The organism is Aneurinibacillus terranovensis DSM 18919 (assembly GCF_000430625.1).
In the GTDB taxonomy this organism is placed as follows: Bacteria; Bacillota; Bacilli; order Aneurinibacillales; family Aneurinibacillaceae; genus Aneurinibacillus_B; species Aneurinibacillus_B terranovensis.
In genome coordinates, this window is record NZ_AUMJ01000004.1 from 57,672 (window position 1) to 173,014 (window position 115,343).

At 48.8% G+C, this 115,343-nt stretch carries 118 protein-coding genes (1 of these 118 only partly in view); 106 read left to right on the top strand and 12 right to left on the bottom strand.

From position 1 onward, the window contains the following. From ileS to H525_RS0100320, 5 genes are all read left to right on the top strand, one after another. Window positions 1-43: the 3' end of an isoleucine--tRNA ligase gene (ileS, locus tag H525_RS0100300; protein ID WP_027414516.1), read on the top strand. The gene continues 2,726 nt to the left of window position 1, outside the view; only the last 43 of its 2,769 coding nucleotides appear in the window; its start codon lies beyond the left edge, outside the window; the stop codon is at window positions 41-43. A 17-nt stretch (window positions 44-60) separates the two neighbouring features. Further along, entirely contained in the window at window positions 61-531 is a 471-nt protein-coding gene (lspA, locus tag H525_RS0100305; RefSeq protein WP_027414517.1) for a signal peptidase II, read from the top strand. Continuing rightward, window positions 521-1,456: an RluA family pseudouridine synthase gene (locus H525_RS0100310; RefSeq protein ID WP_027414518.1), complete on the top strand. Its 936-nt coding sequence runs from the start codon at window positions 521-523 to the stop codon at window positions 1,454-1,456. Before lspA ends, H525_RS0100310 begins: the two co-directional genes overlap by 11 nt. Window positions 1,457-1,685: 229 nt before the next feature. Continuing rightward, window positions 1,686-2,252, top strand: coding sequence for a bifunctional pyr operon transcriptional regulator/uracil phosphoribosyltransferase PyrR (gene pyrR, locus H525_RS0100315; protein ID WP_281172556.1), 567 nt, complete (start codon window positions 1,686-1,688; stop codon window positions 2,250-2,252). 53 nt (window positions 2,253-2,305) lie between these two features. Beyond that, a complete protein-coding gene (locus tag H525_RS0100320) occupies window positions 2,306-3,676 on the top strand; it encodes a uracil-xanthine permease family protein (RefSeq protein ID WP_027414520.1) in 1,371 nt (456 codons plus the stop codon). A 209-nt stretch (window positions 3,677-3,885) separates the two neighbouring features. Here the strand turns inward: H525_RS0100320 and H525_RS26850 are convergent, their stop codons facing one another. Then, the gene (locus H525_RS26850) at window positions 3,886-4,200 is read right to left on the bottom strand and encodes a hypothetical protein (RefSeq protein WP_155837024.1); all 315 of its coding nucleotides are present in this window, start codon (window positions 4,198-4,200) and stop codon (window positions 3,886-3,888) included. Window positions 4,201-4,256: 56 nt separating this feature from the next. Between H525_RS26850 and H525_RS0100325 the strand changes: the two genes are divergently transcribed. Genes H525_RS0100325 through pyrE form a run of 7 tightly spaced genes read left to right on the top strand, consistent with a single transcriptional unit; the run spans window position 4,257 to window position 12,975 of the window. Then, window positions 4,257-5,552, top strand: coding sequence for a dihydroorotase (locus H525_RS0100325; protein ID WP_027414521.1), 1,296 nt, complete (start codon window positions 4,257-4,259; stop codon window positions 5,550-5,552). Then, window positions 5,552-6,652, top strand: a complete 1,101-nt coding sequence (locus H525_RS0100330) for a carbamoyl phosphate synthase small subunit (protein WP_035099470.1) — start codon at window positions 5,552-5,554, stop codon at window positions 6,650-6,652. Before H525_RS0100325 ends, H525_RS0100330 begins: the two co-directional genes overlap by 1 nt. Continuing rightward, complete coding sequence (carB, locus tag H525_RS0100335) at window positions 6,636-9,869, top strand: carbamoyl-phosphate synthase large subunit (RefSeq protein WP_027414523.1); 3,234 nt, start codon at window positions 6,636-6,638, stop codon at window positions 9,867-9,869. The genes H525_RS0100330 and carB overlap by 17 nt, the downstream gene beginning before the upstream one ends. 4 nt (window positions 9,870-9,873) lie before the next feature. Then, window positions 9,874-10,674 carry a dihydroorotate dehydrogenase electron transfer subunit gene (locus tag H525_RS0100340; RefSeq protein ID WP_035099520.1) on the top strand — a complete coding sequence of 267 codons (801 nt, stop codon included), beginning with the start codon at window positions 9,874-9,876 and terminating at the stop codon, window positions 10,672-10,674. Then, window positions 10,671-11,603, top strand: coding sequence for a dihydroorotate dehydrogenase (locus H525_RS0100345; RefSeq protein ID WP_027414525.1), 933 nt, complete (start codon window positions 10,671-10,673; stop codon window positions 11,601-11,603). Before H525_RS0100340 ends, H525_RS0100345 begins: the two co-directional genes overlap by 4 nt. Next, window positions 11,600-12,343: an orotidine-5'-phosphate decarboxylase gene (gene pyrF, locus H525_RS0100350; protein WP_027414526.1), complete on the top strand. Its 744-nt coding sequence runs from the start codon at window positions 11,600-11,602 to the stop codon at window positions 12,341-12,343. Before H525_RS0100345 ends, pyrF begins: the two co-directional genes overlap by 4 nt. 2 nt (window positions 12,344-12,345) lie before the next feature. After that, complete coding sequence (pyrE, locus tag H525_RS0100355; RefSeq protein WP_027414527.1) at window positions 12,346-12,975, top strand: orotate phosphoribosyltransferase; 630 nt, start codon at window positions 12,346-12,348, stop codon at window positions 12,973-12,975. Between the two features lie 57 nt (window positions 12,976-13,032). Here the strand turns inward: pyrE and H525_RS25275 are convergent, their stop codons facing one another. Both H525_RS25275 and H525_RS0100365 read right to left on the bottom strand, forming a co-directional pair. Further along, on the bottom strand, window positions 13,033-15,000 hold the full coding sequence (locus H525_RS25275; protein ID WP_051330699.1) for an oligosaccharide flippase family protein: 1,968 nt from the start codon (window positions 14,998-15,000) through the stop codon (window positions 13,033-13,035). A gap of 12 nt (window positions 15,001-15,012) precedes the next feature. Further along, window positions 15,013-16,731 (bottom strand): Rqc2 family fibronectin-binding protein, encoded by a 1,719-nt coding sequence (locus H525_RS0100365; protein ID WP_027414528.1) that lies wholly within the window; start codon window positions 16,729-16,731, stop codon window positions 15,013-15,015. Window positions 16,732-16,812: 81 nt separating this feature from the next. Here H525_RS0100365 and H525_RS29225 point away from each other — a divergent pair, with 81 nt between their 5' ends. The 12 genes from H525_RS29225 to rsmB all read left to right on the top strand — a co-directional run bounded on the left by H525_RS29225 (window position 16,813) and on the right by rsmB (window position 29,194). Further along, window positions 16,813-16,938 carry a hypothetical protein gene (locus H525_RS29225; RefSeq protein ID WP_425387624.1) on the top strand — a complete coding sequence of 42 codons (126 nt, stop codon included), beginning with the start codon at window positions 16,813-16,815 and terminating at the stop codon, window positions 16,936-16,938. A gap of 15 nt (window positions 16,939-16,953) precedes the next feature. Further along, window positions 16,954-19,701: a calcium-translocating P-type ATPase, SERCA-type gene (locus H525_RS0100370; RefSeq protein WP_027414529.1), complete on the top strand. Its 2,748-nt coding sequence runs from the start codon at window positions 16,954-16,956 to the stop codon at window positions 19,699-19,701. Next, complete coding sequence (dapF, locus tag H525_RS0100375) at window positions 19,701-20,534, top strand: diaminopimelate epimerase (protein WP_027414530.1); 834 nt, start codon at window positions 19,701-19,703, stop codon at window positions 20,532-20,534. The genes H525_RS0100370 and dapF overlap by 1 nt, the downstream gene beginning before the upstream one ends. A 16-nt stretch (window positions 20,535-20,550) precedes the next feature. Then, complete coding sequence (locus tag H525_RS0100380) at window positions 20,551-21,447, top strand: YicC/YloC family endoribonuclease (protein ID WP_081413159.1); 897 nt, start codon at window positions 20,551-20,553, stop codon at window positions 21,445-21,447. A gap of 47 nt (window positions 21,448-21,494) precedes the next feature. Beyond that, a complete protein-coding gene (gene remA, locus H525_RS0100385) occupies window positions 21,495-21,755 on the top strand; it encodes an extracellular matrix/biofilm regulator RemA (RefSeq protein WP_021624639.1) in 261 nt (86 codons plus the stop codon). 17 nt (window positions 21,756-21,772) lie between these two features. Next, complete coding sequence (gene gmk / locus H525_RS0100390) at window positions 21,773-22,393, top strand: guanylate kinase (protein WP_027414532.1); 621 nt, start codon at window positions 21,773-21,775, stop codon at window positions 22,391-22,393. Next, window positions 22,390-22,587, top strand: a complete 198-nt coding sequence (gene rpoZ / locus H525_RS0100395; RefSeq protein WP_027414533.1) for a DNA-directed RNA polymerase subunit omega — start codon at window positions 22,390-22,392, stop codon at window positions 22,585-22,587. Before gmk ends, rpoZ begins: the two co-directional genes overlap by 4 nt. A gap of 85 nt (window positions 22,588-22,672) precedes the next feature. Further along, window positions 22,673-23,887, top strand: coding sequence for a bifunctional phosphopantothenoylcysteine decarboxylase/phosphopantothenate--cysteine ligase CoaBC (coaBC, locus tag H525_RS0100400; protein ID WP_027414534.1), 1,215 nt, complete (start codon window positions 22,673-22,675; stop codon window positions 23,885-23,887). Window position 23,888: 1 nt separating this feature from the next. Continuing rightward, window positions 23,889-26,315 (top strand): primosomal protein N', encoded by a 2,427-nt coding sequence (gene priA / locus H525_RS0100405; protein WP_027414535.1) that lies wholly within the window; start codon window positions 23,889-23,891, stop codon window positions 26,313-26,315. Between the two features lie 48 nt (window positions 26,316-26,363). Beyond that, a complete protein-coding gene (gene def / locus H525_RS0100410; RefSeq protein ID WP_027414536.1) occupies window positions 26,364-26,825 on the top strand; it encodes a peptide deformylase in 462 nt (153 codons plus the stop codon). Window positions 26,826-26,865: 40 nt separating this feature from the next. Continuing rightward, window positions 26,866-27,810 (top strand): methionyl-tRNA formyltransferase, encoded by a 945-nt coding sequence (gene fmt, locus H525_RS0100415; protein WP_035099527.1) that lies wholly within the window; start codon window positions 26,866-26,868, stop codon window positions 27,808-27,810. After that, window positions 27,803-29,194, top strand: coding sequence for a 16S rRNA (cytosine(967)-C(5))-methyltransferase RsmB (gene rsmB, locus H525_RS0100420; RefSeq protein ID WP_027414538.1), 1,392 nt, complete (start codon window positions 27,803-27,805; stop codon window positions 29,192-29,194). Before fmt ends, rsmB begins: the two co-directional genes overlap by 8 nt. On the opposite strand, the gene H525_RS29230 is transcribed toward rsmB, so the two are convergent. Next, window positions 29,143-29,361, bottom strand: coding sequence for a competence protein CoiA family protein (locus H525_RS29230; protein WP_162142458.1), 219 nt, complete (start codon window positions 29,359-29,361; stop codon window positions 29,143-29,145). The genes rsmB and H525_RS29230 overlap by 52 nt on opposite strands. Window positions 29,362-29,615: 254 nt before the next feature. Here H525_RS29230 and rlmN point away from each other — a divergent pair, with 254 nt between their 5' ends. The 7 genes from rlmN to spoVM all read left to right on the top strand — a co-directional run bounded on the left by rlmN (window position 29,616) and on the right by spoVM (window position 36,228). Next, entirely contained in the window at window positions 29,616-30,662 is a 1,047-nt protein-coding gene (gene rlmN / locus H525_RS0100425; RefSeq protein WP_027414539.1) for a dual-specificity RNA methyltransferase RlmN, read from the top strand. 7 nt (window positions 30,663-30,669) lie between these two features. Next, window positions 30,670-31,410: a Stp1/IreP family PP2C-type Ser/Thr phosphatase gene (locus H525_RS0100430; RefSeq protein ID WP_027414540.1), complete on the top strand. Its 741-nt coding sequence runs from the start codon at window positions 30,670-30,672 to the stop codon at window positions 31,408-31,410. 15 nt (window positions 31,411-31,425) lie between these two features. Further along, entirely contained in the window at window positions 31,426-33,390 is a 1,965-nt protein-coding gene (pknB, locus tag H525_RS22335; protein ID WP_035099476.1) for a Stk1 family PASTA domain-containing Ser/Thr kinase, read from the top strand. Between the two features lie 14 nt (window positions 33,391-33,404). Continuing rightward, window positions 33,405-34,277 (top strand): ribosome small subunit-dependent GTPase A, encoded by an 873-nt coding sequence (gene rsgA / locus H525_RS0100440; protein WP_035099478.1) that lies wholly within the window; start codon window positions 33,405-33,407, stop codon window positions 34,275-34,277. A 1-nt stretch (window position 34,278) separates the two neighbouring features. Then, the gene (rpe, locus tag H525_RS0100445; RefSeq protein WP_027414542.1) at window positions 34,279-34,938 is read left to right on the top strand and encodes a ribulose-phosphate 3-epimerase; all 660 of its coding nucleotides are present in this window, start codon (window positions 34,279-34,281) and stop codon (window positions 34,936-34,938) included. Then, on the top strand, window positions 34,935-35,849 hold the full coding sequence (locus H525_RS22340) for a DMT family transporter (RefSeq protein ID WP_155837029.1): 915 nt from the start codon (window positions 34,935-34,937) through the stop codon (window positions 35,847-35,849). The genes rpe and H525_RS22340 overlap by 4 nt, the downstream gene beginning before the upstream one ends. Window positions 35,850-36,150: 301 nt before the next feature. After that, window positions 36,151-36,228: a stage V sporulation protein SpoVM gene (gene spoVM, locus H525_RS25920; protein ID WP_081413169.1), complete on the top strand. Its 78-nt coding sequence runs from the start codon at window positions 36,151-36,153 to the stop codon at window positions 36,226-36,228. A gap of 63 nt (window positions 36,229-36,291) precedes the next feature. On the opposite strand, the gene rpmB is transcribed toward spoVM, so the two are convergent. Continuing rightward, window positions 36,292-36,480, bottom strand: coding sequence for a 50S ribosomal protein L28 (gene rpmB / locus H525_RS0100455; protein ID WP_027414543.1), 189 nt, complete (start codon window positions 36,478-36,480; stop codon window positions 36,292-36,294). Window positions 36,481-36,738: 258 nt separating this feature from the next. Here rpmB and H525_RS0100460 point away from each other — a divergent pair, with 258 nt between their 5' ends. The 6 genes from H525_RS0100460 to recG all read left to right on the top strand — a co-directional run bounded on the left by H525_RS0100460 (window position 36,739) and on the right by recG (window position 43,475). Beyond that, a complete protein-coding gene (locus tag H525_RS0100460; RefSeq protein ID WP_027414544.1) occupies window positions 36,739-37,101 on the top strand; it encodes an Asp23/Gls24 family envelope stress response protein in 363 nt (120 codons plus the stop codon). Next, a complete protein-coding gene (locus H525_RS0100465) occupies window positions 37,070-38,866 on the top strand; it encodes a DAK2 domain-containing protein (RefSeq protein WP_081413160.1) in 1,797 nt (598 codons plus the stop codon). The genes H525_RS0100460 and H525_RS0100465 overlap by 32 nt, the downstream gene beginning before the upstream one ends. Window positions 38,867-38,893: 27 nt before the next feature. Continuing rightward, a complete protein-coding gene (locus tag H525_RS0100470; RefSeq protein ID WP_027414546.1) occupies window positions 38,894-39,742 on the top strand; it encodes a DegV family protein in 849 nt (282 codons plus the stop codon). A gap of 72 nt (window positions 39,743-39,814) precedes the next feature. Next, window positions 39,815-40,480, top strand: coding sequence for an L-serine ammonia-lyase, iron-sulfur-dependent subunit beta (sdaAB, locus tag H525_RS0100475; protein WP_027414547.1), 666 nt, complete (start codon window positions 39,815-39,817; stop codon window positions 40,478-40,480). Between the two features lie 47 nt (window positions 40,481-40,527). Further along, window positions 40,528-41,418: an L-serine ammonia-lyase, iron-sulfur-dependent, subunit alpha gene (gene sdaAA, locus H525_RS0100480; protein ID WP_027414548.1), complete on the top strand. Its 891-nt coding sequence runs from the start codon at window positions 40,528-40,530 to the stop codon at window positions 41,416-41,418. Beyond that, the gene (gene recG / locus H525_RS0100485; RefSeq protein ID WP_027414549.1) at window positions 41,418-43,475 is read left to right on the top strand and encodes an ATP-dependent DNA helicase RecG; all 2,058 of its coding nucleotides are present in this window, start codon (window positions 41,418-41,420) and stop codon (window positions 43,473-43,475) included. The genes sdaAA and recG overlap by 1 nt, the downstream gene beginning before the upstream one ends. Before the next feature lie 22 nt (window positions 43,476-43,497). On the opposite strand, the gene H525_RS0100490 is transcribed toward recG, so the two are convergent. Further along, entirely contained in the window at window positions 43,498-44,052 is a 555-nt protein-coding gene (locus H525_RS0100490; RefSeq protein WP_342664260.1) for an MgtC/SapB family protein, read from the bottom strand. Between the two features lie 85 nt (window positions 44,053-44,137). Next, the gene (locus H525_RS22345; protein ID WP_051330701.1) at window positions 44,138-45,856 is read right to left on the bottom strand and encodes a putative bifunctional diguanylate cyclase/phosphodiesterase; all 1,719 of its coding nucleotides are present in this window, start codon (window positions 45,854-45,856) and stop codon (window positions 44,138-44,140) included. A gap of 352 nt (window positions 45,857-46,208) precedes the next feature. On the opposite strand from H525_RS22345, the gene rsmD reads away from it, so the two are divergent. Continuing rightward, a complete protein-coding gene (gene rsmD / locus H525_RS0100500) occupies window positions 46,209-46,766 on the top strand; it encodes a 16S rRNA (guanine(966)-N(2))-methyltransferase RsmD (RefSeq protein ID WP_027414551.1) in 558 nt (185 codons plus the stop codon). A 36-nt stretch (window positions 46,767-46,802) separates the two neighbouring features. Then, window positions 46,803-47,303 carry a pantetheine-phosphate adenylyltransferase gene (gene coaD, locus H525_RS0100505; protein WP_425387625.1) on the top strand — a complete coding sequence of 167 codons (501 nt, stop codon included), beginning with the start codon at window positions 46,803-46,805 and terminating at the stop codon, window positions 47,301-47,303. Window positions 47,304-47,641: 338 nt separating this feature from the next. Here the strand turns inward: coaD and ylbJ are convergent, their stop codons facing one another. After that, window positions 47,642-48,871, bottom strand: a complete 1,230-nt coding sequence (gene ylbJ, locus H525_RS0100510) for a sporulation integral membrane protein YlbJ (RefSeq protein WP_027414553.1) — start codon at window positions 48,869-48,871, stop codon at window positions 47,642-47,644. A 100-nt stretch (window positions 48,872-48,971) separates the two neighbouring features. Here ylbJ and H525_RS0100515 point away from each other — a divergent pair, with 100 nt between their 5' ends. Together H525_RS0100515 and H525_RS0100520 are read left to right on the top strand one after the other, a co-directional pair. Beyond that, the gene (locus H525_RS0100515) at window positions 48,972-49,763 is read left to right on the top strand and encodes a patatin-like phospholipase family protein (protein WP_027414554.1); all 792 of its coding nucleotides are present in this window, start codon (window positions 48,972-48,974) and stop codon (window positions 49,761-49,763) included. After that, a complete protein-coding gene (locus H525_RS0100520; protein ID WP_027414555.1) occupies window positions 49,747-50,832 on the top strand; it encodes a SepM family pheromone-processing serine protease in 1,086 nt (361 codons plus the stop codon). The genes H525_RS0100515 and H525_RS0100520 overlap by 17 nt, the downstream gene beginning before the upstream one ends. On the opposite strand, the gene H525_RS0100525 is transcribed toward H525_RS0100520, so the two are convergent. Then, window positions 50,829-52,052, bottom strand: a complete 1,224-nt coding sequence (locus H525_RS0100525) for a nucleotidyltransferase (RefSeq protein ID WP_027414556.1) — start codon at window positions 52,050-52,052, stop codon at window positions 50,829-50,831. The two genes, H525_RS0100520 and H525_RS0100525, sit on opposite strands and share 4 nt — an antisense overlap. A 192-nt stretch (window positions 52,053-52,244) precedes the next feature. Here H525_RS0100525 and H525_RS0100530 point away from each other — a divergent pair, with 192 nt between their 5' ends. Together H525_RS0100530 and rpmF are read left to right on the top strand one after the other, a co-directional pair. Beyond that, window positions 52,245-52,763, top strand: a complete 519-nt coding sequence (locus H525_RS0100530; protein ID WP_027414557.1) for a YceD family protein — start codon at window positions 52,245-52,247, stop codon at window positions 52,761-52,763. A gap of 113 nt (window positions 52,764-52,876) precedes the next feature. Continuing rightward, window positions 52,877-53,050: a 50S ribosomal protein L32 gene (gene rpmF, locus H525_RS25930; RefSeq protein WP_081413162.1), complete on the top strand. Its 174-nt coding sequence runs from the start codon at window positions 52,877-52,879 to the stop codon at window positions 53,048-53,050. 68 nt (window positions 53,051-53,118) lie between these two features. Here the strand turns inward: rpmF and H525_RS26860 are convergent, their stop codons facing one another. Beyond that, window positions 53,119-53,358 carry a hypothetical protein gene (locus H525_RS26860; protein WP_155837031.1) on the bottom strand — a complete coding sequence of 80 codons (240 nt, stop codon included), beginning with the start codon at window positions 53,356-53,358 and terminating at the stop codon, window positions 53,119-53,121. A 234-nt stretch (window positions 53,359-53,592) separates the two neighbouring features. On the opposite strand from H525_RS26860, the gene fapR reads away from it, so the two are divergent. The 25 genes from fapR (at window position 53,593) to H525_RS0100655 (ending at window position 75,920) form a co-directional block, all read left to right on the top strand. Continuing rightward, window positions 53,593-54,171 carry a transcription factor FapR gene (gene fapR / locus H525_RS0100535; RefSeq protein WP_027414558.1) on the top strand — a complete coding sequence of 193 codons (579 nt, stop codon included), beginning with the start codon at window positions 53,593-53,595 and terminating at the stop codon, window positions 54,169-54,171. A 15-nt stretch (window positions 54,172-54,186) separates the two neighbouring features. After that, the gene (gene plsX / locus H525_RS0100540; RefSeq protein ID WP_027414559.1) at window positions 54,187-55,191 is read left to right on the top strand and encodes a phosphate acyltransferase PlsX; all 1,005 of its coding nucleotides are present in this window, start codon (window positions 54,187-54,189) and stop codon (window positions 55,189-55,191) included. Next, entirely contained in the window at window positions 55,184-56,197 is a 1,014-nt protein-coding gene (locus H525_RS0100545) for a beta-ketoacyl-ACP synthase III (protein WP_027414560.1), read from the top strand. The genes plsX and H525_RS0100545 overlap by 8 nt, the downstream gene beginning before the upstream one ends. A 4-nt stretch (window positions 56,198-56,201) precedes the next feature. Beyond that, on the top strand, window positions 56,202-57,149 hold the full coding sequence (gene fabD / locus H525_RS0100550) for an ACP S-malonyltransferase (protein WP_027414561.1): 948 nt from the start codon (window positions 56,202-56,204) through the stop codon (window positions 57,147-57,149). Between the two features lie 24 nt (window positions 57,150-57,173). Then, complete coding sequence (fabG, locus tag H525_RS0100555) at window positions 57,174-57,914, top strand: 3-oxoacyl-[acyl-carrier-protein] reductase (RefSeq protein ID WP_027414562.1); 741 nt, start codon at window positions 57,174-57,176, stop codon at window positions 57,912-57,914. A 35-nt stretch (window positions 57,915-57,949) separates the two neighbouring features. After that, the gene (acpP, locus tag H525_RS0100560; protein ID WP_027414563.1) at window positions 57,950-58,183 is read left to right on the top strand and encodes an acyl carrier protein; all 234 of its coding nucleotides are present in this window, start codon (window positions 57,950-57,952) and stop codon (window positions 58,181-58,183) included. A gap of 108 nt (window positions 58,184-58,291) precedes the next feature. Beyond that, window positions 58,292-59,533, top strand: coding sequence for a beta-ketoacyl-ACP synthase II (fabF, locus tag H525_RS0100565; protein ID WP_027414564.1), 1,242 nt, complete (start codon window positions 58,292-58,294; stop codon window positions 59,531-59,533). A 21-nt stretch (window positions 59,534-59,554) separates the two neighbouring features. Further along, entirely contained in the window at window positions 59,555-60,244 is a 690-nt protein-coding gene (rnc, locus tag H525_RS0100570) for a ribonuclease III (RefSeq protein WP_027414565.1), read from the top strand. Between the two features lie 14 nt (window positions 60,245-60,258). Then, entirely contained in the window at window positions 60,259-61,323 is a 1,065-nt protein-coding gene (locus H525_RS22350) for an elongator complex protein 3 (protein WP_051330702.1), read from the top strand. Between the two features lie 411 nt (window positions 61,324-61,734). After that, the gene (smc, locus tag H525_RS0100580) at window positions 61,735-65,295 is read left to right on the top strand and encodes a chromosome segregation protein SMC (protein WP_027414566.1); all 3,561 of its coding nucleotides are present in this window, start codon (window positions 61,735-61,737) and stop codon (window positions 65,293-65,295) included. Window positions 65,296-65,312: 17 nt separating this feature from the next. Beyond that, window positions 65,313-66,299 (top strand): signal recognition particle-docking protein FtsY, encoded by a 987-nt coding sequence (gene ftsY, locus H525_RS0100585; protein ID WP_027414567.1) that lies wholly within the window; start codon window positions 65,313-65,315, stop codon window positions 66,297-66,299. A gap of 100 nt (window positions 66,300-66,399) precedes the next feature. After that, complete coding sequence (ylxM, locus tag H525_RS0100590; protein ID WP_027414568.1) at window positions 66,400-66,741, top strand: YlxM family DNA-binding protein; 342 nt, start codon at window positions 66,400-66,402, stop codon at window positions 66,739-66,741. Between the two features lie 10 nt (window positions 66,742-66,751). Next, window positions 66,752-68,104 carry a signal recognition particle protein gene (gene ffh / locus H525_RS0100595; RefSeq protein ID WP_027414569.1) on the top strand — a complete coding sequence of 451 codons (1,353 nt, stop codon included), beginning with the start codon at window positions 66,752-66,754 and terminating at the stop codon, window positions 68,102-68,104. A gap of 95 nt (window positions 68,105-68,199) precedes the next feature. Then, a complete protein-coding gene (gene rpsP, locus H525_RS0100600) occupies window positions 68,200-68,472 on the top strand; it encodes a 30S ribosomal protein S16 (RefSeq protein ID WP_027414570.1) in 273 nt (90 codons plus the stop codon). A 24-nt stretch (window positions 68,473-68,496) separates the two neighbouring features. Beyond that, a complete protein-coding gene (locus tag H525_RS0100605) occupies window positions 68,497-68,724 on the top strand; it encodes a KH domain-containing protein (RefSeq protein WP_027414571.1) in 228 nt (75 codons plus the stop codon). A gap of 100 nt (window positions 68,725-68,824) precedes the next feature. Continuing rightward, the gene (locus tag H525_RS0100610; RefSeq protein WP_027414572.1) at window positions 68,825-69,247 is read left to right on the top strand and encodes a YlqD family protein; all 423 of its coding nucleotides are present in this window, start codon (window positions 68,825-68,827) and stop codon (window positions 69,245-69,247) included. Further along, window positions 69,240-69,755, top strand: a complete 516-nt coding sequence (gene rimM / locus H525_RS0100615; RefSeq protein ID WP_027414573.1) for a ribosome maturation factor RimM — start codon at window positions 69,240-69,242, stop codon at window positions 69,753-69,755. The genes H525_RS0100610 and rimM overlap by 8 nt, the downstream gene beginning before the upstream one ends. Window positions 69,756-69,770: 15 nt before the next feature. Then, a complete protein-coding gene (gene trmD / locus H525_RS0100620; protein WP_027414574.1) occupies window positions 69,771-70,601 on the top strand; it encodes a tRNA (guanosine(37)-N1)-methyltransferase TrmD in 831 nt (276 codons plus the stop codon). A 128-nt stretch (window positions 70,602-70,729) separates the two neighbouring features. Then, on the top strand, window positions 70,730-71,077 hold the full coding sequence (gene rplS, locus H525_RS0100625) for a 50S ribosomal protein L19 (protein ID WP_027414575.1): 348 nt from the start codon (window positions 70,730-70,732) through the stop codon (window positions 71,075-71,077). Window positions 71,078-71,219: 142 nt separating this feature from the next. Next, window positions 71,220-71,792 carry a signal peptidase I gene (lepB, locus tag H525_RS0100630; protein WP_027414576.1) on the top strand — a complete coding sequence of 191 codons (573 nt, stop codon included), beginning with the start codon at window positions 71,220-71,222 and terminating at the stop codon, window positions 71,790-71,792. A 14-nt stretch (window positions 71,793-71,806) separates the two neighbouring features. Further along, on the top strand, window positions 71,807-72,706 hold the full coding sequence (gene ylqF / locus H525_RS22355; protein ID WP_051330703.1) for a ribosome biogenesis GTPase YlqF: 900 nt from the start codon (window positions 71,807-71,809) through the stop codon (window positions 72,704-72,706). A 108-nt stretch (window positions 72,707-72,814) separates the two neighbouring features. Beyond that, entirely contained in the window at window positions 72,815-73,600 is a 786-nt protein-coding gene (locus H525_RS0100640) for a ribonuclease HII (protein WP_035099481.1), read from the top strand. 61 nt (window positions 73,601-73,661) lie between these two features. Next, complete coding sequence (locus H525_RS0100645; protein ID WP_027414578.1) at window positions 73,662-75,260, top strand: flagellar hook-length control protein FliK; 1,599 nt, start codon at window positions 73,662-73,664, stop codon at window positions 75,258-75,260. Further along, a complete protein-coding gene (locus H525_RS0100650; RefSeq protein WP_027414579.1) occupies window positions 75,257-75,556 on the top strand; it encodes an EscU/YscU/HrcU family type III secretion system export apparatus switch protein in 300 nt (99 codons plus the stop codon). Before H525_RS0100645 ends, H525_RS0100650 begins: the two co-directional genes overlap by 4 nt. Further along, window positions 75,540-75,920, top strand: coding sequence for a YraN family protein (locus H525_RS0100655; protein ID WP_051330704.1), 381 nt, complete (start codon window positions 75,540-75,542; stop codon window positions 75,918-75,920). Before H525_RS0100650 ends, H525_RS0100655 begins: the two co-directional genes overlap by 17 nt. Before the next feature lie 375 nt (window positions 75,921-76,295). Here H525_RS0100655 and H525_RS25935 read toward each other — a convergent pair whose 3' ends face one another. Continuing rightward, window positions 76,296-76,436 carry a sporulation histidine kinase inhibitor Sda gene (locus H525_RS25935; protein WP_155837033.1) on the bottom strand — a complete coding sequence of 47 codons (141 nt, stop codon included), beginning with the start codon at window positions 76,434-76,436 and terminating at the stop codon, window positions 76,296-76,298. A gap of 187 nt (window positions 76,437-76,623) precedes the next feature. Further along, a complete protein-coding gene (locus H525_RS0100665) occupies window positions 76,624-78,159 on the bottom strand; it encodes a YifB family Mg chelatase-like AAA ATPase (protein WP_027414581.1) in 1,536 nt (511 codons plus the stop codon). Window positions 78,160-78,436: 277 nt separating this feature from the next. Here H525_RS0100665 and sucC point away from each other — a divergent pair, with 277 nt between their 5' ends. The 38 genes from sucC to H525_RS0100860 all read left to right on the top strand — a co-directional run bounded on the left by sucC (window position 78,437) and on the right by H525_RS0100860 (window position 115,342). Continuing rightward, window positions 78,437-79,597: an ADP-forming succinate--CoA ligase subunit beta gene (sucC, locus tag H525_RS0100670; RefSeq protein ID WP_027414582.1), complete on the top strand. Its 1,161-nt coding sequence runs from the start codon at window positions 78,437-78,439 to the stop codon at window positions 79,595-79,597. A 20-nt stretch (window positions 79,598-79,617) separates the two neighbouring features. Then, a complete protein-coding gene (gene sucD, locus H525_RS0100675) occupies window positions 79,618-80,523 on the top strand; it encodes a succinate--CoA ligase subunit alpha (RefSeq protein ID WP_027414583.1) in 906 nt (301 codons plus the stop codon). A gap of 432 nt (window positions 80,524-80,955) precedes the next feature. Continuing rightward, a complete protein-coding gene (gene dprA / locus H525_RS0100685; protein ID WP_027414584.1) occupies window positions 80,956-82,050 on the top strand; it encodes a DNA-processing protein DprA in 1,095 nt (364 codons plus the stop codon). A gap of 74 nt (window positions 82,051-82,124) precedes the next feature. Continuing rightward, on the top strand, window positions 82,125-84,203 hold the full coding sequence (topA, locus tag H525_RS0100690; protein ID WP_027414585.1) for a type I DNA topoisomerase: 2,079 nt from the start codon (window positions 82,125-82,127) through the stop codon (window positions 84,201-84,203). A gap of 53 nt (window positions 84,204-84,256) precedes the next feature. Further along, window positions 84,257-85,576: an FADH(2)-oxidizing methylenetetrahydrofolate--tRNA-(uracil(54)-C(5))-methyltransferase TrmFO gene (gene trmFO, locus H525_RS0100695; RefSeq protein WP_027414586.1), complete on the top strand. Its 1,320-nt coding sequence runs from the start codon at window positions 84,257-84,259 to the stop codon at window positions 85,574-85,576. A 47-nt stretch (window positions 85,577-85,623) separates the two neighbouring features. Then, window positions 85,624-86,526: a tyrosine recombinase XerC gene (gene xerC, locus H525_RS0100700; RefSeq protein WP_027414587.1), complete on the top strand. Its 903-nt coding sequence runs from the start codon at window positions 85,624-85,626 to the stop codon at window positions 86,524-86,526. Window positions 86,527-86,549: 23 nt separating this feature from the next. Beyond that, window positions 86,550-87,095, top strand: coding sequence for an ATP-dependent protease subunit HslV (gene hslV / locus H525_RS0100705; RefSeq protein WP_027414588.1), 546 nt, complete (start codon window positions 86,550-86,552; stop codon window positions 87,093-87,095). Window positions 87,096-87,126: 31 nt separating this feature from the next. Then, on the top strand, window positions 87,127-88,521 hold the full coding sequence (gene hslU / locus H525_RS0100710) for an ATP-dependent protease ATPase subunit HslU (protein ID WP_027414589.1): 1,395 nt from the start codon (window positions 87,127-87,129) through the stop codon (window positions 88,519-88,521). 22 nt (window positions 88,522-88,543) lie between these two features. Beyond that, a complete protein-coding gene (codY, locus tag H525_RS0100715; RefSeq protein ID WP_027414590.1) occupies window positions 88,544-89,323 on the top strand; it encodes a GTP-sensing pleiotropic transcriptional regulator CodY in 780 nt (259 codons plus the stop codon). Window positions 89,324-89,511: 188 nt separating this feature from the next. Further along, entirely contained in the window at window positions 89,512-89,919 is a 408-nt protein-coding gene (gene flgB / locus H525_RS0100720; RefSeq protein ID WP_027414591.1) for a flagellar basal body rod protein FlgB, read from the top strand. Window positions 89,920-89,924: 5 nt separating this feature from the next. Continuing rightward, window positions 89,925-90,383 (top strand): flagellar basal body rod protein FlgC, encoded by a 459-nt coding sequence (gene flgC / locus H525_RS0100725; RefSeq protein ID WP_027414592.1) that lies wholly within the window; start codon window positions 89,925-89,927, stop codon window positions 90,381-90,383. A gap of 11 nt (window positions 90,384-90,394) precedes the next feature. Next, on the top strand, window positions 90,395-90,715 hold the full coding sequence (gene fliE, locus H525_RS0100730) for a flagellar hook-basal body complex protein FliE (RefSeq protein WP_155837035.1): 321 nt from the start codon (window positions 90,395-90,397) through the stop codon (window positions 90,713-90,715). A 35-nt stretch (window positions 90,716-90,750) separates the two neighbouring features. Continuing rightward, the gene (fliF, locus tag H525_RS0100735; protein WP_027414594.1) at window positions 90,751-92,334 is read left to right on the top strand and encodes a flagellar basal-body MS-ring/collar protein FliF; all 1,584 of its coding nucleotides are present in this window, start codon (window positions 90,751-90,753) and stop codon (window positions 92,332-92,334) included. Between the two features lie 15 nt (window positions 92,335-92,349). Beyond that, entirely contained in the window at window positions 92,350-93,363 is a 1,014-nt protein-coding gene (gene fliG, locus H525_RS0100740) for a flagellar motor switch protein FliG (protein WP_027414595.1), read from the top strand. After that, a complete protein-coding gene (gene fliH / locus H525_RS22360; RefSeq protein WP_051330705.1) occupies window positions 93,356-94,213 on the top strand; it encodes a flagellar assembly protein FliH in 858 nt (285 codons plus the stop codon). Before fliG ends, fliH begins: the two co-directional genes overlap by 8 nt. Next, window positions 94,176-95,510 (top strand): flagellar protein export ATPase FliI, encoded by a 1,335-nt coding sequence (gene fliI / locus H525_RS0100750; protein ID WP_051330706.1) that lies wholly within the window; start codon window positions 94,176-94,178, stop codon window positions 95,508-95,510. The genes fliH and fliI overlap by 38 nt, the downstream gene beginning before the upstream one ends. Before the next feature lie 9 nt (window positions 95,511-95,519). Further along, window positions 95,520-95,972 (top strand): flagellar export protein FliJ, encoded by a 453-nt coding sequence (fliJ, locus tag H525_RS0100755; RefSeq protein ID WP_027414597.1) that lies wholly within the window; start codon window positions 95,520-95,522, stop codon window positions 95,970-95,972. Window positions 95,973-95,984: 12 nt separating this feature from the next. Further along, window positions 95,985-96,896 (top strand): magnesium transporter MgtE N-terminal domain-containing protein, encoded by a 912-nt coding sequence (locus H525_RS0100760; RefSeq protein WP_027414598.1) that lies wholly within the window; start codon window positions 95,985-95,987, stop codon window positions 96,894-96,896. Between the two features lie 64 nt (window positions 96,897-96,960). Further along, the gene (locus H525_RS0100765) at window positions 96,961-98,427 is read left to right on the top strand and encodes a flagellar hook-length control protein FliK (protein WP_027414599.1); all 1,467 of its coding nucleotides are present in this window, start codon (window positions 96,961-96,963) and stop codon (window positions 98,425-98,427) included. A gap of 20 nt (window positions 98,428-98,447) precedes the next feature. Then, entirely contained in the window at window positions 98,448-98,930 is a 483-nt protein-coding gene (gene flgD, locus H525_RS25280; RefSeq protein WP_051330707.1) for a flagellar hook assembly protein FlgD, read from the top strand. Between the two features lies 1 nt (window position 98,931). Beyond that, window positions 98,932-99,321, top strand: coding sequence for a TIGR02530 family flagellar biosynthesis protein (locus tag H525_RS0100775; RefSeq protein WP_027414600.1), 390 nt, complete (start codon window positions 98,932-98,934; stop codon window positions 99,319-99,321). 90 nt (window positions 99,322-99,411) lie between these two features. Beyond that, a complete protein-coding gene (gene flgG, locus H525_RS0100780; RefSeq protein WP_027414601.1) occupies window positions 99,412-100,239 on the top strand; it encodes a flagellar basal body rod protein FlgG in 828 nt (275 codons plus the stop codon). A 64-nt stretch (window positions 100,240-100,303) separates the two neighbouring features. Next, window positions 100,304-100,543: a flagellar FlbD family protein gene (locus H525_RS0100785; RefSeq protein WP_027414602.1), complete on the top strand. Its 240-nt coding sequence runs from the start codon at window positions 100,304-100,306 to the stop codon at window positions 100,541-100,543. Further along, window positions 100,536-100,991 (top strand): flagellar basal body-associated FliL family protein, encoded by a 456-nt coding sequence (locus H525_RS0100790; protein ID WP_027414603.1) that lies wholly within the window; start codon window positions 100,536-100,538, stop codon window positions 100,989-100,991. Before H525_RS0100785 ends, H525_RS0100790 begins: the two co-directional genes overlap by 8 nt. A 40-nt stretch (window positions 100,992-101,031) precedes the next feature. Beyond that, window positions 101,032-102,027, top strand: a complete 996-nt coding sequence (gene fliM / locus H525_RS0100795) for a flagellar motor switch protein FliM (protein ID WP_027414604.1) — start codon at window positions 101,032-101,034, stop codon at window positions 102,025-102,027. Next, the gene (gene fliY, locus H525_RS0100800; RefSeq protein WP_027414605.1) at window positions 102,020-103,369 is read left to right on the top strand and encodes a flagellar motor switch phosphatase FliY; all 1,350 of its coding nucleotides are present in this window, start codon (window positions 102,020-102,022) and stop codon (window positions 103,367-103,369) included. Before fliM ends, fliY begins: the two co-directional genes overlap by 8 nt. 23 nt (window positions 103,370-103,392) lie before the next feature. Continuing rightward, on the top strand, window positions 103,393-103,755 hold the full coding sequence (locus H525_RS0100805; protein ID WP_027414606.1) for a response regulator: 363 nt from the start codon (window positions 103,393-103,395) through the stop codon (window positions 103,753-103,755). A gap of 50 nt (window positions 103,756-103,805) precedes the next feature. Continuing rightward, window positions 103,806-104,417: a flagellar biosynthetic protein FliO gene (locus H525_RS25285; protein WP_051330708.1), complete on the top strand. Its 612-nt coding sequence runs from the start codon at window positions 103,806-103,808 to the stop codon at window positions 104,415-104,417. Next, on the top strand, window positions 104,414-105,175 hold the full coding sequence (gene fliP / locus H525_RS0100815) for a flagellar type III secretion system pore protein FliP (protein ID WP_027414607.1): 762 nt from the start codon (window positions 104,414-104,416) through the stop codon (window positions 105,173-105,175). Before H525_RS25285 ends, fliP begins: the two co-directional genes overlap by 4 nt. A 10-nt stretch (window positions 105,176-105,185) precedes the next feature. Beyond that, window positions 105,186-105,455, top strand: a complete 270-nt coding sequence (fliQ, locus tag H525_RS0100820; protein ID WP_027414608.1) for a flagellar biosynthesis protein FliQ — start codon at window positions 105,186-105,188, stop codon at window positions 105,453-105,455. Window positions 105,456-105,492: 37 nt separating this feature from the next. Continuing rightward, window positions 105,493-106,242, top strand: a complete 750-nt coding sequence (fliR, locus tag H525_RS0100825; RefSeq protein ID WP_425387627.1) for a flagellar biosynthetic protein FliR — start codon at window positions 105,493-105,495, stop codon at window positions 106,240-106,242. Beyond that, the gene (gene flhB, locus H525_RS0100830) at window positions 106,239-107,330 is read left to right on the top strand and encodes a flagellar biosynthesis protein FlhB (protein ID WP_035099485.1); all 1,092 of its coding nucleotides are present in this window, start codon (window positions 106,239-106,241) and stop codon (window positions 107,328-107,330) included. Before fliR ends, flhB begins: the two co-directional genes overlap by 4 nt. 28 nt (window positions 107,331-107,358) lie before the next feature. Continuing rightward, entirely contained in the window at window positions 107,359-109,392 is a 2,034-nt protein-coding gene (gene flhA / locus H525_RS0100835) for a flagellar biosynthesis protein FlhA (protein WP_027414611.1), read from the top strand. Next, window positions 109,392-110,666 (top strand): flagellar biosynthesis GTPase FlhF, encoded by a 1,275-nt coding sequence (gene flhF, locus H525_RS0100840; protein ID WP_027414612.1) that lies wholly within the window; start codon window positions 109,392-109,394, stop codon window positions 110,664-110,666. The genes flhA and flhF overlap by 1 nt, the downstream gene beginning before the upstream one ends. Then, window positions 110,659-111,534, top strand: a complete 876-nt coding sequence (locus H525_RS0100845) for a MinD/ParA family protein (protein WP_027414613.1) — start codon at window positions 110,659-110,661, stop codon at window positions 111,532-111,534. Before flhF ends, H525_RS0100845 begins: the two co-directional genes overlap by 8 nt. Before the next feature lie 23 nt (window positions 111,535-111,557). After that, entirely contained in the window at window positions 111,558-112,715 is a 1,158-nt protein-coding gene (locus H525_RS0100850) for a protein-glutamate methylesterase/protein-glutamine glutaminase (RefSeq protein ID WP_027414614.1), read from the top strand. A 15-nt stretch (window positions 112,716-112,730) separates the two neighbouring features. After that, the gene (locus H525_RS0100855) at window positions 112,731-114,824 is read left to right on the top strand and encodes a chemotaxis protein CheA (RefSeq protein WP_027414615.1); all 2,094 of its coding nucleotides are present in this window, start codon (window positions 112,731-112,733) and stop codon (window positions 114,822-114,824) included. 47 nt (window positions 114,825-114,871) lie between these two features. Further along, entirely contained in the window at window positions 114,872-115,342 is a 471-nt protein-coding gene (locus H525_RS0100860; RefSeq protein WP_027414616.1) for a chemotaxis protein CheW, read from the top strand. Window position 115,343 lies beyond the last annotated feature (1 nt).

Below are 115,343 nucleotides of genomic sequence, written 5' to 3' on the forward strand. Positions count from 1 at the left end.
TTCACGCTGTGCAAGTGTCATTAAAGAAGAAGTAAAAGCGTAAACAGGAGAGATAAGCCATTGATCTATTATCTAATTGCTTTCATTGTGTTTATGCTCGACCGGTTCACGAAATGGCTGATCGTCCACGATATGACGTTCGGCCAATCCATTCCGCTGTGGCCCGGCGTGTTTCAGATCACTTCGCATCGTAACAGGGGAGCTGCGTTTGGCATTTTGCAAAACCAGCGGACATTCTTCCTCATAATTACGATTGTAGTTATTGTGGGGATTGCATGGTATTTGCGAAAGGTCAGCCGTACCAGCCCGGTGATAGCCTGGGCGCTAGCTTTCATCCTCGGCGGGGCGGCAGGAAATTTCTATGACCGCCTGATCACCGGGGAAGTGGTAGACTTTTTCGATTTTACATTGATTCATTTTCCAATTTTTAATGTGGCGGACTCCTCGATTGTGGTAGGTGTGTGTTTGTTCATTATTGACGCCCTCCGCGAGATAAGCCGGGACGGACGGATGAAAAAATATGAACAATGAAAATGAACAGTGGGAACGATATGACTGGGTGGTCGAGAGCCAGGATGCCGGGGAACGGGTTGATAAATTCCTTGCTGCGGTTCAGGAAGATTACTCGCGCAGCCAACTGCAGGGCTGGTTAAAGGAAAACCTCGTGTCGGTCAATGGAAAGCCTGCGAAAGGAAATTATCGCCTCCAGGAGGATGATGAAATTGTCCTTACCGTTCCTCCGCCTAAGGATTTGAATATTGCGGCGGAGCCGATGAACCTTGACGTTGTTTACGAGGACAGCGATGTAATTGTCGTCAATAAGCCGAGAGGCCTCGTGGTTCACCCTGCTCCCGGTCACTATTCCGGCACGTTGGTGAATGGACTGCTTTACCATTGTAAAGACTTGTCCGGCATTAATGGCGTGCTGCGCCCCGGGATCGTCCATCGGATTGACAAAGATACGTCCGGCCTGATTATGGCGGCTAAAAACGATAAAGCGCATGAATCGCTGGCTGCCCAGCTTAAAGATCATACGGTGACCCGCCGCTATGTAGCGCTCGTTCATGGGGTTATTGCGCATGAAAAAGGCACGATTGATGCGCCAATTGGGCGGGACCCGAAAAACCGGCAGCAGATGGCGGTTGTGTTCGAGAACAGTAAACCCGCTGTCTCTCATTTTGCCGTGCTTGAACGATTCCGGGATTATACGCTGGTGGAATTGAAGCTGGAGACAGGCCGCACCCACCAAATCCGCGTTCACATGAAGTACATTAACCACCCGCTTGTCGGCGATCCGAAATACGGACCGAAAAGCGATTTTTCGATTGAAGGGCAGGCGCTGCACGCCAGAGACCTGGGATTTATCCACCCGGGGACAGGCGAATATATGGAATTTACCGCACCGCTTCCCAATGATATGACAACTATCATCAAGCATTTGCGATTGCTTGGTTAATATTATAATTGACATTCTTTGTTTTACGTGACATAATTCTTTTGACTACAAAGCAACCTTTAATGCAGTCCAGAGAGGCTGGCAAGGTAACCGGATACCGTTCATACGGCAGGGGAGAGGGCTTGTGCAATGCCTGCATTCTGCTAATTGAACAGGGAAAGCTTCCTGCCTCGGGCAGGAAGCTTTTTTGCGTACACCCATACGGTTCTTTTACAGAAAGGAGAATGAGATGAACCAGACCGACATGTGGAAGGAAAAAAACATTCTACTTGATGAAGCAGCGATGCGAAGGGCCTTAACCCGGATTGCACACGAAATCATCGAGCGGAATAAAGGAATCGAGAATTGTGTGCTGGTCGGCATTCGGACGCGCGGCATTTACATTGCCAAGCGCCTGGCCGAGCGTATTTTGCAAATCGAGGGACAGACGACTCCTGTAGGTGAACTGGACATTACCCTGTACCGTGACGATTTAACCCACAAACAGGCTGAACCTCTCATACAGGGGAGCAGCGTTCCGGATACGATTACCGATAAAAAAGTGATTCTTGTAGATGATGTACTCTATACGGGGCGGACGGTTCGGGCAGCGCTCGACGCCTTAATGGACATCGGGCGGCCGCAAAGTATCCAACTGGCGGTTCTTGTTGACAGAGGACACCGGGAGCTTCCCATTCGCCCGGACTATGTAGGGAAAAACGTCCCGACATCCAGGGATGAAATGATTGTCGTTGAACTGAAAGAAGTCGATGATAAAGAAAGTGTTTCGATTTATGTGCGAACAGATGAACAATAACCTTTAAATCGGTCCGGGAGACTGGAAAGGATGGAGAAGAAATGAAACAAGAATTGATAAAAAAGGATTTTATTGATGTGCATGAAACACCTGCCTTGCAGAGAATATTTCCGCTAAGCCTGCAGCACCTGTTCGCCATGTTTGGCTCTACCGTACTGGTGCCGCTGCTCACCCACCTTGACGTATCGGTGGCACTTCTGACAAGCGGAATTGGTACGCTGCTGTTCGTGCTCATTACGAAAGGAAAGCTGCCAAACTACCTGGGCTCTTCCTTCGCTTTTATCGGTCCGATTCTTACGGTAAGCGCAAGCCAGGGCAAAGGGACGGCAATGGTTGGGTGTTTTCTCGCTGGCCTCATATACTTACTCGTGGCTTTTATCGTAAAGCTTGCCGGTGTTAACTGGCTGAATCGTCTCCTGCCCCCCGTGGTCATTGCCTCGATCATAATGGTTATTGGATTAAGCCTTTCCGGAACCGCCGTAGGCTGGGCCTTAAATGACCCGTTGAGCAATCCCGCTAAACCCGCGTATTCACTTGGGGCCGTTGAGGTAGCGTTCGTGACGCTGGCCATGACCGTTGTGGCGACGATTTTTTTCCGCGGTTTCTTATCCGTCATTCCGATTTTGACAGGGATGGTGGTTGGGTATGCTTATACGGCGCTGCGCTATCCGCAGTGGATTGATTTAGCAAGCGTGGCGAACGCACCGTGGTTTATTACACCACAGGAATGGGCACAAAAACACTTTATTACAGGGGAAGTTTTTACCGCGTTTCACTCACCGGCCGCCTGGGTGGCTGCCCTTATCATCGCGCCGGTTGCCCTCGTCACCCTTGCTGAACACATTGGCCACCTGCTCGTGACAGCGAATGTGATGAACCGCGACTTAATGCGCGACCCGGGTCTGCACCGTTCATTGATGGGTGATGGTGTTGCCGTCATCATCGCGTCTCTGCTCGGCGGACCGCCAAGCACCACCTATGGAGAAAACATCGGGGTTCTTGCGATTACCAGGATCTACAGTCGCGTGATTATCATTGGCGCGGCCTGCCTGGCCATCCTCTTCGCTTTCATTGGAAAAATCGGTGCGTTCTTAATGACGATTCCAAAGCCGGTTTTAGGCGGGGTTACCATTGTCCTTTTCGGTATTATCGCCGCCCAGGGTATGAGAATGTATGTGGAACACAAAATCGACTTTGCCGAGAAGCGGAATATGGTCATTTCGGCTATCGTACTGGTAACCGGAATCGGAGGATTCAAAATGGATTTTTACCAGATTACATTCAGCAGTTTTATACACAATCTAACGATTGACAATATTGCGATGGCTACCTTCCTGGGTGTTATTTTGCATGCGATTCTGCCCGGGAAAGAAGTTGCCTTTGGCCAGACCGCAAATGAGCAGTTAAATAAAAAGATATCGTAATCCTTTAAAAACAGTCCCGTGAGGCTGGTAAGGATGCCATGATTTCAAGTAATACAGGGGGGCGGTTGCACCCGTCGTTTCCGGCGGGGCTGGCGCAAATAACCGGCCTTCCTGTTTACTGAAGAAGAGGCTTCTTACTGCCTGCGGGCGTAAGAAGCCTTTTTATCGCGTATAAGAAAACATAAACTTTCTTATACGCATAAGCGCAACTAAGGCCATTGCCAGCGCCTTCGGCTTGGCGCTAGCCAAGTTTTCTTTACTGTTAAGGAAAGTATATGTTGCTTTACAGTGTTAAAGCAACATATACTTTCCTTCCATTGGTCACCTGAGAAAAACTCGCGGGAGTGTGCCGAACGTTGCTTTTTCAATGTGGAGCGTGTGGCCGGAAGGTCGATCAGACCGACAATTGTCTCCATCATTGAGGTACCCGGATGTTTTGTCGGTCCGACCTTCCGGTCACTAAGCGGCCGTTTCGCTTCCCTGCAGAAAAAGGACGAGCGGCAACGCCCGCGAGTTTTTCTCATATTGACGTAAGCCCGAGTTATTCTAAAAAATTGCAGGAACTGAGGAGGAAAATAGAATGGGAATTCTTTTGCAGAATGGCCTCGTGCTCATAAACGGAGAAAAGGTAAAACGCGACATTCTAATTGAGGGCAAAACGATTGCAAAAATCGCCGAAAAAATAGAAGAAGAAGGCCATCAACCAATCGATGTGACCGATCAATTGGTTGTCCCGGGGTTTATTGATATGCATGTCCATTTACGCGAGCCGGGTTTCGAGGCAAAAGAAACTATTGCAACGGGTACAGCAGCCGCGGCGCGCGGCGGATTTACGACGGTAGCCTGCATGCCAAATACGCGGCCCGTCATTGATACACCTGAAACGGTTTCACGTATTCTCAGCAAAGCACAAGAAGAAGGATGCGTAAGGGTGCTTCCGATGGGGGCCATTACCGTACGGGAACTTGGCGAAGAATTAACCGATATGCAGGCGCTTAAAGAAGCCGGAATCGTTGCCGTATCTGACGATGGTGTGGGCGTCCAGAGCAGCAGGATGATGAAAGAGGCCATGCTACGGGCCGCTTCGCTTGACCTGCCGGTGGTTGCCCACTGTGAGGATGACAGCCTGGCTGAAGGCGGCTGTGTGCATGAAGGAATTTTTAGTGAAAAACATGGATTGAAGGGGATTCCTTCCGAAGCGGAGTCGATCCAGGTGGGTCGTGATATCCTGCTGGCGGAGGCAACAGGGGCCCATTACCACGTATGCCATATCAGTACGGCAGAATCCGTCCGGCTCGTACGGGAGGCGAAACAGCGGGGCGCGCGGGTGAGCGCGGAAGTTTGCCCGCATCATTTGCTGCTGTGCGACGAAGATATCCCGGGAGCTGACCCGAATTATAAAATGAATCCGCCTCTGCGATCCAGACGGGATCGGGAGGCGCTGATTGAAGGGTTGAAAGACGGTTCCATCGATATCATTGTGACAGACCATGCGCCTCACACAGCGGAAGAAAAAGCGCGCGGCATGCAGTTGGCTCCCTTCGGCATAGTCGGGCTGGAAACCGCATTCCCGCTTCTCTATACGAAGCTGGTGGAAACCGGGGCATTCACCTTACAGGAAATTGTGGACCGGATGACCCGCATCCCTGCCGAGCTGTTTCATCTTCCGTGGGGTCGGATAGAAGAAGGAGCAGATGCCGATATTGCCGTACTTGATTTAGCGGGCGAACAGGCCGTAAATCCCGAACAATTCTTGAGTAAGGGGAAGAATACGCCGTTTGCCGGCTGGAAGCTGAAAGGATGGACAACATTGACAATCTGCGATGGCAGCATCATCTGGCAAAGTGAACAACAGGGGAAAGGGGACATCGAATAATGGGAACAAAAGCGCGTCTGATTCTGGAGGACGGAACGGTCTTTGCGGGAAAATCTTTTGGAGCAACCGGAGAATCGCTAGGTGAGGTCGTATTTAATACCGGAATCACCGGCTACCAGGAAGTGCTCTCAGACCCATCCTACTGTGGGCAAATCGTAACGATGACCTACCCGTTAATCGGCAATTACGGCATTAACCGCGACGATTTTGAATCGATTCGCCCGTTTGTTTCGGGATTTGTTGTGCGTGAATACTGCGAATACGCGAGCAACTGGCGCAGCGTGCAATCGATCGATTCTGTTTTAAAAGAGTACGGAATCCCTGGCATATCGGAAGTAGATACACGGAAGTTAACACGAATCATTCGCAAGCACGGAACATTGAAAGGAATTCTTACAACGGCAGACGGTTCCGTTGAGTCGCTGATTAAAAAGGTAAAGGTTCCATTCATGACCGACCAGGTATCCCGGGTATCAACGAAAAGTATGTTCGCCGTACCCGGACACGGCCCGCGCATCGTGCTGGTCGACTTCGGCGCGAAATACGGCATTTTGCGCGAACTGAACAGGCGCAATTGCGATGTGGTAGTCGTCCCCTATAATGTTTCGGCGGACGAAATTCGCCGGATTCGTCCGGACGGGATTGTTCTGTCTAACGGCCCGGGAGACCCGAAAGACGTTCCGGAAGCGATTTGTATGATCAAAGAAATCCTCGGTGAATACCCGCTGTTCGGTATCTGCCTCGGCCACCAGCTGTTTGCGCTCGCGTGCGGCGCGGATACCGCCAAGCTTACATTTGGACATCGTGGCGGCAACCACCCGGTGAAGGAAGTTGAAACCGGACGAACCTACATTACATCGCAAAACCATGGCTACACGGTAACGAACGACTCCATCGCAGGCACAGACCTTGGAATCAGCCATATCGCTCTCAATGACGGAACGATTGAAGGGCTTATCCATAAAAAATATCCGGCGTTTTCGGTTCAATATCACCCGGAGGCCGCACCCGGACCGTTTGATTCCGGCTATTTATTCGACCGATTCTTAGAGCAAATCGCTCGTTCAAAGGAGGACGCAAACCATGCCACGACTCGATAAGTTAAAAAAAATCCTTGTCATCGGCTCCGGACCGATTGTGATTGGCCAGGCCGCTGAATTTGATTACGCAGGAACTCAGGCGTGTGAAGCGCTGAAAGAAGAAGGGTTCGAAGTAATTCTGGTCAACAGCAATCCGGCAACGATCATGACCGACACCAATATGGCCGACCGGGTCTACATTGAGCCGCTGACGCTTGATTTTGTCACCCGTATTATCCGAAAAGAAAAGCCGGATGGGCTGCTGGCAACGCTCGGCGGCCAGACAGGTTTGAATCTGGCGATGGAACTGGACGAAGCGGGGGTGCTTAAAGAAGAGAATGTCATTCTTCTTGGCACAGACCTGGAGGCGATTAAGAAAGCGGAAGACCGTGAATTGTTCCGTACTCTGATGCAGAAAATTAACGAGCCGGTACCGCCGAGCGACATTGTTCATACCGTTGAGCAGGCTCTTGCGTTTGCCGGACGGATCGGGTATCCGATTATCGTTCGCCCCGCCTACACTCTTGGCGGGACAGGCGGCGGGATTGCTGACACGGAAGAGGAGCTGCGCGAAATTGTCTCCAGCGGACTTAAATATAGCCCGATTTCCCAGTGTCTGGTTGAAAAAAGTATCGCCGGTTTTAAGGAGATTGAGTATGAAGTGATGCGGGATGCCAGCGACAATTGTATCGTTGTCTGCAATATGGAAAACATTGACCCGGTCGGCATTCATACCGGCGACAGTATCGTGGTAGCACCAAGCCAGACGCTGTCCGACCGCGAATATCAAATGCTGCGAACCGCCTCCTTAAAAATTATCAGGGAGTTAAATATAAAAGGCGGCTGTAACGTTCAGCTTGCGCTCGACCCGCACAGCTTCCAGTACTACGTCATCGAAGTCAACCCGCGGGTGAGCCGCTCTTCCGCCCTCGCTTCGAAAGCAACCGGCTACCCGATTGCAAAAATGGCGGCGAAAATCGCGGTCGGCTACACGCTTGATGAATTAAAAAATCCGGTTACACGTCAGACATATGCTTGCTTCGAGCCAACGCTCGACTATATCGTGACGAAAATCCCGCGCTGGCCGTTCGATAAGTTCATCTCTGCCAACCGCAAGCTCGGGACTCAGATGAAAGCGACCGGCGAAGTGATGGCAATCGGGAGGACGTTTGAAGAATCGATTCACAAAGCAGTCCGCTCCCTGGAAGTCGGCCTGCACAGCCTGGAGCTGCCCGAAGCGAAAGAACTAAGTGATGAACAGCTTGCACACCGCTTACGTAAAGCGGATGATGAGCGCCTGTTCCTTCTCGCGGAAGCGTTGCGCCGCGGCATCACCATTCAGGAAATTCACGAGATAACGAAAATTGACGTATTCTTTCTTGCCAAATTTGAGAAAATCATCACCTTTGAACGCACACTGCACGAAGCAGCCGGCATGGGCAGGTTCGACGGTGACATACTCAGGCAGGCGAAGCGCATGGGCTTCACGGATGAGCGAATCGCGGATCTGACGGGCATCCCGGTCGATCGCATCCATTCGATGCGACGTGAGGCGAACATTGTGCCTGTGTATAAAATGGTCGATACGTGTGCCGCGGAATTTGAAGCCGCGACCCCATATTATTACTCGACATACGAAGAGGAAGATGAGCGGGCAGAAACGGACAAACCGCGCGTGATTGTCCTCGGCTCCGGCCCGATTCGCATCGGCCAGGGAATCGAGTTTGATTATTCTACGGTTCACGCCGTATGGGCGCTGAAAGAAATGGGATATGAAGCCGTTATTATTAACAATAACCCTGAAACGGTTTCGACCGACTTCAACACGTCTGACCGGCTGTATTTTGAACCGCTCTATCTGGAAGATGTGCTTCACATTATTGAAAAAGAAAAACCGGCCGGCGTGATTGTCCAATTCGGCGGGCAAACAGCGATTAATCTTGCCAGCGGCCTTGAGCAGGCGGGAGTTAACATCCTTGGCACATCTCTTGAAAATATTGACGCTGCAGAGGACAGGGAAAAATTCGAACAGCTGCTGCGTACACTGGGCATCGCGCAGCCGCCGGGAAAAACCGTGACGTCGGTTGAGGAAGCGGTAGACGCGGCAGCAGGTCTTGGCTATCCGGCACTTGTCCGCCCGTCTTATGTGCTTGGCGGCCGGGCAATGGAAATTGTCTATAACGAACAGGAACTCCTTACGTACATGAAGGAAGCGGTAAAAATAAACCCTGCTCACCCGGTGCTTATCGATACGTATTTGATGGGAACCGAGGTCGAGGTCGATGCCATTAGCGACGGCCAAAATGTGTTGATTCCCGGGATTATGGAGCACATTGAACGGGCGGGTGTGCATTCCGGCGATTCGATTGCCGTCTATCCTTCGCAGAATATCCCGCAGGCGCTCAAGGATGAACTCATCGAAATGACAACAAATATTGCCCGGGGGCTCGCTATCAAAGGGCTGTTAAACATCCAGTTCGTGATTCACAAAGGTAAGCCGTACGTGCTTGAGGTCAACCCCCGCTCGTCGCGCACCGTTCCTTTCTTAAGCAAAATCACAAACTTGCCAATGGCCAATATCGCAACGAAAGTAATACTTGGGTCATCTTTACCTGAACTCGGGTATACGCCGGGCTATCATCCGGAATCGGATCATGTATCTGTAAAGGTGCCGGTCTTCTCCTTTGCCAAACTGCGCCGTGTGGACACAACGTTAGGGCCCGAAATGAAGTCAACCGGTGAAGTCATGGGTCGTGATAAAACACTGGCAAAAGCGTTATACAAAGGGCTGTTGGCCTCCGGTATGAACATCCCGACGCACGGGTCGCTGCTTGTGACCATCGCCGATAAGGACAAAGAGGAAGCGCGGGAAATTATCAAAGGGTTTAGCGACCTTGGCTTCAAGTTATTGGCGACGGACGGGACAGGGGCTTATCTGGAAAAAGAGGGGCTGTCCGTCGGCCGTGTCCGCAAAGTACACGAAGCGTCCCCTAATCTGCTGGATGTGATTCGCACAGGTGAAGCAAATATCGTTATCAATACGTTGACGAAAGGGAAAACTCCGGAGCGTGACGGATTCCGGATTCGCCGGGAAGCAGTGGAAAATGGCGTCATCTGCTTCACTTCACTCGATACGGCGCGCGCGCTGCTCAAAGTGCTTGAGGCGATTACCTTTACGGCACAGGCACTGCCGCAGGCGGGGGAGAAGCGGAAAGAGGAGTTGATTGTTCGTGGGTAACCGTTTGTTTCCGGATAACGTGCTGACCGTTGTTTCTAACCAGCCAATTGCTGAGGGGATTTTTCGCATGGAGGTTCAGGGGACACAGGCGGGCCGGATGAACCGGCCCGGGCAGTTTGTCCATGTGAGATGCGGTTCGGGAATTGACCCGCTGCTGCGCCGTCCTATCAGTATTTGTGACGTAAACGAAGAGGAACAAGTGCTTACCATGATCTACCGGGTGGAAGGCCATGGCACGCAGGTACTGAGCCAGTATGTGCCGGGACAACAGGTGGACGTTATCGGCCCGCTCGGCCAGGGATTTCCGGTGGACAGCCGCCGGGCCGGGGAGCATGCTCTGCTCATTGGCGGCGGCGTGGGCGTTCCTCCTCTTTATTATCTGGGAAAACAATTGAGAAAGCGCGGGGTGAACGTCACGTTTGTTATCGGATTTGCCGCGGCAGCACAGGTCTTTTTAAAGGATGAACTTGCGGAAGTTGGCACCGTACACGTAACAACGGTCGACGGAAGCATGGGCGTCAAAGGATTTGTCACTGACGTGCTCCGTGAAGATTATAACCTTGACGACAGAGATTGGGATGTGCTTTACTCATGCGGTCCGCTTCCCATGCTGCGCGCCCTGCAGCAGAAATATGAGCGGTCAGGCAAAGAGGGCTATATTTCGCTGGAGCAGCGGATGGGCTGCGGCATCGGGGCATGCCTTGCCTGCGTATGTCCCGCACAAGAAGCAGGAAAAGGGAAAAAGTACCGTAAAATTTGTTCGGACGGTCCGGTCTTTCCGTTCGGGGAGGTGAAGCTGTCATGACGGTATCGGCGTCAAACCGGCTGGCTGTGTCCATTGCCGGCATTGATATGAAGAATCCGATTATGCCTGCGTCCGGGTGCTTCGGTTTCGGCCGCGAGTACGCAGCGTTTTATGATTTGAATTTGCTTGGCGCGATTGCAGTGAAAGCGACGACGGTTGAAGAGCGGGAGGGAAATCCAACTCCCCGCGTAGCGGAAACTCCAGGCGGCATGCTGAATGCGATTGGCCTGCAGAATCCCGGTCTTGATTACGTAATGGACGAAGAACTCGTCTGGCTCGAACGCTATGACAAGCTGCCGGTCATTGTCAATGTGGCTGGCACAACGGCCGACGATTATATTGCGGTTGCCAGGCGGGTCAGCCAGGCAAAGAACGTTGCCGGGATTGAGCTGAATATCTCCTGCCCTAACGTAAAGTGCGGCGGCATTACGTTTGGGACCGATCCGGTTATCGCAGCAGAGTTGACGGCGGAAGTGAAGAAAGTCAGCCGCGCTCCTGTCTTCGTTAAGCTTTCCCCAAATGTCACCGATGTAGTGGCCATTGCAAGGGCGGTAGAGGAAGCGGGGGCGGACGGGCTCAGCATGATTAATACGCTGCTCGGTATGCGAATTGACCTGAGGACGAGGCGCCCTGTTTTAGCGAACGGGTCAGGCGGGCTGTCCGGCCCGGCGATTAAACCGGTGGCCATCCGTATGATATACGAAGTGAGCCAGCGGGTTGGCATTCCGATTATCGGAATGGGCGGCATTCAATCCGCGAATGATGTGATTGAGTTCTTTATGGCCGGTGCATCGGCTGTAGCCGTCGGCACGGCCAATTTTGTCGACCCGCTCGTCTGCCCGAAAATCGCGGCGGAACTCGAACAAAAACTTGACCAGTACGGGGTAGACTCGATTTCCGAACTGACCGGAGCGGGGTGGAAGCGATGAACCGGTTTACTTTTTCTCCTGACGATATCGCTTCACGCATTATGGTGGCGCTGGATTTTCCTCATGTGAAAGAGGCGGAAACATGCATCGGTTTGCTGGCCGGTACCGGGGTTTATGTGAAGGTGGGCATGCAGCTCTACTATGCGGCAGGGCCGGAATACGTAACCCGGCTGAAGCAGGAAGGCTATGCTGTTTTTCTCGATCTAAAAGTCCATGATATTCCGAACACCGCGCGCGGAGCGATGCAAAGCATGGCTTCCCTTGGCGTGGACATGGTGAACCTTCATGTGGCCGGCGGGCGCAAAATGATGGAAGCCGCCCGTGAAGGTGTGGAGAAGGGAACACCGGCAGGAACCAGACGACCGCTGCTTATAGGCGTTACACAGCTGACGAGTACGGACCGGGCTGCGATGAATAATGAAATTGGCATCGCCGGTTCTATTGAAGATTGTGTGGCCCGTTATGCCCGGCTGGCACAGAAAGCGGGGTTAGACGGGGTTGTTGCATCCCCGAAGGAGGTGCCGCTTATTAAGGATGTTTGCGGGCCGGATTTTCTCACCGTAACGCCTGGCATACGGCCGCGTGGAAGTGACATAGGGGACCAGCACCGGGTGACAACACCGGAGGATGCCTTTAGCCTTGGTTCGGATTACGTTGTGATTGGGCGGGCGATTACGCAGGCACCCGACCCGAGAAAAGCGCTGGATGATATTATACAACGGATAAGGAGTGCAGAGTAAACATGGAAACAGCGAAACAAATTGCCGGGAAGCTTTTAGAGATTGATGCCGTGGCTTTGAGGCCTGATGAACCCTTCACGTGGACATCCGGAATTAAAAGCCCGATTTACTGCGATAACCGGCTTACCATGTCCTATCCCGAGGTGCGCCGCATGATTTGTCAGGCATTCGCCGCGCGAATCCGCGAGACGTTCCCGGATACAGAAGTAATCGCAGGCACTGCCACCGCCGGGATCCCGCATGCCGCATGGCTTGCAGAGGAACTGAACCTGCCAATGATTTATGTGCGCTCTAAGCCAAAAGGCCATGGAAAGGAAAATCAAATCGAAGGCAAGCTCGTTAAGGATGCCAAAACGATCGTAATTGAAGATTTAATCTCGACAGGCGGAAGCTCGATTGAAGCCGCCCAGGCGGTGCAGAAGGCAGGCGGCATCGTGCAAAGCGTGTTAGCAATTTTCTCCTACCAGTTTCCGCAGGCGGCGGAAGCCTTTGCGGCAGCGGGCATTCCGTTTGAGACATTAAGCCATTACACCGCACTTCTACAGGTAGCCGAGGCGAGAGGCACCATCCGCCCCGACCAGCTTGATGCCCTTGCCCGGTGGAAAGAAAACCCCGCAGATTACTGGAAGTAAATTTACTTCTGAAAAAACTTTCGCACAACGACTCCCCGCAATGAAAAAAGTGGACCGCTAGCGCAGTCCGCTTTTTTGTTGTTCAGTATAAGCGGGGACGATTCGGTAGTGGGAAAGGAACCGGTAGGCCCGCTGTGCAGCACGCGGTAAATATTGAATTTCGTTCATATCAATTCCTTTTAACCAGAACAAAGTCAGGGCGTATGCGGACATACTAAAAACAGCAATAAGCCCTGACTCTATTCCGTAGAAAAGAAAATCGGGGACGTGAATGGCGGGCCTGATTTTAAGACCCAGTTTTACTAATAGGCCGCCGATCGCGACAAGCAGGAAGGAGGCGGCGATAAATGCGCGCCATCTTTCCCCGAGTATCGTTAGCGGTGCGTATCGGTGAATCGCACGAATATTAAGCACCATCACAATCACAAAGCAAAGCGTGGTAGACAGGATAATTCCATAGATGCCGAATAAGGGAGCGAAAATATAATTCCCAATCCATTTCACAACCACGCCGATGGCCACATAAAACATCGGCAGGTCACTGCGTCCGAGACCCATCAAAATCCCATTCGATGTCATCATCATATTCTGAAAAATGGTACCGAAGCAAAGAGCCGCAATAATATACGAGCCTTGGACAAAGATATCGCTCGTATTGTGGTATAAAAATCCGTTTATTGGCAGAGCCGCCACCGTTAAATACAGCGCTGCAGGCACACCCGTCAACAGTGCCAATCGCAGAGCCAACGAGCTCATGCGCTGTACTTCCCCTTTGTCTCGTCTTGAGTGGGCAGCGGAAACCACCGGAATAATCGACACGCTTAACGCTGTGGCGAGAATAATAGGCAGGCCGGCAAGAGGCTGAGCACTTCCTGACAGAATCCCGTTGAGGACCATCGCTTTATTATACTCATGAAGCTGGTCGGTGAAGAACCGCTGGGGAACCATTGCAATCCCGTTCTTGTATTTCAAAAATCCAAGATTCTTTTGATTCACCACCACTTTCTGGTTCACTGCCAGCCAGACGTTTGTTTTTCCCCACACGACATGCACGTTTTGTCCCGTTTTATCCCATGTGATCGTCGCCCCCAGCGGTTTTCCTACACTTTCCAAGGGAACCATTGTCACGTTGTGGTCCAGCGACGGAGCGACAGGAAGTTCCACACTTTTTCCGGCTATCATCGCCGTTTTATTGTTTAATGTAAACGAAACGCGCTCATTGACGGGCGTTAAAAGGCGGAGGCCTGTCGATGAATCGATAAAATAGAGGGCGGGAACGGCAAGGGACGTAAGGGTAATCGGAATCGATAGTTTAAGCAGCCTTCCATATATCTCCCGGTAAGTAAGAATCGTGTATTTTTTTTGTAAGGCCAGCTGTTTCTTCTGTTTTGGACGGTGATTTTTATAGAAGTAGATCATCACGGCAAGAGCGGCTACGCTTCCGGTGAACGCGCCAAACGACGCCCCTGCGACTGCGACATCCTTGTTGTAACCTAGGTATAATAAAATCAGTGGAAACAAAACCGCGGTTATTACGCGAAAAACCTGTTCATTGATCTGGGACAGTCCTGTTGGGTGCATCAGCTGCTGACCCTGAAAATAACCGCGCATGATTGCAATTAACGGAAATAACACCAGGGCCGGAGCAATCGCTTTGATAGCCAGTTCGGACTGTGGTGCCAGCGTGTAATCCGCATAATAGGGAGCGATCAAATATAATAACGCCGCCATAAATACGCCGCCCACGAGCGTGAAATTGCGGGCGGCTTTGTATGTTTGATAGGCCTCATGGTATTTTCCGACGGCTGTATAACCGGCTACCTGTTTGCTTAGCGCGCTTGGAATGCCAAGCGTCGCAATCACGAAAAGTATGTTATATACATTATACGAAATGCTGTACAAATTCATCCCGTCATTTCCCATAATATGCTGCAGGGGTACGCGCTGGATGACGCCGAGCAGGCGGGCAACCACAGCCGCCATTGTTAAAATAAGCGTACCTTTCAAAAAAGACTTATTAGACATAACCATTCCTCATTACGCATTTTTTGTTTCGAGTAGTCTTCGAATAATGGAACCATCCGGTGTGATAAACAGCGTTTTTTGCTGCTCATAAACCACAAACCCGGGTTTCGTCCCTTTGGGTTTTTTCACGTGCCGGATTGCGGTATAATCCACAGGAACCTGGCTGGATTCTCGGCCTTTACTGAAGTAAGCAGCCAATTGGGCGGCTTCATACAGCGTAGCTTCACCATACGACCGGCTGCGAATCACAACGTGGGATCCGGGTATGTCCTTCGTGTGAAGCCATGTGTCATCGGCATCCGCCAGCTTATTCGTCAGAAAATCATTTTGCCGGTTGTTTTTCCCGACCAAGATCGTAATTCCTTCACTCGATTGATAGTGTTCGACCGCGGGTGCTTTCGGCTTCACTTTTCGGTTGTTTTTGATATGGCGTGCCCGGATATACCCTTGCTCTACCAATTCCTCGCGGATTTCTTCAATATCCTGTAGGCCCGCGCCTTCAATCTGCTGCAGGATCGTATCCAGATATTGTACTTCCTGATAGGCGTGTTCGATCTGTTCATCGAGTACAGCCAGGCTGTTTTTCGCTTTTGTATACCGCTTGAAAAACGCCTGGGCATTCTCAGACGGTGATAAAGCAGGATCGAGCGGGATCGTAAGCATAGGCGATCCTTCCTCGTAGTAGTTTAACACGTTTGCTTCTGTTTGACCTCTTTTTAATTGATAGAGATTGGCCGTCAGCAGTTCTCCATACTGCTGAAAACGCTTGGCGTCCTCCGCTTCCAGCTTTGTTTGCTGCAGTTTGTCAATTTTTTTTGCGTTTTTATTCCGCTCGTTGCTAACAAGGCGAATTAAGTCATGAAGCCGCTGCTTTACCGTATCACGCTCGGCTTTACCATAATAAAAAGCTTCCAGACATTCGCTGATACTGGTAAAGGTTTCACTGGTCCCTTCCGATAGATGAGTTAGGGGGACCACGGAGAAAACCGCTTTTTCCCCATATTGAATCGTTGGCGTATACTGATGGTTTGCCACGGGCTCGAATACGCTGCGAAATGCGTTCCACAATGCCTCCCGTGTGGCAAGGCGGGCCCTGTATGTGATTTCATTGGCGATCAGGGGGCTTACACCGGCGAACCGGGCGACAATCTGTTTGTTGAGTTTTCCCTGATTGAAATCAAGCGTACGGATAAACGTATCGCCATCTACAGTTAATGGATTCCTTTTCCCCTGGGAAGGGGGGGCGATATACATTCGGCCCGGCAGAACGACACGGTGCTGGCTGATCGCGGGTGTGACATGGTGGAGGCCGTCATGGATAATTCCGGTCTCCGGATCCAGTAGAATGAGATTGCTGTGCCGTCCCATAATCTCCAGTACAAGCCTCTTACGGCGGTCATCGCCTAACTCGTCCCGGCTCTTTATGTTGATATGCACGATTCGCTCCATCTCAACCTGCGTGATCGATTCGATGATAGCACCCTCACAGTATTTGCGCAGAAGCATACAAAACATCGGGGGTTCCATCGGATTCTGGTAGTCTTTACGCGTCATATGAATGCGCGGGAAACTGTGGCTCGCGGAAAGCAACAGGCGGACATTTCCGGTGCGCGTGCGTATTTGCATAATGATATCGGTTGCGGTGGGTTGGTACACTTTATTAATGCGCCCGGTTACGAGCGGGTTAAGTTCATGAACAATAGCTCTTGTTACAATGCCGTCAAAGGCCACAAAAAATCACCTCGTTATTAACATGTAAACAGTATAGCATTTTTTAAAGCTTGTCAGAATAAGTTAGCTTATAAAGAAAACTTGGCTGGCGCCAAGCCGCAGGCGCGGGTGACAGCCTTAGTTGCCCTTATGCAGATAAGAAAACTTGGCTGTACGTATGTAAATAAGAAAGTTCCGCTTTCTTACACGGAGAAAAGAACGGGATAGAGGAGGGACGACAAGTTGAGTCAACAGCATTATTGGTTTAGCTACGGTGCAGATGATCTTGAAAAAATTTTAAAAACGGACGTGAAAAATGGGCTTTCAGAGAAAGAAGCAGAGGAACGCCTGGAAAAAATGGGGGAGAATGTGCTTGCGGAAAAGCAAAAAATTTCTCCGCTGGCCCTGTTTTTAGGTCAGTTTAAAGATTTTATGGTTCTTGTTTTACTCGCGGCTACCCTGATTTCAGGTTTCCTGGGGGAATACATTGACGCCATTGCCATTATCGCCATCGTCGTTGTAAACGGGATTCTCGGTTTTATTCAGGAATTTCGGGCCGAACGTTCCTTATCCGCATTAAAGGAACTAACTGCTCCGCTGGCCTACTGTATCCGTGACGGACAGCCCACCCATATTCCGGCAAAAAATCTGGTGCCGGGAGATATTATTTATCTCGAAGGGGGAGACAGGATTCCGGCTGACGTGCGGTTTATCAAAACCAACGGCCTGCATGTCGAAGAATCGACGTTGACGGGAGAGTCTGTGCCGGTCCTTAAAAACGTACAGACATTAAAACACGAGAAAATCCCGCTTGGCGACCAGCAAAATATGGGATTTATGGGAACAATGGTTACAGGCGGAACCGCTTACGGTCTGGTTGTTACGACCGGAATGATGACGGAGATGGGGAAAATCGCCGACCTGATTCAAACGACGGAGACACAGGAGACCCCTCTGCAGCTCAAACTGGAGGAATTAGGGAAAATATTAATCGTTGTCGCCCTCGCATTAACGGCGCTGGTCGTGGGAGTGGGCATTATGCACGGCCACAATGCCTACAATATGTTCCTGGCCGGTGTCAGCCTGGCGGTAGCGGCCATTCCGGAGGGACTGCCGGCGATCGTTACGGTGGCACTTGCGCTCGGGGTGCAGCGCATGATTAGACGAAGGGCAATTGTGCGCAAATTGCCCTCGGTGGAAACGCTCGGGAGCGCCAGCGTGATTTGTTCGGATAAAACCGGTACGCTTACGCAGAACAAAATGACTGTGACCCACGTATGGGTAGACGATACGCTCCTCGAAGTCAGCGGAACGGGCTATGAACCGACTGGTGAATATTTTCTTAACCGCAAGGCGGTGCGCCCCCGCGCCCAGGCTTCGCTTTATAAAATGCTGCAGCTTGGTATCCTTTGCAACAATGCTTACTTGGAAATGCAAGTGGATACTAAAAAGAAGCTGTTTAAAAAGACGGATGAAAAATGGGTCATTACCGGGGACCCGACGGAGGGGGCACTGCTCGTCGCCGGGGCAAAGGCGGGGATAAATCGGGAGGAGCTGGCGCAGATGTGGCGGCGGGTCGGAGAATTTCCGTTCGATTCTACTCGTAAAATGATGACCGTACAGGTGGAAGACCATTCCGGCACCCGCATGCTGGCAACGAAGGGCGCACCCGATGTACTGCTCAGCCGCTGCTCGCATATTATGCTCGAAGGGCGCGTCGTTCAGCTGACCCCCACCATGCGCCGGCAAATTATTATCGCAAACGAAACGATGGCAAAAAAAGCGCTGCGCGTGCTGGCGGTCGCCTATCGTGAACTGCGCGCGGGAGAAAGCATCCGAAGTGAACATTCCGCGGAGCGCAGCCTTGTGTTTGCCGGATTGTACGGGATGATTGACCCCCCGCGTGAAGAAGTAAAGCTGGCCATTAAGAAATGCCGCCAGGCGGGAATTAAAACGGTAATGATTACGGGCGACCATCAAACGACAGCGGAAGCGATTGCCGTTCAATTGGGAATACTTCCACCGAATGGGTTGACATTAAATGGACAGGATTTATATAATATATCAGATAGTGAGTTCGAGAATATCGTTGACAATGTATACGTATATGCCCGGGTATCGCCCGAACACAAGCTGCGGATTGTAAAGGCCCTGCAGAAGAAAGGCCATGTGGTGGCAATGACAGGGGATGGGGTCAATGATGCGCCGGCGATTAAAGCGGCTGATATCGGCATCGCGATGGGGATTACGGGAACGGATGTTTCGAAAGAAGCCGCGTCGCTCGTGCTTGCGGATGATAATTTTGCTTCGATCGAGGCGGCCATTGAAGAAGGGCGGACCATTTACGATAACATCCGTAAGTTTATCCGCTACCTGCTCGCCTCCAATGTCGGAGAGATCATGGTTATGTTTTTCGCCATGATTGCCGGCCTGCCGCTGCCTCTTGTGCCGATTCAAATTCTCTGGGTGAATCTTGTCACCGACGGATTACCGGCGCTTGCGCTCGGGGTGGACCAGCCGGAAGAGGCGACTATGTTGCGTATGCCGCGCTCGCGAACGGAAGGCGTATTTGCCCGCGGACTTGCCTGGAAAATTGTCTCCCGCGGCCTGCTTATCGGGCTTGTCACGCTTGCTGCGTTCTGGATGACATCGGAAGCCCATCCGGATGAATTGATGCGGGCCCAAACGGTTGCGTTCGCTACGCTTGTGATGGCCCAGTTGATTCATGTATTTGACTGTCGGAGCGAGATTTCCATTTTCAGCCGCAATCCTTTCGAGAATAAATCGCTTGTACTCGCCGTTGTTTCTTCTGTTCTGCTTGTGCTGCCCGTGATTTATTTGCCTGCCCTGCAGCCCGTTTTCAATACGGTTGCTCTGTCTGCCAATGAGTGGGTGTTTGTAATTTTGTGGTCGGCGGTTCCAACATTTGCAACGGGTATTTTATCTGCGGCAGGGAACCGGGTTGGACATTCCAGAAAGGTTGGAGCGTAATGAATTTCACAAAGATGAATGGTCTGGGCAACGATTTTATAATCGTTGCCCATTTTGAAACAATGCCGCACGATGCGGATGTAATGGCAAGAAAGATGTGTGACCGCCATTTCGGCATCGGGGCGGATGGTCTCGTGTTTATCCTGCCTTCTACACGGGCGGATTTTTGCATGCGCATTATAAATGCGGATGGTTCTGAGCCTGAACAATGCGGCAATGCGATACGGTGTGTAGCCAAATACATTTATGATTATCAACTGGCCGTGAAAGATACCCTTTCCATCGAAACACTGGCGGGTGTCCAGCATGTGCGGCTCACGGTGGAAAACGGACGGGCGGTTAAAATACGCGTGGATATGGGGGAACCGATACTGAAAGGGGCGAATATCCCGCTGACTGTGGATGCCGATCAAGTGGTCAACCACCCGATTGCCGTAGAAGACAGCACATTTTCGTTTACCGGGGTGTCGATGGGAAATCCCCATGCCGTTATTTTCGTGGAAAATGCCGTTACCTTTGATGTGGAAAAATGGGGACCTTTGTTTGAAACCCATTCAATGTTTCCCCGGAAAGCCAATATTGAATTCGTATCGGTCCGGTCGCCCGAAGAAATCGATATGCGGGTATGGGAGCGGGGGTGCGGACAGACGCTCGCCTGCGGCACCGGCGCCTGTGCCACGCTGGTTGCCGGCGCGCTGACAGGACGGACAAAGCGGCATGCGGTCGTCCATCTCAAAGGCGGGGATCTCGATATTGAGTGGGCATCCGACGGACATGTCTATATGACCGGTCCCGCTGAAGAAGTGTTTACGGGTATATGGAAAAAGAAATAAACCTATAATTGAGCGAATGAGGCAGGTGGACACCATGGTGCACAGCATGACCGGATACGGGCGTGCAGAAAGAAGGAGTGAACGCATTCACTTAATCGTTGAGATGCGTTCCGTCAATCACCGGTTTAATGAAATATCCCTACGTCTGCCCCGTGAACTCGGGGCGCTGGAAGATGCGGTGCGCCGCACGATTCAGAGCAGGGTCCGGCGCGGCAGAGTGGACGTCTTTATTACAATGAAGTCGGACACTGTACCGGCCGCGCTGCAGGTCAACTGGGAATTGGCCCGACAGTATGCAGAGGCGGCCCGCAGGATGTCCGAGATGCTGGGGCGGCAGGAAGAAGTCAGCGCCTATCAAATCATGGGCATGCCGGATGTTATTCATGTAAATGAAGAGCAGATGGATCCTGAAATGTACCGTATCCCCCTGATGGAAGCGGTGGAAGAAGCGGGGGATATGCTCGTATCAATGCGTAAAATAGAGGGACAGGCTCTTTACGAGGATATTTTTCTGCGGTTGAAGTATATGAGTCAACTGGTTGAGAACATAAAAGAACTTGCTCCGCGCGTTACCGAAAGTTACAGAGAACGAATTAGGGCAAGAATAGTAGAATACATACAGGAACTTGTCCCGCTCGATGAAGCGAGGCTGTTAAATGAAGTTGCTTTATTCGCGGAGCGTGCGGACATTTCGGAAGAAATAACGCGCCTCGCGAGCCACTTTTCTCAGTTTACGCAAATTATGGAAGAGGGAGAACCTGTTGGCCGTAAGCTGGATTTTCTTGTTCAGGAATGCCACCGTGAAATTAATACGATTGGCTCCAAGGCAAACTATCTGGAAATCAGCCAAAAAGTTGTTATTTTAAAGGCAGAGCTAGAAAAAGTGAAAGAACAGGTGCAAAATATAGAGTAAAGAAGTAAAATAGGCATATCTGCTCCGAAAAAAGGGAGGCACGTGAGATGGCCATTAAACTCATTAATATTGGATTTGGGAATATTGTTTCTGCGAACCGTATTATTTCCATCGTTAGCCCTGAATCTGCGCCAATTAAACGGATTATCCAGGAAGCGCGCGACCGGGGGATGTTAATTGATGCAACGTACGGAAGGCGGACGAGAGCGGTTATTGTAACAGATAGTGATCATGTGATACTATCGGCGGTACAGCCTGAAACGGTCGCTCACAGATTGACCAGTAAAGATGATGATTCAGACGAATAAGTAAGCGGGGGTTTATCATGACGCAAGAAAGAGGGTTGTTGCTTGTTCTTTCAGGGCCTTCCGGAGTGGGAAAAGGGACTGTGTGCGCTGCGCTGCGGCCGCGCATGACGGATTTGGTGTATTCGGTATCCGCTACGACAAGAAAACCAAGAACGGGCGAAGTGGAAGGAGTCAATTACTTCTTTAAAGCCCAGCAGGAATTTAAGCGGATGATCGAACGGGACGAGCTGCTGGAATGGGCAGAATATGTGGGGAATTTCTATGGAACTCCACGTGAGTTTGTAGATAAAACGCTCGCGTCAGGCAGGGATGTTTTTCTTGAGATTGAGGTGCAGGGGGCGCTCCAGGTAAAAGAAAAATACCCTGAGGGGATTTTTATTTTCCTCGCGCCGCCGGATTTAAATGAACTCCGCTGCCGCATTACAGGAAGGGGAACCGAGACGGAAGAGAGCATCCGGCATCGCATGCAGGTCGCCAAAGCCGAGATTGATTTAATGGACCACTACAATTATGTGGTCGTCAATGATGAGGTAGAAAAAGCGTGTGAACGCATTCAGGCGATTGTGATGGCGGAACATTTAAAGAAGGAAAGGCAAATCGCCAAATATCGCGAATTGATTAAGGAGGTTAACATATGATTTATCCGTCTGTTGACGAATTATTAAAAAAGGTGGACAGCAAGTACACGCTGGTCAGCATTGCATCCAAGCGTGCCCGCCAGATGCGGGAAAATGACACATTTCTGATTGATAAACCGGTCTCCCACAAGTTTGTCGGCACGGCGCTTGAAGAATTGAATGCCGGAAAAATTCAATTCGAAAGAGTAAAATAAAATGGTAAACGCATATCGACTTCTGTGTTAGGGATACTGACCGGCATGGAAGGATATGCGTTTTCTATTGAGGAGTGAAGAACATATGATCGAAGGGAAAACCATAGTGATTGGTGTAACCGGAGGGATCGCGATATACAAAATCGCGGATGTTTGCAGCAAGCTTACCCAGAAGGGCGCAAATGTTTGGGTGTTAATGACGGAAGCGGCCACCCGGTTCGTTCAGCCGATTACGTTCCAGGCGCTTGTCCGCAATCCGGTGCTTACCCATACATTTCAGGAACCGAATCCTGCCGTTATCTCTCACATTAACGTTGCCGATAAAGCGGATTTAATGCTGATCGCACCGGCCACAGCCAACATGATTGGAAAGCTTGCCAATGGCATTGCCGATGATATGATCAGCACCACGTTCCTTGCAACGAAGGCACCGGTCTGGCTGGCGCCGGCGATGAATGTGAATATGTATGCTCACCCTGCTGTCCGCAAAAACATACAGCAGCTGACGGAGTGGGGCTACCGATTTATCGAGCCGGAGGATGGGTATCTCGCCTGCGGTTGGGTTGGCAAAGGCCGGCTTGCTCCACCTCAGGATATTCTCGCGGAAATTGAAGCTTTCTTCGATGAGCCGTCCACCTGTGATTTCCGGGGAAAAAAGGTGCTGGTCACAGCCGGAGCCACCCGTGAATCGATCGACCCGGTGCGGTTTTTTACCAACCATTCGTCAGGGAAAATGGGATATGCCATTGCGGAAGCTGCCGCCAGACGGGGAGCCGACGTTGTATTGGTGAGTGGAAAGACGAATCTGACGCCCCCGAAGGGTGTAACATACGTGGAAACACTAACAGCGGAGGAGATGTACGGAGAAGTCATCGCCCGCTATGAGAATATGGACCTCGTCATTAAGGCCGCAGCTGTTGCCGATTACCGCCCGAAGGTTGTCCACACACAAAAGATGAAAAAACAGCCGGGAAACCTTGTGATTGAGTTGGAAAGGACACCGGACATTTTAGCCGAGCTCGGGAAGCGGAAAACCCATCAGTTTCTTGTTGGCTTTGCCGCGGAAACGGAAAATGTTCAGGAAAACGCCGCCGCCAAAATGGAACGCAAAAATGCGGATATGATTGTCGCCAACAACATTACCGAACAGGGCGCTGGTTTCGGAGTGGATACGAACATCGTAACCATTTTCCGCAAAGGCCATGAGAATGTTTCACTGCCGCAGATGGATAAGCGGCAAATTGCCGATACGATTCTTGATTGTATCCTGGAAGAGTGGAAGGCACGCGGTGAGCAGTAACATGTATGCCCGGGTCATTGTAGACGTACCCGTTGCGGATACCGACCGCCCATTTGATTACCATATCCCGGCTCCCCTTCACCCCTTTGTCCGGATTGGGAGCAGAGTGTCCGTCCCGTTTGGACCCCGGAAACTTCAGGGGTTTGTAATTGACATTACAGCAGAGTCAGAAGTGGAAAAAACAAAAGATATTCTTGATGTACTCGATGTTGAGCCGCCGCTGACACGCGAGCTCGTCCGGCTTGCGGGATGGATGAGTGAACGGTATGTGTGCGCGTATTACACGGCGTTGCAATCGATGATTCCCGCCGCTCTCAGGTCAAGCTATGAAAAGCTGATCACGATCAAAACAGAACCGGATATTCATTTATTGTTGTCTGACGAACAAAGCTTCTATCAATATATACGGGAGCGGCAGCCTGTCTCATGGGACAAACTGCTTAAACAGTTCCCGGATGCCGCTGTGTGGATAAAAGACGGCTTGGAAAAAGGCTACCTGCACGTTGAACAGGTGGTAGGCGACCGCACAACGAAAAAAATCGTGACGATGCTCACTCCGTCTGTCGCGAAACATGAATTGGATAAAATAAAGGAAAGCTTGCCGACTTCCGCGGCGCGCCAGAAGGAAGTGCTCGACTATTTCACCCGGCATTATGGGCCGATTTCACAGCCGGATTTATTATCCCGCCTGCAGATTTCCCATCAAACCGTGAACAGACTGGTGGAGAAAGGTGTGCTCCTGCGCGAGGAAAGGGAAGACTACCGTGATCCGTATACCGGAAGAACCTTCCTGCCCGTGACCAAACACCCGTTTACCCCGATGCAGCAGGAAGTGATCGAAGGAATTGCGGCAGGAATGGCCGACGACGTCTATTTTCCCTGCCTCATTCATGGGGTAACCGGCAGCGGAAAAACAGAAGTTTATCTTGAAATTATGGAGCGCACGATAGCTAAAGGAAAAGAAGCGATTTTACTCGTACCTGAAATTTCGCTTACGCCGCAAATGGTGGAGCGCTTTAAAGGCCGGTTTGGCGACCAGGTTGCAGTACTCCACAGCAGGCTGTCCCATGGAGAGCGCCATGATGAGTGGCGGAAAATCAGGCGGGGAGAAGTAAAGGTTGCGATCGGCGCCCGCTCTGCAGTGTTCGCGCCGTTCGAAAATCTTGGCCTGATCATCATGGACGAAGAGCATGAGGGTAGCTACAAACAAGAAGAAACGCCACGCTACCATGCGAGAGCCGTTGCACACTACCGGGGAAATTACCATAAAGCCGTCGTTATTCTCGGCAGCGCTACGCCGTCTCTTGAATCGTACAATCAGGCCATCCAGCAGAAAATAAAATTATTTACGATGGCGCAGCGCGTGGGAAACCGCCCGCTGCCCGATGTGTCGATTGTCGATATGCGGTTGGAACTGCAAAAGGGAAACCGGGCGATGTTTAGCGGAGAATTGATGAACGCGATTAACGATCGGTTGGCCAAAAATGAGCAGATGGTGCTTTTTTTAAACCGGCGGGGCTTTTCTACTTTTGTTATGTGCCGATCCTGCGGGTTTGTCACACAGTGTCCGCACTGTGACATCTCGCTAACTTACCACCGGAGCAATCGGACGCTGCGCTGCCATTATTGCGGGTATACGGAACGGGAGCCGGAAACGTGCCCTGAATGCGGAAGTGAACATATTCGCTTTTTTGGCACCGGTACACAAAAAGTAGAGGAAGAACTGGCTAAATACTTTCCTGGAATTCGTGTCATCCGGATGGACGTTGACACGACGACGCAGAAAGGGGCTCATGAACGGCTCCTGCAGAATTTTCGCCAGGGCAAAGGGGATGTTCTTCTCGGTACGCAGATGATTGCCAAAGGGCTCGATTTTCCCAACGTGACGCTTGTTGGTGTGTTGGCGGCTGACAGCATGCTGAATCTGCCCGATTTTAGAGCGAGTGAACGGACGTTCCAGCTCCTTACCCAGGTGGGCGGTCGCGCCGGGCGGCACGAGAAAAAAGGTGAAGTCGTTATTCAGACATACTCGGCAGACCACTTTAGCATTCGGTACGCAAGCAAGCATGATTACCACGGTTTTTTCCACGAAGAAATTAACCAGCGGTATGTAAAAGGATACCCGCCGTTCAGCCGGCTTATCCTGTTTACGTTTGCGCATGAAAATGTGGCGCTCATCATCAAATCAGCCGAAGCGTTTGCTAAAAAACTGCGTGAAATTCTGCCTCCGGGTGCATTCCTGCTTGGTCCTGTCGCCTCACCTATCGCCCGGATCAAAGATAGATATCGATTTCAATGCATGGTAAAATATAATCACGATCCGTCTGTTGTTTCCCGCATCCATTCACTGGTGCGGAAATATGAAGAGGAACGGAAAAAAAGCGGGATGTTGCTCACGGTAGATGTAGACCCGTACATGATGATGTGAACATGCAAAGCGAGTGTTCCATTCGCATAAACAGGAGGATATAACGTTATGGCAATTCGGATGATTGTAAAACACCCCGACCCGGTGCTGCGGGAAAAATGCGCGCCGGTTAAAAAATTTACCCCCAATATTCATAAATTGCTTGATGATATGAAGGAAACGATGTATGATGCGGAAGGCGTGGGCCTTGCGGCACCGCAGGTTGGCATCACTAAACGCGTTGTTGTGATCGACGCCGGTGACGGCCTGGTTGAAATGATTAACCCCGAAATCCTTGAACGGAGAGACGAGCAGTTCGGCCCCGAAGGATGTTTAAGCATTCCGGGTTTAGTGGGGGATGTTCGCAGGGCAAAATGGGTAAAAGCTAAAGCGCTGGACCGGAACGGGAAGGAGTTTGTGATCGAAGGCGAAGATTTGCTCGCCCGCGCCATCCAGCATGAGATTGACCATTTAAATGGTGTTCTGTTCATTGATTTAGCGGAAAGAACGTACAGTGGAAAAGATGAATAATATCGCCAAGAGGAGCTGAATACTTGTGCGAATTGTATTTATGGGCACCCCGGATTTCGCGGTGCCCTCTTTGCAAAAACTCGTGCAAAACAATTTTAATGTGGTGGCGGTTGTTACTCAGCCTGACCGCCCGAAAGGCCGCAAAAAGCAGCTGGCGGCGCCGCCTGTCAAAGAAGCGGCTCTCCAGCTGGGCTTACCGGTGCTGCAGCCGGAAAAATTAAAAGTTTCCGGCGTAGAGGAAATCCTGAATTACAATCCGGATCTTATCGTAACGGCCGCTTTTGGCCAGATACTCCCGAAGGAGCTCATCGAGTATCCGAAATTTGGCTGTATTAATGTGCATGCTTCCCTGCTTCCTGAATACCGCGGTGGCGCCCCGATACATAAAGCAATCATGGATGGAAAAAAAGAAACGGGCGTCACGATCATGTATATGGTTGAAAAACTGGATGCCGGGGATATGTTGAGTCAGGTGCGTGTTCCGATTGAAGAAAACGATAATGTCGGAACGATGTTTGCGAAACTGGGTGAAGCGGGCTCTAATCTGCTGATTGAAACGCTGCCCCGGCTTATTAACGGAGACATACAGCCGAAGCCGCAGGATGAAACGAAAGTTACGTATGCGTGGAACATTAAGCGAGAAGATGAACAGATTTTGTGGAATCGGAGTGCCCGCGAACTTTATAACCAAATTCGCGGCCTGCATCCATGGCCTGTTGCCTATACTTCGCTGAACGACCAGGTGATGAAAATTTGGCAAGCGCAGGTTCTCCGGGAAGAAGGCGAAGGAGAACCCGGCCGCATTATCGGTATTTCACCGCAGGGCATCGACGTTCAGACGGGCCGGGGCGTGCTCCGCCTTTTGGAAGTTCAGCCGGCGGGTAAGAAGGCGATGAGCGTGGCCGATTATGTGCGGGGTGTCGGATCCTCCCTTGCTGCAGGCATGCGTTTTGAAGCGGAAAGAGGTGTGAGCCGGAATGAATAGACGTGCAGAGAAAGCTCCGACGAATGCCCGTGAACTGGCGGTACAGGTGTTAGTGCAGGTGGAAAGTAAGCAAGCATACAGCAACCTGGAATTAAAACAGGCGCTCAACCGGGCCAAGCTGGAGCGCAGAGACGTTAACCTCGCTACCGAGCTTGTGTATGGAACATTAAGCCGGCTAAATACGCTCGATTGGATGTCTCAGCAGTTCCTCTCCCGGCCGTTGCACAAGCTGGAAGACTGGGTGCGCAACCTGCTGCGCATCAGCTTTTATCAGCTTTCTTATCTGGATCGGATTCCGGAGCGGGCTGCTGTTAATGAGGCCGTGAAAATTGCCAAGCTGTGGGGGCATCAGGGAATTGCGGGCATGGTGAACGGTGTGCTACGTTCCCGCCTTCGTCAGCCGGATAAAATCATTATCCCGTCCGATTTGCCGTATGCTAAATACATCGCCTTGCTGCATTCCCACCCTGAATGGATGGTCGAGGAGTGGATCAGGCAGTACGGGACGTCCGAAACGGTACAGATGTGCGAAGAAAATAACCGGGCACCGGGGATAACCCTGCGCACCAACCGACTGCGTACGAATCGGGAAGCGCTTATTGAAACCATCCAGAAGCAGGTGGAAGGGGCCTATCTTCAGCCTTCCTCCCTCACAGCTGAAGGAATAAATGTGAGCGGGATCGGGAACGTTGCCGAGTTGCCCGCATATCGGGAAGGGAACTGTACCGTTCAGGATGAAAGCTCTATGCTGGTAGCGTATGCCGTTTCTCCGGAAAGTGGCATGCTCGTGCTTGATGCGTGTGCCGCTCCTGGCGGCAAGACCACTCATATGGCGGAACGTATGGAAAATAAAGGGAAAATTATCGCGTTGGATGTGCATCCCCACAAGCTTGAACTCATTCGTGAAAACGCGCAGCGCCTTGGCATTTCTATCATTTCAGGCCATCAGGCAGATGCGCGTGAAGCGGACCGAAAGCTAGCCGGACAAACGTTTGACCGCATTCTCGTTGATGCGCCCTGTACAGGACTGGGAGTCATTCGCCGCAAGCCGGACATTAAATGGCATAAATGGCAGGCAGATGCCGGGGCGATCCGGGCCATTCAGTATGAGATTCTATGTTCGGCCGCCCGTTTGCTAAAGCCGGAAGGCAAACTCGTATACAGCACCTGCACGGTTCAGCCGACCGAAAACCAAGAGGTAATCCGGCGATTCCTGGCTGAACATGCGGATTGGGAAGCAGACGGCGACTTAATTCATGACATGCCCGAAGTGATTCGGGACAAGTATCCGACGCTTTCAGAGGGATATATGCAAATTTTACCGCATCATTTTCATACGGACGGGTTTTTCATTTCCCGTTTGAAACGGAAACCATCACGATGAAGGTGAATGGAATGGACCGTTTTATTTTTTGCGCGTTTTCCACCGAGTATCCAAAAATCTACTATGTTTGCTCGCTTGTATAAGTTGTGTCGTTCCAGCCAAACAGTTTCTGAAATACGACTACACTGAAATTCAAAAGCCCATCGTTCACCTGATGGATGTATCACTATTCATGGCAAAGTAAATTACAATTAATATGTGGTCGGTGTGCAAAATGAGCACGCTTTTTTTCCGCTGCCTAGTGTTACGACAAAGGGGGACGTCTTTCTGCCCGACTGCCTCCCTCTTTAAACTACCCGGATGTTTCGGGCAGTTCCCCCTTTCCTTATCTTTAGAAATCAATTGTGGTACAATATAGCAGAGTGTCATCCCTGCACCTTTATTCGCAATGCCAACTTTTAAGAAAAACGGTGATAAATGAATGAAATCGTTTATTTATAATTTAACCCGGCCTGAACTGAAAGAATGGTTGGTTCAGAACGGGGAGAAAGCGTTTCGTACCGAGCAGATTTTTGACTGGTTGTATGTCAAACGCGTATCGTCCTTCAACGACATGAGCAATCTCTCTAAAACGCTGCGCGAGAAGCTCAGTGCTTTTTTTTCAATGGATACCTTAAAAGAAATTACCCGCCAGGAATCCACTGACGGGACGATTAAATTTCTGTTTTCGTTACACGACGGCCATGCCATTGAAACGGTGATTATGCGCCATAACTACGGAAATAGCATCTGTGTGACAACACAGGTTGGATGCCGGATTGGCTGCACGTTCTGTGCTTCGACGCTCGGAGGGCTTAAGCGCAACCTTGAACCGGGCGAAATCGTTATGCAGGTGCTGGCTGCGCAAAAAGCGCTGGACGAAGAGGAACAGCGCGCCAGCCATGTGGTCGTGATGGGAATCGGTGAGCCGTTTGAAAACTACGACGCCCTTCTGAGCTTTTTCCGGATTATTAACGACGAAAAAGGACTTTCCATCGGACAGCGTCATATTACGGTATCGACAAGCGGGATTGTGCCGTCGATTTATCGTTTTGCAGATGAAAAGTTACAAATTAACCTTGCGATTTCACTACATGCGCCGAATACGGAGATCCGTTCGCGCCTTATGCCTGTCAATCGCAGATATCCGATGTCGGAACTGATGGAGGCATGCAGGTACTATATAAAAACAACCGGGCGGCGCCTTACGTTTGAATATGGGTTATTTGGCAAAGTTAACGACCAGCCGGAGCACGCGGAGGAGCTCGCCAACCTGTTAAAAGGCATAATGTGCCATGTCAATTTGATTCCGGTTAATTATGTGCCTGAACGTAACTATGTGCGTACATCCCGAAACGATATTTTTACATTTATGCGTATTCTTGAAAAAAGAGGAATTAATGTAACGATTCGCCGTGAACACGGCAGTGACATTGCCGCGGCATGCGGGCAGCTGCGCGCCCAGCACGCGAAACAGACGACGAGGTGAATGGGAGATGGAGTCAGCCATACAAACACATATTGGTTGTGTGAGACAAACAAATGAGGATTCTGGAGTCATTAACAGGTTTGATAATGGCTGGGTTCTCGCCATTGTGGCGGACGGAATGGGCGGCCACCAGGCGGGAGATGTTGCGAGCCAGATGGCTGTCAAAATCATAACGGACTATATGCAGGGTGTCGAAGAGACGACACCCGATGCGCTGCAGAGCAAGCTGAATGAAGCCATTCAGCTTGCCAATCAGCAGATTTTTTCCTATGCGGCGTCCCACGAAGAGTGCCGTGGCATGGGGACCACCGTAGTTCTCGCGCTTGTCAACGAGCAGGTAGCGATTTTGGCGCATATTGGAGACAGCAGAATATACCGCTACCATGACAGCGATTTAATGCAGATAACGAATGACCATACCCTGGTAAATGAACTCGTACGGAATCATCAGATTACGGCGCAGGAAGCTGCCAATCATCCCCAGCGCAACATTTTGACCCGGGCGCTTGGCACCGATCAGTCAGTCAAAGCTGACTTTACTGTGCTCACATGGGATCCGATGGATATACTGCTGCTGTGTTCAGATGGTTTATCGGGAAAGGTCAGGACGGAAACGATGACCGAAATTTTACACAACGGGTCCCTGGAAAATATGGTTGAAAAATTAATTACCCGGGCGCTGGAGTCTGGTGGAGAAGACAATATAACCGTTATATTGCTGCGAAACCAAACCAGGTACTCGGGATGAAGGGGGGGCCAGTTTATGATTGGAAAGAGACTCGGTGGCCGCTATGATATTGAGAAGCGGATAGGTGAAGGCGGAATGGCCGTTGTGTACCGTGCGCGGGATATTCTGCTCAATCGCACCGTAGCCCTAAAAGTTCTGCGCTCCCAGTTTGGCAACGATGACGATTTTATTGCCCGCTTCCATCGAGAAGCTCAGGCAGCAGCCAGCCTTTCTCATCCGAATGTGGTTAACATTTATGATCTGGGCCAGGAAGATGACGTCTATTATATCGTGATGGAATATGTAGAGGGAAAAACGCTTAAACAATATATTAATGAGCGCGCGCCGCTCGAGGTCCGCGATGCGGTAGATATCGCGATTCAAATTAGCGATGCGCTTGACCATGCGCATCAGAACCATCTAATACACCGGGATATTAAACCGCATAATATCATGATTAATGATAAGGGACGTATTAAAGTAACGGATTTCGGAATCGCTCGTGCGGTTTCCTCTGTCACCATTACACATACCGGCTCTGTTCTCGGTTCCGTCCATTATTTTTCGCCCGAACAGGCCAAGGGAGTTATGACGGATGCCAAGTCTGACCTATATTCGCTTGGTGTCGTATTGTACGAAATGCTGACAGGCCAGCTCCCGTTTTCCGGAGATTCGCCAATTAGTGTCGCACTTAAACATTTGCAGGAGTCATACATACATCCGCGTAAGATTCGGCCGGAAATTCCGCAGAGCGTTGAGAATGTTGTGATTCGGGCGCTGGCAAAAGACCCGATTTACCGCTATGAATCTGCGCATGAAATGTTGAACGACCTCAAAACATGCCTGACACCTGAGCGAAGAAACGAGCCTGAATATGTTTTGCCTGAGAAATATCAGGAGGATGATGCGGAAATCACCCGTGTGATCCCGGCAATCAAACCGGAGATGAGCGGAAAACGCACTGAATTTGCTGCCGCTTCCCAGGCGGTAAACGGTGAGGACGATGAAGAAGAAAACGAAGAACTACCCGAGGACAAACCGAAAACGTCAAAAAAGATTTTAAAGAAAGGAATTCTTTGGCTGTTTGGAATTTTTCTTTTTCTCCTGGTCAGCCTTGTGGGTATTTATTATTCCTACAGCCTTTTTACCGTTCCGGATGTTTCGGTTCCATCCGTTGTGCATATGCCGCTGGATCAAGCCCGTAAACTGCTGGACGATAAGAAGTTACAGGCGGTGATTACGGAACAAAACGACCCGAATGAACCTGCGGGATCGGTCATTAAACAAACGCCAGAGGCAAATATGCAGGTAAAGCAAAATTCAGTTGTGACGCTCATTGTCAGCAAGGGGAAGCAAAAAGTCCTAATGCCAAATTATATTGGTAAAAAGAAAAGTGATATTGATAACGAACTAAACGTTTACAAAAAGGTAACGGTTGATGAAGTTAATGATGACCAGAGTGATCCGGGGACGATTCTCAAACAGGACCCGGCTGCCAACCAGGAAGTTGTCCCTTCCGATACGGAATTACATTTAGTGGTAAGTAAAGGAAAAGAAACGGTAGCCATGCCTAACCTTATCGGTTCCACTCAGGAAGAAATGCAGCGAACGATGGACGACAAAGGACTTGTTGCCGATGTAAAGCAGGTAACGAGCTATCAGAAACAAGGCATCGTGCTTTCCCAATCGTTTAAAGCAGGAGACCAGTTGCTGAAAGGGCAGCATGTAACGGTCGAAGTCAGTTCCGGTCTACCGCAGGAAGCCCGGAAAACACGGGTTCCTGTAGAAGTTTTCCTCAACCCGGGAGAAACGGCCAACATTGAAATTAAGCTTACGGATGCGACGGGAACCAATCAGACGGTAGAGAAATTAACGATTACACAGAGCATGCAATTTCAAGTCACATGTGTTCTGTCACCGACTCAGGATGCAACGATTCAAGTGCTGCGCGACGGGACGCAAATTGAACAAAAAGTGGTGAAATATTCGGATGTGCAATAGCCTGGAGGGACCGTATGCAGGGCCGTATCGTTAAAGCGCTGGCAGGGTATTATTACGTTTCGGACGGCACGACATTATTGCAATGCCGGGCGCGTGGAGTCTTTCGGAAAAAAGGCATCACCCCGCTCGTCGGAGATGAAGTGAAATGCGAGGGCAGCAACGGGGAAGGAGTCATCACGGAAATTCTCCCGCGTTCAAGTGAGTTGATTCGCCCTCCAATCGCAAACATTAATCAGGCAATTCTCGTTTTTTCACTGGAAGAACCCGCGTTTAATCCGCAGTTGCTGGATAAATTTCTTGTTCATACGGAGTCTGCCGGCGTGGAAGCCGTCATCTGTTTAACTAAGGCGGATCTGGTGAGTGACAACCGTAAAATCGAGTCCATCTGCCGGGAGTATGAAGCGATTGGCTATCCGGTCATTGTCACGAGTTCGAAGGGGAGAAACGGGATCCGGGACATTCGAGCCCATCTGGCGGGCCATTTGTCTGTTTTCTCCGGACAGTCAGGCGTTGGAAAATCGTCTCTGCTTAATGAGCTCTTTAGCCACCTTCAGCTGGAAACAGCGCCAATCAGCTATAAGCTTGGGCGTGGCAAACACACGACAAGGCATGTGGAGCTTATTTCCATGCCCGAAGGCGGCTGGGTGGCTGACACTCCCGGGTTTAGCTCGCTTGATTTTGCCACGATTGAGGCCGAGGAATTAGTCCTGTATTTTAAAGAAATGAGACAACGAATAGGCGAGTGTAAGTTTCGCGGATGCCTGCATACGAATGAGCCTGGATGCGTGATCAGGCAGTCTGTTGAAGAGGGAACGGTGCTTGCGTCCCGTTACAAACATTACATCCAGTTTTTACAGGAAATTAAAGAAAGAAAGCCGAGGTATTGACATGGTTAAAATAGCACCTTCTATCTTATCGGCCGATTTTGCCCGACTCGGGGATGAGATTAAAGAAGTGGAGCGGGCGGGTGCGGATTGGATTCACGTCGATGTGATGGATGGCCATTTTGTTCCTAATATTACGATTGGCCCGCTTATTGTTAGTGCGATTCGTCCACACACAACCCTACCGCTCGATGTTCATTTAATGATTGAGAATCCGGATGTATATATACCGGAATTTGCAAAAAGCGGGGCCGATATCATTACGGTACATCAGGAAGTGTGTGTGCATCTTCATCGCACGATTTATCATATTAAAGAGCAGGGAGTGAGAGCGGCCGTTTCTTTGAATCCGTCTACGCCGGTCTCCACCCTGCAGCACGTACTGGGAGACCTTGATATGGTGCTTCTTATGTCGGTAAACCCGGGATTTGGCGGCCAGAAGTTTATTCCTGAAGTGATCAAAAAGTGCGAACAGCTTAAAAATATGCTGCGTGACAAAGGGCTGGACGAGAAAGTTGAAATTGAAATTGACGGTGGAATTAATGCTGAGACGGCCGGACTCATTACGCAGGCAGGAGCGACCTGCCTGGTAGCGGGCAGCGCAGTGTTTGGACAGCCCGACCGGGCGCAGGCTATCATGAACATAAGGCAAGTCTGCAAATGAAAACCTTCCTTGCCGTGGCCGTCACCTTATTGTTCTGGTCGTCCGCCTTTGCCGGGATTAAAGTAGGCCTGGCCGGATACAGGCCGGGACATGTTGTCCTGCTTCGCTTCCTGAGCGCTTCAGCCGTGTTTATTCTTTATGCCTGCGTAAAACCAATCCGCCTTCCGGACAAAAAAGACATTGGGAAAATCTTTGGTTTATCGCTGCTCGGGATTACCATTTACCATGGAGCTCTTACCTTTGGTGAAGTCGTCGTACCGGCGGGAACGGCCAGCTTGCTCATCGCAACTGTCCCCGCATTTACTGCTGTTTTCTCCTATATCTTTTTAAAAGAAAAGCTGACCCGCCTGGGCTGGAGCGGGATTGCGTTCGGGTTTGCCGGTGTCACTATGATTACGTTAGGTTCCGGAAAGGGATTTGCGTTTGCGACTGATGCGCTGTTGATCATCGTTTCCGCCGTTTCAACTTCTCTTTTTTTCATCTTCCAAAAACCTTTATTTTCAAGGTATTCCGCGCTTGAACTCACCGCTTATTTCACGTGGTTTGGAACGATTCCGTTGCTTATCTTTTCACCGGGGCTGATAAAAGCTGTGGCGGACGCTCCGCTGGCATCGACCTGGTCCTGTATTTATATCGGTGTGTTTCCCGCCGCGGTCGCATACGTAACCTGGGCGATTGCTTTATCAACCGCTCCGGCCAGCCTGGTTGCAACCGGACTGTACATCAACCCGCTGCTCGCGATTCTCGTAGCCTGGGTATGGCTGGGAGAACTTCCGCATCCGATCGCTTTTCTAGGCGGCGGCATCGCCCTTGCCGGTGTACTCCTTGTTAATTTTTACGGGAAACAACGAGTTGTCAAACCCGGGGAAACCCAAGCAAATCATACAGTTAGCACGCCCGATTGCACTTGATAGTTGTGCGATCGGGCTTTATTTATATTTCTGTAACGTATGAGCACAGGGTCAAGCGTAAATTCCAGAGGCAGTGGTGCAATCAAATGGACCGTTATTATTTTTTGCTTTTTTTTCTGTTACTCAGTGCTTCTCTGGAGCTTGGAGGTGCTTTTAGGCCCGACGATGCATCTTGCAAACACTCATATTTTCGCTCTGCCCTGCATATTCTGAAAGGAGAAAATAACGGGGAAAAGATACACATTTCTGGTTGATAGGTGAATATACTAAATTAACGGTACATGAATGAGGAGGGGGCATCATGCGATTTTATACGATTAAATTACCGAGGATTCTGGGAGGAATCATCCGTGCCATTCTGGGTGCTGGAAAGAAGTGAAAAAACGAAGAGCATATGCAAGAAATAAAAAAGCACCGCTAAAGGGTGCTTTTTTTGTCGCTATTAAGCGCGGGTTACAAGACCGGAGCGTAAAGCTTTTGTACTTACATAAACGCGCTTTGGCTTACCATCAACAAGAATACGTACTTTTTGTACGTTAACGCCCCATTTGCGTTTATTTGCACGGTTGGAGTGACTTCTTGAGTTACCGGTTTTTGCTCGTTTTCCAGTTACAAAACATACACGTGCCATTCATTCCACCTCCTTATGTGAGATGAAGTCGTTCATCGTGACTCTTATTTACATACTTTAGCATAATATCACACATTCATAGAATAATCAATACACCTGTCAAGAAATTCCCTTTACTCATAAGTGCAACTAAGGCTACCATCTGCGCTTTTGGCTTGATGCTAGCCAAGTTTTCTTTAAAATAAAAGGGGTTTGTAGTAAAATGATGAGGAGTTTTCGTACATACGGCAAAACATTGATTTAAAGGGGGCTTTTCCTATGACCATTCAGTTAAGCACAGAGCTTGGAAAGATTGAAATCGAAAAAGAGGTGATTGCCACCCTTGCCGGCGCTGTGGCGATGGAGTGCTACGGTCTTGTCGGCATGTCGTCGCGTAGAGCGATGAAAGACGGGATTGCCGATATTTTGCGGCGTGAGAACTTGTCTCGCGGTGTAGAGGTGGACAATGAAGGCAAATTGGTGGAGATTAATTTATATATAATCGTGAGATACGGCACGAAGATATCGGAAGTGGCCCATATTGTGCAGGAACGTGTGAAGTATGCGATGAATAAAGATTTAGGCATTGATGTTGACAGGGTTAATATATATGTGCAGGGTGTTCGTGGCGAGAACTCCTAGGGGAGGAAATAGTGTGATCGAAAAGACGTTAAACGGACAGGTGCTGCGCCGGATGTTTGCCGCGGGTGCAAACTGTTTGGAACAGAATGCCGCGAGAGTGAATGCGCTTAATGTTTTCCCGGTTCCGGACGGGGACACCGGAACAAATATGAACTTAACGTTCCGTTCAGGCATAGATGAACTTAATAAAAGCACGGACGAAGCAGTGGAGGCGGTAGCAGCGGTTCTTTCACGGGGACTCTTACTGGGCGCCCGCGGCAACTCCGGCGTGATCCTCTCCCAGCTCTTTCGGGGGTTTGCCAAAGGGATGGCGGAACTACAGGTTGCAGATGCCAAACAGCTGGCCCATGCGTTCGTTCAGGGTGTCGATATGGCGTACAAAGCCGTTCTAAAACCTGTAGAAGGGACGATTCTAACCGTTGCCAGGGAAGCGGCAAACGCCGCCCGGAATGCTGCACGGTATGGCTCGGTGCCTGATGTGTTAGAGGCTCTTTTGGAAGGAGCGAGGAAAGCGCTTGCGAATACACCGAACCAGCTCCCGGTGCTTAAAGAAGTGGGAGTCGTCGATTCCGGCGGACAAGGACTGGTGTATATTTATGAAGGCTTTGTCAGGAGTGTGGACAAGGCAGAACCGCTGCAGGAACCCTTCATTACCGGTGATGCCGTACCGCAGAATAAAACGGCGTTGTCCATAAACAATGATGTAATGGAACACCATCATATAAACCCGGCTGCCATTCAATACGGATACTGTACGGAGTTTATGGTTCACCTGACGAACAGTAAGCGATTTTCGGAAGAGAGCTTTCGGGAACAGTTGAGCGGGTTTGGTGATTCACTACTTGTTGTATCGGATGCTGATCTTGTCAAGGTTCACATTCATGCGGAGGAACCCGGCCGTGTGCTCACCTACGCTCAAAAATACGGCATGCTTGACCGGATGAAAATTGAAAACATGCGGTTGCAGCATGAAGAAGTGTTAAAAAAACAGGAAGCACGCCAGCACTCTGTACAGCAAGCCAGCGTGCAGGACGATAAAATGCCGAACCTGAACCCTGAATTTATCGCTCCATTCCACCTGCCGGCTGAAAGTGATTCCCTCAACCGCAAGCCGTACGAAATCGTAACGGTGGCTGCGGGAAAAGGCATTGAACAAATTTTTAAAAGCCTTGGTGCGGATATCGTCATCGAAGGCGGACAAACAATGAATCCGAGTGCGGAACAATTCGTGAAGGCGATTGATTCCTGCCAGGCCGACAACGTTATCATTTTGCCGAACAATAAAAATATCATCATGGCTGCTGAGCAGGCGGCACAGCTGGTGAGCATACCGTGTGAAGTGATTCCGTCCCTAACCATTCCACAGGGGATGTCTGCGCTGCTCGCGTTTGATCCGTCTATTGAATTAGGAGCAAATAAAGAAAAAATGCGGCAATCCCTGGCCCTCGTTAAGACTGGCCACATAACGTATGCCGTGCGCGATACGACCATCAATGAACAGGAGATTCATTCCGGTGATTTTATGGGTATTGTAGACGGGGCAATCGTAACAGCCGCCAAAGACATTGTTGAAACAGCCCGAAACATGCTGGTTCAAATGGTGTCCGGTGAGGATGAATTGATTACGGTTATTTATGGCGAAGATGTAAACGAACCGGTGCTCGACCGCCTTGTAAAGCAAATTAAGACAGATTATCCGGAAATGGAAGTGGAAATTCACAATGGTAAACAACCGCTCTATTCTTTTATTATCGCTGTGGAGTAGTAATGAAACAGGTAAAGGGGTCAATGTATGCGATTGCGAATTGTAACGGACAGCACGGCTGATATACCAAAGGCATTAGCAGAGGAACTGGACATCTCCATTGTTCCGCTAAAAGTTCATTTTGACGAGCAAAGCTACCTCGACAATGTCGATTTATTGCCAGCGGATTTTTACGAAAAACTTACAAATGCGGAGAAACTGCCCACAACATCCCAGCCGTCTCCGGTCGATTTTACAGACTTGTATGAAAGACTCGCAGAGGAAGGCGAAGTCGAGATTATTTCGATTCACCTTTCCGGTTCTCTGAGTGGAACCTACCAGACGGCCACATTAGCTGCCGGAATGGTGGAAGACAAAGTAAAGGTTCATGTGGTAGACAGCAAAAGCGCGTCTTACGTGCTCGGGGCCATCGTGGTGGCGGTCGCCAGAGCCGCGCGGGACGGAAAAACGGGGGACGAATGCCTTGCTATCGGGCAGAAAATCATGGAGAACCAGCGGGTATTTTTCGTTGTGGATACTCTTACGTATTTGCAAAAAGGCGGTCGAATTGGTAAAGCGTCCGCTATCGTCGGTTCCCTCTTAAATGTGAAGCCTATCCTTACCCTGGACGGGAATGGGGTGGTGGCCCCGGTAGAAAAAGTGCGGGGGAAGAAAAAGGCGGTGGGCCATATTCTCGAACGGTGTAAAGAGCTTGCCGGGGACGAGCAGGTAGCGGCCGCTGTCCTGTATTCTACGGATGAGGAAGAAGCACGCACACTAATGGAGCAAGTAAAACGTGAACTGAACACGACGGAATTGATTCTTACACAGATCGGGCCGGTCATCGGCACTTATGGCGGTCCGGGTCTGTTAGCGATTACGTTTTATAAGGTATAATAAGAGCAGCTTAAGCTATTGCCTGCGCTTTTGGTTTAGGCGAGCCAAGTTTTTTCCTATGGGGAGGAAATTATGAAGTATCGTACTGTATTTGACATCATTGGGCCTGTGATGATCGGCCCTTCCAGTTCCCATACAGCCGGGGCCGCCAGAATCGGGCGTGTGGCCCGTACGCTTTTTGCCAGGCAGCCCGACGTTGTTGACATTACCTTTTACGGTTCCTTTGCGCAAACGCACAAGGGGCATGGAACAGATATCGCCATTGTTGGCGGCATTCTGGATTTTGATACCTTTGATCGTCGAATCGTGGACTCTCTTGCAATTGCAAAAGACCTTGGTGTGGATGTGAACTTTCATGTGAGCCAGGATGAGGCCGACCATCCGAATACAGCAAGAATTAAACTGCGGGATAAAGAGGGCTTCCAACTCGAGGTCGTCGGCATCTCGATTGGCGGCGGTAAAATTGAAATGACGGAAATCAACGGGTTTCCGTTAAAATTATCGGGAAATGCCCCAACCTTACTGGTCCTCCATGAAGATCGCTATGGAATGATTTCCGGTGTATCCAATGCCCTTGCGAAATATAAAATTAATATCGGGGCGATGGAAATGGCCCGCCGTGAAAAGGGAAGCGAGGCATTAATGGTCATTGAAACGGACCAGCCGATCCCTGAGCGGTTAGTAGAGGAAATTACATCCATGCCGTATGTTCTCTCCGTCTCTGTTCTTATGCCATAACCAAGCTTATTATCATCTAAGAAGGTCAGATAGAAGGGAGCATGTAAATGAATTTTAAAACAGTGGCGGAACTGGTTGAATTGTGTCTAAAGGAAAACAAGCCAATTTCAGAAATTATGATTCTGGCTGAAATGGACATATCAGGGCGCGGCCGTGAAGCCATAATGAGCCAAATGTACCGTAACCTGGATATTATGGAGGAAGCGGTGCAGCGGGGAATTACCGAAGACGTCAAGTCGCGCAGCGGCTTGAGCGGAGGAGACGCCAAAAAGCTGCAGGAATATATCCGCAAAGGCAAAACGATCGCCGGCCCGGATATTCTCGACTCGGTAAGTAAAGCGATCGCGACCAATGAAGTCAATGCGGCAATGGGAACGATTGTTGCCACCCCTACGGCCGGTGCATGCGGGATTGTGCCGGGAACTCTGTTTTCAACGGCATCAAAGCTTGGGGCAGGAAGGGAAGCGATGGTTCGTTACTTATTTACCGCCGGCGCGATTGGTTTTGTTATCGCAAACAATGCATGCATTTCCGGCGCGGCCGGGGGCTGCCAGGCTGAAGTGGGATCCGCGACTGCAATGGCAGCTGCTGCTATTGTCGAGCTGGCCGGGGGAACAGCCCAACAATCGGCGCACGCCACCGCCATCGCATTAAAAAACCTGCTTGGCCTCGTGTGTGACCCTGTCGCAGGCCTTGTAGAAGTACCCTGTGTCAAACGAAATGCGATGGGCGCGGCAGTGGCTACGGTAGCGGCTGATATGGCGCTGGCGGGCATTGAAAGCCGGGTTCCGTGTGATGAGGTGATTGACGCAATGTATCGTATCGGAAAAACGATGCCGCACACATTGCGGGAAACGGCGCTGGGAGGATTGGCGGCTACTCCAACGGGACGTGCACTGGAAGGGAAAATTTTCGGTGTGCCGCTGAATCAGAAATAGTGAATGCTTTACTGAGCCCCGTAACAAAGGTGAAGGGGATTGGAGCGGAGAGCAGCGCCGACCTTCAATCCTTACATATTGAAACGGTCCGGGACTTACTGGAGCATTTCCCTTACCGCTACGAAGATTACAGGGTACGCGATTTATCGCAGGCGGAAGAAGGAGAGAAAATTACCGTCATCGGCACGATATACGGTGAGCCGGTTGTTCGTTTTTACGGGAAGAAAAAATCAAGAATTTCAGTAAAAATTGTTGTGGACCGTGTGGTCGTAACAGCGAACTGGTTTAACCGTCCTTTTCTGAAAAACCAGCTGCAAACCGGACGGGAAATTATGGTGAGCGGCAAATTTGAACGGTCACGGCTCCAACTGTCTGTAAGCGAGCATCATTTTATGGATGCGGCAAAAACGAAAGAAAAAGAAGGAACCATTGCGCCGGTCTACTCCACGACGGCGTCTATTTCTGTCAAGCAGATGCGCCGTTGGATTCGCGCCGCGCTCGACCAGTTCGGCCATGACATTCGAGAGATTTTGCCACCGTATTTGCTGGAAAAGTATCGCTTAATGTCACGGGAAGAGGCGATACGCCATATTCATTTTCCGGCCAGCGTGGAGGACGGGAAGCAGGGGCGCAGGCGGCTTGCTTTTGAAGAACTGTTGTTATTCCAGCTAAAAATGCAGGCATATCATGCGGTCAACAGGCGCAGTACCGATGGAACGGCCATGCCGATCCCGATGGATAAGATACGTGAATTTGTTCACAGCCTGCCATTTCCACTTACCCGGGCACAGCGTCGTGTGGCAGGAGACATTCTCAAAGATATGCAGGCGGATTACAGTATGAACCGCCTGCTGCAGGGCGACGTGGGGTCCGGAAAGACCGTTGTCGCTGCGATTGCTTTATATGCAGCGGTGTGTGCCGGATACCAGGGGGCGCTGATGGTGCCGACTGAAATTCTGGCCGAGCAGCATTATGCCACACTAAAAGACCTGCTTACACCGTTTCACGTAGAAATCGCGCTGCTTTCCGGCAGCGCAACGGTGCGACAGCGCAGGGATGTTCTGGCACAGCTCCAGTCCGGCATGTTGAACATCATTGTCGGCACCCATGCGCTTATTCAGGAGGATGTATATTTCGCCAACCTTGGGCTCGTTATCACAGACGAACAGCATCGTTTTGGGGTGGAACAGCGGCGGATATTGAGAGAGAAGGGACTTCACCCGGATGTTTTATTTATGACGGCGACGCCGATTCCGCGGACTCTCGCTATTACCGCGTTTGGCGATATGGATGTTTCAACGATTGATGAGCTTCCCGCGGGACGCAAGCCGGTTGAAACGTATTGGGTGCGGCACGAGATGCTGGAGAGGATTTTCGCATTTATCCGCAAAGAGGTCGACAAAGGGCGTCAGGCGTATGTCATCTGTCCGCTTATCGAAGAATCGGAAAAGCTTGATGTGCAGAATGCCATTGATGTCCACGCCGCGCTTAACCGGTATTTTACCCGTGCCTATCAGATCGGTTTAATGCACGGCAGGCTCCATCCGCGTGAAAAAGAAGAAGTGATGGAGGGATTTAACAGGGGAGAAATACAGGTGCTTGTCTCCACGACGGTCGTTGAGGTCGGGGTAAACGTACCGAATGCGTCTGTCATGGTAATCTATGATGCCGATCGCTTCGGGCTGGCACAGCTCCACCAACTGCGCGGCCGCGTCGGACGGGGGGAGGAGCAATCGTACTGCATCCTTATTGCAGACCCGAAATCGGAAGTGGGCAGGGAGAGAATGCGGATTATGACGGAGACAAACGACGGGTTTGAAGTCGCGCAGCGTGATCTGGAGCTGCGCGGACCCGGTGATTTCTTTGGGACAAAACAGAGCGGCCTGCCCGAATTTAAGCTGGCGGATGTCGTGCAGGATTACCGGATGCTTGAGGTAGCCCGGCAGGAAGCGGCCGAACTGGTGGAAAATGAAGCCTTTTGGGAAGCCGAGGCTTATTCCGGCCTGCGGCATTATTTGAAAGAAGACGAATTTTTCGCCGGAAAAGTACGAGATTAAAAGCAGGGGACACGGCCAGGAACTAATGATCGGTGTCTTCATCCTCCGCACCGGACGTTTTTTGCTTTTTTTCGAATCGCTCGCCAAGCCGCAGAATCGTATACATGACAACCATAGAGAAAGCTGTCATACCGTAGAAGCCAGCTCCTACGGCAATACCGATTCCACCGGCGAAAAAAATCATAGCGGCGGAAGTCAGGCCATGAATCGATTGGCCCTGGTGAATAATCAGACCTGCCCCAAGAAAGCCGAGCCCGCTGACAATCTGTGCGGCGAGGCGCATCGGATCCATCGTCGTATGGCCCGGGATCGAATAGAGTTGAACCGCATAGATCGAGACAAGGGTCAACAGCGTGGAGGCCACACATACAAAGGAATACGTTTTAATTCCGGCAGGCTTTGATTTGCTGCTCCGTTCTAGCCCTATCGCAAACCCGAAGATTGCACTCAGCAAAAGGCGGATGTACATTTCCAGGTGTTCATATTTCGTTAAATACTGAGTTAAGTGATTGAAAATATCCATGGTGATTTCGTTTCCTTTTTTATCATAGTAAAAAGGGTATGCCGCATGAAGCACCGGCTCCCCGTTGATGTACCTTATTCTATTCTATGATAGAGAATAGGGTGATTATTATTTCGAGACAAACAAATTCCCCGGCAGGTTAGCGGGGAATTTGTTTGTCCAAAATTTTCTCCAATTCGCTGACTGGAAGGGGAGGAGTAAATAAATATCCTTGCGCCTCTTTACAATATTGTTGTTTCAAAAATAAAAGCTGTTCCTCTGTTTCGACTCCCTCTGCAATGACATGAAGCTTCAGATTATGGGCCATCGTAATAATCGTTGTCACAATGGCCGAATCTTTTGAGCCGCTGTGAATGTCGCGCACAAAAGATTTGTCAATTTTTAAACGGTTAATGGGAAAGTTTTTTAAATAGTTAAGCGAACTAAATCCCGTACCGAAATCGTCCATGCTGATTTGAACGCCGAGATCCCGGAGTTGATGCAGAGTTTCGATGGCCGGTTCCACCTTCATCATCATGCTTTCGGTAATCTCCAGTTCTAAGTATTTTGGGTCCAGTTCCGTGTCCCTAAGGATTCGGGCAACGGTTTCCACAAGATTATCCTGTTGAAATTGCTGGGACGAAAGATTGACGGCGATCCGCAAAGGCGGGTATCCGGCAAGCTGCCATGTTTTGTTTTGCCGGCAGGCGGTACGCAGCACCCATTCGCCGATCGGTTCAATTAATTTTGTTTCTTCCGCGAGTGGAATGAATTCCATCGGGGGAATAAACCCCTGCTCGGGATGTTGCCATCTGATTAGCGCTTCGGTTCCTACGATATGTCCGGTATGAATGTCAATTTGCGGCTGATAATAGAGGACAAACTCGTCGCGCTCCAGCGCTTTACGAAGATTTGTCTCCAGCATAAGTTTTTCATACGCGGTGTTATTCATATGAGGGGTATAGAACTGATAAGAAACGGCCTTTTGCTTCGCGTGAGAAAGGGCGGTATCGGCTTCCTTCAGAAGCATGTCCGCGTCTTTTCCTTCTGTGGAAAAAGAAATTCCTATGGAAGGGGAAACATAGACATCGTATCCTTCTAAGCAAAAAGGGCGGGTAAACTCGCAGATAATCTTGTCAACGCTGGTCTGGACCTTTTTTTGCTCGGTATCTGGGAGTATAATCGTAAATTTGTCTCCGTCTAAACGGGCGACGGTATCTTCCACGGCAACGCATGTAAGAAGCCTCTCTGCGACATTTCGCAGCAGGTGATCCCCGAATAGATGGCCCAGTGAATCATTGACTACATTGAATTTGTCTAAATCGATATACATTACCGCGAGAGGATTTCCCGTGTCGAGTGCCGTGGTCAGGCGTTCGTGAAACAGCCTGCGGTTAGGAAGCTTTGTAAGCGAGTCGTGGTAGGCCATAAAGTTTATTTTTTCTTCGAATGCTTTTCGCTTTGTGATATCATTTCGAATGGATATGTATTGATAGGGTTTTCCGTTCTGGTCCAAAAAAGGGACAATCGTCGTCTGAACCCAGTACATCTTACCGTCCTTGGTGCGGTTTTTTATCTCCCCGTGCCATATCTCCCCACTCACTATCGTTCTCCACATATCTTCAAAAAAATCCTTTGAGTGAAACCCCGATTTAATGATACGGTGAGTCCGTCCTACTAACTCTTCTTTACTAAACTTGGAAATTTCACAAAATTTTTTATTTACATATTGAATAATGCCTTCTGCATCGGTAATGGCGACAATGGAGGATTCGTCGAGCGCATGTTTAATATCCTCCAACTGTTTAAGCAGGGTTTCCTCTGCGCCGGTTTTGTGGCTAAGTACATAGTCTTCTATTTCTCTATTCTTTGCATTCATGTTGTCCGTCACCTCGTTAGAGGAATGAATCCCCTCTATATGAAAATGTAGCCATTATTAGTATAAGATAAAGAACGGTAAAACTCTACAAAATAAAAAAACCGCCCGATAAATTCATCGGACGGGCAAACCTTCCTAAGAAGGCTCGCATAATGGGAGAGGAGAAACCGGAGGAAGAACTTATGGGGAAACGTAAGTCTTCTCCGCGGTTGTCTACAGCACATCCCGTGCTGATACTCGTATTGTGGTCCAAAAAGGGAAAGAATATACCTAATCAATTCTTATTTACCTTAAATCACCGTTTGTGTTACGATGTGAAGGTGCAAAAGCCCGTGAAAGCGAGGATAATGTTATGCGAGTTGTATCCGGGTCTAAGAAGGGGCATCCATTGCAAGCGGTGCCAGGAAAAGGAACGCGCCCGACCGTGGACAAAGTAAAAGAATCTGTTTTTAACATGATCGGCCCCTATTTCGAAGGGGGAACGGCGCTTGATTTATACGCGGGTACCGGAGGGCTTGGCATCGAAGCATTGAGCCGTGGAATGGAGCGATGCGTCTTTGTGGATGCGAACCGTAAAGCCATCTCGGTTATTTACGACAATCTTACAGCGACCGGCTTTCGGGAGCAGGCAGAAGTCTACCGGAATGATGCCAACCGTGCGCTTCAGGCGCTGATTAAACGGGAACTGGTGTTTCATGTGGTATTTCTCGATCCGCCGTATGCCGAGCAAAAAATCGAAAGTCAGATTGCTATGATGGATAATCACAACCTTCTTGCGGATGGCGCTGTGATTGTGGCTGAACATGCTTCTGATGATGTTTTGGCGGATAAAATTGGTTCCGTACGCAAAATAAAAGAATCAAATTACGGCCTGACCACCATTACGATATATACGAAACACAGTACATAAAGGAACCGTAACACGTATAAAGGAGGCGTATTAATCATGAGCATTGCTGTGTGTCCGGGAAGCTTTGACCCCGTTACGTATGGCCACCTTGATATCATTAATCGAGGAGCTAAAGTTTTCGATAAAGTTATTGTTTCCGTGCTTACCAACCGGACGAAGTCACCGATATTCACCGTTGAAGAACGGCTTGAACTGCTGCGGGAAGTCACGAAGGATATTCCCAACGTGGAAGTAGACAGCTTCCAAGGTTTGCTTATCGACTACATGCATACGAAAGGCGCCAACGCCATTATTAAAGGCTTGCGCGCTGTTTCCGACTTTGAATATGAGATGCAGATGGCCTCGATTAACCGGCTGCTTGACAAAAAAATCGAAACTTTTTTTATGATGACCAACAATCAGTTCTCTTTTTTAAGCTCAAGCATTGTCAAAGAAGTCGCAAAATATGATGCTGACGTCAGCAGCCTCGTGCCGCCTGTAGTAGAACAAGCGCTCAAAGTAAAATTCAAAGGTGCCAGCCCAAAAGCTCAACTTTGAAACGGTAAGTCTGCCTTGCTTTGGCAATCAAAATTCAGCAAAAAAAGTCCGTACCACTTACCTTAGGAGTGATCACGGGCTTTTTTTGCTTAGTATTTACATTCCGTGAAACGTTGAAGATGCATCGAAATCCGTTTATTTTTGCTTTTTTTCCGCTGCTCAGTGCTTCTCTGGAGTTTGGGGACGCTTTTAGGCCCGACTGACTCCATAATTGAGCTACCCAGATGTTTCGGGACGGTTCCCAATCGGAAGAGAAGCACGGACACTAGATACTTCCCCGCAAGGGAAAACTCCGCAAAAATACATGGATTCGATGCATCTTGCACGTAACATTACATTCACCGGCTTTTTCTGGCATACACTTTACATATTCCGAGAAAAAGTGCCATGATAATAATAATCCCGATGCATAGAACGCTGGAAATCCCGGTGTAAGGTACGACGGTTCCTGATGAGAAGCTGGACAGCTCCAGGCTGTCCAGCCAGACCGTCATGGCGTTATCCTGCAAATGCCCGTATAGAGCGGAGCCGATCGGAAAAGTCAGGATAAAGGCGAGAACGGCATGGCAGCAGCGCGCGAATAAAAACGGGAGATAGCGAATATCAGTTTCAGCAAGAATACTCGCAACCTGAGCATGGACAGAAATCCCGCCCCATGCGAGAATAGCGCTTGCAACTGCCATGATAAACAGTGATAGATCCGAACTGAACAGAGTGCTTGCCTGTTTAGCTCCCAGCGTGACTTCGAAAAAACCATAAATGAAAGCCTTTGCGCTATGTAATGGATAGCCGAGCATATGAAGGAGATTTCCCAGTGGGACGGATATCAGGGTGATGAAGTTCAATTTCATAAGAACAGTGAGTACAACGGAAAAAAACAGCATGAATCCGCCGACGAGGAGCTGGGTCTGAATCGCTCCGTTAACAGCGTCCCCCATCAACATTCCAATTGGACGCCCGTCCCGCATACGCGCCCGGTGCATGGACTGCAGCGCCCGGTATAAAATAGGTTTATCGGAAGGGTTTAATGACGGGGTTTTTTCATCCCCTCGCCTGTAAAAACTCATGATAGCACCGATAAGCAGCGCGGAGAGATAGTGGACGACAAGGAGAATAATCCCTGTCTTTACGCTGTGAAAGAAGCCGACCGCAACGGCTCCGGTGATGAACACAGGGTCTGATGTCGTTGTAAACGATACAAGACGCTCCCCTTCAACACGGGAGATGAGCTTTTGTTCACGCAGGCGGGTGGTTAGTTTGGCGCTCACCGGATAGCCGGAAGCAAATCCCATGGTCAGGACAAAGGATCCGGTACCTGGCAGGTTAAAAACAGGACGCATAAGAGGTTCAAGCAGGACGCCCATAAAATGGGCCAGACCAAATCCGAGCAGGATCTCTGATGCGATAAAGAAGGGAAGCAAAGCCGGGAAAACAACATCCCACCATATCGTAAGCCCGCGAAGGGACGCTTTAAATGAGTCCTCAGGAAAAAGCAATAGGCTAAAGGCAAGTATAAACGAGCAGGCTCCTAGGAGCAGCGTTACAAGGTGGGGTCGGGCGATGCGCATGCTTGATTCCTCCAATCGTACAATCCTGTATATATCTGTACGTATTTGGTTTTTGAAATAGACCAACCCCTCAAAAGGTTGGAGATAAAGAGGTGAGAGAATGCTTTCGATCGGATTGGCATTAGGGGCGGGAGGCGCGCGGGGGTTTGCGCATATCGGTGTGCTGGAAGTCCTGGAGGAAAACGGAGTGTATCCGGCGTATCTTGCAGGCAGCAGTATGGGGAGTTTAATCGCCGCTTTGTATGCCTGTGACTATACGCCGCGTATGATGGAGAAGTTGGCGGTTCATTTAAAGCGTAAGCACTGGCTTGACCTTAGCATGCCCGGCACAGGCTTTGTCACAGGCGAAAAGCTGCGGCAGGTCGTTGCGCTTCTGACGAAGAATCAGATGATCGAACAATTGGCGCGTCCGCTTTCCATTGTTGCCACAGACCTGCTGTCGGGAGAACGCGTTATTTTTAAAGACGGACCGATTTATCAGGCTGTCCGTGCCAGCGTGTCCATTCCGGGGATTTTTGTACCCTACAAGCTTGGTGATAAACTGCTTGTGGATGGAGGCGTTGTGGATCGTGTGCCGATTGAAGTGGCGAAAGCCATGGGAGCGAATCTCACCATTGGAGTGGATGTAGCATCGTCAGCTTCTACTGTGCCTATCCGCTCGTTTTTCGATGTGATATCACAGACGGTAGATATTATGGAGCAGGAAATTTTCCGCCACCGGGTCATTCACGCGGATGTTATGATTTCTCCGCAAGTGGGGCAGTTTAGCTCCACATCGTTTACGAACATTGACCGGATTATAGAAGAGGGCAGACTGGCCGCCCGTAAGATGATTCCAGAGATTAAGCAGAAAATAAATGAATGGAGAATGAACAATGAAAGAACAACATAGACGGCCACGTTTTTTAAACAACTGGTCGGCATTTTTACTTGCCGTGATTTTGGCGGTTGCCCTCGCCGCCGTCGCATTTATCCCGACTTCCTACTATGTGATTCGCCCCGGCTCGGCCATCGCGCTGCAGCCTATGGTCACTGTCGAGGGCGGAGAGAAGCGTGAGAAGGGGGTACTGATGCTGACAACGGTCCGTATGGGCCCAACGACTGTACTGACGTATCTTCTCGCCAAAGCCGACCCGTATGCGGATTTAATGAATGTGCGTGACATTCACAGCCCGAACGAAACGGATCAGCAGTATGAGAGACAGCAGCTGGAAGTGATGAAAGATTCTCAGGAAAAAGCGGAAATAGTAGCTTTCAAAAAAGCCGGTGTCCTGTTTAAAGTGAAAAATGAAGGCGCGATGGTCATGGAAACGATCCCCGGAATGCCTGCCGAGAAGATTTTTAAGGTAGCGGATGATATTATTGCCGTCGACGGACAGCCGGTGACAACTGCACAGGAGCTGTTAAAAGCGCTCCAGGGCAGGAAAATCGGAGAAACCGTAAAAATCGAATTTCTCCGGGACAACCAGAGCAGGAGTGTCACCGTGGCGTTGCAAAAGCTTCCGACTGCACCGGGACAGCCGGCACGGGCAGGTCTCGGCATTTATGCGCCTGCCACAAAGCGGACGGTAGAACTGTCCCGCAAAGTCACGATCCATTCCGACCAGATTGGCGGTCCTTCCGCCGGTATGATGTTCACGCTTGAAATTTTAAATCAGCTGCAAAAAACCGATTTAACAAAGGGGTACCGCATCGCCGGAACCGGTGAAATTTTTGAAGATGGGACGGTAGGACGTATCGGGGGCATCCAGCATAAGGTGCAGGCTTCCGATAAGGAAAAAGCGGATATCTTTTTCGCCCCGAACGATATCGTTCCCCCGGGAAGCGGACTGCTGCCCAATTATGTGGAAGCCAAACAGGCGGCGGACAAGTTAAAGACTAAGATGAAGATCGTGCCGGTTCGTACGATTGATGACGCGCTCCGTTATTTACACAGCTTGCCGCCTAAAACGAACGGTTAAACCTGCAGGGGGGATTGCCAGAATTCCCTCTGCTTTTCTTTGTCCCGAACCGCTGCGGGAAGCCCGATCGCATACATTTCACCCGCCCGTATATCGAGCGTAAGCATCGGGTGGCGGTTTTGTCCAATGCGCGTAATAATGGGAAGAGAACACGTTTCCTTCATTTGTTTCAACAGCATCCGCCCCTGTTCGGTAAAGCCGAGAACCCGGATGTAAGCGGGGGCGGTGCCGGCGTGTTTCATTTTATCTTCCGTCAGGTTCAGCAAAATGTAGAGAAGGGTGCGCTGCAGACGATTCCATGTATAACGCTTTGTTTTCAGTGCGTGCAACAACTGTTCAAATGCAGACGTTTGCATGGTTTGTTTATAAACACGATTCTCCAGTCCCTCTCCCATCTCAAAAATGGCGGCGAGTTCATCCGGTCCGCGGGTGATAATCTGGGCCAGCAGGTACGGATAGAACTGATCCCATGTTACCGGAAAGCGGCCGGCCAGCTTCTCCCGCTGCAGAATGCCGTACGTGGTCCCGGGCACGTACGGGCGGATGTCCGATAAATCGCCGCTCTCCCGGATGATGCGGCGGATAGCCGTTGCGCTCGCGATAGCATGGTCGGTAATAACGGGTTGGTGGTATCCCGCTTTGGAGCGCTGAACCGTGACGGGAACGATGGGGCTTTGCAGGCGTGCCAGCGCCATGCAGTAGTTCAATCCAAGAATATTGTTTGGTTCGGACACATTCACCTTGCTGCGTAAGTCCGGCAAACCGGCAAGTAGGACATTTACCGCGTGGGCATAGGCTGCCGGGTAGCTTGTCCCGGACGATAACGCCAACCGGAGCGCCTGCTGAAACAGCGCCGGTTCCTCTGCGAGATGCTTTGCGAGCGGCATCATCCACGAAATATCGCCGCTCTCCGACCCGAAGCACAGGGTATCCACCACACCTGTTGCATGAAGGATGGACACCGCCCCGTATGCAAATTGTTCGGCATTTCGGGCAGCATAAACAAAAGGGAGTTCAAGTACAAGGTCAATCCCCAGGTGCAAGGCCATTTCGGCGCGCGCCCACTTGTTTGTGATGGCCGGTTCACCCCGCTGGAGGAAATGGCCGCTCATAACCGCGATCGCGGCAGCGGCCCCTGTCTGTTCCCTGGCAGCTTGAAAATGGTAAGCATGTCCATTATGTAAAGGGTTGTATTCCACAATAAGACCAACCGTTTTCATGTGGTCCTCCTCAACTGGTCAGAATGAATGCCGTTAACAAAGTTATACTTTTTAATCTATATCCGTGCAACTAAGGATTGTGACATGGGCTCTCCTAAAATACAGCCGTATTTTCTTTGTTTCCTTACGATTGACAAAATAATTGTTGAAAAGATATAATAAAATCTGTTGCTCGAAATGAGGTGAACCTCGATGAAAATCCATAAAAATGAATTGCTGCAGCTCCACGGCAACAAGATGCCGATTGATCGGGAGGTGGCGCTTCACTTGAAAGGTCGCCATCCGCAAATTATCGATGCAGGGCCCGCCCGTTTCGCTGGTGAGGCTTATACGACATCCGGACTCTATATGGTAGAAGGACACGTTGCGGGAGAGCTCACGATGGAGTGTGCCCGCTGTCTGGAACCTTTTACGTACGCGTATCGTGAAACGATAAAGGAAACGTTTGTAGACGAGAAAGCTGCCGAGATTGAGATAGATGAAGAGATGGAAATCCACCCGCTGGAAAATGACCAATTGGATCTTCAGCCTCATCTTGAGGGGGCTGTTCTTCTGTCGGTGCCTTCGGTTCTTATTTGCAAGGACGATTGCAAAGGAATTTGTCCGGAATGCGGAACGAACCGGAATCGGAAATCATGCGGCTGTGTTGTTGAGAGAATTGACCCTCGTTTGGCGGTTCTTGGCGAACTTTTTGGCAAACAGGATAAATAAATGCTTTTCATTTCTAAGAAAATCAGGTAATATGATTGTTGTTTTGATGGATTTTATGTCCTGTCAAATAGATAACATTTGCTTTTTGTGCTCTTGTAAAGGGGGTGGGATTAATGGCAGTACCTCAAAGAAGAACATCCAAAACTCGTAAGAACAAGCGTCGTACTCACTTCAAATTAGAAGTGCCAGGTATGGTAAAATGCCCACAGTGCGGCGAGCTTAAATTAGCGCATCGTGTATGCAAAAGCTGTGGAACATACAAAGGAAACCAAATCGTTAATCAATAATGCGGCAAAAAAGGGCGGGATAACAGTTATCCTGCCTTTTTTTGTCGTTAAGGAAAGTATATGTTGCTTTACAGTGTTAAAGCAACATATACTTTCTTCCGTTGGTCACCTGAGAAAAACTCACGGGGGTGTGCCGAACGTTGCTTTTTCGATGTGGAGCGTGTGGCCGGAAGGTTGATCAGACCGACAATTGTCTCCATCCTTGAGATACCCAGATGTTTTGTCGGTCCGACCTTCCGGTCACTAAGCGGCCGTTTCGCTACCCTGCAGAAAAAGGCCGAGCGGCAACGCCCGCGAGTTTTTCTCATCTTTATTTTTTGCCAAGCAGGAAAGCGGCTGGTGCAGCGAGAAGATAATTTCTTCGGTAGATAAGAAAGTATAACTTTCTTATCTGCATAAGTGCAACTAAGGCCAGCGCTTGACGCTAGCCAAGTTTTCTTTAGAAGAAGAGTGAAATTACTGTTGTCATCGCGTTAAAATTTATTTATACTGCTCTTAATACCAGGTAATAAAAAATCGAAAATAGGTGGCGATGAAGCGGTATGCCTCGCCTTAGCAAAAAAGTTCGCCAGCAGGTGCTGGCCGAAATGCTGGAAAGAAATCCGTTTTATACTGATGAAGAGCTTGCGGACCATTTTAAGGTGAGCGTTCCGACCGTGCGGCTCGACCGGTTGGAGATGGGGATTCCCGAATTGCGTGAACGGATTAGATACGTCGCGCAGCGCAAGCTTGATGACGTGAAGTCGCTTCCGTTGAATGAGGTTGTCGGTGAACTGGTTGATTTGCAGTTGGACCACTCCGCGATTTCGATTCTTGAGATTACATACGACCATATATTTTCACGAACGCAGATTGCCAGAGGGCACCATATCTTTGCCCAGGCGAATTCATTGGCGGTGGCTGTCATTGAGGACGATGTCGTCTTAACCGCGGCAGCCAGAGTGCGGTACGTGCGTCCTGTACACCTGGGTGAAAAGCTGGTTGCGAAAGCTTTTGTCCGTTCGACAGACGGCGACCAAAGCAAAGTGCGGGTGGAAACGCGCGTCCGTGATGAACTTGTATTTACCGGTACGTTTCGCGTGTACCGGGTGAAAGATTTTGACAGGCAAAGCCAGCCATGAAAATTAGGAGGAATTATGATTATTGCCATTGATGCGATGGGAGGCGACTTTGCTCCCCATGCAACAGTTGAAGGCTCTTTACAGGCTGCGAAAGATTGGCCGGACCTGCGTATTATTCTGGTCGGAGATGAACAACAGCTAATGCCTTTACTGGAAAACGCGCCGAAAAATATCGAGGTACGCCACGCGAGCGAAATCATTTCTGCCGATGAAGAACCGGTTAAAGCGATGCGCCGCAAGCGAGACTCTTCCCTTGTTGTAGCAGTTACGATGGTAAAAAACAAAGAGGCAGATGCGTGCATTTCGGCAGGCAACACCGGGGCTTTTATGACGTCCGGGCTGTTGATTACCGGCCGGATTAAGGGGATCGAACGTCCGGCCTTAAGCCCGATTGTCCCTACAATTAGCGGTCAGGGGGTTATGATTTTGGATGCCGGGGCCAATATGGATGTAGGGCCTAAAAATCTTCTCCAATATGCCATAATGGGAAGCATCTATGCAGAAAAGGTAATGAAGGTGGAAAAACCGCGGATTGGCCTTTTGAATGTCGGGACAGAGGCCGGTAAAGGAAGCGAGTTAACAAAGGAAGCATACGGGCTGCTGCAGAACAGTTCGGTCAATTTTATCGGCAATGTAGAGGCTCGCGACGTTACGGAGCATGTATGTGATGTCGTTGTCTGCGATGGGTTTTCCGGAAATATTTTGCTTAAAACAATGGAAGGTATGGCGCGTGCCATCTTTAATATTATGAAAGAGGAGTTTACTCGCAATATTCCAAGTAAAGCCGCAGCGATGATGTTAAAGCCGGCTTTAAAGCGAATTAAGCTGCAGATGGACTATGCGGAATATGGCGGTGCACTCCTTATGGGGATCCAGGGTACGTGCATCAAGGCGCACGGTTCCTCGAACGCCCGGGCCATCCGAAATGCGATTGCCCAGGCAAAGAGCTTTGTCGAACAGGACGTAAATATGTTAATTGCGCAAGAAATACAGGGAGAAAGTGGTGAAGGAAATGAGTAAGGAACGTTCAGTGGGTATTCTTGGAACCGGTCGTTATTTGCCGGAGCGAGTACTAACAAACGCAGATTTGGAAAAAATGGTAGACACCTCGGATGAATGGATCGTTTCCCGCACCGGAATTAGCGAGCGCCATATTGCACGCGAAGATCAGGCTTCATCGGATCTGGCATTTGAGGCGGCCTCCCGTGCCCTTGAAACATCCGGCGTGGCAGCTGAAGACCTTGATCTGATTATTATTACTACGGTAACTCCGGACATGTTTTTTCCGTCCACAGCCTGCATCGTGCAGGAAAAACTGGGGGCAAAGAAAGCAGCCGCTTTTGATTTGTCCGCGGCCTGCTCCGGCTTTTTATATGGCGCATCCGTTGCCACGCAGTTTATCAAAAGTGGAATGTACCGTTATGTACTGGTTGTCGGGGTAGAGAGTCTTTCGAAAATTACGGATTACACGGATCGCAGCACGTGTGTATTGTTCGGTGATGGCGCGGGTGCCGCTGTTATCGGACCGGTGGAAGATGGAATGGGCTTTCTTTCGTTCGACCTTGGCGCGGACGGAAGCGGCGCGGAATCGCTCAAGCTGCCAGCCGGTGGTTCACGCAAGCCGCTATCTAAAGTTGAACCGGGCAGTCGTGATAATTTCCTCTATATGAGCGGTAACGAGGTATTTAAATTTGCTGTACGCGTGATGGGTTCCGCCTGTGACAGAGTGCTGGAGAAAGCGGGTCTTACGAAGGAAGATGTCGATTTTCTCGTACCGCACCAGGCCAATATTCGAATTATAGATTCTGCCATGCGGCGCCTCGGTTTGTCCGAAGATAAAGTGGTTGTCAACTTGAATCGTTACGGAAATATGTCCTCGGCGTCAATCCCGGTGGCTCTTGACGAAGCGGTGAGCGAAGGGCGGATTAAAGAGGGAGATACGCTTGTACTGGTGGGATTCGGCGGCGGCCTCACATGGGGTGCTACCGCAATCAAATGGTCAACAAAAGAGAAAGGACGCGAATAAAAAAATGGGTAAAATAGCGTTTATATTTCCCGGCCAGGGCTCTCAATTTGTTGGCATGGGCAAAGATTTCTATGAAGCGGAGCCAGCGGCCAGGAACGTATTTGACGCCGCGGATCAAGCGCTCGGGTTTTCCCTTTCCAAACTTTGCTTTGAAGGGCCGGAGGAGGAACTGCGCCTGACGGCGAACACGCAGCCGGCCCTCTTAACGACAAGTACGGCTATCCTGCGGGTGATAGAAGAGAAGATAGGGATTGTGCCCGACTACGCAGCCGGGCACAGCCTTGGCGAATATTCCGCGCTTGTTGCGGTAGGATCCCTTGCTTTCGGGGATGCGGTACAAATCGTCCGGGCACGCGGCGAATATATGGAACAGGCGGTTCCCGCCGGACAGGGAGCAATGGCCGCGGTCATGGGGATGGATCGCGAACCTCTCGCCGGGCTGTGCACGCAGGTTGCGGCAACGGGGGACCCTGTACAGCTGGCCAACCTCAATTGTCCCGGGCAGATCGTGATTTCCGGAAGTGCCGCGGGAGTATCGAAAGCGGGAGACATGGCGAAAGAGGCGGGGGCTAAACGCGTCATACCACTCAATGTCAGCGGTCCATTCCATTCTGTGTTGATGGAACCGGCAGCAGTAAAACTCCAGGAGAAGCTAGGCGGCTATGAAATCAACAATGCGAAAGCGCTTGTTGTCGCTAACGTTTCCGCTAAGGCTATCACTAACCAAACAGACATTCGCACTGCACTTATCGAGCAGGTGGCTTCGCCTGTTTTATGGGAAGATTCCGTTCGTTTTATGCTGGAAGCAGGAGTGGATCTCTTCGTTGAGATTGGCCCTGGAACGGTGCTCTCCGGTCTCGTAAAAAAGGTGGATCGCAAAGTGAAAACGATCGCCATTTCGGATATTCCCACGCTTGAAAAGGCGGTAGAGGAACTGAAAGCGCTGGTCTAATAGAGAAAAGGGGGAAGAAAGCGCATGTTACAAGGAAAAGCAGCGCTTGTTACAGGGGCGTCCCGGGGTATCGGCCGGGCGATCGCGGTTTCGCTTGCGGAGCAGGGAGCGGACATCGCGGTCAATTATGCCGGAAACGAAGCGGCCGCGAAGGAAGTAGCAGACATCATCAGCGGGATGGGGCGCAAAGCTATTCTCGTGAAGGCCGACGTTGCGAATGCCGAACAGGTGGAAGGGATGGTCAAGCAGGTGATCGAAGCGTTTGGAAAGCTTGATATCCTAGTCAACAATGCGGGAATTACCCGTGACAATCTTCTGATGCGCATGAAAGAAGAAGACTTTGACCAGGTCATCGCAACCAACCTGAAAGGCGTGTTTAACTGCATTAAAGCGGTTACTCGCCCGATGATGAAAGCGCGAGGCGGACGGATTATCAATATTTCATCGGTGGTTGGCGTTATGGGCAACGCCGGGCAGGCGAATTATGTCGCCGCTAAAGCGGGTGTGATTGGACTGACGAAATCGGCGGCCCGCGAACTTGCCAGTCGGAATATTACCGTCAATGCGGTGGCCCCCGGGTTCATTGAAACGGACATGACGGATGTTCTTGGTGAAGAAACAACAGGTGCCCTTCTTTCACAAATTCCGCTGGCACGGCTTGGCAAGCCGGAAGATGTGGCGAACGTCGTAAAATTTCTCGCTTCCGATGAATCATCGTATATGACAGGCCAGGTTTTGCATGTAGATGGTGGCATGTACATGTAACAATATCGTATAATACTTGAGGGGAGGTGAATGAATTGGCTGATACTTTCGACCGTGTAAAGAAAATTATCGTTGATCGCCTCGGTGTTGACGAATCTGAAATTACAATGGAAGCATCATTTAAAGACAATCTGGGTGCAGATTCTCTTGATGTTGTAGAATTAGTTATGGAACTCGAAGATGAATTCGACCTTGAGATTTCTGATGAGGATGCTGAGAAGATCGCAACTGTGGGTGACGTGATTAATTACATAAACTCACATAAGTAAGTAGAGTAGTCTAGTTAGAAGTCCCGTATATTTTACATGCGGGACTTTCTAAGTAGATAAGAATGAATATCAGTTCATGGAGCTGTTTAACATAGCAGAGGTGAAATTATGAAAAATCGTGTAGTGGTAACAGGTATGGGAGCGGTGACTCCAATTGGTAACAATGCAGCCGATTTCTGGGAAGGCCTCCTGAACGGTAAATCCGGTGTTGATTATATTACAGCGTTTGACACAGCGGATTATCCGACAAAAATAGCGGCAGAAGTAAAAAATTTCAACCCGGAAGATTACTTGGAAAGAAAAGACGTAAAGCGCACGGATCGCTTTGTTCAGTTTGCTGTCGCTGCGGCGAAAATGGCCGTGGAGGATGCGAAACTCGATATTGGCGAAGAAAACGCAGAACGAGTCGGTGTGTACATCGGTTCGGGCATCGGCGGACTCGGTACGTGGGAAGATCAGCACACCATTTTGCTTGAGAAAGGCCCGCGCCGCGTCAGCCCGTTCTTTATTCCGATGATGATTGCGAATATGGCATCCGGCCAGGTATCCATTGCGTTGGGCGCAAAAGGACCAAACAGCGCTGCGGTTACAGCGTGTGCGAGTGCTACCCACTCCATCGGAGATGCTTTTAAAATCATTGAGCGTGGCATTGCGGATGTGATGATTACAGGAGGGGCGGAAGCTACTGTTCGCCCGATGGCTCTTGCCGGTTTTTCCAGCGCAAAAGCACTTTCAACCCGTAATGATGAACCGCAAAAAGCAAGCCGCCCATTCGACAAAGACCGGGATGGGTTTGTCATGGGTGAGGGTGCGGGTGTTATCGTCCTTGAATCACTGGAGCATGCGAAAAAACGAGGGGCCACAATTCTTGCTGAAATTATTGGATACGGGATGAGTGCGGACGCGTATCATCTTACCCAGCCGGCACCCGAAGGGGAAGGCGCGGCCCGGGCGATGACCGCAGCGCTGAAGGATGCGGGAATTGAACCAAGTCAAGTCGACTACATCAATGCCCACGGCACATCCACCGATTATAATGATAAATTTGAAACGATGGCTATCAAAAAGTCGTTTGGTGAGCATGCTTATAAAGTAGCAATCAGTTCAACGAAGTCCATGACGGGACATTTGCTTGGCGCGGCGGGCGGGGTTGAGGCGATTGCCTGCACGCTTGCGATTCGCGATCACATCGTCCCGCCAACGATCAATTATGAGACTCCGGACCCGGAATGCGACTTGGATTATGTGCCAAATGAAGCGAGAAAGATGGATGTAAACATTGCAATGTCTAATTCATTGGGATTCGGTGGCCATAATGCGACAATTATCTTTAAAAAATACACGGATTGAGCATTTGGTGGTGAACAGGTTTTGGATTTTCTACAGCTACAGAATCAATTAGGCATACGCTATAAAAATGAAAAACTGCTCAAACAGGCGTTTACCCATTCATCGTATGTGAACGAACACCGGGGAAAGCCATTTCAGGACAATGAACGCCTTGAGTTTTTGGGAGATGCCGTGCTTGAACTAACGGTTTCGCAATTTCTCTACATGAATTATCCGAAAATGTCGGAAGGTGAGCTGACGAAATTGCGCGCTTCTATCGTATGTGAACCTTCCCTTGTGCATTTTGCCAACCAGCTTCACTTTGGGGATCTCGTGCTGCTTGGCAAAGGGGAGGAACTGACGGGGGGGCGCTACCGTCCGGCGCTGTTAGCCGATGTTTTTGAGGCGTTTATCGGTTCGCTTTATCTCGATCAGGGGATTGAGGAAGTCTTTCGCTTTCTTGAAAAATATGTGTACCCGAGCATTAACCAGGGTAATTTTACCCGGGTCATCGATTACAAAAGTCAGTTGCAGGAATTTGTCCAACATGACAGTCTCGGTGAAATCCATTACCGGATTGTCCAGGAATACGGTCCCGCGCACAACCGGGAGTTTGTTTCGGAAGTAACGCTGAATGGAAGCGTAATGGGACAGGGAAAAGGCCGCTCCAAGAAAGAAGCGGAACAGAACGCAGCCCAGGTGGCCATGCAGCTGCTTAAGGTAAAGCGATAAAGCAAGGTGATAACATGAAACAGCATGTCAATATTGCTGTATTTGTCCCCCACCAGGGGTGTCCGAAAGATTGTGTGTTTTGCAATCAATCCCGGATTACCGGACAAAAACGGGAAAACATACTGACCGGGGAAGCTGTGCGGGCATCGATTGAAAATCAGCTTTCAACGGTGCAGCCCGGGCAATCTGCTGAAATTGCATACTTTGGCGGGAGCTTTACCGGTCTGCCGCGCAAATACCAGACGATGCTGCTGTCGGTTGCCAGGGAGTATATAGATGCAGGACGTGTGCAGGGCATCAGGTTGTCCACGCGGCCGGATTACATTGCGGACCACATTATGGAGTATTTGTTAACGTACGGGGTAACCACGGTGGAGCTTGGCTGCCAGTCGCTTGATAATGAAGTGCTTGAGCTTTCAAAACGGGGGCATACGGCTGAAGATGTGGTGAAAGCCGTCAAGATCGTTCGCAAGTTTCCTTCTGTCCGGCTTGGCCTTCAGGTTCTTCCGGGGTTACCGGGCGATACGCTTGAAAAAAGCATGGAGACGATCAAAACGATTGTCGCCCTTGCCCCGGATTTTGTGCGGATCTATCCGGCACTTGTCATTGCCGGTACGGAACTGGAATGGCTATATGTCACGCATCAGTATAAGCCTTTAACGGTGGAAGAGGCAGTCCGCTGGGTCGCTGAAATGTGGGTACCGCTCCTACAAGCTGATATTCCCGTTATTCGAATGGGATTGCATTCTTCCGAAGACATTCGTTCAGACGGTACCTTATTGGCCGGTCCTTTCCATCCTTCGTTTCGCCAACTGGTGGAAGAAGAATTGTACAGCCGCTTGTTGAAGCGAATGATAGAAGAGATTGGCACGGTTACGAATGATTTGGAAGTATGGATTCACCCGGCCGATGAAACGCCTCTGCGCGGCAGGGGCGGAGTGAACTGGCGGGGATTCGTATCCGGTTTCGCCCATTCACGGGTCGCACTCCGTACTTCCCGCACGTGCAAACGTCAGCAAATCAGCTGGCGCACCGCAGGTTTGGATGACTCGCAGACGCTGTCGTTTAGCAGCGTATAAACGCACCTCGATAGAAACCCAGTCACCTTTTTTTCGACAGGAGCTGGGTTTTATTCTCGCCTTCTGCTTTTTTTGCCAGATCGCAATCTGGGTAGCACAAAGAGAGACAATCGGGCCTAAAAACATCCCCAAACTTCGGAGAAGCACTGGGTAGCGGGAAAAAAGCAAAAAATAAACATCCGTCCATTCCATTTACCCACCGAGATGTTTCGAGACGGTCCCCAAACGTAAGAACAGCACGGACGCCGAAAGCTTCCCCGCAAGGGAAAATTCTGCAAAATAAACGGATTCGATGCATCTCGGGATAACCGTTTTTTTTACCACAACTGAGTTTGGTTCACTTGCAGGAATGACATCCTTCCCAAACGAATGTATACTGCAAAGACGCAAGAAAATAAAGGAGGCATATGGATGTACTTAAAGCGCCTCGAACTAACAGGTTTTAAATCATTTGCCGATAGAACCGAATTGGAATTTGTGCCGGGAATTACGGCGGTAGTGGGGCCGAACGGCAGCGGGAAGAGCAATATATCCGATGCGATTCGCTGGGTGCTCGGAGAGCAGAGCGCCAAAACGCTGCGGGGAGCCAAAATGGAAGACATTATTTTTTCCGGCAGCGATTCGCGAAAGGCTGTCAATTACTGTGAAGTATCGCTTACACTTGATAATTCCGATGACAAGCTGACGATTGATTTTTCAGAAGTGACCGTGACGCGGCGCGTCTATCGTTCCGGTGATAGTGAATATTACATCAACCGCCAGAGCTGCCGGCTGCGGGACATCATTGAACTGTTTATGGATACCGGAGTCGGAAAAGAAGCTTATTCCGTTATCGGACAGGGCCGGATTGAAGAAATCCTGAGCACACGTTCGGAAGACAGGCGCGGGTTATTCGAAGAAGCGGCGGGCATTGTTAAATACAAAGCACGGAAACGGGAAGCCGTGAAAAAGCTCGATGAAACCGAACAAAATCTGGTCCGCATTCAAGATATTATGAGCGAAATCACAGATCAAATAGACCCGCTCGCCGAGCAGGCGGAAAAAGCCAAACGCTATATCGAACTGAAAGAAGCGCTCAGGCAAAATGAAGTAGGCCTGTATGTCAAACAATTTGATACGCTCCACCTGCAGTGGAATGAAATGAAAACGCTGGTGGAAGAACTCACAAACGAGCAGGTTGCGTCCACTGCTGAGGTAAATGGGCTTGATGCGCAGATGGTGGATTTGCGCCACCATGCGAGTGAGCAGGACCAGGTGCTTGAAGAGCTTCAGCAGCGGCTGCTCGATGTAACGGAAGATGCCGAACGGAAGGAAGGGTTGCGGGAGGTTCTCCGTGAGCGGCTCCGCAATAACAGCAAAAATAAGCAGGAGTCACGAAATAAAGCAATCGCACTGCAGGAAAGACAGGAGGACCTGCGCAGGCAGTTAGAGGTGTGTGAACGGAATGTTGAGAACGCAAGGGAAGCGCTTGCCGAGCTTGAAAAGGAACTTGCGCTGGAACAAAAACGGTATGTGAATTTTACCGCTTTTTCAGACGGGGACGTGGATCGGCTGAAAGGTGACTATATTGAAATTTTGAACCAGATGGCATCCATGCGCAATGACCTCCGCCATTACCAGCAAATCATCGAAACTACCCGAGGCAAGTGGCAGCGGCTTGAAGAAAATAACCAGCAGCTGATCGAGGAAAAACAGCGGCTTTCCACACAGCGCGAACAGCTTGAAGCAGAATTGAAAATCATTTCAGAGAAGCTTGCCGCTGGTCTTCTTTTATTCAAAGAACAGGCAGCAAAGCAAAAAGAAAGCGCCGAACAGAAAACCCGCTGGCTTGAAGCGCTGCGAACGGGTGAACAAAAGCTCAACAATCTTCTTTCCCGCTACGATGTTTTAAAAGAGGTGCAGGCGGATTTTTCAGGCTTTATGCAGGGTGTAAAAGAAGTCCTTAAAGCGCGGACACGTGGGTTTGAGGGGATTGAAGGCGCGGTTGCCGAACTTATCACCGTGGAAAAGCGTTTTGAAACCGCGATTGAAACCGCGCTGGGCGGTGCGTTACAGCATGTTGTCGTCCGCGATGAAGCGGTGGGCAGACAGGCGATTGCTTTTCTGAAACAAAATCGTGCAGGACGGGCTACCTTCCTTCCGCTTGACGTGATAAAGCCCCGGCAGCTGCAGCCCGCGGAAAGAGGACGGTTGGAGCATGAGCCGGGTGTAGTCGGTGTCGCAGCTGAACTTGTGGAAGTGGCTCCCCGGTACCGGAGCATCATTGAGAATATGCTTGGCCATGTGATCGTCACGACGAGCCTGGAAGAAGCGAATAAAGTCGCCCGACAGTTCCAGTACCGGTATCGCATTGTTACGCTGGAAGGAGATGTGGTGAATCCAGGTGGCTCTATGAGCGGGGGATCGCTGCAGCAGAAGACGAACCATTTGCTTGGCCGCCAGCGGGAGCTGGAACAATTAGAGGAAGCCATCCGGGAGCAGAAGAAGTCGAATGCGGAATGGTACCACAAGCTGGAGGCGCTCTCCGACGAGCAGGCGAAGTGGGAGGAAAAACTCGAACAGCTTCGCAAGGAAGGCGAACAGCTTCGTATAAACGAACAGGAATTAAAGGGGCACATGCGGGAACTGGATGCCAAAGAGAAAAGCATTGCGGATCGCTGGGAGTTTTTCCAGCAGGATCAGGCGGTTCTCGACAAGGAGAACGCTCAGGCACAGCACAGGATTGCGAGAATCGAAGAAGAATTGGAAGAACTCGCGATCGCCGAACAGGAAAAACAGCAGGAAATCGAAGCGGCCGAGCGCAGCCGGCGGGAGAAAGAAACGAGCAGGGAAGAGTTAAATAGTCTGATTACCAATTTGAAGGTTCAGGCAGCAACTCTCAGGGAACAGCATGAAGCGCATAAAAAGGAATGGGAACGCCTGACCGCCGAATTGCGCCAGATCACGCAGGAAGTAGAACAAACGACAAGGCAGATCCTCATGCTTGATTCGCACGGGGCGAACAGCGATGAAGAGGAGGAAAAGCTGGATGCCGAAATACGGGAGCTTCGTGCCCGAAAAGAACAATACACATTACATATTCAGGATCAGCGCCAGAAACGCCAGGACGTATACCAGCGAATCGAGGTCCATGAACAGGCCAGAAAAGAAAAGCGCCGCGAACTGAAACAAATTGAAGAGCGGCTGCACAAGACCGAGGTGAAGGTGGAACGTTTTGACGTTGAACTCGATAATTTGCTTCACAAACTGCGCGATGAATATGAACTCAGCTATGAAATGGCAAAAACAACATTTGAACAACCGGAAAATATGGAAGAGGCGGAGCAGGTTGTCAAATCGCTGAAAGCTGAGATCGCTGAGCTTGGCACCGTCAATCTCGGGGCGATTGAAGAATACGAACGGCTGCATGAGCGCCAGTTATTCCTTGAAGCGCAGCATATTGATTTAAGCGAGGCAAAAACTACGCTCTATGGTGTCATTAAAGACATCGAGGAAGAAATGTCCCGGCGTTTCCTTGAAACGTTTGAGGCGATTCGGGAACATTTTGGCACAGTATTCGCCAAGCTTTTCGGCGGGGGACGTGCGGACCTTAAACTGTCAAATCCCGATAATTTGCTTGAGACCGGCATTGATATTGTGGCTCAGCCGCCCGGCAAAAAGCTGCAGTATCTGGCTCTTCTTTCCGGAGGAGAAAAAGCGCTGACCGCCATCGCCTTGCTTTTCTCTATTTTACATGTCAAACCTGTCCCGTTCTGCGTCCTTGATGAAGTGGAAGCGGCGCTCGATGACGCGAACGTTACCCGGTTCGCGGAATATTTGCGTGAGTTCTGTGAAAATACCCAGTTTATCGTCGTTACACACCGCAAGGGAACGATGGAAGGGGCCGATGTGCTGTATGGTGTAACCATGCAGGAGTCCGGAGTGTCGAAACTGGTTTCCGTTCGGTTGGAAGACCAGACAATGGTTTCATAGAAGAAAGGGGCAAACTGATGAGTTTCTTTAAAAAATTAAAGGAAAAGATTTCGGGTCAGGCTGAATCGGTAACCGCGAAATTTAAACAAGGCTTGACAAAAACGCGCGGGGCCTTTGAAAAAGTGGAGGATCTCGTGCGCCGGTATAAACGAATTGACGAGGAATTCTACGAAGAACTAGAGGAAATCCTGATCAGCGCCGATGTTGGGGTCAATACCGTGCTGCAGCTTGTCGATGAACTGCGCAATGAGGCCCGCAAGCGCAAAATCGAGAACGCTGCCGAGCTTCAGCCGGTGCTGTCTGAAAAACTTGTCGGCCTCCTGCAGGAGAAAGACGAAGACATCTCCCTTAACATTGAAGATGGCCGAATGAATGTGATTCTTTTTGTGGGCGTGAACGGAGTCGGTAAAACGACGACGATCGGGAAGATGGCCCACCTCTTTAAAAATCAGGGGAAAAAGGTTGTGCTGGCGGCGGGTGATACATTTAGAGCGGGCGCAATTGAACAGCTTGAAGTGTGGGGCCAGCGCGTCGGTGTGGATGTGGTCAAGCAGCACCAGGGATCGGACCCCGCTGCCGTGATTTTTGACGGCATCCATGCGGCACGTAAAAAGAATGCGGACATACTTCTATGTGATACGGCGGGACGCCTGCAGAACAAAGCGAATTTGATGGAGGAACTTGCCAAAATCAACCGAATTATCGAGCGGGAGATTCCCGGCGCTCCGCACGAGACGCTTCTTGTCCTTGATGGTACGACCGGGCAAAATGCGCTCAGCCAGGCAAAAGCATTTGGCGAATCCACGAATATTTCGGGGATCGTTCTAACCAAGCTCGATGGAACCGCTAAAGGCGGGATTGTCATTGCGATTCGAAATGAACTGCATATTCCCGTTAAATTCGTCGGCCTTGGCGAGAAAATGGACGACCTCCAGCCATTCGACGCTGAGCAGTTCGTCCATGCCCTGTTTGCCGATTCGATTGAAAAAGATACTGCAAAGTAAAGATAAATTTCTTGACAGCGCTCGCTCAATTTTGTATGATTAATTCCTGTAAAGGAATTATGCTTTACAACCAAATCTTTCACATGGGGGACGCAAGCCCATGCTCGAAGAAGAAAGCCGAAACAGGCTTCTGCTGTTGTTTGATTTGTACGGTAAGCTTCTCAAGGAAAAGCAGCGGCATTATTTCGAAATGTACTACCATGAAGACCTGTCGCTCGGCGAGATTGCCGAGCTGCAGAATGTAAGCCGTCAGGCCGTGTTTGACCAGGTCAAGCGGGTAGAAAAACAGATGGAACAGTATGAAGACAGCCTCGGGTTGTTATCCCGCCACGAAAAACGCCGCCAATTGATGGCCGAGCTGCAGAAAGAACTGGGACATCACCATTCCAAAGCCCATGCGCTTTTGCGAGAGCTTTATGAATTAGAAATGGATATTGATTAGGAGGCGGATCATGGCATTTGAAAGCTTAGCCAGCCGACTGCAATCCACCTTTGACAAGCTCCGCGGCAAGGGGAAGGTAACCGAAGAGGACGTCACCAAAGCGATGCGTGAGGTGCGGCTCGCCCTTCTCGAAGCGGATGTTAATTTCAAAGTTGTTAAAGATTTCGTCAATCGCGTCAAAGAGCGCGCGATCGGTCAGGAAGTGTTAAAAAGCCTTACGCCGGGGCAGCAGGTTATTAAAGTCGTAAATGACGAATTAACCGAGCTAATGGGCGGTGGACAGAGCAAGATTGCGGTGTCCACTCGTCCGCCGACGGTTGTGATGATGGTCGGGCTGCAGGGTGCCGGTAAAACGACGACTACAGGCAAGCTTGCGAACTACCTGCGTGGCAAGCAGAACCGTAAGCCTCTTTTGGTCGCTTGTGACGTGTACCGTCCGGCAGCCATCAAACAGTTGCAGGTTCTGGGAAGCCAGCTCGATATTCCTGTTTTTTCGATGGGTAACGAGGTAAGCCCGGTAGAAATTGCGAGAGCGGCGATTGAGCATGCGAAAGCCGAGCACCTTGACTATGTGCTCATCGATACGGCAGGTCGACTCCACATCGATGAAGCGCTCATGAATGAACTGCAGCAGATTAAAGAGGTCGCCAGGCCGGAAGAAATCATGCTCGTCGTTGACGCCATGACCGGGCAGGATGCCGTCAATGTCGCAGAAAGCTTCAATCAGCAGCTTGCCTTAAGCGGGGTTATTCTGACGAAGCTGGATGGGGACACCAAAGGCGGGGCGGCGCTTTCCGTCAAATCCGTTACCGGTACACCCATTAAGTTTGTCGGGATGGGGGAGAAAATGGATGCGCTCGAACCTTTTTATCCTGATCGGATGGCTAGCCGGATTCTCGGGATGGGTGACGTACTGACCCTGATTGAAAAAGCGCAGATTGATGTTGATGCAGAACAGGCGAAAGAATTGGAACGTAAATTCCGCAAAGCCGAATTTACGTTTGAAGACTTCCTTACCCAGATGGAACAGGTCCGCAAGATGGGCCCGCTTAATGAATTGCTGAGTATGATGCCCGGCATGAACAAATTAAAGGGCATGAAAGATGTTAAAGTTGATGAAAGCGCGCTGGGGCGGGTGGAAGCGATTGTACGCTCCATGACCCGGGAAGAAAAGCTCAAGCCTGAGATGATAAATGCAAGCCGCCGCAAGCGGATTGCCAAAGGCAGCGGCACGTCCGTGCAGGAAGTAAACCGCCTTATCAAGCAGTTTGAAGACATGCGCAAGATGATGAAGCAATTTACCAAAATGACGGACAAAGCCAAGAAAAAAGGCGGGGGATTTAAATTCCCTTTTATGCCTTAGCATTTGTATGAGAAGTTCTAACACAAGTTTTCTGTTTCAGAGACTTTGTTATAAGTAAAAAACTATGTGCAAAATACAACATGGAGGTAATAGTAATGGCAGTTAAAATTCGTTTAAAGCGCATGGGTGCAAAGAAAGCCCCATTTTATCGTGTAGTGGTGGCAGATTCCCGTGCACCTCGTGACGGACGTTTTATTGAAGAAATCGGAACATACAATCCTGTAGCGCAGCCGGCTCAGGTTTCCCTGGATGAGGAAAAAGCGATGAAATGGTTAACGACTGGTGCCCAACCTACTGATACCGTGCGCAACCTGTTCAGCAAAGTTGGCATCATGAAAAAGTTCCACGAAGCGAAAAATCAGAAGTAATCCATTAGATTCGGGAGGCCTGCTGTGAAATCGTTAATTGAAGTGATTGCCAAGGCTCTTGTTGACTATCCCGATGCAGTTTCCGTAAAAGAAGTTACCCGAGATCGTGCGACGGTTTATCAATTATCGGTTCATCCTGATGATATGGGTAAAGTTATTGGCAAACAGGGGCGGATTGCTAAATCGCTTCGTACTGTTGTGCATGCTATGGCACTTAAGCACAATCAAAAGGTTACGGTTGAAATCATATAGTTGAGGGTAGGAAAAGCTGGGAGGGACATTCCCAGCTTTTTCTTCCGTTCAGCATAAGAAAGGGTATCTTTACGGAATATGGGATCAGGGGGAATGCGAAATGCTTACAATAAAGAGGCAGGTAAAGGTTAAAGTGATCATAACGGATACGTCAAGGCAGCAAATACGAGATGAATTTTCAACCTTGCAAAAACGTTACGCACTTGAACTTGAGCAGTTGAACTTTCAGTCTAAGAAGCTGCTGGCAGAAGCCCAGCGGCGAGGCCACGAGGCACAGGAACTGGTGCAGCAGCGCATCCGGAAAGAGCAGGCGGCACGGAAGGAAAAGATCTCGCAGATTGAATTTCAACTCGAGCAATTGAATAATTTGCCGCTTGGGAGTGAAATTTTATATACAACGGTAGACAGCGATGTCGAAGTAAAGGTGGGCGATCCCTGGGAGGCGCTTATGCACGGATGTGAAATTGTGCTGTTCGACGGTGTTGTGAAAGAAATCAGGGAAGGAGGCCATGCGAATGCCTAATTTTTATACGGTAGGTAAGCTGGTCAACACTCAGGGAATCAGAGGGGAAGTGCGGGTGATCTCGGAAACGGATTTTCCGGAGAAGCGGTACAGCGCGGGGCAGGTGCTTTTCCTGTTTCACCCGGAGCTGAAAGAGCCGCTCCCTCTCACAGTTACAGGCGCGCGCCAGCATAAAAATTTTTACATTTTATCCTTCGAAGGTTACACGAACATTGGTGAAGTAGAAAAGTTTAAAGGCGGCGTGCTGAAAGTAGCAGAGGAAAACCGTGAGCCCCTTCCGGAAGGTGAATTTTATTTCCAGGATATTATCGGCTGTGAAGTGTTGACGGAAGAGGGACAGCGACTTGGTATCGTTACAGACATTCTTCAGCCCGGCGCGAATGACGTATGGGTGGTTAAACCGAACAGCGGGAAGGATATTCTTATCCCTTATATTGAGGATGTTGTAAAAGGAATCGACGTAGCCAATAAAAAAGTGACCATTCACGTGCTGCCGGGCCTACTTTAATACAGGAGTATACGTATGAAAATTGACATTCTTACATTGTTTCCCGAAATGTTCACCGGGGTCCTTTCATCCAGCATCATTGGAAAAGCAGTGGAAAAAGAACTGGTCGGGTTTCGCGTCGTTAATTTCAGAGACTTTGCCGACAATAAGCACGGCCAGGTTGACGATACACCGTATGGCGGGGGTGGGGGGATGGTGTTAAAGCCCGAACCGATTTTTCGGGCTGTGGAAGCCCTCACAGGCGTGGAGGAGGAAGCGGGTGCTGAGGGAGATACGCCTGCCACGTTTGAATCCTCCGGAACAGTGGGCGAAAACGAGCCTTTACCGCCATCCGCCAACCGGCCGCGCGTCATCCTTTTATGTCCGCAGGGAAAGCGGTACAACCAGCAGATTGCGGAAGAACTGGCGCAAGAAGATCATCTGATTTTTATTTGCGGCCACTATGAAGGATACGATGAACGGATTCGTACCCACCTTGTAACGGATGAAATTTCAATTGGCGACTATGTGCTGACAGGTGGTGAGCTTCCGGCCATGGTTATTATTGACAGTATTGTCCGCCTGCAAAAAGGTGCGCTCGGCAACGAACAGTCGGCCGTGACAGACTCTTACAGCACAGGGCTGCTGGAATACCCGCACTATACCCGACCTGCCGAATTTCGCGGCCTTTGTGTGCCCGATATTTTACTGTCGGGCCACCACGGAAATATTGAAAAGTGGCGGCTGAAGGAATCCCTCCGCCGTACGCTGGAACGGCGCCCTGATTTGCTCGATCAGCTGCCGCTAACAGGCGATGTGGAAAAATTGCTTACGGAAATAAAAGAAGAAATAAAAGAAAAGTTGTAAATGATAGATGGCTGTGATATGATACTGCTTGTGGGCAAATTATGCCCTGATTAAGATGGTCCGCTTCCTATCAGAGGTGTTGGCACTTCTCATACGGAATGAACATCTGGTGGAAGGAGGAATTCATAATGCAAAATATTATTCGTGAAATTACACAAGGGAACATGAAAACAAATCTTCCTGATTTCCGTCCTGGTGATACAGTACGTGTCCATGTTAAAGTTATCGAGGGTCAGCGCGAGCGTATCCAGGTGTTTGAAGGCGTTGTTATTAAGCGCCGCGGCGGCGGAATCAGCGAAACATTTACTGTCCGTAAGATTTCTTACGGGGTAGGGGTTGAACGTACGTTCCCGCTCCATTCTCCAAAGATTGATAAAGTCGAAGTGGTACGTCACGGTAAAGTTCGCCGTGCGAAACTTTACTACCTGCGCGATCGTGTTGGTAAAGCCGCTCGTATCAAAGAAATTCGTCGTTAATTACGAAAAAAGAGGCTTGTCTTTACAAGCCTCTTTTTTGGCGTATAGGAAAGCCCGCTATCATATCCCTGACTCGTATGGATATATAAAATAAGCATTAAGGGTAAAATAATTACATTTCCTACAGTAAGGAGGAAATGCCATGGCCGAAAACGCGTCCTATCCGGCCCGCAAACAAAAGAAGCAAAAAAATGAGACGTGGGAATGGGTCAAAGCGTTGATCGTCGCTCTAATTCTTGCCCTGCTTATTCGCACTTTTTTGTTTGCCCCATTTTTAGTAGACGGTTCTTCTATGAAACCGACGCTGGAAAACGGGGAGCGGCTCATCGTCAACAAGCTGATTTATTCTATTAAAGAACCGAAACCGGGTGATATTGTTGTCTTTCACGCGACAAAGGATAAGGACTACATAAAACGAGTGATCGCCACGGCCGGACAGACGGTTCAAGTTCGAAATGATACCCTTTACATAAACAACAGGCCCAAGGATGAACCCTATTTAAAAAAATCCAGAGAACAGGCTGCAGCGCAGGGGATGGCTTTAACCGATGATTTCGGTCCGGTGACCGTTCCGCAGGGTGAGATGTTTGTCATGGGGGATAACCGGGGCAACAGCACGGACAGCCGCATGATTGGCCCCGTACGTGTGAGCAGTGTTGTGGGCCGGGCAGACATTATTATTTGGCCGTTCAACAAATTTACATTTTTTTTATGAAAGGGTGAAGGCGTATGACGATTCAATGGTTTCCCGGTCATATGGCCAAAGCGCGCCGGCAGGTCACAGAGAAACTCAAGTTAATCGATGTCGTGATAGAGCTTCTGGATGCACGGTTGCCTGTATCGAGCCGCAATCCGATGATTGACGAAATTGTGTCGGGTAAGCCTCGTCTTATCCTGTTAAATAAAGCGGACCTGGCGGATGACCAGGTAACGCAGCAGTGGATTCGGTATTTTGCCAAACAGGGGATAAAAGCCATACCGATCGATGCGCTTTCCGGCAGAGGTGTCAACGCTCTTCCCCAGGAATGCCAGTCGCTTGTGGAAGAAATGATGGAGAAACGGCGGGCTAAGGGGATGCAGGACCGGGCGATACGGGCGATGATCCTTGGGATTCCCAATGTCGGCAAATCGTCGCTGATGAATCGGCTGGCCGGGCGTAAAGTGGCGCAAACCGGGGACAGGCCCGCCGTAACAAAAGCACAGCAGTGGGTAAAGGTCGGCAAAACGCTTGAGCTGCTCGACACTCCTGGTATCCTCTGGCCAAAATTCGAAGATCCGCTCGTCGGATTACGGCTTGCCGCCAGCGGGGCAATTAAGGACGAAATTATTGATTTTCAGGAAGTGGCTCTATTTCTTGTCGCCTACTTGCGCATGTATTATCCAGATGCGTTTAAAGCCCGCTATCAGCTTGAAGAATTGCCTGATAGCAAGATTGCGATTCTTGATGAAGTCGGGCGTAAACGAGGATGCATTATCGGCGGGGGAAACGTGGACTACGACAAAGTTGCCGAACTTATCATCCGTGAAGCAAGAAGCGGCAAGATTGCCCGCATCAGCATAGAGCACCCGGATGATTCGTTTACCCTAGATATGGCCCGGGTGAGCATGGATGAGATTACGCCTTATTAAGCGTAAAACGTAAAAAATGGACACAAAAAGTGATACAATGAGCGTACGGAAAATACCGTGCGCCTTTATTTTTCTCTTCGCCTACAACGAAGTAGAGGGGAAATATCAATGAATATACATAAGATGTCGATAAAAGAAATAAAGGATTACTTGCTCAGCTGCGAGGGGATTTCCGCCGAACTTGAGAAACAAATCCAGGCGGATACCCGGAGTGGGGTAGAGGCCGCTTATAAATTATGGCTTCGTAAAAAGGAAAAAACGGAACAGTTATATACTTTGTGGCATGAAATGAGCGCGTATGAACGCGGGTTATGGAGCCGGGGACACAGCTATATTGCAGGTGTGGATGAGGTAGGAAGAGGCCCCCTTGCCGGACCGGTTGTGACGGCTGCTGTCATTTTGCCGGAAACGATTTATTTGCCCGGCCTTAATGATTCAAAGAAGGTTTCCCCCGCTAAGAGGGAGGAATTGTATAAGCAAATCCGGGAGAACGCGATTGCCGTTTCAGTCGGCATCAGCGACCACCATCTGATTGATACGATTAATATTTATCAGGCAACGCTCCGGGCAATGTCATCCGCGGTCCATAATCTGCCTGTAGCACCCACTGTTTTATTAAACGACGCCGTGACCATTCCCGGCGTTCCGATGCGGCAAATTCCTATTATTGGCGGAGATGCGAAAAGCATTTCGATTGCTGCCGCTTCCATTATTGCAAAAGTAGAAAGAGACCGGATGATGGCCGAGTATGATCAAGTTTACCCCGGATATGGATTTTCCAGGAATATGGGGTACGGCACAGCCGAACATCTGGATGCACTGAAAGTTCTTGGGCCATCCCCGATTCACCGGCGCAGTTTTGCCGGTGTCCTACAGCCCGCAGGTGAAACATAATCATCGGGTCATAGAGAACGGCTAAACGAACGGGCATACCTGAAAAAAAGGAGCGTTCCCATTGCTGCAAAATTCAATGTTGACGTCTATTTTAAAAAATATTCCTTTCGCCGGCGTTTCCCAGATTGAATTGCGGCCAGGCCAAATTTTTCGGGGAACGGTGTTGAAACTATTCCCTGACAATCTGGCAACAGTGCAGCTTGGGAGTTTAACGGTGACGGCCAAGTTGGAGACTCCGCTCGAACTCGGGCAAAAAACATGGCTCCAGGTTCAGCCAGGCACAGGACCTGTGACACTTAAAATCATTCCGCAACCCGGAACGGCAAATCAGGCTTCCGATCCGAGCATTGAAGGGCTTGCCAGAGCGATGGGATCAAAAATAAACGATGAAAGTCTGTTTTTCATTCAAAAGCTTGTGGAGGAAAAGATTCCGCTGCAGCAAAACGATATCCGGCAGTTTCAGGGGCTTGCAGAGCAAATCGGATCGGATAAAGACACGTTGGACGCAGCCATAATGGCGGTTAGAAAGGGGCTTCCGTTAACCCGGGAAACGATTCAAGCATTGCGGACGTTTAACGCCAATGTTAATCTTACCGACATGATGAGTGGGCTGAGCGAAGAGATCCATTCCCTCTTAACATTGCCCGGCGAATCGCCTGACCCTCAACTAAAAGATCAATTGCAAAAGTTCCAAACCCAATTGCGTGAAATAAAATCACTGATTTCCATATACAGCGAACCTTTGTCTGAACTGGAAGGAAACCGTGCAGGTCAGTCAGCCCTGCCCGAACAGGGAACCTTTCCTAATTCCTCCGGTGATGTGAACCCGGTCGGTACAAAAGCGAACAGCACGTCGAATCTCCTGATGCTGCAAAATGACATGGGTACGGGTAAAACAGAGGGTTCACCTGATCACAATATGGAAAAGGCTGCAGATGTTTTAGTGTCTCCCGGACACAGGCAGGCGGTTTTACCCGAAGACGCCGAAACAGGTAGAATCAAACATGCCATTCAGGAGTTTTTTTTCCGATTGGGAGTCGATTACGAACATAATGTGCTGCAGTCCAACGAAGGAGGGCAGGCGGTTTCACCAGACGGGAAGCAGCTGGAAAATATAAAGTCTGCCGTTCTCCACATTTTGCAGCATCCGAATGCAGCGTCTCTTACTGAAGGAATACGCGATCAGCTCCAAACCGTCCTCCAGCAAGTGACCGGACAGCAGCTTATGCTTGCGGGGACAAATGAATCGGCTTTTGTCCAGTATATGCTGCAATTTCCACTGCCTGGAGACCGGGAACACAACGCGGTCATTACCATTGAATCGCGCAAAAAAGGACAGGGAGCGGTTGATCCGGAGAACTGCCGGTTGTTTTTCTATTTATCAATGCAGAATTTGGGTGATACCATGCTTGATGTATCGATTGTCAATAAAATACTTATGGTACGCGTATTTAACAACCAACCGTGGCTGAGCGCACTCATCCAAAGCACCCGCTCTGAACTTGAGCAAAAATTGTCTGCACAGGGATACCGGTTATCCGGTATCAGTGTAGCTCCGCTCCCGGATGAGAAAAACCACACAGGAACGCGGGCGGGAGCGGTGGGAGGAAAATACCCCTCCAGCCTGACGGACTACAAAGGAGTGGATGTGCGGATATGAACCGTTCGCATACAAACCGCCGAAAAGAAGCGGTAGCCCTTCGTTATGATCCCGGGCAAGCGGACGCCCCGGTTGTTGTAGCGAAAGGAAAGGGCTTAATAGCTGACAGTATCCTTGAAAAGGCAAGGGAGCACCACGTTCCGATTCAGGAGGACCCTTCCCTTGTCGAAGTTCTTGGAAAGCTTGAGCTGAATGAGCAAATTCCGGCGGAACTGTACCAGGTAGTTGCTGAAATTCTTGCTTTTGTATACCAGACGGATCGGCGGGGGAAAACGGACGATGGACAGCGCGGGTAGCGAGAAGGACAAAAAGAGAAAAATACTTGGGAAACAGGGAGAAGAGATAGCCCGTTCTTTTCTTGAAGGTCTCGGCTATCAATTTCAAAAGGCAAATTTTCGCACACGAACCGGTGAAATTGATTTGATCATGCTTGACGGCGGGCAACTCGTTTTCGTAGAAGTGAAAACAAGGAAAACAACTTTGTACGGACACGGCCTGGAAGCGATTACCTCCCATAAGCGGCAAAAAATACGAAGAACGGCGATGGAGTATATACGGCAGCACGGTGCGCATTCCGGCATGAGCGCACGGTTTGATGTGGTGGTCATCACGTATTCGGGTGGTACCCAGGAGATTTTGCATCTTGTCTCCGCTTTCTAAGCGTATAAACGGATAGGAAAGTATAACTTGCTCACACGCATCAGTGTAACGAAGGCTGCCATCTGTATCCCTTCTTTTTTCTATGCATTATCCGGGCGTATGTCCAAGCGAATCTGGCGGGACAGTCATACGATGAAGTATGCTCGACGTCAAACCTCCTCTATTTAGAAAGCTGTTGGTGGGCCATCAACAGTTTTTTTTATGTACGTCTATGTACGTCTATGTTCGTATATGTCCGTCTGCAGCTATGTGACACCCGTGTTCGGGGTATACAGAAAAGCTGCATCATCCCCCTATAAGGTAAAAGGACTGCTTCTCCCTACGAGAAAGAAAGCTCAGGGGAAAGGCAGTCCATTATATGAAAATCGCATCTGTTTAATTGTATTGGTTTTGGATGGGGAAGAGGTTTCTTCTTTTAATCTCATCCCGTAATAAAACGATAAAATCAGTCTCAAGGTTAAGTTGGAGCGCTTTAAAGTAGGCTTCCAATAACGCGTTATCTGAGAGTAATTCCACGTATGACCCCCTCCTATCGTATTGTTTTCCATATTGTAACACTGTTCTTGAAGGAGAACAAGCGTTCCGTTATCCACAACACTCTGTTAATAACTTGTGAATTAGAAGGGGGTATGTACGCCACCCTATGTGTCATGCGCACTATCGATGTTAATATTGTTATCCACAGAGAATTTTGTCGAAAAATTTAATCGTTCCAATAATGCTGATCAAGGCTGCGATATTGCAGTGCTTCCGAAAGATGATATTCGCTGACGAGTTCATCCCCTTCCAGGTCGGCAATAGTGCGAGCCAGTTTGATAATTTTGTCATAGGAGCGATGGCTGAACCCAAGCCTATGATAGATAGAGGACAGCCATCTGCGGGTTGCGGAACTAAGGGACACGTAATGCTCGATCCAGCGCCCTTTCAGGTCTGAATTGTAGCGGAAAGGAGAGTTTCGATACCTATCCTTTTGCATGTTTTGAGCCTGTATTACCTGCTTTTGCATGACAGCCGATGTTAACTCTTTGTCTTGTGCGAGATCATCGATGGCAACGCGTGGAACTTCAACCTGTACATCAATTCTGTCAATGAGCGGAGCCGATATTTTCTTCCGGTAGCGCTTAATCTGGGAAGTGGTACATGTACATACATACGATTGGTTTTCAAAGCCATAGCTTCCACACGGGCACGGATTTAACGCGCAAACGAGCAGAAAATGACAGGGGAATACAAGTTTCGTTCCGTTTCGGACAATGGAAATTTTTCCGTCTTCAAGCGGCTGCCGCATAATCTCAAGAAGAGCGCGTGGGAATTCAGCCATTTCGTCGAGAAATAGTATCCCGTGATGGGCAAGGCTCATCTCTCCCGGTTTTGGATTGGCTCCGCCTCCTGTGAGTCCGATAATTGTGCTGGAAGAATGGGGAGCCCGATATGGGGGAGAGAATTCTCTCCCATGTCTGTCAGGGAGTAATCCGCATGTACTGTAAATCGTGTCCACTTCCAGTGATTGGTCTTCCTCAAGAGGCGGGAGGATGGTTTGCATTCGTTTCGCCAGCATCGTCTTTCCCGTACCAGGAGGACCAACCATGAGCACGTGGTGAAATCCTGCAGCAGAAACTTGCAGCGCCCGTTTAATACGGCGGTGGCCTTTCACATCGCTATAGCAATCCTCATAGGGTGATACCGTTTGGGAAAAAACAGGAGTCTGCTCACCCCGGTAGATGTGTGCCTGCGTATTGCGCTGGAGGATACAATCTGCAAGCGAATGGGATCGGACGATAGGCAGGCGTGTCCTTTCGGCATCTTCAGGGCAATCCGCTGGAATAAAAACTCCAGCAAATTCCTGTTTTTTTGCCGATAGTATCATTGGCAATACGCCGTGGATCGGACGTAATTTTCCTTCGAGTGATAACTCTCCGAGAAACAACCAGTTGTCAAAATACGCTTTTCTTTCAATCTGGTTGCTTGCCAATAAAATTCCTAATGCCATTGCACAATCAAGCATGGAACCTTCTTTCCTTACGTCTGCAGGCGCCAGATTGATTGTGATACGCTGCATCGGAAAGGTAAATCCGCTATTTTTAATGGCTGCTTTCACCCGATCTCTTGCTTCCCGTACGGAAGACGCGGCCAGCCCGCTAACTTCAAAAGCCGGCAGTCCATTTGAGATATCCACTTCTACTTCCACAATAATTCCTTCAATGCCGTAAACAGTTGCACTAAAGACCCGGGCGAACATAAAAATCACCTCTTTCTTCGAATATAGCATAATATTGTAAATAAATGTAAAAAAATTGTCGTATTTTGTGAAGAAAAATGAAACATTCACGTAAATAGGAAAACAAATTGAGTTCGAAAATTCACAAAACGCAGAAGGTATTTGCTGAACTTTGGCGAATAAGCTATACTTGTATGCGCATAGGCTTACAATTTTAGTTTTGCTTGGCGTTAGCCAAGTTTTCTTTGTAAGCATTTTGTGCGTTATTTTATGGAAAATTCGGTTAGGAGGATGGAGAATGAATATCCATGAGTATCAAGGTAAAGAGATACTTAAGCAGTACGGCGTTGCTGTGCCGAATGGAAAAGTAGCTTTTACAGTGGATGAAGCGGTAGAAGCCGCCAAAACATTAAATTCCAACGTATATGTTGTAAAAGCACAAATTCACGCGGGGGGCCGCGGAAAAGCAGGCGGTGTAAAAATCGCTAAAAATCTTGATGAAGTACGTACATATGCCCAGGAACTCCTTGGTAAAGTGCTTGTTACCCACCAAACAGGTCCCGAAGGTAAAGAAGTAAAACGCCTGCTTATTGAAGAGGGCTGCGATATTAAAAAAGAGTATTATGTAGGTCTTGTCGTTGACCGTAAAACAAACCGTGTCGTGATGATGGCTTCCGAAGAAGGCGGTACGGAAATTGAAGAAGTAGCGGAGAAAACGCCGGAAAAAATCTTTAAGGAAGTCGTTGATCCTGCGGTAGGGCTGCAAGCGTTCCAGGCGCGCAATCTTGCATTCTCCATTAATATTCCAAAGAAACTCATCAACAAAGCGGCGAAGTTTATGACGGCTCTTTATCAAGCTTTTGTTGATAAAGATTGCTCGATTGCGGAAATCAATCCGCTTGTAGTAACCGGTGACGGCAATGTTATGGCGCTTGATGCCAAACTTAATTTTGATTCAAACGCTCTTTATCGTCATCCTGAGATTCTTGAATTGCGTGACCTTGATGAAGAAGATCCGAAAGAAATTGAAGCTTCCAAGTATGACCTGAACTATATCGCCCTGGAGGGAAATATCGGTTGTATGGTTAACGGGGCCGGACTTGCTATGGCAACGATGGATATTATCAAACACTACGGCGGCGACCCTGCTAACTTCCTTGATGTAGGCGGCGGTGCGACAGCTGAGAAAGTAACGGCAGCCTTCAAACTTATCCTTTCCGATGAAAATGTAAAAGGCATTTTTATCAACATCTTTGGCGGAATTATGAAGTGCGACGTCATTGCAAGCGGTGTAGTTGAGGCCGCAAGACAGGTCAAGCTAGACCGCCCACTCGTTGTTCGTCTCGAAGGAACGAACGTTGAACTTGGCAAGCAAATTTTAAGAGGGTCTGGTCTAAATCTCGTGGCTGCAGAATCTATGGCTGACGGCGCACAAAAAATCGTATCTTTGGTGAAATAGAAAGGTGGGACTTTAAGGCTATGAGTATCCTTGTTAATAAAGATACAAAAGTAATTACCCAGGGTATTACAGGTGCAACAGGTTTATTCCATGCTATAGGCTGCCGCGACTACGGCACGCAAATGGTTGGCGGTACATCACCAGGTAAGGGCGGTACCGAAGTAGAAGGATTCCCGGTATTTGATACAGTAGCGGAAGCGGTAAAAGAAACAGGCGCTAACGCATCTGTTATCTATGTTCCACCGGCGTTTGCGGCTGATGCCATCATGGAAGCCGTTGCAGCCGAACTGGAACTTGTTGTTTGTATTACGGAAGGTATTCCTGTGCTTGACATGGTAAAAGTTAAGCGTTATATGGCAGGAAGCAAAACGCGCCTGATCGGGCCAAACTGCCCGGGTGTCATTACACCTGGTGAATGTAAAATCGGTATTATGCCTGGTTATATTCATGCGCCGGGTAAAGTCGGGATCGTTTCCCGTTCCGGAACCCTCACATACGAAGCTGTACATCAATTAACAACCAACGGCATTGGCCAGTCCACTGCTGTAGGAATTGGTGGAGACCCTGTGAATGGGACAAACTTTATTGACGTATTGACGCTGTTCAATGAAGACCCGGATACGGAAGCGGTTATCATGATCGGTGAAATCGGGGGTACTGCAGAAGAAGAAGCGGCTGAATGGGTAAAAGCGAATATGAAAAAACCTGTTGTCGGTTTCATTGGCGGACAGACGGCACCTCCAGGCAAGCGGATGGGCCATGCCGGTGCAATTATTTCCGGAGGAAAAGGTACCGCTGCCGAAAAAATCAAAACGATGGAAGCATGCGGCATTCGAGTTGCCAAAACTCCTTCCGTCATGGGTGAAACGCTCATTGGGGTGTTAAAAGAACGCGGTTTGCTTGAAACATGTAAAACCGTTAAATAACTGTGAGAGAGAGCACTGGCTAACAGTGCTCTTTTTTCGTTTCCAAACGTAAACCAACAGGCGGTGTGGCAATGGAATGGCCGGTTTTTATTTTTTGCAGGTTTTTCCTTACGAGGAAGCGTGGACTGTCCGTACTCCTCTTCCGCTTGGAGGTGGCCCGAAACATCCGGGGATCTCAATGATGGAGACAGTCGGGCCTAAAAGCACCTCCAAGCTCCAGAGAAGCACTGAGTAGCGGAAAAAGAGCAAAAAATAAAACCGGCCCATTCCATTCGCATTGATCGAGATATCGGCTCGTCCTCAAACGGAAGAGCTGCACAAGGAGTTAATGTTTTATTGTAAGGAAAAACTTCATTAAAATGGATTTTGATGTATGTATTTGGAAGGATTTTACATATCGATAGCGAATTATAGACGGAAGGGGGGAGAACGATGGGGGAAAACGTTATGGCGTTATTGGCGCTTGCATTGATTCCGGGAGTGGGGCGTATGACTATCCGGCGGGCCCGTGAAGGAGACCGGGCGATTGACTTTACGTGTTTATCCGCTCATGAAATACAGGCGGAGTTAACGGTTACACCGGCAATCGCTGCCCGCATAAAAAATGAATTTTCGCTGCAAAAAGCGCAGCGGCATTACGAAAGCTGTCAGAAAAACAGTATTGAAATTCTTGCCTACGATGATGAACGGTATCCGGATTTACTGCGGGATATCCCGGATCCGCCTGAAATTTTATATGCGGCGGGAAATTTATATATGCTGTTGAATCCGGCCATTGCGATTGTGGGGACACGCACCCCAACTGTTTACGGGAAGAATATCGCTTACAATTTTGGTAAAGAATTAAGTGAAAAAGGGTGTGCTGTCGTTTCCGGCCTTGCGAGAGGGATAGACGGCGAGGCTCACCGGGGGGCGCTCGCGGGAGTAGGAAAGACAATAGCCGTACTGGGGTGCGGACTGGATCAATTCTACCCCCGTGAAAACAAGGCGCTTGCGATGGAAATTAAAGAAAAAGGATTGATGATTTCTGAGTATCCGCCGGGAACACAGCCAAAAAAAGGTTTTTTTCCCGAACGCAACCGCCTCATCAGCGGTTTGTCACTCGGGACGATTGTCGTCGAGGCGGCCTCGCGCAGCGGCTCATTAATTACATCGGATATGGCCGCTGATCAAGGCAGGGATGTATTCGCAGTACCGGGATCCATCCATTCCCCGAAAAGCGCAGGCTGTCATTATTTGATTCAACAGGGAGCAAAATTAGTGCAAACTATTTATGACGTACTTGAAGAATACCCTCACCTGATGCTGATAGGGAAGAACCGGGAGTCACCGAAAGTCGAATTTCAGCTTACGATGGATGAGGCCCTCCTTTTGCAAACGATTCCTTATGAACCTGTTTCTTATGAAGATGTTGAAAAAAATTCGACTATTCCCTCTTCCCATTTACCGTATCTTCTGTTATCGTTGCAAGTAAAAAAATGTATTACCCAGACGCCCGGCCCTACTTATATGAAGATTAGGGAATAAGGAAAGTTTGACAAATGCAAGTTTTGTAATTGATAATAGGAGGAATTCTTTTATCTATAAAGGGGGAAACATGCTTGGCAGATTCGCTCGTAATAGTGGAGTCTCCCGCAAAGGCGAAGACAATCGGGAAATATCTCGGAAAGAAATATATTGTGAAAGCATCCATGGGCCATGTGCGTGATTTGCCTAAAAGTCAGATGGGCGTAGACGTGGCACAGGATTTTGAACCTAAATATATTACGATTCGCGGCAAGGGTGACGTGCTTAAAGAACTGCGCGATGCCTCCCGCAAAGTGAAAAACATCTATCTTGCAGCTGACCCTGATCGCGAGGGGGAAGCGATCGCATGGCATTTAGCTCACAGCTTAAATATAGACGAAAATGCACCCTGCCGTGTTGTTTTTAATGAAATAACCAAGCAGGCGATAAAAGATGCTTTTAAACACCCGAGAAAAATCAATATGGATTTAGTGAATGCCCAGCAGACTCGACGAATCCTGGATCGTCTTGTCGGGTACAATATTTCACCGCTCCTATGGAAAAAGGTAAAAAAAGGACTTAGCGCCGGCCGGGTACAATCCGTAGCGGTGAAGCTTATTATGGATCGGGAAAAAGAAATTAACGCGTTTGTTCCGGAAGAATATTGGTCGGTTACCGCTCACCTTTTCTCAGGTAAAGAGGGGTTTGAAGCGAAGTTCTTTAGCCTGGACGGTTCGAAAACGGAATTAACATCGGAAGAAGAAGTAAACCGTCTTCTGGATCGCATTAAAAACAAAGATTTTATTGTGACAGAAATCAAACGCAAAGAGCGAAAGCGCAATCCGGCTGCACCGTTTACCACGAGTTCGCTGCAGCAGGAAGCGGCGCGCAAGCTTAATTTCCGGGCGGCAAAAACGATGATGGTGGCCCAGCAGCTATATGAAGGAATCGATATTGGAAAAGAAGGTACCGTCGGGTTAATTACCTATATGCGTACCGACTCGACCCGCTTGTCCCCGCTGGCGCAGGAAGAGGCTAAAAAGTACATTTCGCAAGAATACGGAGAAATGTACGCCCTTTCCGAACCCCGCCAGTTCAGTAAGAAAGAAAAAGCGCAGGATGCGCACGAAGCGATTCGACCGACCCTTATCGATCGATCGCCTGCGGATTTAAAACCGTATTTGTCGCGGGATCAATTTAAACTGTACCAGTTAATTTGGGAACGCTTCATTGCCAGCCAGATGGCGGCGGCGGTACTTGATACGGTCTCTGCAGATATCGCTTGCGGTGAAGCTGTTTTCCGCGCCAGCGGTTCACAGGTGAAGTTTCCCGGCTTTATGAAAGTGTACGTGGAAGGGACGGACGATGGGCAAAAAGAGGAAGATAAGATGCTTCCTCCGCTTGAGGAGCAGCAACAACTAACTCTTAAAAACATCGATCCGAAACAGCACTTTACCCAACCACCTCCCCGTTTTTCGGAGGCAAGACTCGTGAAAACGTTAGAAGAGTTGGGCATAGGCAGACCAAGCACATACGCCCCTACGTTAGAAACGATACAGAAGCGTGGATATGTGGCCATGCAGGAGCGGCGTTTCATTCCAACAGAACTTGGGGAAATTGTGATTACACTGATGGAAGAATTTTTTCCCGAAATCCTCGACACCGAGTTTACGGCGAGGATGGAGGATAATCTGGACAGCATCGAGGAAGGAAAAGAAAGATGGCCGGAAGTTCTGCGAGAATTCTATGGCGATTTCGCCAAGCGCCTGGAAGTCGCTGAACAGCATATGCAGGAAATTGAAATTGAGGATGAAGTATCGGATATCCAGTGTGAAAAATGTGGAAAACCTATGGTTTATAAAATGGGCCGTTACGGCAAGTTTCTGGCTTGCTCAGGCTTTCCGGACTGCCGCAATACAATGGCCATAACGAAGGAAATCGGCGTTGACTGCCCGAAATGCGGGGGGACGATCGTGGAACGAAAGAGCAAAAAGAACCGCCTGTTTTATGGCTGCAGCCATTACCCGGAATGCGATTTTGTCTCCTGGGATAAGCCGGTTCCGCGAAAATGTCCGAAATGTAACGAGATGCTCGTTGAAAAGAAGAAAAAAGGAAAGAACGGGGGCGCCCACGTTCAATGTTCTTCGTGTGATTACGAAGAGGAGGCCCAGTAAATAAACGCGGCCCGGACACATCAGGAAGTTGACACAAGAAGGAGCAGGAAACTATGCAAAAAGTAAAAGTAATCGGGGCGGGCCTCGCGGGAAGCGAGGCGGCCTGGCAAATTGCCGAGCAGGGCATAGAAGTTGAACTGTATGAAATGCGTCCGGTCAAACAAACACCGGCCCATCATACAGACAAATTTGCTGAGCTTGTCTGCAGTAATTCCCTGCGTGCCAATGCTTTGACCAACGCGGTTGGCATTCTGAAGGAAGAGATGAGGACGTTCTCCTCTATTATTATAAGCTCGGCTGACCGGTGTGCCGTACCGGCAGGCGGAGCTCTGGCGGTTGACCGCCATGAGTTTGCCGGAATGGTTACGGAGCGAATTCGCAACCATCCGAACATTCGGGTGCTAAACGAAGAAATTACGGAGGTTCCTGAAGGCATTACCGTGATTGCCACCGGACCTCTGACATCCCCGGCGCTGTCAAGCCGCCTGCAGGAAATAAGCGGAGAAGGGTACCTTTATTTTTACGATGCTGCGGCCCCGATTATCGACAAAGAATCCATTAACATGGCCAAGGTATTTCTCGCTTCGCGGTATGATAAGGGAGAAGCAGCCTACCTCAACTGCCCGATGAATGAAGAGGAATTTAACGCCTTCTATGAAGCGCTCACTACGGCAGAGGAAGTCGCCTTGAAGGAATTTGAAAAAGAAGTGTTTTTTGAAGGATGCATGCCCATTGAGGTTATGGCGAAACGGGGAAAACAAACCATGCTGTTTGGTCCGATGAAACCAGTGGGGTTGACAGACCCGCGCACGGGAAAACAGCCATTTGCGGTGGTGCAGCTGCGCCAGGACAACAGTGCGGGCACACTTTACAATATTGTAGGTTTCCAAACCCATTTAAAATGGCCGGAGCAGAAGCGTGTCTTTCAGATGATTCCAGGTCTTGAAAACGCCGAAATTATCCGTTATGGTGTCATTCACCGCAATACGTTTATCAATTCGCCGCGCCTGCTTACGCCTACCTATCAGTATAAAGGCAGGGAAGACCTTTTGTTTGCCGGCCAAATGACAGGTGTGGAAGGGTATGTCGAATCCGCTGCGTCCGGCCTGATTGCCGGGGTGAACGCAGGAAGGCTTGCCCGGGGACTTGACCCTATCGTTTTCCCTAAGGAGACGGCGATGGGCAGCATGGCGCATTATATCACAACAGCGAACCCGGACAATTTTCAGCCGATGAATGCGAATTTTGGCTTGTTTCCTCCGCTGGAAAAGAAAATTCGAAATAAAAAAGAACGGTATGAGCAGTTCGCCAACCGGGCGCTCGGAAAAATTCAGAATTTTTCCCGAAACATCCACAATGTAAGTTGCAGTTAATCACTTTTATGTGGTACTATGTATTTGCTCGGTGAGGGGGTAATGGAATGGAGGGTTCAGGGCCTGATTCGTTGCTTCTACTCTTTATACAATACTTGCAGATTGAAAAGAATGCGTCCTCTCTTACGATTTCGAATTATAAGAAGGATATTCTTGCTTTCAAGGAGTTCATGGAGCAGCATGCTATCGAAGAATATGCTGCTGTTTCGTATGTTCATGTGCGTTCCTATCTTTCGCTGCTTGCCCAGCAGTCTTATGCCCGGCGTTCGATTGCCCGCAAACTTTCGGCTTTACGAAGTTTCTACCGTTTTCTGCTGCGCGAGGAACTTGTGGATCAAAACCCTTTTAAAATGGTTTCCACACCCAAACTTGATAAACGGTTGCCCAACTTCCTTTATCCAAAGGAAGTTGAAATGCTTATAGCGCTGGCTGATGTGTCGACCCCTTTGGGCGCCCGTGATCGTGCGATGCTTGAGATTTTGTACGGAAGCGGCATACGCGTCTCTGAATTGGTAGGCCTCACGACGAAATCGATTGACGCGTCGATTGGCACGGCACTTGTATTTGGCAAGGGAGCGAAAGAACGATACGTGCCGCTAGGCTCATACGCCATTGAATCTTACCGTACATATGTAGAAAAGTTTCGCCCGGTGCTGGCAAAAGAGAAAAAGACAAACGCTTTGTTTTTAAACATACGCGGTGAGGCGCTGACAGATCGAAGTGTCAGGCGCATGATTAACAAATATGTGGATCGGGCAAGCGAAATGCTAAAGGTAAGCCCCCACACGTTCAGGCACACCTTTGCTACCCATCTTTTAGACAACGGTGCGGACCTGCGCAGTGTGCAGGAGATGCTTGGGCATTCAAGTATTTCGTCAACGCAGATATACACGCATGTAACACGCGAGAGATTACGTCTTGTATACAATCAAGCTCATCCGCGAGCTTGAATCCTAGCATGTGGGGTGATGAAATGGATATGACATTCCATGCGACAACGATTTTTGCCATACAGCATGATGGATCGTGCGCCATGGCAGGTGACGGTCAGGTTACTTTCGGCAATAGTGTAGTCATGAAGCAGACGGCCAAAAAGGTTAGAAGAATTTATCATGGTACAGTTGTAGCCGGTTTTGCCGGGTCGGTAGCCGATGCGATCACACTGTTTGAAAAGTTCGAGGCCAAGCTGGAAGAGTACCACGGGAATTTACCGCGGGCCGCCGTAGAACTTGCGAAGGAATGGCGGATGGATAAAGTGTTGCGGCGCCTGGAGGCACTTATGATTGTGATGGATAAAGAACATCTTTTGCTTATTTCCGGTAACGGGGAAATCATTGAGCCGGATGACGGGATTTTAGCCATTGGCTCTGGCGGCAATTACGCTCTTGCAGCGGGGCGCGCCCTGAAAAAACATGCTCCCGGAATGACGGCGAAGGAAATCGCAACGGCGTCGCTTACAACGGCCGCGGACATCTGTGTGTTTACAAACCATAATCTCGTCGTGGAAGAAATTAAGTAATCCTGAGGACATAAGATAAGGGGGCTATGCTTTGAATAACTCAGAACGTTTAACTCCGAGGCAAATCGTAGAGCAACTCGACCACTTTATCGTCGGCCAGCATGAAGCGAAACGAGCGATGGCTATCGCACTGCGCAATCGTTACCGCCGCAACCTTTTACCCGAAGAAATTAGGGATGAAGTCGTTCCTAAAAACATTTTAATGATCGGGCCCACGGGTGTCGGCAAGACGGAGATTGCCCGCAGGCTTGCTAAATTAACCGGCGCGCCTTTTGTTAAAGTAGAAGCAACGAAATTTACCGAAGTGGGGTACGTCGGTCGGGACGTGGATTCTATGGTGCGGGACCTGGTAGAAACAGCCATTCGCATCGTAAAAGCAGAAAAAACCGAACAGGTGAAAGATAAAGCGGAAAGCATGGCAAACGAGCGTCTTGTCCATATCCTGGTTCCGGGCAAAAAAGCAGCCCGCTCTTTTAAGAATCCGCTCGAAATGTTTTTCGGGGGACAAGAGACACCTTCTTCATCACAGCCTGACACTGATGAGCTGTCTCTCTCGCAGCAGCGCAGGCAGGTGGCCCATCAACTGGCGATGGGCCAGCTTGAAGATACGGTTGTGGAAATTGAAGTGGAAGATTCCACGCCCGCGTTTGACATTTTTTCTGGTTCAGGCATTGAGCAAATGGGTATAAATATGCAAGAGATGCTTGGCAATTTCATGCCGAAGAAGATGAAAAAGCGTAAATTGCCCATTCGTGAAGCAAGAAAGGCCCTGATTGCAGAAGAAGCGCAAAAGCTGATCGATATGGATGAGGTTATTCAGGAATCCGTACAGCGCGCTGAACAGTCCGGGATTATTTTTATCGATGAAATCGATAAAATTGCAGGCAAAGAGATGAATTCCGCTTCCGTTTCACGCGAAGGGGTACAGCGTGATATTCTTCCGATTGTAGAAGGATCTACGGTGGTAACAAAATACGGACCCGTAAAAACAGATTACGTCCTTTTTATTGCGGCAGGTGCGTTTCATATTGCAAAGCCGTCTGACCTGATTCCGGAATTGCAGGGCCGTTTTCCGATTCGGGTCGAGCTGAAGAGCCTGCGCGTAGAGGATTTTGTGCGAATTCTTACCGAGCCCAAAAACGCTCTCACCAAACAATATGCATCTTTATTGGAGACGGAAGGTATAAAGGTTGAATTTTCTGACGATGCTATTGAAGAAATTGCAACTCTGGCAGCCGAAGTCAACCAGAACACCGATAATATTGGAGCAAGAAGATTACATACGATACTTGAAAAATTGCTGGAAGATTTGTCATTTGAGGCGCCCGATATTCATTTGGACCATATTCTAATTACGCCCGAGTATGTGAAGGAAAAACTTCAAAACATTGTAGAAGACCGAGATTTAAGTCGGTATATCTTGTAAACATTTAGGAGGAACAAATGTTATGGATTTATTAACCAAAATTCGCCGCATTAACCGCATGTTGCAGAAAACAGCCGGCCATCCCGTTAATTTTATGGAAATGGCTGAAGTGCTAAGTGAAATCATCGAAGCCAACATTTTCGTTGTCAGCCGCAAGGGTAAAATCCTCGGGCACGCGATCGCACAGGAAGTTGATAACGAACGGATTCGCAAAATGCTCGATGAAAGAAGATTTCCGGGAGATTACAGCACCCAGCTTCTCCGTGTGGATGAAACGTCCGCAAACCTGGATATCGATAGCCCGTATACCGCTTTCCCTGTCGAGATGAAAGATTTCTTTAAGAAAGGATTAACGACGATTGTTCCTATTATCGGTGGTGGGGATCGTTTAGCTACTCTAATTCTGGCTAGAATTAACGAGAATTTTACAGACGATGATTTAATCCTCGCAGAAGTAGGCGCTACGGTTGTCGGTATGGAGATTCTGCGGGAACGTGCGGAGGAAATTGAACAGGAAGCCCGCAGCAAAGCGGTTGTACAGATGGCAATCGGCTCTCTATCCTACAGCGAATTGGAAGCTGTGGAGCACATCTTTGAGGAGTTGGATGGCAAAGAAGGCTTGCTCGTCGCTAGTAAAATTGCTGATAGAGTGGGAATTACCCGTTCTGTTATCGTAAACGCGCTCCGCAAGCTGGAGAGTGCCGGTGTCATTGAATCCCGCTCGCTCGGTATGAAAGGGACCTACATCAAAATACTGAATGAAAAGCTGCTGCCAGAGTTGGAAAAATTAAAAACTTCATAATTACGTAATTTCTGTACGGTATAAAAGCCCTATCTTTTAAGATGGGGCTTTTAATCGTTTGGAATCATCTGTTAGTATAAGATATAAATAACTTTTCGATAAATTTGTAAGCTTTTCGACATTTTTATAGTGAAAACTCCATAGGAAGTGTGATATAACTAATCAGGGATAAAATTTGGGGGAATATCATGATTTTACCATCTATTTTACCGGTATTTGAACAGGCGTTAAACGCCGCTTCACTAAGGCAGCGGACAATCAGCAACAATATAGCCAATGTCGACACGCCTCATTACAAAGCGCAGAGCGTTTCGTTTGAAGCGGAATTGCAAAAAGCGCTGCAGCAGGATGGCAGCACGTTTAGAGCGTATCGAACTAATCCGAAGCACCTTGATTTTGGTGCGCCATCGCTTCAAAATATTACCCCTGTGGTTGAACAGGATAATTCCATTGGTCCTATGCAAAATTCGGATAACAACGTGGACTTGGATAGTGAGATGAGCAATCTCGCACGCAATCAACTCTGGTACAATGCATTAGTTCAGCAGACGAATGGCCAGTTCAGCAATCTTCGCATGGCCATTGAAGGGAGGTAATGAGAATGAGCTTATTTAGCAGTTTTGACGCGAGCGCTTCTGCATTAACCACAAATCGGCTTCGCATGGATATTATCTCCAGCAATATAGCCAATGCGAATACGACCCGTGGAGAGTATGTAAACGGCCAATGGCAGCCTTACCGTCGAAAAATGGCGGTTATTGAACCCGGGACTTCCTCCTCATTTGATAATTTTCTTCAGGCCGCTATAGGACAAACAGGTGGAGTGCAGGTGAACGGGGTTCGAGTCACGGCCATTGTTCCCGATCAAACACCTTTTAAGTCTGTCTATGACCCTACGAATCCCGATGCAAACGCACGGGGCTATGTACAAATGCCTAATGTGGATATGCTGAAGGAAATGGTGGATTTGATGCAGACCACGCGCGCTTATGATTCCAATGTAACGGCAATCAATGCGGCAAAAGCCATGGCTCTTAAAGCGTTGGAAATAGGTAAATAGGAGGCGGAAAAATGATAGAAAATGTTGCGAATGCATTGCAAATGCAAATGCCAATCCAAAAAACAGACGCCAATCCGGCGGTTAATGACCCTTCGACACCTTACGAAGCTTCTCGTTCTTTCTCTTCTTACTTAAAAAATGCCGTTGATGATATAAATCGACTTCAGAGCACAGCAACCCAAATGAACTATGGCTTACTTACCGGCCAAGTGCAGGATATGCACCAGGTCATGATAGCTGGGCAGAAGGCGACGCTTGCGCTTGATATGGCTGTACAGGTTCGCAATAAAGCAGTCGAAGCATACCAGGAAATTATGCGAATGCAAGTATAGATAGAATGTTATTAACGGTTTTGGCGGGGTGAAGGATGAACGAACGATTACTGCAAATTCGGTCTCAGATAGCGGCGTTCTGGAACCGGTTTTCCAATAAACAAAAGATCTTGATAAGTGCAGCGGCTCTCTTTCTTATTATATCGACAACTTTATTCATTTATTTTGCTGCAAAACCAAATTATGTGCCGCTTTTTACCGGGAATTTAACTGAGAACGATGTGGCGCAGATTAAAACCGAATTAGACGCTGAAGGGTATAAAAACTATCAAATTACTGCCGGTAATGTTCTGGTTCCCGAAAAAGATAAATATACGAAGGCGGCGGATCTTGCTGCCAAAGGGGTTCCAAAGAGCGACGGTGTTAAGCTTGATATATTTAGCCAAAATATCGGCATGGGCATGACCGACAGGCAGTTCGATGTCGTGGAGCGCGACGCCATGCAAAATCAGCTTGCTGACCTGCTGAAAACCGTTGACGGCGTTCGGAACGCGAAGGTTATTTTAACGATGCCGCAGCAAAGTGTATTCGTCCACCCGAATGACACGCAGGATAAAGCATCTGCTTCCATCGTCGTGGATGTAGAGCCCGGCAAACAATTAGAGGCTCCGCAAATTCGCGCTCTTTATAATCTTGTTTCCAAAAGCGTCCCGAATCTGCCAACGGACAACATTGTTATTATGGACCAAAACAGCCAGATGCTACCGTTTCAGGACGACAGTAAAGATGGTAATTATTTAACCCAGTATCAACAGCAGAGCAAAATTAAAAAAGATGTGGAACTCGATATCCAGCGCAACCTGCAGAATATGCTGGGCACCATCCTGGGTCAGGATAAAGTATACGTCTATACATATGTCAAATTGAACTTCGACAAAACACAGCGTGAAGAGAACCTTGTTGAACCTGTCGACAAGCAGAATAACGAAGGGATTGCGATCAGCGCCCAGAAAATTCAGGAGTCTTACACAGGAACAGGTTCGCCCCCCGGGGGAACAGCGGGTTCCGGCCAATCGCAAATCCCTGGTTATCCCGGGGCAAGCGGCAGTACCAACAACCAGTATGAAAAGACGCAGAATAGTATTAACTATGAAGTCAACCGCGTGAAACAAAATATCGTTAGCCAGCCGTATAAAATAGACGATATTACGATTAACGTGGGGGTGGAACCGCCGAACCCGGCGAATCCGGCGAGCCTTACACCAGCTACGCAGGCTGAGATTCAAAAATTGCTGGGTAATGTCGTAAGAGCATCTCTTTCTTCCCAGGGTACACAGTTAACCCCGCAGCAAATTAATGATCGGATTTCTGTATTCCCGCAGACGTTTAGCGGCAAACAGACGTTTACACCTCCGACAAACTGGACGAACATTATTCTCTATAGTGTACTGGGTCTTGTGCTTGTCGCAGCGGGCGTTACCATTTTTATTGTGGTCAGAAGGCGCCGCAAACAGCAGGAAACGGAAGAATTGGCACCGCCGCAATTGCCGGTTGACATTCCCGAGATCGAATACGATGAAGGGGAAGATGTGGTTGTGCGTAAACAATTGGAAAAACTGGCCAAGCAAAAACCGGAAGAGTTTGTCGGGCTGCTTCGCTCATGGTTAGCAGACGATTAAAAATGGGGGATGGAAATGGCACGTCAAGCTAAAGAATTGAGCGGAAGGCAGAAGGCAGCCATTCTGCTAATTTCGCTCGGTCCTGAGGTGTCTGCCCAGGTCTTTAAACACCTGCGTGAGGATGAAATTGAACAGTTAACTCTTGAAATTGCGAATGTGCGAAGGGTTGATACGTCGGAGAAGGAAAATGTTCTTACCGAATTTCATCAAATTTGCGTAGCGCAAGAGTATATTTCACAGGGGGGCATTAGCTACGCGAAAGAAATTCTCGAAAAGGCTCTTGGCCAGCAAAAGGCCTTCGATATTATCAATCGCCTGACCGCACATTTGCAGGTGCGTCCGTTTGATTTTGCCCGCAAGGCGGATCCAAACCAAATACTAAACTTCATCCAGAATGAGCATTCGCAAACGATCGCTCTGGTGCTTTCCTATTTAGAGCCGGAACAATCAGCCGCCATTATTTCCGCCCTGCCCCAGGAAAGGCAGGCGGATGTGGCCAGAAGAATTGCTTTAATGGAGAGTACATCCCCGGATGTAATCAGCGAAGTGGAACACGTGCTGGAGCAGAAGCTCTCCACCAATATGGTCACCGACTATACGCAGGCGGGCGGAATTGAAGCGGTGGTCAATATGCTTAACAATGTCGACCGTAGCACGGAACGGATAATTCTTGACTCACTCGAGATTCAGGATCCGGAACTTGCAGAAGAAATTAAGAAGAGAATGTTTGTGTTTGAAGATATTGTACTGCTTGATGACAGGTCCATTCAGCGGGTTATCCGTGATGTGGAAAATGCTGACCTGATGCTGGCCCTGAAAGTGGCGAATGAAGAAGTGCGCGATGTGGTGTTTCGGAATATGTCGAAACGGATGGTTGACACATTCAAAGAAGAAATGGAATACATGGGACCTGTCCGTCTGCGCGACGTGGAAGAAGCGCAGACCCGGATTGTCGCCACGATCAGACGCCTTGAAGAAGGCGGCGAAATTATTATTGCACGCGGTGGGGGAGATGAAATAATTGTCTAGAATTATTAAATCTTCGTTTTACTCGACAATAGAGGATGCCTTCACCCTTCGCCATCGCGGCAATATGGCAGCGGATCATAATGTCGGGTCAGTAGACGAACCGGGTGAAAGCGAAGCGGCCGAAAGTACAGGAAATTCTGCCGGGCCCGATTCCATTTCAGCGCAGGCCAATGAAATCATACAGCGGGCCAAAGCAGAAGCGGAACGAATTATTTTTACTGCCAGTCAACAGGCGGACCAGATCATGAATGAATCCCGCCTGGAAATGGACCAGTGGTGGCAACAGCGCCGCCAGGAAGACGAAGCGGTGCGTGAACAGGCAAGACAGGAAGGTTTCAGGCAGGGAACAGAGGAGGGCAGGAAGGAAGGGGAGCGCCTCGCATACGAGGAATATACGTCCGCTTTAAACCATGCCCGCGAAATACTTGAAGAAGCGCCGCACATCAAGCGGAGAATCGTGGCGGAAGCTGAGCCTTTTCTTTTAGATTTAACGATGGAGATAGCAAAGAAAGTGATAGGCGCACACCTTTCCTTACATCAGGAAAGCGTACTGGAAATCATCCGCCATTCGCTGTCGTATACGCAGGAATACAAGACGATTGTTGTGTGCGTCAGCCCGGAATCCTACGAATATGTGCAGGAAAATCGGAAGAAGGTGCTGGAAATACTGGACAGCCAAATTGAAATGACGATTGTGCCCGACCACTCGGTGAGCGAAGGTGGCTGCATTATTCGAACGTCGATGGGAAGTGTGGATGCGAGAGTAGATACCCAGTTGGAAGAAATCCGAAAGAATTTATTTAGCATCTGCAATGGAAACGGAGAGCTTACCGATGCAGCACCTTCTTAAATATCTGTCTGTCCTGCAAACGTTGAACCCTATCCGAATCAATGGAAAAGTATCGCAGGTTATCGGGCTAACAGTAGAATCTATGGGGCCTAATGTAAGGATTGGTGAAATTTGCAACATTTATCCTGTGGGATCTAAAATTCCCGTGCCTGCCGAAGTCGTTGGTTTTAAAGACAATAAGGTGCTGTTAATGCCGCTGGGTGATTTGGGTGCAATCGGTCCCGGCTGTGACGTAGTAGCGACCGGAAAACCGCTGACCGTAAAAGTGGGAAGCGAACTTCTGGGACAGGTTCTTGATGGAACCGGGAAGCTGATGAACGGACACTCGTTATTTCATGGGATGACCGAATATCCGGTTGATAATGCACCGCCGAATCCTTTGCTGCGGCCCCGCATTCAGGAAACTCTTTCAGTGGGAGTTCGTGCCATTGACGGCCTGCTTACCGTAGGGCGAGGGCAGCGAATTGGGATATTTGCGGGAAGCGGTGTCGGCAAAAGTACTCTGCTCAGCATGATTGCGAGAAATACGGAGGCCGATATTAATGTAATCGGTCTGATAGGGGAACGTGGAAGAGAGGTAGTGGACTTTATCGAACGGGACCTCGGGGAAGAGGGACTTAAACGATCTGTGGTCGTCGTGGCGACTTCGGACCAGCCGGCACTTATTCGGATCAAGGGCGCGCTGCTTACCACTTCAATTGCCGAGTATTTTCGCGATCAGGGTTTAAATGTAATGCTGATGATGGATTCGGTTACTCGTTTTGCCATGGCACAGCGAGAGGTAGGGCTGGCGATTGGAGAACCGCCGGCAACGCGGGGATACACCCCTTCGGTCTTTGCACTTCTCCCCCGTCTTTTAGAACGCGCAGGCACTTCAAGCGCAGGCTCGATCACCGGTTTTTATACGGTGCTTGTAGAAGGGGATGACATGAACGACCCGATCGCGGACTCTGTGCGGGGGATACTGGATGGGCATATCGTATTAAGCCGCAAAATAGCGCACACCGGTCACTATCCCGCGATTGACATTCTGGCGAGCGTCAGTCGTGTCATGAAAGAAATCGTGTCTCCGGAACATTACGCAGCCGCAAATGAATTAAAGCGTATGCTGGCTATCTACCGGGAGGCCGAAGATTTAATTAATATCGGTGCATATAAACCCGGGGCGAATAAAGATATCGACATGGCCATTCACTTTAAAGATGCTATCGCGAATTATACCAGCCAGGGCACTGATAATCCTTCCAGTTTGGATGAAGCAACCGCTTCGTTGCTTACAATGTTTGGTACAAGGTAGGTGTTAATCGTGTCATTCAATTATACTTTTCAAAAAATTCTCGACGTAAAGAAAAAGGAAAAGGGACAGGCTGAAAAAAATTATACGAAATCATTACATACACTCCGACTTGAAGAAAGCAAATTGTATCAATTACAGCAAAACAAAGAAGAGATGGAGCAAAGATTTGTTCAGCAGGCAGAGAAAAACATGTCTTTAGCCGAATTAAAACATTCCTATCTTTACCTGGACCATATGCATAAGTTAATCGTAGATGCTGAACAAAGCAAAACCGCAGCGGAGTCCGACGTGCACCAAAAACAAGAAGTTCTCACGGAAAAAGCAATGGACGAAAAAATCTGGGCGAAGTTAAAGGAAAATTCTTATGTAAAACATCTCGAAACAATGAAACAGCTTGAACAGAAGCAGCTTGATGAAATAGCGGTGACCCGTTATTATCGGCGGACAGTAAAAGCGCGCTAAGGTGGGATATACGTGAAGGAATCTACAGAAGAAGAACGGTCGTACAGCAAACTGGAGTGGTTCTTTTATATCATCTTTATACCCATTCTGTTCACGCTTGTTCTATCTGGAATTATTGCGCAGATGTTTGGTTACAATGTCGTGGGGAGTCTAGCCAAAATGCTAAGCAGCGTCCCGGTTATACAAAAACTTATTCCTGACTCTGCTGTTTCCCATCCGAATTCTTCGTCGCAAAAGGCACCGACACAGCAGGATGAACAGGCTCAGAAACTTAAAGATGAATTAAACGCAAAGAACCAGGAAGTTCAGAACTTAAAAAATCAAGTTAATCTGGACCAGAAAAAAATGCAGCAGAACCAGCAGCAGATTGCGGACGCCAAAGCATCTGCGGCTACTGCCAAGCAGGCGATTGATGCGGACAGGCAGCAACAGATAAGCGGTTTGGCCAAAATCTATACGTCCATGTCTGCAAGCAAAGCGGCTCCTATCATGGAAAAACTGACGCCGCAGGAAGCGGTACTGGTTCTGAAATCTATGAAGTCGGTTGATGCCTCGGCTATTCTGGCCAAGATGGACCCGCAGAAAGCCGCCGATTTATCCGCGCTGCTGAAAGACACGACCTTAACAAAAGACGCTGATACGGCTGCGCTGCAGCAGCGTATTCAAAATCTGACGGGCGCACTGAGTAAGGCACAGAAAAACTCGAGTACCTTGCCGGAAATGGTCAATACTTTTTCGACGATGGATGCAACGAGTGCGGCAAAAATTTTATTATCGATGGATAAAACAAACGAAAATCAAGCGCTGGCGATTTTAGCCCGAATGGATGTCCAGAAGCGCTCGCAAATTCTGTCCAGCATGACCAATGACCTAGGCCAAATTGCGATGGCGGCAAAAATAAGCCAGAAGTTGTTAGCCCAATGAGAATATCTTCGGTTGAGTTTTGACTGTTATTCTACTATTATTTAGGAGGAAGGAGGTGAAATAAATGCCAATCACACAAGTTGATAGTAAAAATGACCTGATACCGTCTGTACGTACTTCTTCCGGCAAAAACAACAGTAAGGCAAGCGGGGATTTCGCCAGCAAAATGCAGGATGCGGTAAGTGCGGAAAAGAATGCTGCATCAAATAGTTCTCTGGGAAACACTAAAGTCCAGAAAACAAATACGGGCCAATTATCCGACAGCGATGGACGAGCACTTACGAAAAAGCTTGAGACGTTGGTGGAGGCTTTGCTAGAGCTGAGCAAAAAGTCCGATGGAAACAGCGGGGCAAAGACGGCTGAAATAAACCCGGAAATCTATGCGTTGCTGCAGCAAATCTATCAATTGTTAGGCGGAGAAACCAACAATAGCTTAAACATCATTGAATCGAAAGAAATCGTTCAAAATCCGGTTTCCATATCGGGCCCACTCATTTATATGAAGCAGGGTGGACCAGGCAGGCAAGAGGTTGCTGATTTGCTGCAAAAAGTAACTGATTTTCTCGCTTCCCTGGAGAAAACAGGCCAGGTTTTACTGCCTGAAGAGTTCATGAACAAGCTCAATCAATCGATTGTTCTTTTGAATAAGAATCTCGCAGGCAGCACTACGGGTACAGATTCACCAAAACCAGCAGATGTCTCCCTGCAGAGTTCCAAGCTAAACCAACCGGATAAAGTTTTTTCATCATTATCCAGAGAGGAGCAGCTATCTGCCGTGCGCCAGAATGATACCAATGGGCAGAATGATACCGCTGGGCGGAATGCTACTGCCGGGCAGAATGAGCCCGTAAAGCAACCCGGGCAGTCTACAGCCCTTTTTAACGGTGACAGCACACAGGCAGAAAATGAGCAGACAGGATCCGATGCTTTACCGAAAAAAAACGAACCGACAAAAGTGGGTCACCTGCAAATTCAGGACCCGATGCCTATGATGGCAAGCAGCACGCAGAATTCAACCGGAACCAGAAGTGATACCTTACATACTCCATTGATTCCCGCCCGCTTTTTCGCCAGGGAAATGGAGGCTGTAATGGTAAAGCAGGCCATGCAAAACAAAGGTACCGGCGCGTACGAAATGACAGTCCGGCTGTTCCCTGAAAATCTTGGACAGGTTGATGTAAAAATTACTGCGTTAAACGGGCAGATCACAGCTCAATTTATTGCGACAAGCACCGCAGGAAAAGAAGCGATTGAACGTCAGATGGATCAGCTGCATCAAGCACTTTTACAGCACGGATTACATCCGGAAAAACTGGAGGTTACGCAAGCGGCTTCCTCGCCTGCTTCACAGGGAGATAACCAGATGTTTAATCAGCGGGAAGGCAGCGAACAGCACCAGCAGGAAAACAACCGGGAGCAGGAAAAGGAACAAGCTGAATTTTCTCTTGACCTGGCGTCTTTAGGTAACGGAGAAGCGGTAAACAAAGAATTGGGGGACATGACTACTAAAGAAGTGAATGTCGCTATCTAAAAGAGGAAAGGAGTGAAAGAATGTCAACAACCAGTGTAAACAATAATACCACTACACAGGCAACGGTAGGTGCTAATTCTACCAATACGCTAGACCGGACCATGTTAGGTGAGGATGATTTCTTAAAGATATTAATCACGCAGATGCAGAACCAGGACCCGACCCAGCCGATGGATGATAAGGAAACCATTGCCCAGATGGCACAATTTACGGCGGTAGAGCAGATGACCAAGCTCAATGAATCGTTTACCAATTTTGCTGCGGCACAAAGCGTCGGTACACTGTCCGGTTTAATTGGAAAGAACATTAGCTGGACGGATACAGTGACAACGGGTACGGGCGACAATGCGACAACTGTATCAACCCCTAAGGAAGGGATTGTCACGGCGATTAGCATGAAGGATAACAAAGCCCAAGCTGTGCTGCAGGATGGTTCAAAAGTGGACGTGAAGAATATAGAGACCATTTCATTGCCGCAATCCGGGACATCAGGCGGTGTTTAGAATGGACAAAATGATTAAAGCAGGGCAGCTCTATTTTGCACCGGCGATTGCCCCGCGCCAGTCGAAGCCATCCGCAAGCCAAACAACGGCTTTTGATAATGTTCTTACGCAAAAACTGGCAGAACAGCAACAAGCAGCAAGCCTATCTTTTTCAAATCATGCGATGCAGCGCCTGCAGCAGCGTGGAATTTCACTGAATCAGGAAGATATTCAGAAGCTTATGAATGCTGTGGATAACGCCCGGCATAAGGGAGCAAGGGAATCGCTTGTACTGATGAACAATGTGGCATATATCGTTAGCGTCCAGAACAAGACAGTGATTACAGCAATAGATAGCCAATCAGCGGATAACCATGTATTTACCAACATTGACAGTGCAGTCATTGTGTAATGAATCTATTAAATTAATGGCAAGCCGGACCTAATGGAGGCTTGGTGCCGTGGACTGATTGAAGCGGTACAATCAAAAGGAGGAAAAAGAATGCTGCGTTCATTGTACTCAGGTATTGGCGGGATGAGAGGATTTCAAACGAAGCTTGATGTAATTGGTAATGATATTGCGAATGTTAATACGCCTGGATATAAGAAAAGCAGGGTGGTCTTCCAGGATATTTTAAGCCAGACGATGCAGGGGGGAAGTGCGCCGAACAATCCAACGATAGGAGGAACAAATCCTAAGCAAGTTGGCTTGGGTTCAACAGTATCTGCGATTGATACGATTCAAACGCAAGGATTTTTACAGACGACGAATGTTCCATCTGATCTTGCTATTCAAGGAAATGGATTCTTTATGGTCAAAGACGGTGCAGGGAATAATTTTCTAACAAGAGCAGGAAATTTTTCGTTTGACAGCAGCGGAAATCTAGTAACTTCAAACGGTATGTACGTTCTTGATTCAAGTGGAGCGGTTATTAATATAGGCACAATGTCGAACATTAAGTCTTATTCAATTGGCCAAGACGGCAAAATTACTTATACAAATAATACTGGTACTACAACAACAACTCCAAATGGAATCGGGCTTGCTGTTGTAGCGAATCCGGCAGGTCTTGAGAAAGTAGGCAACTCACTTTATAAAATAACTCCTTCATCAGATAATGGTTACGCTGCACCGCTCGGTTTACTAGGTGCAGCCAATACAGGTGTGCGTGGACAGATTTTAGCCGGCGAACTCGAAATGTCCAACACAGATTTATCGGAAGAATTCACGGAAATGATCGTTGCCCAGCGCGGGTTCCAGGCCAACTCACGTATTATTACCGTGTCTGATTCCATTCTTCAAGAACTTGTCGATTTAAAACGTAGTTAAGAGAGGCTAATTTAAATTCAGGGAGAGGGTTCTCCTCTCCCCGTTATATTAACAGGGGGCATTTATGATACACGTTACACGCCTTAACGGCACCGAACATTATCTTAACGCCTTGCTTATTGAAAGTATAGAGGCAACGCCTGATACCGTTATAACGTTGACCAATGGTAAAAAATTTGTTGTACGCGAATCGCTGGCTGAAACGCTGGAAGTCATTCGTGCTTTCTATAGTGAGATTAACGCAATTAAAGCTTTACCGATGCTTGACAGTTTAACGAAAGGAGAGGAAGAGGAGGGTGTTTAAAAATAAATTATTGACCATTGGACTTATTATCGTTATTTCTATAGCCCTCCTCGGGGTGGTTGCAATTTTTTTGTGGCAATCCTATTTAAAACCGGCTTCGTCGAATGCGGCCATTCCAAGTCAGCAACAGCAAATCAGCGCGGATGAATTTCAAAAGGTTACCTTCCAAACCGATGAGATTACGACCAATTTGTTATCTGGTGAAGTTATTCTTGCCCAATTCGGCATTCAGGCAGATTCAGAAAAAACAAAGGCTGAACTTCAGAAGCGAACCATTCAGGTCACACATATTATAGTTGAGACGCTCTCCTCTTTAACGCCTGATAATATTAAAGGGGCAAAGGGCATGGAAAAAATGGAAACTGACATTAAAAATAAACTTAATGAAGTTCTACAGGATGGCAAAGTTGATAAGGTCATCACTACACATAAAGTAATCCAACAATAATACATACTAATGCAGCATTGTATAAAAGGAGGTGACACTTATGACAGAAGTATTGTCCCAATCGGAGATAGACGCCCTGCTGGCCGCTCTGTCTTCTGGTGAGATGAATGCGGAAGAGCTGAAAAAAGAAGAGGTAGAGAAAAAAGTTAAAGTATATGATTTTAAACGTGCGCTTCGCTTCTCGAAAGACCAGATCCGGACTTTGACGCGAATCCATGAAAACTACGCACGCCTTCTAACTACTTACTTTTCGGCTCAACTGCGAACATTCGTTCAAATAAGTGTTGCTTCTGTTGATCAATTGCCATACGATGAGTTTATTCGATCCATCCCTAAAATGACGATTCTAAACATTTTTGAAGCCGAGCCTCTTGAAGGCCGTATGGTGATGGAGGTAAATCCCAATATTGCGTTCGCCATGTTGGAACGCCTTCTGGGAGGCTCCGGAACTACCCAAAATAAAGCGGGTGCTCTGACAGAAATAGAAACAACCATTATGGAGCGAATTTTTAGTAGAGCTCTTACCAGTTTTGCGGAAGCATGGAAAAATGTGATTGAGATGGAGCCGGAACTGGAATTGCTCGAAGTAAACCCACAATTTATGCAAATTGTGTCGCCTAATGAAACGGTGGCTGTTATCTCTTTCAGTACCAAAATCGGGGAAACGACGGGCATGATCAACCTTTGTTTGCCGCATGTCGTCCTGGAACCGTTAATGATTAAATTATCTGCCCATTACTGGTTATCCACGCAAAAGAAAGCAAGAGATGAAAGAGAAATACAGACGCTGCAGCGACGCGTACAAAAAGCAAAAATTCCTCTTGTCGCAGAACTCGGTACCGCGACGATCTCGGTCGGAGAGTTTATTAATCTTGCCGTTGGAGATGTCATTCAGCTCGATCGACGAATTGAAGATGATTTGCTGGTCCGTATCGGGCAGAAACCTAAATTTTTAGGGCGGCCGGGTACGCAAAAAGGAAGGGTAGCCATTATGGTTGAAGAAGTGCTAGAGGAAGAGGTGGGGGAAGATGAGTAGGGATATGCTATCTCAAGATGAAATCGACGCGTTGCTCCGCCAGAATAATTTGGATGACGCGGACACAGATATACAGGAGGGAATGAATGAGCCGAATGTTGATGACATTCTTTCGCCATTCGAACAGGATACGCTTGGTGAAATAGGAAATATCACGTTCGGCAGCGCCGCGACAGCTTTATCTACCTTGCTCGGACAAAAGGTTGATATTACAACACCAAAGGTTGGGGCAATCAAGCGGGAGCTTGTACAGCAAGAATTTCCTCAACCATACGTAGCCGTTCATGTTGAGTATACAGAGGGATTTCAGGGGATAAACCTGCTCGTGATTCGCACGGAGGATGCACAAATTATTGCAGACTTGATGATGGGCGGAGACGGCACTGCCCCTCCGCAGGAGATGTCTGAACTGCATGTGAGTGCAGTTCAGGAAGCGATGAATCAAATGATGGGCTCCGCAGCGACCTCCATGTCTACTATTTTTAATAAAATGGTTAACATATCACCGCCAGGCATTGATTTGATGGATCTCGCGCAGGGAAAAGGTGAAGAGAATATACCAGATGATAGTGTGTTAGTTAAAGTATCGTTTCGCCTGAAAATAGGTGAATTAATCGATTCTAATATCATGCAGTTGATCCCGATTCCGTTTGCCCGTTCCATGGTTAACATGCTGCTCGGCGGAGCGGAAGACGACTCGAAACCTGCGGAAGCGTCGGCTTCTTCACCACAGCAGCCTCCGATGGCCGCTGAACAGGTACAGCCGCTGGCTGCACAGCCGGGGCAGGCCGCCGCTGAACTTCCACCTCAGCCGGCCGCAGGGGGGATGCCGGCCGGGACACCGGAATATCAGCAGCCTCCTGTGCCGCCGCAAGGATACCCGATGGGATATGATGCGGCATATCAGCAGCCGATGTATCCGCATCAGCCGATGTACCAGCAGCCAATGTATCAACCACCGATGTATCAACAGCAGCCGGTTTCACAATCGTATGGAGGAATGAGCGGTGCACAGCCATCATCCAACGTGCAGCCTGTTAACTTTGCTTCCTTTGAAGCAGGGGGGGTTCACCAGGCAGTTCCGAAGAATTTGAATATGTTAATGGACATACCTCTTCAGGTTACGGTTGAATTAGGTAGAACAAAAAGGCAAATTAAAGACATTCTCGATTTATCGCCGGGTTCTATTATTGAACTGGATAAGCTGGCGGGTGAACCGGTTGATATTCTTGTTAATAATAAATTAATTGCAAAAGGTGAAGTTGTTGTTATTGATGAGAACTTTGGTGTACGGGTTACTGACATTATCAGTCAATTAGACCGTGTACAAAAATTACAATAAGACGGGAATTAGGAGGATGAACTATGAGTAACAAAGTATTGATTGTGGATGATGCGGCTTTTATGAGAATGATGATTAAAGAAATCCTTTCAAAGAACGGCTTCAATGTAGTAGGGGAGGCAAGCGACGGCTCACAGGCAGTTGAGCAGTATAAAGAATTAAAACCTGACCTTGTAACGATGGATATTACTATGCCTGAGATGGACGGGATTACAGCCCTAAAAGAAATTAAAAAAATCGACGCCAGTGCTAAAGTCATCATGTGTTCGGCAATGGGTCAGCAGGCAATGGTTATTGATGCCATTCAAGCCGGTGCCAAAGACTTTATCGTTAAGCCTTTTCAAGCGGATCGTGTGCTTGAAGCGATTAAAAAGACGTTAGGCTAAGGGCTTGGCCAGGTTTTAAGCACAGGGGAATGGGAGAAGGAGAAATTTGTATGAAGATAAGAAAAATACTGCCTCTTAGTCTAGCAGCCATAGTTTTATTTTTTTATCAAATCGGGCGGGTGTCAGCACAGCAATCGGCGCTTCCGTCCAAAACGTCCGAAGTGGATAACGGCGTTTTTCAAAATTCCACAACTTCTATCTTCCCCTTATTACTACAAACGATTGTAGCGTTGCTTCTTATTATAGGATTCATTTATCTGCTCTTTCGTTTTTTAAACAAACGGCAGCACCAATTCTTTGGCCGAACGTTTGTCAGACCGTTAGGCGGCTGCTCATTAGGCCCCCAGAAGTCTCTTCAGGTAGTCCAGATCGGTTCCTCTATTTATATTGTTGGGGTAGGGGAAAATGTGCAGCTGATTCGCCACATCGAAGACCCTGAAGAAATTGAGAATCTTTTAGACTCTATGGACGCCCAGTTTCAGAATGGGCCTATGATGACCACGCCTGATTGGCTGGCGAATCTTCTTAAAAAGGTTACATACAATCGCAGGCCGCAATCATTTGAAAATACGCTGCAGGAGAAAATGGACGAAGCAAAACGGCAGCGGGAATGGATGAAAGAAGAATTGTTTGAGGATAGGGAGAAGGGACACAAAGAATGAAACGAATATATCTTTTTGCTGTTATTATAGTTTCCCTGTTCATTCTTTCTTTCCCGGACATAACTTTGGCTGCCAGCTCGATTCCAATTCCGGGCGTTGATGTAAAGCTTGGCACATCCAATAATCCAGCCGATGTATCGGTGACATTACAAATTATTGTTCTGCTTACGCTGCTGTCTATTGCGCCGTCTATTCTTTTGCTCATGACCTGTTTTACGAGAATTGTCATCGTTCTTTCATTTGTCAGGACTGCTCTTTCCACGCAGCAAGCACCGCCGACACAGGTCCTAATCGGATTGGCGCTGTTTTTAACCTTTTTTGTGATGAGCCCAACCTTTTCGGCCGTTAATTCGCAGGCGCTGCAGCCCTATTTGAAAAAGCAAATTACGCAGGAACAGGCGGTGGACCGGGCGGTTGTTCCGTTTAAACAGTTTATGGCGAAGCAAACGCGGGAAAAAGATTTGAATTTATTTTTAGATTATATCAAAGCACCAAAGCCTAAGACGGTCAATGATATTCCACTGACGGCACTTGTACCAGCCTATGCAATCAGTGAAATGAAAACAGCTCTGCAAATGGGTTTTTTCATCTTTATACCGTTTCTGGTAATCGATATGGTAGTTTCCAGTGTTCTCATGGGAATGGGAATGATGATGCTGCCGCCGGTTATGGTATCCCTGCCCTTTAAAATTTTACTTTTTGTTCTTGTAGATGGCTGGTATTTAGTTGTTAAATCTCTTTTATTAAGTTTTGGGTGAGGTGGAGACTTTGTCTCAAGAATTGATTATTTCTATTGCGCAGAAAGCAGTATATGCTGTTTTGCTGACAAGCGCCCCTATGATAGGGATTGGGTTGATTGTCGGGTTAATTGTCAGTATTTTTCAGGCGACCACTTCCATTCAGGAAGCAACATTGGCATTCGTTCCTAAAATTGTGGCTTCATTAATAGCCCTAATTGTTTTCGGTCCGTGGATGCTTAATCATTTACTAGAATTCACCAGCAGCATTCTTGGCAATTTGTCCAAGTTTATAGGATAGAATGATGCTTTCTTTCGTCTATGTTTTACCCGGTTTCATGCTGGTGTTTATCCGATTGACCGCTTTTTTTCTTACGGCGCCGATTTTTTCGCTAAAAACGATTCCGTCTATGTACAAGATTGGCCTTTCTTTTTTTCTTGCTATTATTGCTTATCCTTTGGTAAAGCCGCATGAACTCATTCATTTTGACTGGTTTTATGTCTATCTGATTTTAAAGGAAGTGGTGGTAGGGTTACTTATCGGATTCATTGGTACGCTGCTGTTATCGGCGGTACAAGCTGCCGGATCTCTTATTGATTTAGTTTTAGGTTTGTCGATGGCCAATGTGTACGATCCGATGACAGGCGCCCAGTCGCCTCTCACAGGGAACTTTAAGTTCATGCTGACCATGCTGTTTATATTATCGGTAAACGGGCACCATCTTTTAATTGATGGCATTCTGTCAAGCTACCATGTGGTTCCGCTTGATCGCATGGCCACAGCGATTGGAAATGGAAACGTAAGCGCCTTTTTAGTGCGCGCCTTATCTTATATGTTTTTAAGCGGGCTGCTTTTGGCGGCTCCAATGGTAAGTTCCATGTTTGTTGTCGACGTGGCGCTCGGAATTGTTGCAAAAACAGTACCGCAATTAAATATATTCGTGGTAGGAATGCCCGCAAAAATATTAGCAGGCTTCCTTATTCTTATCGTTGTTTTTCCCGGTTATTTTTATGTGATGTCCCGGCTGCTGGACTACCTTTTTTCCTCAATGGCACAACTGATCGATTTAATGGGAGCTGCACCATGATCCGTAATACATATTCTATTAAGTTGCAATTCTTTGCCGGAGAAAAAACTGAAAAAGCTACACCGAAGAAGAGACAGAAAGCAAGGTCGGAAGGTCAGGTAGCGAAAAGTCAGGAGATAGCTTCCTCACTTATTCTACTGGCTATTTTTTTATTATTTTTGATTCTGGGAAAAACGATGGGCGGAACACTCTACTATATATTCCAGCATAGCCTCAGCACCTACTTGGCCATGGATATAACGGAAATGACGGTTAAAAAGGTTATGATTGAAATGACTTATCAAAGTGCATTAATCGTCGGCCCGATTTTGCTGCTGGCCGCTATCGTCGCTTATGTGGCCAACTACATTCAAGTGGGATTTTTATTTACCCTTACGCCCCTTGCTTTTAAAATTGACAGGCTGGACCCGATTAAAGGATCAAAGAAGCTTTTTTCTTTGCAGTCGGTTGTCACGCTCATTAAATCGCTGGCAAAGGTCGGGGTTGTAGGCACGATTGCCTGGTTTGTTCTTTGGTCCGGAAAAAACGAACTTTTAACGCTCGCCACAAAATCGATTGGTGACATTATTGCCGTTATGGTCAAATTGACGATGGAATTGGGGTTCGCCATTGGCCTTTTTATGCTGATTATTGCGATCCTCGACTATATTTATCAAAAATTTGAGTTTGAAAAAAATCTTCGCATGTCGAAGCAGGATATTAAAGACGAATATAAAATGTCGGAAGGGGACCCGCAAATCAAAGGGAAAATTAAGCAGAGGCAGCGGGAGATGGCGATGCGCCGGATGATGCAGGAGATCCCAAACGCTGACGTGGTCATTACGAATCCCACTCATTTTGCTGTTGCGATTGCTTACCGGCCGGACGAACGGCAGGCCCCGATCGTTATCGCGAAGGGACAGGACTTTCTCGCCCTTAAAATTAAAGAGATTGCGAAACAAAACGACATTATTACAATGGAAAACAAACCGCTGGCACGTACGCTATATGCGAGTGTAGAGATTAACCAAGAAATCCCGGAAGATTTATTTCAGGCTGTAGCCGAAATACTGGCGTATGTATACAAATTAAAAGGTAAAATCCGATGAACAGAACTATGGAAAAGGGGAGGCGCTTATGAACGCAAAGCAATTGACTGTAATGGCTTTAGTTATTGGGATCGTTGTAATGATGGTCATTCCGATGCCGAATGTCCTCCTTGACTTTCTTTTAATTATAAACATATCAATCGCTATTACGGTTCTACTGGTAGCGATGAATACGAAAGATGCTTTGGATTTGACCGTTTTCCCTACTCTGCTGCTGGTCACTACCCTGTTTCGTCTGGCGTTAAACGTGTCTTCCACCAGGAATATTTTGGCTAACGCTAATGCGGGAAAAGTTATTGAGTCTTTCGGCTCGTTCGTGATTAGCGGGAATGCCGTAGTCGGGTTTGTTGTGTTCTTGATTCTAACATTAATCAACTTCCTGGTTATTACGAAAGGGTCTGAACGGGTAGCGGAAGTGGCGGCCCGTTTCACACTCGATGCGATGCCAGGGAAACAGATGGCGATCGACGCGGACTTAAACGCAGGCAGCATTTCCGATATGGAGGCGCAGCAGAGGCGGAAAAAAATTGCCCAGGAAGCCGAATTTTATGGGGCAATGGATGGTGCCAGCAAATTCGTAAAAGGGGATGCCGTTGCGGGAATTGTTATTCTTCTCATCAATGTAATCGGTGGATTTATTATCGGTATGGTCATCCACGGGATGGGGTTTGCCGATTCCGCTAAGACCTTTACTATGCTTTCCGTTGGTGACGGACTTGTCAGCCAGATTCCCGCCCTGCTCATTTCCACGGCAACCGGTATCATTGTTACGCGGGCGGCATCCGAAGAAAATATTGGGGAAGAACTGGTCAAGCAGCTTCTTAGTTATCCCCGGCTTCTGTTCATAGTAAGCGGCACGGTTGCATTGATGGGGCTATTCACCCCGATTGGAATTTTACGAACGTTTCCGGTAGCCGGCGCTCTTGCGTACGGCGGCTGGAAGATGAAGCGAAATATGGAGAACCACGATGTGCTGACCGAGCAAACGACGGAAGAGAAGGAAATGGAAGAGGTCCGGAGCCCTGAAAGTGTGGTCAATTTGTTGCATATCGACCCGATTGAATTTGAATTTGGCTACGGTTTGATCCCTCTGGCGGATGCGAACCAGGGCGGCGACCTGCTTGACCGTGTTATCATGATCCGCAGGCAGTGTGCGATTGAACTGGGGATTGTCGTTCCGGTCATCCGGATACGCGATAATATTCAGTTAAGGCCTAACGAATATGTAATTAAAATCAAAGGAAACCAAATTGCCCGGGGTGAAATCATGCTTGACCACTATCTCGCGATGAGCCCTGGGATTGAAGATGATTCCGTGGTTGGAATTGATACGGTCGAACCGGCCTTTGGCCTCCCAGCGTTGTGGGTAACGGAAGAGGTAAAAGAACGGGCGGAAATGGCGGGCTATACGGTGGTCGATCCACCGTCCGTCGTTGCGACTCACCTGACGGAGATCATTAAACGGCATGCTCATGAGCTGTTGAGCCGTCAGGATACGAAATCACTGATCGATAATGTTAAGGAATCGATGCCGGCTCTCGTCGAAGAAGTCATTCCTTCTATTCTAAGCATCGGCGATGTGCAGAAAGTGCTGCAGAAGCTGCTGCGGGAGAAAATATCTATCCGCAATCTGCCCACCATTCTTGAGACGCTTGCCGATTATGGTACATATACGAAAGATACCGATGTATTAACTGAATATGTGAGGCAGTCATTGTCCCGGCAGATAACGCTGCAGTTTGCCAATCCGGTTGAACCTCTCCGGGTCGTTACAGCAGGGCCGGGGCTGGAAAAGACGATTTCGGAGGCGATTCAGCAAACCGAGCACGGCAGTTATCTGGCCATCGATCCGGATAGCTCCCAGCGAATTTTCAACGTCATCTCCGAGCAAATGAATCGAATGATGCAGACCGGCCAGCAGCCAATTTTGCTGACTTCACCCGCGATTCGGATGTATTTGCGCCAACTGGTTGAAAGGATCATGCCGGAAGTTCCTGTGCTGTCTTATAATGAACTGGAACCGGATATTGAGATACAAAGCGTAGGGGTGGTGAATCTGTAATGCGAGTAAAAAGATATGTCGTAGATTCCATGTCAGACGCCCTGCAAAAAATTCGTGTGGATCTCGGTAAGGACGCCGTCATCCTTAACACGAAGCCTGTTAAGACGGGGGGCTTTCTGGGGCTGTTTGCGAAAAAACAAATCGAAGTTATTGCCGCCATTGACCAGAACGAAAAAAAAGAACCGGCAAAAACTCGCGTCCTGGTGACAGCGAAGCCGCCAAAGTCCCGAGCCGAGCTGGACGCGCCGATATTTCCGCCCGTCCTGACAAAAGAGCAGGAGAAAACGGAAAAGGAATCTGTTATGTCGGCCGGCGCAGCCGGAGCTGCCGCAGTTTATCCTCAGCGCCCCTTCCCGGCAGAAAAAAAACAAGCCGAAACGCAGGAGAATAAAGCAGGGGACCTGTCAAAAGAATTGCAGGATATGCGAAACGTCTTCTGGAAGCTGATGATGTCTGACGCAAAGGACAGCCGTCTTCCTCCGGTTCTTACAGCCATTACGAAACAGCTTGCTGACCAGGAGGTAGAAGAAAAGATTATCGCTTCCATTGTGGAACACGTTTTTGACAAGCTTGCGCCCCATGAACTTCAGGATGAGCGAAAGGTTCGTGACTGTGTGAAAGAACAATTACACAGCCTATTGACGAAAAAACCAGGTCACTTACAACCGTTGAAGCCATCTACCAGATTTGTTCATATTATTGGTCCCACAGGGGTCGGGAAAACAACGACCCTGGCTAAGCTGGCGGCTGAAAATGTGCTGGAACAAGGGCGCAAAGTAGGGATGATGACGTCAGATACATATCGTATCGCAGCCGTTGAACAATTAAAAACGTATGCGAACATTTTGAATTTACCATTAAAAGTCATTTATTCTCCCGAAGAATTGGCCGTATCGGTTGAACGGCTGTCGGATTGTGACCTTATTTTTCTCGACACGGCGGGACGAAACTATCGAAATAAAGAATATGTAGAGGAAATTAATAAGTTATTATACACGGAACTGCCGAGCGAAACATTTCTGGTGGTCAGTTTAACCGCTAAATACCGGGATATTGAGGCGATTGTCCAAAGTTTTTCCGGCATTCGTATTGATAAAGTGATTTTCACTAAGGTGGATGAGACAAGTACGTACGGGTCCATTCTTAATCTGGTTGCTACGTACGATTTAGCGCTTTCTTACCTTACCACCGGGCAAAACGTGCCGGACGATATAGAAGCGGCAGCTCCTGAAAAGGTAGTTTCTTTGCTTTTGGGAGACGACGCACATGAATGATCAAGCCCAATCATTGCGTGAAAAATTTCATAAAGGTACGGATCATTCTCTTTCCTCAAAAAAAACGAAAGTCATCACGGTAACGAGCGGAAAAGGGGGGGTAGGCAAATCGAATTTTTCCTTAAACTTTGCCCTCGGATTAATCGAGCGAGGACAAAAAGTAGTGGTTATCGACCTGGATGTCGGATTTGCCAACATTGATGTACTGATGGGTATTTCGTCACAAAAAAATATTACGCAAATGATAGACAATAATCTAACGATCTGGGATATTATTGAATTAGGACCAAAAGGGCTGGAATTTATTGCGGGCGGCACAGGATTGTCTCATATGATCGAGTTCAATGAGCAAAAATTAAACTATTTTTTTGAACAATTAGCCCTATTAAACGGATATGCTGATACGATAATCTTAGATACAGGGGCGGGAATTTCAAAAGAAACGCTTCGCTTTATTCTATCCGCCGATGAGGTGATATTGGTTACAACGCCCGAGCCCACTTCGATTACGGACGCTTATGCAGTGGTTAAAATGACCCAGTCACATAAACCAAATATTCGATTCAATGTTGTGGTCAACCGGGCCGCGAGCTATAAAGAAGGAAAATCGACGGGTGCAAAACTGGCGCTGGTAGCCAAACAGTTCTTAGGTCTTGAATTGGTTTCGTTAGGGTGTGTGTACGATGATGTTCATGTATCCAAAGCGGTTAGGAAGCAAGAACCTTTCTTTTTATCCTATCCGACTAGCAAAGCCGCAGAGTCGATTCGGAGCCTTGTCAGTTCGTATTTGTCCAGGAAAACCCAGCAAGGTGATGACATAGGAATAAAGGGATTTATATCACGCTTACGACAATTATGGAAGTCATAGTGGGAGAGGGGGGGGAGAAAAGATTGAAAAAGATTAAAGCGATAATCATTGACGATTCTGCTTTTATGCGTAAAGTAATTGGTGATTTGCTTGCTGAAGATCCCGATATTGAAGTGATTGGGAAAGCACGGAATGGAAGGGAAGGGGTAGACCTTGTTCAAAAGCTGAATCCCGATGTCGTTACCCTGGATATTGAAATGCCGGTCTTAAACGGTCTTCAGACGCTTGAGATCATTATGAAGGATCATCCGCTGCCTGTTGTGATGCTGAGCAGCTTAACACAGCAGGGAGCGAATGAGACGATTCGCGCGCTCGAAATGGGAGCCGTTGATTTTATTGCTAAGCCATCCGGGTCGATTTCACTTGACCTGTATAAAGTTGGTTCCCAAATCATCGAAAAGGTGAAGGCCGCCGCACAGGTTAATCTGCCAGGGTTGAAACGAGTGGAGCCTTCACCGGCAAAACGTACGGGTCTTTCCCGGCAAGCGATTGAATCCACCGCCCCTGCTGCATCGTTACCTAATCGTTCTTTACAGGCAAAACCTTTTGGATCTAAGGATGCGAACTATACAGTAAAAGGAAACCCGACAGAAACGAATAAAATTTCAAATTTTGTAGCAGTAGGTACGTCTACAGGTGGTCCGAAAGCTCTCCAGACCTTTCTTCGTGGTCTTCCTGAAAGCTTTAATGGGGCGCTGGCGATCGTTCAGCATATGCCTCCTGGTTTTACCCGTTCATTAGCCCAGAGACTCGATTCACTATGCGACATTCGTGTGGTGGAGGCCGAACATAACCAGGTCATCGAAAAAGGGTTTGCGTATATTGCTCCCGGTAATTATCATATGGAAATTAAACAAAAACCGGGCGGGGAGCTTTATGTCTCACTAAACCAGAATGACCCGCGTGGGGGGCACCGTCCCTCTGTAGATACGTTATTTGAATCGGTTGCCATGATTCAACATCCGGCTAAACATGCCGTTATCATGACCGGGATGGGAAATGACGGTACGGCCGGTTTAAAAAGACTTAAACAAACCGGTTTGCGGACCGCGATTGCAGAGGATGAGTCAACCTGTGTCGTGTTCGGGATGCCAAGGGCAGCCATTCAATCGGGCATGGTTGATATCACCGTTCCTTTATATGAAATAGCAGACCAATTATTACGTTCTCTGAATCGCTAAGGAGGCGAAAGCCTAATGGAAATGAACCAGTATCTGGACATGTTTATCGAGGAGTCGAAGGAACATATCCAGGCGATTAATGACCATTTGTTAGAGCTCGAAAATGACCCGGAAAATACGGATATTGTAAATGAAATCTTTCGTTCTGCCCATACATTAAAAGGGATGGCGGCAACCATGGGCTTCGAAGACATGACCACGCTCACCCACGAAATGGAAAATGTTCTTGACCAGGTCCGCAACCATAAGCTGGTTGTCAATAGCGATATCATGGACGTGATTTTTCACTGTGTTGACCTGCTCGAAGGCATGGTGTATTCCATTGCAGGCGGTGGCGACGGCAAAGAAGATGTGTCCCAGGTTGTGGCCCAGCTGCAGGCCATTTTAAAAGGGGAAACGCCTGCTTCCACCCCCGCAAAAGCAGGGAATTCGCCGGATATAGCGGCCGGCGAACAAGGCGCGGCGGGCTTGGCGGAAGGGGAGGAAGAACCTGCGGCAGCCGCTTCGGCTTCGGCCATTCCGGCTGATGCGTTTGATGAATATGAACTCACTGTGTTGGAGCAGTCTCTGAAGTCAGGGCACCAGGCCTTCTGGATCCATACCTTGATACGGGACGACTGCGTGCTGAAAGCGGCCCGGGCCTATATGGTCTATACCAGCCTGGAATCGCTTGGGGAGGTCATCAAGACCAGCCCTTCAGTCGAAGAAATTGAAGAAGAGAAATTTGACCGTTCCTTTGAAATTGTGCTGCTGACAAAGGAAAGCCAGGAGATAGTGGAAGCCGCCGTGCTGGGCGTTTCCGAGATTGAACGGGCAGACATTCACGCGATCAATCTGGATGAGTTTAAATCGCGCCACGTAAAAGAGCGGCAGAAACCCGCACCTTCCGCCGCCAGGCAAAAAGCGGCCGGAAAAGAGGGAGCGGAGAAAAACGAGGCCGCACCGAAAAAATCAACGGCGGGCAAAACCATCCGCGTCGATATAGAGCGGTTGGACGTGCTGATGAACCTGTTCAGTGAGCTGGTGATTGACCGGGGGCGCCTGGAACAGCTGGCTAACGAAGTCAACAAAAGCGCGCTGACTGAGACGGTGGAACACATGAGCCGCATCAGCGGGGATTTGCAGAGCATCATCCTGACGATGCGCATGGTCCCGGTCGAACAGGTGTTTAACCGGTTCCCGCGCATGGTGCGGGACCTGGCAAAAGATTTGAATAAGAAGATCAACCTGGAAATCATCGGGGCGGAAACAGAATTAGACCGGACCGTGATTGATGAAATCGGGGATCCGCTTGTCCACCTTCTCCGAAACTCACTCGACCACGGGATTGAATCCGGGGAGCAGCGTCGCGCAGCCGGGAAACCGGAAGAGGGGCTCGTCCAGTTAAAAGCGTACCACAGCGGCAACCATGTGTTCATTGAAGTTAAGGACGACGGGGCGGGCATTAACCGGGAAAAGGTGCTGAGCAAAGCGATCGAACGGGGAATTGTCACCGAACAGCAGGTGCATGCGCTGTCCAATAAGCAAATTGATGAACTGCTGTTTGCTTCCGGGCTGAGTACGGCAGAAAAGATTTCGGATATATCCGGACGCGGAGTAGGGCTTGATGTGGTGAAAACCAAAATTGAATCGCTCGGTGGAAGCGTAGGCATTGATTCCAATCCGGGAGTCGGCACCACCTTCTTAATCCAGCTTCCGCTTACGCTGTCGATCATCTCGGCCATGCTGGTGCAGGTGGAAGAGGAGAAGTACGCCGTGCCGCTCAGTTCGATCATTGAGACCGCGGTCTTCTCGCCGGATGAGATTATGCACGCTCATCGTCAGGATGTGATTGACTTCCGCGGCCGGGTCGTTCCACTCGTCTCCTTAAAATCGCTGTTCTCTATCCCGGATAACGGAATCCCGAAAGATAAAGACATTTCCGTTGTTATCGTCCGTAAAGGGGAGAAAATGGCGGGACTAGTGGTGGATTCCTTTATTGGCCAGCAGGAAATTGTCCTTAAGTCGCTTGGCAAATACCTGGTGAATGTGTTTGCGATCTCAGGCGCGACCATTCTGGGGGACGGTCAGGTGGCGCTCATTATTGACTGCAATGCACTGATTAAATAAAAAAGGCGCAATTCAAGGAAATACGAGTACAGAGGGAGCGGAAACAAATGGTTGATCATACGGCTATAACGGAAGATATTAAGGTCATAGTATTTCGATTGTTGGAAGAAGAATACGGCGTAGAGGTTCATCAGGTCCGGTCAATCGAACGGATGGAAACCATTACCCGTGTGCCCCGGTCACCGGAATTCGTAAAAGGCGTTATAAATCTGCGCGGCGTTGTTACGCCGATCATTGATCTTCGCGGAAGATTTGGCCTTGAGGAAGCGCCTTATACTGAATCGACCCGCATCATCATTGTAGTGGCAGGTGGACTGGAAGTAGGTCTGATTGTTGATGCTGCCAATGACGTCATTGACATCCCGGTAAATGCGATTGAACCGCCACCGGAAGTGGTGGGGGGTATTGAAGCGGTCTACCTGCGGGGAGTTGCTAAGTTAGAAAGCCGTCTGCTTATTTTATTGAACCTGGACCGTGTTCTTAATAAAGAAGAGCTTCAGCTTGTGGCCAAATTGTAAG

Coding starts and splice junctions, on each gene's coding strand:
- H525_RS0100845 (WP_027414613.1), top strand. CDS start 110,659: ATGAATGATCAAGCCCAATCATTGCGTGAAAAATTTCATAAAGGTACG.
- rsgA (WP_035099478.1), top strand. CDS start 33,405: ATGCAGGGCCGTATCGTTAAAGCGCTGGCAGGGTATTATTACGTTTCG.
- H525_RS0100520 (WP_027414555.1), top strand. CDS start 49,747: ATGAAAGAACAACATAGACGGCCACGTTTTTTAAACAACTGGTCGGCA.
- H525_RS26860 (WP_155837031.1), bottom strand. CDS start 53,358: ATGAGAAAAACTCGCGGGCGTTGCCGCTCGGCCTTTTTCTGCAGGGTA.
- lepB (WP_027414576.1), top strand. CDS start 71,220: ATGGCCGAAAACGCGTCCTATCCGGCCCGCAAACAAAAGAAGCAAAAA.
- H525_RS0100460 (WP_027414544.1), top strand. CDS start 36,739: ATGACCATTCAGTTAAGCACAGAGCTTGGAAAGATTGAAATCGAAAAA.
- xerC (WP_027414587.1), top strand. CDS start 85,624: ATGGAGGGTTCAGGGCCTGATTCGTTGCTTCTACTCTTTATACAATAC.
- H525_RS0100805 (WP_027414606.1), top strand. CDS start 103,393: ATGAGTAACAAAGTATTGATTGTGGATGATGCGGCTTTTATGAGAATG.
- H525_RS0100665 (WP_027414581.1), bottom strand. CDS start 78,159: ATGTTCGCCCGGGTCTTTAGTGCAACTGTTTACGGCATTGAAGGAATT.
- flgD (WP_051330707.1), top strand. CDS start 98,448: ATGTCAACAACCAGTGTAAACAATAATACCACTACACAGGCAACGGTA.
- fabF (WP_027414564.1), top strand. CDS start 58,292: ATGAAAAATCGTGTAGTGGTAACAGGTATGGGAGCGGTGACTCCAATT.
- rpsP (WP_027414570.1), top strand. CDS start 68,200: ATGGCAGTTAAAATTCGTTTAAAGCGCATGGGTGCAAAGAAAGCCCCA.
- pyrE (WP_027414527.1), top strand. CDS start 12,346: ATGGAAACAGCGAAACAAATTGCCGGGAAGCTTTTAGAGATTGATGCC.
- rsmD (WP_027414551.1), top strand. CDS start 46,209: ATGCGAGTTGTATCCGGGTCTAAGAAGGGGCATCCATTGCAAGCGGTG.
- fabG (WP_027414562.1), top strand. CDS start 57,174: ATGTTACAAGGAAAAGCAGCGCTTGTTACAGGGGCGTCCCGGGGTATC.
- H525_RS25285 (WP_051330708.1), top strand. CDS start 103,806: ATGAAGATAAGAAAAATACTGCCTCTTAGTCTAGCAGCCATAGTTTTA.
- flgB (WP_027414591.1), top strand. CDS start 89,512: ATGATTTTACCATCTATTTTACCGGTATTTGAACAGGCGTTAAACGCC.
- ylbJ (WP_027414553.1), bottom strand. CDS start 48,871: ATGCGCATCGCCCGACCCCACCTTGTAACGCTGCTCCTAGGAGCCTGC.
- H525_RS0100640 (WP_035099481.1), top strand. CDS start 72,815: ATGAATATACATAAGATGTCGATAAAAGAAATAAAGGATTACTTGCTC.
- fliR (WP_425387627.1), top strand. CDS start 105,493: ATGCTGGTGTTTATCCGATTGACCGCTTTTTTTCTTACGGCGCCGATT.
- sucC (WP_027414582.1), top strand. CDS start 78,437: ATGAATATCCATGAGTATCAAGGTAAAGAGATACTTAAGCAGTACGGC.
- H525_RS0100330 (WP_035099470.1), top strand. CDS start 5,552: ATGGGAACAAAAGCGCGTCTGATTCTGGAGGACGGAACGGTCTTTGCG.
- H525_RS0100855 (WP_027414615.1), top strand. CDS start 112,731: ATGGAAATGAACCAGTATCTGGACATGTTTATCGAGGAGTCGAAGGAA.
- H525_RS0100650 (WP_027414579.1), top strand. CDS start 75,257: ATGAACCGTTCGCATACAAACCGCCGAAAAGAAGCGGTAGCCCTTCGT.
- H525_RS0100525 (WP_027414556.1), bottom strand. CDS start 52,052: ATGAAAACGGTTGGTCTTATTGTGGAATACAACCCTTTACATAATGGA.
- coaD (WP_425387625.1), top strand. CDS start 46,803: ATGAGCATTGCTGTGTGTCCGGGAAGCTTTGACCCCGTTACGTATGGC.
- H525_RS0100345 (WP_027414525.1), top strand. CDS start 10,671: ATGACGGTATCGGCGTCAAACCGGCTGGCTGTGTCCATTGCCGGCATT.
- fliE (WP_155837035.1), top strand. CDS start 90,395: ATGATAGAAAATGTTGCGAATGCATTGCAAATGCAAATGCCAATCCAA.
- ylqF (WP_051330703.1), top strand. CDS start 71,807: ATGACGATTCAATGGTTTCCCGGTCATATGGCCAAAGCGCGCCGGCAG.
- sucD (WP_027414583.1), top strand. CDS start 79,618: ATGAGTATCCTTGTTAATAAAGATACAAAAGTAATTACCCAGGGTATT.
- H525_RS0100515 (WP_027414554.1), top strand. CDS start 48,972: ATGCTTTCGATCGGATTGGCATTAGGGGCGGGAGGCGCGCGGGGGTTT.
- priA (WP_027414535.1), top strand. CDS start 23,889: ATGTATGCCCGGGTCATTGTAGACGTACCCGTTGCGGATACCGACCGC.
- rimM (WP_027414573.1), top strand. CDS start 69,240: ATGCCTAATTTTTATACGGTAGGTAAGCTGGTCAACACTCAGGGAATC.
- ffh (WP_027414569.1), top strand. CDS start 66,752: ATGGCATTTGAAAGCTTAGCCAGCCGACTGCAATCCACCTTTGACAAG.
- ftsY (WP_027414567.1), top strand. CDS start 65,313: ATGAGTTTCTTTAAAAAATTAAAGGAAAAGATTTCGGGTCAGGCTGAA.
- flhB (WP_035099485.1), top strand. CDS start 106,239: ATGATCCGTAATACATATTCTATTAAGTTGCAATTCTTTGCCGGAGAA.
- rpe (WP_027414542.1), top strand. CDS start 34,279: ATGGTTAAAATAGCACCTTCTATCTTATCGGCCGATTTTGCCCGACTC.
- fliG (WP_027414595.1), top strand. CDS start 92,350: ATGGCACGTCAAGCTAAAGAATTGAGCGGAAGGCAGAAGGCAGCCATT.
- flhA (WP_027414611.1), top strand. CDS start 107,359: ATGAACGCAAAGCAATTGACTGTAATGGCTTTAGTTATTGGGATCGTT.
- H525_RS0100465 (WP_081413160.1), top strand. CDS start 37,070: ATGTGCAGGGTGTTCGTGGCGAGAACTCCTAGGGGAGGAAATAGTGTG.
- H525_RS0100655 (WP_051330704.1), top strand. CDS start 75,540: ATGGACAGCGCGGGTAGCGAGAAGGACAAAAAGAGAAAAATACTTGGG.
- H525_RS0100775 (WP_027414600.1), top strand. CDS start 98,932: ATGGACAAAATGATTAAAGCAGGGCAGCTCTATTTTGCACCGGCGATT.
- ylxM (WP_027414568.1), top strand. CDS start 66,400: ATGCTCGAAGAAGAAAGCCGAAACAGGCTTCTGCTGTTGTTTGATTTG.
- H525_RS0100380 (WP_081413159.1), top strand. CDS start 20,551: ATGAGGCAGGTGGACACCATGGTGCACAGCATGACCGGATACGGGCGT.
- sdaAA (WP_027414548.1), top strand. CDS start 40,528: ATGAATTTTAAAACAGTGGCGGAACTGGTTGAATTGTGTCTAAAGGAA.
- carB (WP_027414523.1), top strand. CDS start 6,636: ATGCCACGACTCGATAAGTTAAAAAAAATCCTTGTCATCGGCTCCGGA.
- fabD (WP_027414561.1), top strand. CDS start 56,202: ATGGGTAAAATAGCGTTTATATTTCCCGGCCAGGGCTCTCAATTTGTT.
- H525_RS0100325 (WP_027414521.1), top strand. CDS start 4,257: ATGGGAATTCTTTTGCAGAATGGCCTCGTGCTCATAAACGGAGAAAAG.
- H525_RS22345 (WP_051330701.1), bottom strand. CDS start 45,856: ATGAATGCAAAGAATAGAGAAATAGAAGACTATGTACTTAGCCACAAA.
- trmD (WP_027414574.1), top strand. CDS start 69,771: ATGAAAATTGACATTCTTACATTGTTTCCCGAAATGTTCACCGGGGTC.
- pyrF (WP_027414526.1), top strand. CDS start 11,600: ATGAACCGGTTTACTTTTTCTCCTGACGATATCGCTTCACGCATTATG.
- rplS (WP_027414575.1), top strand. CDS start 70,730: ATGCAAAATATTATTCGTGAAATTACACAAGGGAACATGAAAACAAAT.
- H525_RS0100310 (WP_027414518.1), top strand. CDS start 521: ATGAACAATGAAAATGAACAGTGGGAACGATATGACTGGGTGGTCGAG.
- fliP (WP_027414607.1), top strand. CDS start 104,414: ATGAAACGAATATATCTTTTTGCTGTTATTATAGTTTCCCTGTTCATT.
- fapR (WP_027414558.1), top strand. CDS start 53,593: ATGCCTCGCCTTAGCAAAAAAGTTCGCCAGCAGGTGCTGGCCGAAATG.
- fliY (WP_027414605.1), top strand. CDS start 102,020: ATGAGTAGGGATATGCTATCTCAAGATGAAATCGACGCGTTGCTCCGC.
- def (WP_027414536.1), top strand. CDS start 26,364: ATGGCAATTCGGATGATTGTAAAACACCCCGACCCGGTGCTGCGGGAA.
- flgC (WP_027414592.1), top strand. CDS start 89,925: ATGAGCTTATTTAGCAGTTTTGACGCGAGCGCTTCTGCATTAACCACA.
- H525_RS0100430 (WP_027414540.1), top strand. CDS start 30,670: ATGGAGTCAGCCATACAAACACATATTGGTTGTGTGAGACAAACAAAT.
- H525_RS22340 (WP_155837029.1), top strand. CDS start 34,935: ATGAAAACCTTCCTTGCCGTGGCCGTCACCTTATTGTTCTGGTCGTCC.
- rpmF (WP_081413162.1), top strand. CDS start 52,877: ATGGCAGTACCTCAAAGAAGAACATCCAAAACTCGTAAGAACAAGCGT.
- spoVM (WP_081413169.1), top strand. CDS start 36,151: ATGCGATTTTATACGATTAAATTACCGAGGATTCTGGGAGGAATCATC.
- H525_RS0100530 (WP_027414557.1), top strand. CDS start 52,245: ATGAAAATCCATAAAAATGAATTGCTGCAGCTCCACGGCAACAAGATG.
- flgG (WP_027414601.1), top strand. CDS start 99,412: ATGCTGCGTTCATTGTACTCAGGTATTGGCGGGATGAGAGGATTTCAA.
- dprA (WP_027414584.1), top strand. CDS start 80,956: ATGGGGGAAAACGTTATGGCGTTATTGGCGCTTGCATTGATTCCGGGA.
- fmt (WP_035099527.1), top strand. CDS start 26,866: ATGGGCACCCCGGATTTCGCGGTGCCCTCTTTGCAAAAACTCGTGCAA.
- hslV (WP_027414588.1), top strand. CDS start 86,550: ATGGATATGACATTCCATGCGACAACGATTTTTGCCATACAGCATGAT.
- rsmB (WP_027414538.1), top strand. CDS start 27,803: ATGAATAGACGTGCAGAGAAAGCTCCGACGAATGCCCGTGAACTGGCG.
- H525_RS22350 (WP_051330702.1), top strand. CDS start 60,259: ATGAAACAGCATGTCAATATTGCTGTATTTGTCCCCCACCAGGGGTGT.
- H525_RS26850 (WP_155837024.1), bottom strand. CDS start 4,200: ATGAGAAAAACTCGCGGGCGTTGCCGCTCGTCCTTTTTCTGCAGGGAA.
- rpoZ (WP_027414533.1), top strand. CDS start 22,390: ATGATTTATCCGTCTGTTGACGAATTATTAAAAAAGGTGGACAGCAAG.
- smc (WP_027414566.1), top strand. CDS start 61,735: ATGTACTTAAAGCGCCTCGAACTAACAGGTTTTAAATCATTTGCCGAT.
- coaBC (WP_027414534.1), top strand. CDS start 22,673: ATGATCGAAGGGAAAACCATAGTGATTGGTGTAACCGGAGGGATCGCG.
- remA (WP_021624639.1), top strand. CDS start 21,495: ATGGCCATTAAACTCATTAATATTGGATTTGGGAATATTGTTTCTGCG.
- H525_RS0100470 (WP_027414546.1), top strand. CDS start 38,894: ATGCGATTGCGAATTGTAACGGACAGCACGGCTGATATACCAAAGGCA.
- H525_RS0100610 (WP_027414572.1), top strand. CDS start 68,825: ATGCTTACAATAAAGAGGCAGGTAAAGGTTAAAGTGATCATAACGGAT.
- H525_RS0100785 (WP_027414602.1), top strand. CDS start 100,304: ATGATACACGTTACACGCCTTAACGGCACCGAACATTATCTTAACGCC.
- flhF (WP_027414612.1), top strand. CDS start 109,392: ATGCGAGTAAAAAGATATGTCGTAGATTCCATGTCAGACGCCCTGCAA.
- pknB (WP_035099476.1), top strand. CDS start 31,426: ATGATTGGAAAGAGACTCGGTGGCCGCTATGATATTGAGAAGCGGATA.
- H525_RS25275 (WP_051330699.1), bottom strand. CDS start 15,000: ATGTCTAATAAGTCTTTTTTGAAAGGTACGCTTATTTTAACAATGGCG.
- H525_RS0100765 (WP_027414599.1), top strand. CDS start 96,961: ATGCCAATCACACAAGTTGATAGTAAAAATGACCTGATACCGTCTGTA.
- pyrR (WP_281172556.1), top strand. CDS start 1,686: ATGAACCAGACCGACATGTGGAAGGAAAAAAACATTCTACTTGATGAA.
- rlmN (WP_027414539.1), top strand. CDS start 29,616: ATGAAATCGTTTATTTATAATTTAACCCGGCCTGAACTGAAAGAATGG.
- fliI (WP_051330706.1), top strand. CDS start 94,176: ATGGAAACGGAGAGCTTACCGATGCAGCACCTTCTTAAATATCTGTCT.
- H525_RS0100860 (WP_027414616.1), top strand. CDS start 114,872: ATGGTTGATCATACGGCTATAACGGAAGATATTAAGGTCATAGTATTT.
- gmk (WP_027414532.1), top strand. CDS start 21,773: ATGACGCAAGAAAGAGGGTTGTTGCTTGTTCTTTCAGGGCCTTCCGGA.
- fliM (WP_027414604.1), top strand. CDS start 101,032: ATGACAGAAGTATTGTCCCAATCGGAGATAGACGCCCTGCTGGCCGCT.
- fliF (WP_027414594.1), top strand. CDS start 90,751: ATGAACGAACGATTACTGCAAATTCGGTCTCAGATAGCGGCGTTCTGG.
- H525_RS0100545 (WP_027414560.1), top strand. CDS start 55,184: ATGAGTAAGGAACGTTCAGTGGGTATTCTTGGAACCGGTCGTTATTTG.
- rpmB (WP_027414543.1), bottom strand. CDS start 36,480: ATGGCACGTGTATGTTTTGTAACTGGAAAACGAGCAAAAACCGGTAAC.
- plsX (WP_027414559.1), top strand. CDS start 54,187: ATGATTATTGCCATTGATGCGATGGGAGGCGACTTTGCTCCCCATGCA.
- dapF (WP_027414530.1), top strand. CDS start 19,701: ATGAATTTCACAAAGATGAATGGTCTGGGCAACGATTTTATAATCGTT.
- trmFO (WP_027414586.1), top strand. CDS start 84,257: ATGCAAAAAGTAAAAGTAATCGGGGCGGGCCTCGCGGGAAGCGAGGCG.
- codY (WP_027414590.1), top strand. CDS start 88,544: ATGGATTTATTAACCAAAATTCGCCGCATTAACCGCATGTTGCAGAAA.
- sdaAB (WP_027414547.1), top strand. CDS start 39,815: ATGAAGTATCGTACTGTATTTGACATCATTGGGCCTGTGATGATCGGC.